The organism is Calidifontibacter terrae (assembly GCF_054778835.1).
The window spans coordinates 1-114,124 of the sequence record NZ_BAAGZF010000001.1 but is presented as its reverse complement, the minus strand read 5'-3'; the positions used below and the strand labels follow the sequence as shown (position 1 = coordinate 114,124).

The following is a 114,124-nucleotide window of genomic DNA, read 5'->3' as shown; positions in this document are numbered from 1 at the left end:
TTCGTCATCACACTCGCCGCGGTCATGATCGCCGCGTTCATTCTCAAAGCAGTCATCGGGGCGCTGGCTAACTGGTGGGGCCTCGGCTTCATCGCCCGGCTGCAGACGCGCACCTCGCGCCGCCTGTTGTCGGTCTACATGTCCGAGGACTACCTCACGCACCGTGGACGCAACAGTGCCGACCTGATGCGAACTGTCGGGTCCGCTGTCCAAGCCGCCCACGCCTCGGTGCTCGGGGGCATCCTCGGCCTCCTGAGCTCGTCCCTGTCCATGGGCTTGATCGCAATACTGCTGCTAGTCGTCGCTCCCCTGCCCACCGTGATCGCAACGATTTACTTCGGCGTAGTCGTCTTCGTGATCCAAAGAGTGCTGGCCCCGTTGAACCGTAGGGCCGGCGCGGATGCACAACAGGCGTCCTGGGTCAGCAGCCACGCGCTGGTTGACGCGATGTTCGGATTCCGCGAAGCGGTGTTGCATGACGCACAAGGCTATTTCGTGGATCGCTACGACGACGGCAACGTCATGGCCGTGCAAGCGGGGCGCCGGGCCAACTTCTTCTCGCTCATGCCGAAGTACCTTCTTGAACTCGTAACCATGGCGGGTCTCGTCCTGCTGATCGTCGTCGAGGTGCTCGCTGGGAGTGCACGCAACGCGATGCCGACCCTCAGCCTGTTCGTCGCCTCGACGATAAAAATTCTGCCGCTCATGGTTGCGTTAACGGCGACGATGGGAACAATTCGTGTTGGCCGTGATGGCCTCAGCATCACCGTGAAGGCACTGCGCGGAGCGTCGAGCGTCGGCCCTCCCGCCGGACCTGCCGGCAACTCCCAGGTGCTGCCCCAACACGGAACTATCCGAATCGAGTCGGTCAGCTTTCATTACCCCGACGGTAATCAAAACGTGCTCGAGAGCGTGAACCTGGAGATCCCCGCCGGTTCCTCACTCGCACTCTGTGGCGCGAGTGGCTCGGGGAAGACGACGCTTGTCGACATCATCCTCGGACTGATCCCACCAACCAGCGGTCAGGTCACCTACGACGGGAGGCCGACCACCACTGCAGGGTCCGCGTGGCACAACGTCGTTGCCTACGTCCCGCAGGACGTTTACATTGCCGACGACACCCTCGCCGGCAACATCGCCTTCGCGGTCGCCGAGGAGGACAGGGACGAACAACACCTCCGCGACTGCGTGCGTCATGCCCAGCTCGAGGACCTGGTCAACGACCTGCCCGACGGCGTCGACACAAGGGTCGGCGAACGCGGTTCGCGACTATCGGGCGGCCAACGCCAACGACTCGGGATCGCCCGGGCTCTCTATCGTCGCCCGAGCGTACTGGTGCTCGACGAAGCAACGTCAGCGCTAGACAACGTCACCGAGCATGAGATCACCGCAACCATGCGGTCGCTCAGCGGAACCACCACCACGATCTTGGTTGCCCACCGGCTGTCGAGTGTGAAGCACGTTGATCAGCTGGCATTCCTCAGTTCCGGTCGGGTCGAAGCTGTGGGCACCTTCTCTGAGGTTGCACGAAAATCCGCCCACTTCTCGAGACTCGTATCGCTCGGGAGACTCGACAACGAGGAAATCTCTTCTGGCGAAACTAGAAATTGGGACTAAGTTGCCATAGCGATGAGGCCCTCTCGCTCGTCCGTGACGCGCGGCACCTGTTCACCCCCAAACTACGGTTTGCGTTCAGCCAGGCCTATAGCGTCGCCAACACCGCTCGCACGGCACTCTCGAATGGGGTGCCGAGCGACTCAACCATGTGCTGAGTGGACACCGCGTCCTCCGCGCTGTCACGTCCGGCTTCAAGCGCCTGCACCACGGCCATGGCCAAACTCTCAGGATCCGGATCAACCGCATGCAATCGCGGGTGTAACTCACCCCGGGTTCCCCTGAGCTCGTTCGTTACCGAAATTCCGCCAGCAAGAACCATGTCCAGTGGCGGATGAGATGGGTGGGGCGTGGCCTGCAGGGAGAGCAGAACTTGGCCACGCCGAAGGACATCAAAATAATCGCTCCAACTCAGCCTGCCCAAAAGCTCCGCACGCCCAGCGGGGCCGAGGTCCAACGGGTCCGAGGACCCCATTGCGATGACATGAAGTGGTCGCCCAACCCTGCCTTCGTACAATATCGCTGCCCGACGGAGCGCCGCACAACCGAGCTGACCCATGTTTCCAGCTCGGTAAGGTCGATGGTAATAAAGGACCGATTCGGTTCGGTCCACTCTTGAACTGGCGACTTCTTGAAGCCGATTCCAGTCAAGCTCTGGCCGGAATACCTGAGACTTGTCAATATCGACACCAGCCTCATCGCGCAGGTATTGAGCAAGAGGCTGGCTATTGACGATCATCTTGAAACCACATTTGTACGTCCTTTCGGCGAGCACGGAATCCGAAGAAGCGACGTAGAATAATGGTTCATAATCTTGAACTAAGTAGAGGATTTTTTCCGCGTCCACCCTCCCCCTTTGTGCAAGCAACTGTAGACAGTGCGCCGTCGTCCAGTAGGTTGCTATCCAAAAATCCGAAGCATGCGAATGGGTCCGATGAAGCTGAGACAAGTCGACGATTTCGGCATCGAAGACACCGAATTCCGAAAGGGTCGCACGGATGGTTCGCCTGTCTCCGCGGTCGAGCAACCTAAAGCTCATAATCCGCAGTTTCATGCCAGTCTCAAGCGACACTAATGCGCCAGCCTTGAGAGCCGTGCGAACCCCAGCGAAAATCGTGTCTCTCTGAACAGTGGCCATGACGAGGTTCGCCCGCGGTTCGCGCGCTGAATTATATTTCACCCCGTCAAGAAGCAAAGAGTGGGCGTGGAGGCCCCTGTAAGCCGCACCTGTCGGGTCGGCCGCATGCGCCCGTGTAACGGCACGGCCAATACGGCGGTGCTCCACTTTCGTTCCGATCTTTTCAAGCTTCACGACAAACCTTCCACTCGGCTACTTCAGGCAGCGGAACTAGCTTACTCAACTCGCGCGCCAAAAGTGGGCTCAATCACACGAACGTGACCGTCGTTCGAACCTTTGAGTGCGCCTCTCTCCCAGCGCCTGCGCTCTTTCAGATCATCGCCCAAACCGCCGCATGCAGACCTACACTGGGGGCCATGAACCCCCTCTCACCGATGCGCGCCATGCGGCGAGCCAAGCATCGGGCGTTCGTCGCCTACAAGCCGTATCGATTTCAGGTGGCGGGCTCGCTCGAGCCGGCCTTTAGGGCCGTCCACCGACTGAAGCCACCGACGTTCAACTCAACCGATTGGACGGGGACTCATCTTCCGTACAATGAACCTCTCACCCGCCAGACCAACGAGCCGATCCCTCGGCGTATCTATTGCTTCTGGACCGGCGACAACGACCTCTCGGCAAATCGCCGGCGGGCACTGGACGAGATGCGGCGTCTGCATACCGGCATTGAGATAAAGCTCGTCACGCCATCCAGTTTGAGTGAGATCGTCCTCCCTGAGCACCCGCTTCACCCGGCGTACGACAATTTGGCCTGGATTCATCGCGCTGACTATCTGCGGTGTTACGTCCTGCACTTCCACGGTGGAGGGTACGCGGACATCAAAACTCCGCTCCACCCCTGGGGGCCGGTTTTCGATCGCATGGATGGGACCGATTGTTGGATGGGTGGTTACCGCGTCCCAGTTCGCCTCATGGGCCCCAACATCCCAGACCCTCAGCTGGAGCGGAAGATGATCCAGTTTTCGGAACACCGGCTGGGACAGTGCTCCTACCTCGCTCGTCCGCAGACTCCGATCAGCGCAGAATGGTGGCGGCAACTGAACACGGTCCTGGATGAAAAGTATGAGGCATTACTCGCGAATCCCGGGAACGCTCGCGGCGACAACCCCGGGTATCCGATCGAGTTCACCAGCATCTTGGCGCAGATCCTCGACCCGATACTGGTGAAATACAGATCACGCCTGTTTTACGATTTCCAACTTATGCCTACCCTCGAAAATTATCTTTGAGCTACTCGCCGAGCACGTGCCCCTGCCATCACCGGTGGTTTGTGAGATCCGGGCGCACCGACCGGTCCAACACCAGGTGGCGTCGATACTTGAATTGGAGAGGCTGCAGTACCTGTGCTTGCAGCATGGTCCACGGCACTGGGTAATCTTTATTTGTGCCGTAGGCGTCCTGGGCCGGATGCTGACGGAGAAGCGGCTCGTAATAGCTCATTCGCCGCTCCTGCTCCGCGGTCCATTCTGCTGTGAGCAGGGTTCCTGGGCGACAGATAAACGCGCCGTTGCCAGCCAAGACCCCCGAGCGTCGACGCAGCTCCTTCCCAAGAGGACTTTCTATCCGAGCACAGTCCTTGGACGAGGGCTCCTGGTAGCCCACCATCCAGACGTCCCCCTCGTCCTCGATCCGCGCGAATGCCGGGCTCCAGTCAGCTAGTGGCCTCTTGATATCGCTGTAGCCGCCGCCATAGTGATGCATGAAGTATCCGCGCAAGTAGTCTGACTGGTGGTGCAAAGCAAGGTATTCGAACGCCGGATGTAGTGGATGACCGGTGACTACGAAGGCCGGCAATGTTTCGGTCGTGACCAACTGAAGGTCGATGTTCGAATGTTGGCTGACGAGCGCATTGAAGCAACTCGCTCTTTTTGCCGACATGGGGTTATCGCCGAGCCAGAACGCGAAGATTCGCCGTTGCACGGGCCGCGGCGGGTGAACGTCTTCGCTGTCGAATCGCCAGAAACTATCTAGTGACCACTGGCCATCCCGACCTGCATAGTCCGCTGCAACGAACGGGTGGTCGCGGAGTCGGTCGTCCAATCTGTTTATTTGGTCGTAGGCATTTCGGGATGCCGATACGCTCCGCTGTTTCGCTAGCCAAAGCCGGTGCTTGAATTGCTGAAGATCATGTCGGAGACTCACCATTCTGCCTCTTTCTACGTCAGGGGTCGATCCCGAACCACAGACCAGCGTGGATCAAGTTGCCACGCCCTGCCATTGTTCACATCGCGCCGATGAAACTCCGGCGCCCAGATCATGGAGTAGTTGTCTTCAAAGTGAACGTTACTCAGATAGGCGCCCCAGTAAGAAAAGGTGGAGTTTGCCAACACCAACCGCCGGGCGGAGGCAAGTTGGCCCAAGTTCTCGATTGGTCCATCAGTCAACAGCTGGTAGCGCACCGGACCGTATTCGTTCAGAAATCCCAACTCGGACCGACACCAATCCGGGTCGTCCGAGACCACATCGACTCGTTTGATTGGCGCCTGGGCCGCGGATCCATCCATCGCTATCCGCACGTACGACGCGATGTCGAATCCGTACAACTGCCGTAGCTGCGGGTCGGTGTAATAGTCGCCGCGCCGTACGTTCACCGTCACCACATCATGTTCGCCCGGCGCGATTGGCAGAGTCGGCGAACTGAGCAACCGGTTACGAATGAATGACTCCAGATGCGACCGTGGGAATCGGTCGAAGTCCTGATACCAGTCGCGGTCGCGCTGATCCCGCAGCCGCATATTGGACTCCTCGATGACCAGTGGCCGCAGGTCGGGAAACACCGCCAACCAGGGGTTCATCGCGTCGGTCCGGCGGACCCACCGGTCCTGTCCGATCAGCCGCCCGTGATGGGCCCACAGCCAGAAACTGAACATATTGCCGACACCGATGCCGGTCGGGGCGGGCAGGCTCACCGCGCGCGTGCTTCCAGCGCGCCACCGGGTGACGGCGCGACTGCTGCTGCGCCGGGCGTGGTAGTCGACGAATCTAGCGGCCCGGCGCGGCCATGTACGGCTATTCCCTTCCACCTCAACCTCCCGCATTGAGGCGATTCGCCCTACGGATACGTATCGTTTGTGGCAGGCGACGGACCTTATCTACCTGGATGTGAGACTCGAATTCGACGTACCCGCGGATCTTTTCTGAGATCGACGATGTCCTATTTTCCACAATGTCTTGCAACGATCCTTCGATGATCCGCGCGTACTCGCGATGAGACGATATTGGACCAGCCAGCAGTGACGCCAACTTGGGATTATCGTCCGAGATCTCTACTTCGCAACCACAAGCCCGCCCCTCAACGATCGCTCGTTCACCTCCGCCTTGCAGGACACACGGGACAAAAACAACGTGCGCCCGGTTGTACAAGTCGGCGAGTTCCTCTTGGCTGACGTGGTCGATAAGTTCCACTCCGTCAGCAACGAGTTTGTCGACAACATCGACCGGCGCCGACGCAAAATCGCCCACCGCGACCCGTCGCCCTTGCTTGGTCAGCAACCGCAGCGGACGCTTGAACGATGCGAGCCGACCCACGAAGAGGTAGTCGATGTCTCGGCTTTGACCCCGATCAAACATGATCGAGGTGTCAACGCCGAACGCTTGCCGCGCATAGGGGTGGTGTGGGATGAATCTCTGATACCACGGGGTCTCGAAGAACAACGCGTCATAGCGAAGTTGTTGACGGCGAGGGGGCGGCGGTGATGAGCCAGCGATCAACAAGGCGCTCGGCCTGTTCGTTCGAACGAGCGCACGGGCCGCAAGGCGGTCGGGATACCATCCCCAGTCACTGCGTACGAGGACCACATCACCTTCGCCGATGTGACGAGCCTGATCACGATAATCAGCGTTGGCCGGATGTACGTTGAGCCAGCGCACGTCGTGCTCGGTAGCAATCATATTCATCGCTGCGCTGAATCCATCGCCGTCCTGCCCGAATGCAGACGATGACCGCGGCAACGCATGCACTAAGTCAATCTTCATCGGGGCTCTCCTGACCGTTTCTGGTCGTCCAGCCATGCGCAATCAACTTCCGCTGCCGTGCAAAATTTCCCACCGGCCGGTTTCCCCGACCGAACACCTTCCGTGCACAGCCCCAGACCAGATTCGCTGTCGTAGTCGCTGTGAGAGCCCGCCGTAACCCCGGCCCACCAACCCACTTCTCGTGGTACCTGAAGCGTGCATCGGTGAGCCAGCCAGCTCGACGCTCCGGATCCGAACTCGCACCACTCGCGTGGTTCAGGGTCGGGGTGGGTAGAAGGACCACCGGAAGATTCCGCTCGTGGTGCAGGCGCCGCTGTAGGTCGATCTCTTCGCAGTTCATGAAGTAACGCTCGTCGAAGCCACCAATGGCGCGCAGGTCCTCGACCGGCAGGAGCATGCACACCCCAAGCACCCAATCGGTAAGAGCAGGCCCCTCGCACCGATGAGCCGTCACATCGTTGCCGAGCATCCGCTCGAGCCAGTCCCGCCCGTGGAACCGCGCGAACGGCTCGAACCACTCCACCATCTGCTGAGAGACCGTCGGCCAGTGCCTTGACACAATCGCCGCACCGTGCGGATGAACGACCCTCGGGGCCACAACGGCTGGCCACCACGGGTGTGCACCTGCGATGAGTTCGACGAGAAAGTTCGCCGGTAAGCGAAGGTCACTGTTCAAGATCAGTAGCGACTCGTGCACGGCCAGCTTCGCCCCGGTGTTCACCGCAGCGCCGAAGCCACCGTTGCGCTCTCGACGGACCAACTCCACTCCGGCCGCCGAGGGAAACGGCTCAGGTGACGCGTCATCGCTCACGATCAGCTGCACGGTGACCGGCCCCTGCTGCGCCTGCAATTGGGCGATCAGCTCCAGAGTCGGCTGGGGGTCACCGTAGTGCGGGATGACGATCGACACCGCGTCGAGATCGGGCGTTACGACCACAACTGCTCCAACTGCCTGGCTCGATGAACGAACGTGTGCTCGGCCAGGGTGCGGTTGCGGGCTCTCTCCCGCAACTGGGCGAAGTCCTGCGGTCGGTCGAGCGCTCGGCGCGCCTGCTCGACCAATTCCTCAAGGCTGTCGAACACCAACACTTCACGTTCTGGCTCGTAGAACGAGCCGATATCGGGGCGGTCGATCAGCTGGACTCCACCGACACCACACGACTCGAAGGTCCGCATGGTCAACCCGTCCTGATCGCCGTGGACGTTGAGCGTCGCCGCCGAGTCCCGCATGATCGCGAGCGCGACGTCACCCGGAACGTCTCGGGCGTTGGGAATTCCACGACCCCGCGCCCGCCAGGTGCGTGCCCTGTCGACTGGGTGGTCAGACCAACCCCGGCCCCAGGCACGAACCGGAACGTCGGCGTCGAGCAAGGCTCCAAGGGCATCGAGCCGGCGTGGCAAGGGAGCCCCGATGAAGTTCACCAAATGCATCGACTGCGACGACATCCCGACCGGTCGTCGATCATCGAAGCCGGTGGGGACGTAAGTCGTCGGGTATCCGGCAGCGGTCAACGCGAGGGCGTCCAACGGGCTGTACGTCGCTAGCGCCGCATGCCGAGCGACCACCTCCCGGTCGAAGCGAGGCGTACGGCGCACCTCGTCGTAGAGCCACAGCGCCGCGCGGCGACCCTCGCCGCCAGCGACACCCCAGAACTCCTCGTCGAAGACATCGCCACGGATGACCAGGACGATGTCTGGCCGATGAGTTCGGACCGCCTCAATGGCCCGCAGCGACATTGCGTCGAGCGACTGATGCAGATCGTCTCCACGGACCCGCGACGGCAGTTCGTGGCGGACCTTGTTCCAGGCCTTCGTCGCCCGAGACCCGACACGGTCGTATTCATGGATCGCGACTTCATAGCCGATTCGTTCGAAGGACTCAGCGATCGAGTGGCCGTAGCCGTGGAAAACCGGCGTGACCAGCAGCAGCCGGGTCATTGTGAACCTCGCAAGACGCGCGCCGGCACTCCGCCGACAACAGCGCCGGTGGGGACGTCCTTCACCACGACGGCCCCTGCAGCGACCGTTGCACCGTCGCCAATCCGTACGCCACCCAGCACCACCACGTTCTGGCCAAGGAAGACGTCGTCGCCGATCGTGACCGCACCTGTTCCCTGGACCGCTTGTCGATCGCCCCGCTGGTGGTCTGTGCTGGTCACCATCACGTTGTCGGCAACCACGACTCGGTTGCCGATCGTCACTGGGTCGATGGAGTGCAAATGGGTTCGATGTCCGAAGTAGCAGTGGTCACCGACGACGAGCCGGCCCGCTGGGCCCTCGGTGGCCAACCAGGCGCCGTCGCGCATGATCACTCCGTCGCCGATGGAGATGCGGTCGACCCCTTGCAGCATCAGGGGCGCGACGATCACCGAATGGCGACCGATGTGATCGAAGGCCGCTCGCTTGATCGGCATTCCGGCCCGGGCAACCCGATAACGCAAGCCGGCCTGCTTCTCCACGAATAACTGGGCGAGCTTCATCGTTTACTCCCTGGGGTAGCGGGATTCAACCGCCACCACTGTCTCGCAACGGGAATCGGCTCGCCCAACCGCATGGAGATCGCCACCGCAAGCGCAAAGAAGGCACCTGCGGTCATGAAGGTCTCGCCCAGCTTCCAGGCACACACCACGACCACCAGTACGGCCGCTTCGGCGGCCAACAACTCGGGCTGGACCGTCGCTCGTTGGCTCAACAGCCCGACCCCGAGCAGCGCGAAGGCACCGATCGTCGCGAACAAGAACGGATATCCGCCCTCGACAAACGCCTGGGCATAGGAGTCATGGAACCAGGCGCGGCGAACTCCACCGAGCAGGACGTAGCCCTCGTTCAGGCCCATACCATGCCACGGAGTCAGATTCATCTTCACCTGGGTCGCAAGGTCGATCTGGTGGCGGAACCAGTCGGTGCTAGTCCGATCGGTATAGACCCCCGACTCAGCAAACTTCGCCTCCACATAGGTCAACAGCCACCACCCACCACCGGCGAACAGCAAACGCAGCAGAGGTCCGACCCGGTTGCGCAGCAGCCACCACGCGACAGCCACCGCGAGCGCTGAGATCGAGGTACGCGAGCCGGTGAGGAAGACGGCCAGGAAAGACCAGCTCAGCCACAGATAGCGCCACCGACCGCGCAGGACGGCCAGCACCAGCAAGCCGAGCAACGCGTAGTACATCCCGGAGACGTTCTTGTCGCCGTACAGCCCGGTCAGATGTGGCGGGTAGTTGTCAGAGGTGAGACCGGCGTAATACGCGGGCACGTTCACCACCGAAGCGAACGCATTGCCAACGATCATGGCCCGGAAGTCGACCCGCCCTTGGACGATCGCGATGAGCATCGCGGACAACAGACAGAACTTCGAGATGCGTTGAGCCCACGGCAGACCGGCCTGCATCGAGACGACAATCAGGAACCCAAAGAGGACCAAGGTGGCCAACAACAACAGGCCGCCCCATCGGATGGTCCGGGTTGGTCGGCGGAAGACGGCGATCCCGATCACTGCCAACGCGATGGGAATACTGCCCGGCACCGTGGCGGTGATCGGATAGTTCACCAACACCATCGACATGCCCAGGATCAGGTCAACGACAGCGAACTGGTCGAGATAGTCACGCAGCCGGGCGGAGGCGCGCTGAATCGCCGCGCCCGCGGTGCTCGCGGTCACGGGTCGGGGCAGCACCGGCGCGGTCATCGGCTACTTCTTTGCCCGCTTCTTGGTGGCTGCGCGGCGGTCGACACGCGACGCGCCAGCCCCGAGCTCGGATTCCTGCACGGCGTCGCTGGCGGCGGCGTAGTAGCTGCGGTACTTCGCGTAGTCCCCCGAGTTGTAGCCGTAGCCGTAGACGACATCGCCCATCCGCTTGGCGGACGCGTTGTTCATCACCGTGCCGAGCAGGGTTGCGCTCGCTTGCTCCAGCAGCCGCGCACTCTGGGCGAGCTGCATCTTGTGGGTGTTGCCCATCCGGGTCACCAAGATGACGCCATCGCTCGATGCCCCGAGCAATGCTGCGTCGGTCACCGCCAGCATCGGCGGTGCATCGAGCAGGACCAGGTGGTCGGTGGCCAGCTGGCGGATCAGTTCACGCATCGCCCGCGAGCCCAACAGCTCCGAGGGATTCGGCGGGGTGCGCCCGGCGGGCAGCAGGAGCAAGTCCGTCACACCGGACTCGATCATTGCCTCATCGACCGGAATGTCTCCCGCGAGAACCTGGGTCAGGCCGACCACTCCATCGACACCGAACTGTTCGTTCTGCGTCGGCAGTCGCAGGTCGCAGTCGATCAGCACCGTGCTCTGACCGGACGACGCCATCAGCCGCGCGAGGTGCGCTGCAACTGTCGATTTGCCGTCACCGGGGGCAGGTGAGGTGACCACGATCGCGCGCGGTGGCGCGTCGATGTTCACGAACCGCAGGTTGGTGCGCAACTGCCGCATCGCTTCGCCGGCTCCCCCGGTGACCAGGGCCCGCTCACCAGTGCCCTTACGCTGCAACTGCTTGGACTGCGGCACCACACCGAGCACCGATCGACCGGTGATTTCCTCTACCTCCTGCTGGGTGCGCACGCGAACGTCGAAGGCCCGTCGCACCAGCGCGACCAAGGCGCCAAGAAGCGCGCCGAAGAGCAGCCCCACGGCGAGGTTTCGTTTGAGGTCGGGCCGCTGCGGAGCGCCCGGCAGAGCGGCCGGCGAATACACCAGCGTGTGGATCCCGGTCAGCTTCTCCAGGGCGGCGTCACTCTGGTCGCCCTGCCCCTGAGTCTTGGCGAAGGTTTCCAGCCGCAGGCCCTCGGACTTGATCGCCAGCAAGGTCGCGTTCGCCAGCGCCTGGGCATCCTTTGCGTTCGCTGCCGAGGCCGTCACCCGGATGAACGGCGCCGAGGCGTCCGATGTTGCGCTGACACTGCCAGTAGCGTTCGGTCGCCCCTGCTGCTTGAGGATCGTCTGGGCGCGGTCGGCCACCTTCGAACTGCCGACCAATCCCGAATACATCGACGCGCGCTGCACCGTCACCGACTGGGCGCTGATCGTGTCGGACTGAGTCAGGCTGTCGCCGCTGACCACGACTGCGGTAGATCCCGCGATGTAGACCGTCGGGCGGGTCATCGTGTACGCGGTTGCAAGGCCAAGGCCCAACAGCGCAAACACCACCACCACGGCTGCGTTGCGGCGCAGAATTCGCACCAGATCGACAATGGTCACTCGGACACTCCTGATCGCTCCAACAGGCCTGCCTCGACGAGTTGCGCCAAGAAGGCGGTCACCTCGTCGAGGATCTCGGCCTGGTCCCACCCGTATTGGCCGGCCAGGCCGGCCGCGACGCTGGTTGCGTCGCTCATCCCCTCAGCGGCCCGCCAGATGAGGAGCGCCGTTTCTGTCATTGCGAAGACTATGCCTCCGCGCACACTCAACGCGTAACTCATTCCGTTTCCGTCGGGGTCGCACCAACTGACGTCGGCTGCTCGTCGCCAACTCATCGGCGTCGCACCCCCTGCCGCAGATTACCGACGGCTGTGACCAGCCGATCGGCGTACGCGCGCAGGTAGTCGGCCCGCGTCGGCTCACCGCCCACCTTCTCGCGCAGCAGGTCCGGGTTGACGGCCAAGAATCCGCGGGCGACCGCACCCTTCTCCCGGATGCCCCGCGCGGCCGACCAGCGACCGTGCCACTCATCCCACCGGTTGACCGACCCTTCCGAGAAGTGTCGCCACAGGACGTAGTCCGGCCGATCCCGGAACTCGTCGAGCTCGTCGACGGCAGCCGCGAACGACACTTCGGCGTCGAGTTGGCCGACTCTGCGGCGCACAGCGCTCCGGTCGGCCGGGCCGGCGTTCACCCAACTCGTGACGAAGTCGGCCTGCCGCTCGCTACCGGTGCGCGCGAAGTGGAGCAACAACACAATCCGCTGGTCGGTGAGGCTGGGCACCGGGCAGGAGACATGGGCGATCTCTTGGGTCTCGCGGTGTTCCCACAGCCGGTCAAACGCGGTCGCCGGAGGCAACCCGAAGCCCGGCCAACGACGGTGCAGATCGAGCAACCCCAGATGATGGTGGCGAAGGTTCATCGCATGGCCGAAGGCAGAACCCTCGGCGAAGCCAGTGACGCGCTGCCACTGCAGTTCCTCAAGCCGAGCCACGAGGCGCCCGACATGAGCCGGTCGGACCAACACGTCGACGTCGACGCTGAGTCGATTGCGTGGATCACCGGCTTCGCTGAGCAAGGGGTGGACCGACTTTCCCTTCACATGCAGGACGTCGGCGCCGACCTCGTCGGCGACGTGTTGCAGGTAACCGTGGGTGAGTTCGACCCTGACCTGCAGCGGAACGTCGGTGCTCTGCCAGGTCATCGCGGATCCTGCCCGGGACATGGCCTAGTCATGACGGCCCGGGCGCGGCCAACACCCCGCTGATCAGCTCAAGGGCCGGAATCAGCTCCGCCCGCATGGCGATATAGGCCTCGATCGGACCGCCGTACGGGTCGGCGAGATCCAGCTCGGTGGCGCCAGTCTGCCCGCGGTGGTCCGACAACGCCCGTACGCGTTCGGGCACCGTCATCGCGTTCCATTCCGTCCCCTGCTCCGCCTGGATCAACTGCGCCATCTCGATGAAGGTGAAGGTGCGGCGCAGCCCACGCGGCCACATCGACAACACCGCGCTGCGGTGGTCAACGGTTGCGGAGAGGACTACGTCGGCGTTAGCGAACAATCGCTCAGTGATCGGTTGCGCCTGATGGTCGTGCAGGTCGAGCCCGTCCTCGGCAGCGACAGCGTGTAGCTCCGGTGGGACCGCAAGCGAGTGATAGGCGGAGGTGCCACCGCTGTCGACGGTCCATTCGGGACCCAGCGACCGCTGCAGGTAAGCACGGGCATAGGCCGAGCGACAGATGTTGCCGGTGCACACCGTGATCAAGCGATATCTCACCCAGGTCCCCCCTGCCGTGTCTTTTGCAGCCGCATGGTGTCGCGGTAACCGTAGTATCCGACACCGCGCATGATCCCACGATTGGGCACAACTCCCCGTAACCATTCAGCCCCCACTACTGGCGAAACTCCCTGCAAACAACGAAAACTCCCGGCCGGCGCCGGGAGTCTTCGTGGAAAGGGAGTGCGTCCGTCAGCGGGTGGACATCGCCTTCTGCAGGTTCTCGTCGATCGCGGCGAGGAACTCCTCGGTGGTCAGGAAGCCTTGGTCGCCACCGACCAACATCGCGAGGTCCTTGGTCATCTTGCCCTCTTCGACGGTCTGGATGCAGACCTGCTCGAGCGTCTCGGCGAACTTCGTCACCTCAGGGGTGCCATCGAGCTCACCGCGCTTGGCGATGCCGCGGGTCCAAGCGAAAATCGACGCGATCGGGTTCGTGGAAGTCGCTTTGCCCTGCTGGTGCTGACGGTAGTGACGGGTCACCGTGCCGTGAGCCGCCTCGGCCTCGACCGTCTTACCGTCGGGGCTCATCAGGACGGAGGTCATCAGGCCCAGCGAGCCAAAGCCCTGCGCCACGATGTCGGACTGGACGTCGCCGTCGTAGTTCTTGCAGGCCCAGACGTAGCCACCCTCCCACTTCAGCGCCGAGGCGACCATGTCGTCGATCAGGCGGTGCTCGTAGGTGAGGCCAAGCTCGTCGAACTGCGCCTTGAACTCGGCATCGAAGATGGCTTGGAAGGTGTCTTTGAACTGACCGTCATAGGCCTTCAGGATGGTGTTCTTCGTCGACAGGTAAACCGGAACCTTGCGCTGCAGGCCGTAGTTCAGCGACGCGCGAGCGAAGTCCTCGATGGACTTGTTGAAGTTGTACATGCCCATTGCGACGCCGCCGTCGTCGCCGAACTCGGCGACCTCCAGCTCGGTGGGCTCGCTGCCGTTGGCCGGGGTGTAGGTGATGGTGACCTTGCCAGCGCCCGGAACCTTGAAGTTCTGCGCTTTGTACTGGTCGCCGTGGGCGTGGCGGCCGATGATGATCGGCTTGGTCCAGCCCGGCACCAGACGCGGGACGTTGCTGATGATGATCGGCTCACGGAAGATCACACCGCCGAGGATGTTGCGGATGGTGCCGTTCGGGCTGCGCCACATCTCCTTCAGGCCGAATTCCTCAACCCGGGCTTCGTCGGGGGTGATGGTGGCGCATTTCACGCCAACGCCGTGTTCCTTGATCGCGTTCGCCGCGTCGACGGTGATCTGGTCGTCGGTGGCGTCGCGCGATTCGATGCCCAGGTCGTAGTACTTCAGATCGACATCGAGATAGGGATGGATCAACCGGTCTTTGATGAACGCCCAGATGATGCGCGTCATCTCGTCACCGTCAAGTTCGACGATGGGGTTTTTGACCTTGATCTTCTCCATGTGTGGTGACTCTCCCTAGGCTCCCGTGATGTGGCGCGTTGGCGCCGCTTCGAGGGTATAGCCCATCCCCAATACCCCGCGAATCGGCCGGGCTGCGATCAGTTGCTGACCGGACTCTCGGTGCTCGTGGGCATCGCGGTATCGGTCGGCTGCGCGGGTGCCGTGTAAGTCGGACTGTATGACGGCACGCGGGTTCGCGTCGAGTGTCGGGTCGAGCTGTAGGAACTGGCCGCGCTACGCGACGAGGAGCTATAGGCCAGCCGGCTCTGGCTCGAAGACTGAGTGGAGGACTGACTGAACGACTGGCTCGAGGACTGCGTCGAGAACGGCTGGCTGCTCGAGGTCGACGACTGCGCCGAACTGGAAGTGGCGGTGGCCGAACCGGCCACCGTCGACACGGTCGCGCTCTCACCGCGAGCCACCCACAGGGAGTGCGCCCAGACCGCGATATCAGCCGGGCCCTGCTTGGCCGATCCGCTGATGCACCCTGGGCCGCTGCCGTCGGCGACGGCGGTGACCTGCACGCCACACGAAGCGGAGGTCGCGGCGTAGAGCGGGTAGTTCTGCGCGCGGCTGCCAGTGGCGATCGCCAAGGCTCCGGGGACGGTCTGCACCGTGGTCCAGTTGGCTCCGGCATCGCGGGTGCGCCGAATGACGCCCTTGTCACACAGGACAGTCGCCCGCTGGTCCGAGTCGACCGCGAGGTCATGAACGCTGCCGCTGGTGCAGGCGGGTTGGGTCGGCTGGCCAGCCCGAAGCAGACGCGCAGCCTGCGACGGATCGACGGACCAAGCCGGCGTCGTGGTGGTGACCTGAGCGCTGTCGTTGCGCAGGGAAACTACGGCCGGCTTGCAGTCAGAACCGAGGCCGCTGAGAAGAACTGCGCCCGAGCTGTCGGTCGTGGCCGAAGTCACCGATCGCAGCGGCGCCTTCGGGCCAGCCGACCAGGTGGCGCCGCCGTCGGTCGTACGAGACACAGTCACCGTGCTCGTACAAGTGTCACCTGCACTGATCCGCCAGGCCTGCTGGGCGTTGATTGGAACGACGATGAGGCGACCTTGCGGCGTGGCCGCTGCGGTCGAGGTCGGTGCTGTCGTGGCAGACGAACTGGTGGTCGTCGCGGTATTGACCGGCAAGGGTGCTGCATCCGTGGACGAACTCGACCGAAGGGCGAGCCCGACGAGCAGCAGATCGACCAAGACAAGCAGACCCAGGGCGAATGGCCACAGGCTTCGGCGCACGACAGGGGTCCCTTCATCGATTCGGCACGGTCCGGGGTAAGTATGCACGCGAAGAGAGCGCCAGGGTCCGGACCTGTCCGATGATCGCCCCTCGCGCGCTGCTACTTTCGTGAGGTACGCAACTTTGTCGTCCTGAGGGGATGAACGTGAGCACCACTCCAGTCAAGGTCGCCGTCACCGGCGCGGCCGGCCAGATCGGCTACAGCCTTCTTTTCCGCATTGCCAGCGGCGCCCTGCTGGGCCCCGACACTCCCGTGCAGCTGCAGCTGCTCGAGGTCACCCCGGCGCTCAAGGCACTCGAGGGTGTCGTCATGGAACTCGACGACGGCGCATTCCCGCTGCTGAGCGGCGTTCAGATCGGCGACGACGCCGAGAAGATGTTCGACGGTGCGAACGTCGCGCTGCTCGTCGGCGCTATGCCCCGCAAGGAAGGCATGGACCGCTCCGACCTGCTGTCGGCCAACGGCAAGATCTTCACCGGCCAGGGCGCTGCGCTGAACAAGTCCGCGGCTGACGACATCAAGGTGCTGGTGACCGGAAACCCGGCCAACACCAACGCGCTGATCGCGATGACGAACGCTCCCGACATCCCGAACGAGCGGTTCAACGCGTTGACCCGTCTCGACCACAACCGGGCCAAGGCGATGCTTGCCAAGAAGCTCGAGGTGTCGGTCTCCGAGGTCAAGAACCTCGCCATCTGGGGTAACCACGACGACTCGATGTACCCCGATCTCTACAACACCACCGTGAACGGCAAGTCCGCGGCGGAGCAGGTCGACGAGGCCTGGATCAAGGACGAGTACATCCCGACCGTGGCCACCCGTGGTGGCGCGATCATCAAGGCCCGTGGTGCATCCTCGGCCGCCTCGGCCGCGTCGGCGACGATCGACCACATGCACGACTGGTTCGTCGGCACCGACGAGATCGTCTCGATGTCGATCCCGTCCGACGGCTCGTACGACGTTCCGGAGGGCATCATCTCCTCCTTCCCTTGCCGGGTGAAGAACGGCAACTACGAAATCGTGCAGGGCTTGGAGCTGAACGCCTTCTCCAAGGAGCGCATCCTTGCTTCGGCCGCCCGCCTTGAGGCGGAGCGCGACCAGGTCAAGGCCCTCGGCCTGATCTGAGTTCACTGACACAGATGAAACGGCGCCACCCCATCGGGGTGGCGCCGTTTCATCTGTAGTGACCTCAGGAAGGCAGTTTGACGATGTAGAACATCGTCGCCACGGCGATGGCCATCAGGAGATACATGACGACGTCCCAGAACCGACGGCGTACGACCAGTCCCCCGGCGTAGTTCTCGGGAAGCGAACCTCGCAGGGCCGCCGCCAGGGCCATCGATCCAGCCAGTAGGTAGCCACCAGCCCGAAAACCGAGGCCGACAGCGACCGCCAACGACACCAGCACGGCCACGAAGACGGCCCACCATGCCGGGCCGAGAGGCGTCTTCCTCACGCGGCGTCGCGCTCCGCGATTGCCACCAGGTTCGACAACAGCATCGCGCGGGTCATCGGGCCGACCCCTCCCGGATTCGGCGTCAACCAGCCGGCAACCCCGGCCACGTCCTGGGCGACGTCACCGGCGATCTTGCCGTCCCGGCGGCTCACCCCGACGTCGAGAACGGCGGCGCCCGGCTTGATCATCTCTGCGGTGATGATGTCGGGCACTCCGGCGGCCGCCACGACGATGTCGGCTTGTCGTACGTGATCGGCAAGGTTACGAGTTCCGGTGTGACACAAGGTGACTGTTGCGTTCTCCGACCTTCGGGTCAGCATCAGGCCGAGCGGTCGACCAACGGTCATCCCGCGACCTACGATCACCGCGTGGGCGCCTTCGATCGGCACCCCGTGGCGCCGCAGCAACTCGATGATCCCCAGCGGGGTGCAGGGCAACGGCCCTGTCTCGTTCATGACCAACTTGCCGAGGTTCATCGGGTGCAGGCCATCGATGTCCTTCACCGGATCGACCCTGGAAAGCAGCGCGAACTCGTCGAGACCGGTCGGCTGCTGCACGATGAAGCCGGTGCAGGCCGGGTCGGCGTTGAGGGCGTCAATGACCTCCTCCACCTGCGCCTGGGAGGCGTCTGCCGGCAGATCGTGGCGCAGACCGCGGATGCCGATCGAGTCGACATCTCGGTGCTTGGCGCCGACGTACCACTGGGAACCGGGGTCGTCGCCGACCAACACCGTTCCCAGCCCTGGAACCACACCCTTGGTCGCCAGGACCGCCACGCGTTCGCGTAACTCCGCCTTGATGGTCGCCAGGGTGGCCTTGCCGTCGAGAACCTTTGCCGTCACGCCTACCCATCCTGCCAGCACCCCGACTGCTCAGTACGGTGAACCCGTGTCCGTCGCTCTTCGCATCGTCCCGTTCACCGATCCAGCCGCGCAGTCGTTGGTCGCCGAACTCGACCAAGATATGCGCCGCCGCTATGGCGAAGGCGACGCAACCGCCGTAGATCCGTCCCAATTCGACTCCCCCACAGGCACCTTCATGGTCCTAGACGACGAAGGCCCGGCGGGCTGCGTCGGCGTACGACCCCTGCCGGGCACCGCGGGCACCTGCGAGATCAAGCGGATGTGGGTGCGGGAGGACCGTCGCCGACGCGGCCACGCACGCCGGCTGTTGGCCGCGGCCGAGCAGTTCGCCCGCTCGGCCGGCCACACCCGGATCGTGCTGGAGACCGGTGAGCTTCAGCCAGAGTCCATGGCTCTCTACGAGGCCTACGGCTTCAGCCGCATTCCGGCGTACGGCTACTACCGCGACGATCCGGAGTGTGTCTGTTACGGACTCGATCTGCCGCCGGAAGACGCGGTCTGAAGCGATGTCAGCCGGCCGTGCGCGGCCGGTTCGCCGCGGCGGCTGCCAAAGCAGCAACCAGCGTGATCAGCAGACCCGCCACCAGTTGGACGCCGACGTCGGGTCTGGCCGATGGGTCCAGCAGATCCAGGCCGAGCGCAGCGAGCAATTGACCGGCTACCGAGGTCAGCCCGAAGACCAACACCCCGACGATCCGCACCGCCCACGCCGTCAGCGCGATGAAGGCGATGCCGAGCAGGCCGCCCGTCCATGCCCACCACGGCGTTCCCGATGGCCAAGTCCACCCATTCGGTGCCGCCGTTCGCACACCGACACTGACGACCACGAGGGTGACGGTCCCGACCAAGAAGTTCTGCCAAGTCGTGGCCATCGGGCTGCGATTAGCCACGCTGACGCGACCGTTGAACGCCTGTTGTACGGCCAACCCGGCGCCTACCAGGAGGCGCAGAGCGCCGGTAGGACGGCAAATCCGCCCTCTCCACGGTGTGCCGTCGCCGACACCACCACCCCGATGACGGCCACTGCGGCGGCGATGGTCCGCGCGGCGGTGACGCGCTGGACACCTGCCGGGCCGAGTCCGAACCGGTCGACAGCGAGCGCATTCAGGGTCTGTCCACCGACGACACCGACCGAGAAGATCGCGACGCCAACCAGCGGCACCGACCAGGCCTGGACCGCGACGAGCAGCCCACCGCAGACACCGCCGAGGCACTGCCACCAGCGCAGTCGGTGGTCGCGCAGAGCGAGGCGGATGTTGCGCGCTCCCTGCCGGAGCCGAGCCGAGAAGGCCAGCGCGACGGTGAGCACCATCAAGCCGGACCCGAAACTCCAGAGGGCTGCAACGAGCGGCTGCCCGGTATGGCCAGCAACGATCCCGTTGAGCCGCGACTGCAGCGCCAACAACGCCCCGCAGACGAACGCTGCGATCAGCGCGATCGAATGCGCCCGCGACCCACCCCTCATCCAGTCACGCGGTCGGCCCGGGTGTAAACGACCATCGAGTCACCGCGCAGGAACCCGACGAGGGTGAGCCCGGAATCCTCGGCGAGCTCGGCGGCAAGGCTCGACGGCGCGGACACCGCGGCCAGCAGCGGAAGGCCGGCCAGCGACGCCTTCTGCACCAGTTCGAAACTCGCCCGCCCCGACACCATCAGCAGCCGGCCGGTCAGCGGAAGATGGCCGTTCTCGAGGGCCCACCCGATGACCTTGTCGACGGCGTTGTGGCGACCGACGTCTTCCCGAGCGACCAACAGCTCACCGGTGCCGCCGTCGAACAGCCCGGCCGCATGCAATCCACCGGTTTGGGCGAATACCCGCTGCGCCCCACGCAACGCCTCGGGCAGCGCGGACAGGCGCTCCGCCGGAACGCGCAGCGCGTCGGCTGTCAGGTCGTACGGGCTGGAGGTGCGGACCGCGTCGATGCTCGCCTTGCCGCAGACCCCGCACGAGGAAGAGGTGTAGACGTTGCGCTGCAGCCCAGGGCCCGGAATCGGCACGCCTTGGGCAAGTTGCAGGTCCAGGACGTTGTAGGTGTTGACTCCGTCTTCGGTGGAACCGGCGCAGTAGCGACCGGTCGCGATGTCATCGCGGGTACGGATCAGCCCCTCGCCGACCAAGAAACCGGCGGCGAGTTCTATGTCATGTCCGGGGGTGCGCATGGTGACGACAAAGGGCCGCCCATTGAGCCGAATCTCCAGCGGCTCCTCGGCGGCGAGTTTGTCCTCACGGACCTGCGGATCCTGACCGACGGTGATCCGGGTGACTTTTCGGCGTACGACGCGTTGACGCATGGGTCCAACCGTAGGCCGCGAAAAAGGTGAAGCGCTCCCTGGTCCGGAGGTTAACTCTCCAGTAGGTTTCGACCCGTGTGGTTTCGATCACACGTTGGTGCTCTTTCCCTCCCCCGCCCCTGAAAGGGATCCCCATGCGTCGCCTCCCCCTCATCCCCGCTGCATTCCTGGCCGCCACTGCGGTCATCGGCACCGCCCCCACCGCCTCAGCAAGCCAGCTGAACTACGTGGCGATGGGCGACAGCTACAGCGCTGGTTCCGGCATCCTCCCCTTGTCGAGCTACACCCCGATCTGCACCCAGACCAGCAAGAACGCGGCCCACGACATCGCCGCAGCCAAGGGCTACGCGCTGACCGACGTCACCTGTGGCGGCGCTCAGACCAAGGACTTCGCCGGCAACCAGTTCGGCATCGTGGCGCCGCAGTACAACGCGCTCTCGGCCAACACCAACCTGGTCACCCTCACCATCGGGGGCAATGACGGGAATGTGTTCGTCAACAACGTGCTGACCTGCGGCTCGCTCGGGATCCTCACCCTGGGCATCGGCAAGCCCTGCACGAACCACTTCGGCACTTCGCAGTTCGACCTCATCAACAACCAGACCTACCCGGCGATCGTGAAGACACTGCAGGGCATCAAGGCCCGCGCCCCGCACGCCCGGATCGCCATCGCCGGCTACCCGCAGCTCCTGCCGCAAGACGGCAGTTCCTGCTACTTGAGCATGCCGATCGCCAAGGGTGATGTTCCCTACCTGAACACCTTGGAGAAGACGCTCAACTCCGCCGTGTCCCGGGCCGCCGCGGCGACCGGTGCGACCTATGTCGACATGTGGGCCCCGAGCCAGGGCCACGACTCCTGCAAGTCCTCCAGCGTTCGCTGGGTCGAGCCGGCGCTGTGGGGCAGCAACTTCGTTCCGGTCCACCCCAACGCGGCTGGCGAAGCGGCCTACGCGAACCGCTACATCGCGACGTTGGGTCTCTGACCAGCGGAGGTTTCGACACGGTCTCGGCTAGCCGAGACCGTGTCGAAACCCGGTGCCCTACAACCGAATTCGTCAGTGCGCGAAGTGACGGGTTCCGGTGAAGTACATCGTCACGCCGGCTTCCTGCGCGGCTGCGATCGCGAGGTCGTCGCGCATCGAACCACCGGGAGCGACAACCGCCTTCACGCCGGCGTCCAGGAGCACCTGCAGACCGTCGGGGAACGGGAAGAACGCGTCGGACGCGGCAACCGAACCGGTCGCGCGGTCGGCACCCGCCCGATTGACCGCGAGGTGACAGGAGTCGACCCGGTTGACCTGGCCCATACCGACGCCGACGGAGGCGCCGTCCTTGGCCAGCAGGATCGCGTTCGACTTCACCGCGCGCACCGCACGCCACGCGAACTGCAGGTCGGCGAGGATCGCTTCATCGGCCGGGGCACCGCTGACCAGCCGCCAGTTCGCCGCGTTGTCGCCACCGGTGATCGCACCGGACTCGTCCTTAACCTCGGCGTCGACCGCGTCGCTCTCCTGCAGCAGCATGCCGCCGGAGATGATGCGCATGTCGCCCACCCGCTGCCGGGCCGCGGCCTTCAGCAGTCGGATGTTCTTCTTGGCGCTCAAAATCTGCAGCGCCTCGGGTTCGAAATCGGGGGCGACAACCACCTCGGTGAAGATGTCCTTCACCCGGTTCGCCATGTCGACCGTGACCGGCCGGTTGGTTGCGATGACCCCACCGAACGCCGACAGCGGGTCGCAGTCGTGGGCCTTGCGGTGAGCGTCGGAGACGTCGGTTCCAACCGCGATGCCACAGGGGTTCGCGTGCTTGATGATCGCGACCGTCGGCAGGTCACCGTGGTCGTACGCAGCACGGTGCGCCGCATCCGCGTCGACATAGTTGTTGAAACTCATCGCCTTGCCGTGCAGCAGTTCGCCCTGCGCGAGTCCCGGGCCGCCGGGCTGGAAACCCTTGTCGTACAAAGCTGCTGACTGGTGCGGGTTCTCCCCGTAGCGCAACGTCTGCTTCTTGTTCCAGGTCGCCCCGATCCAGGCCGGGTAGCCCTCGCCGCCCGAGGTGTCGGTGAGCACACTGCCCATCCAGGAGGCGACGTGCACGTCGTACGTCGCGGTGTGCACGAACGCTTCGGCGGCCAGTCGCTGCCGCTGCGCCAACGTGAAACCGCCGGCCGCTACCGCCTCCAGGACCGCTGCGTACGACGCCGGGTCGGTCACGATCGCGACGCTCGGGTGGTTCTTCGCGGCCGCTCGCACCATCGACGGGCCACCGATGTCGATCTGCTCGACACACTCCTCGACGCTCGCCCCAGACATCACGGTCTCGGTGAACGGGTAGAGGTTGCTGACCACCAGGTCGAACGGCGCGACGTCGAGGTCGGCCAGCTGCTGCAGGTGCTCGGGCTTGCGAGTGTCAGCCAGGATCCCAGCGTGGACCCGCGGGTGCAGGGTCTTGACCCGACCGTCCAGGCACTCGGGGAAACCGGTGAGTTCCTCGACCTTGGTCACTGGCAGGCCGAGCGACTCGATGCGGGCGGCCGAGCCACCGGTGGAGACCAACTCCACCCCGGCGTCGTGCAGGCCACGCACCAGGTCATCGAGGCCGGACTTGTCGTAGACGGAAACGAGGGCACGCTTGATGGGTCGGCGGTCGCCGGACATGGCACTCCTACGGTCGATCGTGGAACGTGGACCCAGGCGATCGATCCACGAGAAGTCACTCCCTGGTGGTTGTCCCACCTGCGCCAGTCGTGTGCGCTCCAATTCTAGCCCGCCGCCGCGACGGCTAGATTCTCCCCCATGGCTGCTCGCGTCGTTGTGCTTCTGTCCGGTTCCGGTTCCCTGCTGCAGGCGTTGCTCGACGCCGCCGTCGACCCGTCGTACGGGGTGCAGATCGTTGCTGTCGGCAGCGACCGCCCTGACGTGTTGGGTCTCGAACGCGCCACTGCTGCAGCGGTTCCCACCTTCACGCTGCGTACGAAGGACTTCGACTCGCGAGCCGACTGGGACCGCGCGCTCACCGAGGCGGTCGCCGCGTACGAACCGGATCTGGTGGTCTCCGCCGGGTTCCTGAAATTGGTCGGGCCGGACTTCCTGGCCACGTTCGGTGGTCGCTACCTCAACAGCCACAACGCACTCCTGCCCAGCTTCCCCGGCATCCACGGCCCGGCCGATGCCCTCGCATACGGCGTACGGCTGGCCGGCGCCACCCTCTTTGTCGTCGACGAAGGGGTCGACACCGGCGCGATCGTCGCCCAGGTCGCCGTTCCGGTCGAAGACGACGACACGGTCGACACCCTCACCGAGCGGATCAAAAGCGCTGAGCGGCCACAACTGGTCGACCACGTCGGTCGGATGGCCCGCGACGGATTCCGGGTCGAGGGACGGCGCGTCCTCATTGGTCGCTGACCGCGTTTTCACTACCGCGGCGATTTTTTTTCTAGTCTCGGAGTGCAGGGGTTGAGCCGGGAGCACGGAGGACAGACATGACCGAAGCGCCCCGCCGTCCCGCTGGCCCTCATGAGTTGGCCGCCCATCAGATGGTGCTTGAGCGCGCCGCACACGCAGTCAGTGGCGTTGCCGAATCGACCGCGACGATGGCGGTGAGCGCCCCCTGTGACGCCGATATCGCGCAGGCGATCGACCAGTTGTCGGCGGTGCTTGCGGGGGTGGGCGACGCTGTCGCCAAGGGTCTGGCCGATCTCGCCACGATCATTGACGACAACCGTTCGGGGCGAGAGGGATGACCGGTGAAGCGATCGCGATCCGGGCGCTGGCGAACGAGATCGTCGACCAAGCCGAAGTACTCGCCAAACAGCGGATGAACGTCCTCACCGCATCGGCCAACGCGATCATCCATCTGCCGACCGGGCCCCTGTCGGAGTTCGCCCGAGCCAGCGCTCTTACTGGCGCCCAACTCGAGGCCTACACCGCGTCGCTGACCACCATCGCTGGTGCGCTGAATGGGTACGCCGCCGCCCTGGAGACCGGCAACGCCGATGCCGTGCAGCGGGCGCGCAATCGGTTCGTCGCGGTCAGCCGAGCCGAGATCACGCTCTGGACCCCGAGCATCGCAGCCGACCGGGCCAAGGCTCGCGCCGCCGAACAAAACGGCTCAGTCACCGCGGCCCCGCCGAGGGTCAACGACGTTCAGATTGCGGACGTGGAGCTGGCCGTCCACGACTGAGGGGGCGTTGGATCCAGCAGTCGACGCAGCAGCGGTCAGGTCAGCGGCGGGTGAGCCGGAAGTGCATCCCCAGGGCCACGATCAGCGCGCCGACCAGCGCCTCAACGCCGACGAACACGATCGACAGAACCGACGGTCCGACGACGCCGAGCTTGCCCGGGCTCATCCCGGCCCGGCTGAGCCACACCAACACCGCGAAGGCCACGGTGAACAGGCCAACGGCCGTGGCCGCCGTACGAACCTTGCTGCCGAGGTGGCTGAGCGTCGCCATCGACGACACCACTCGCCAGCCGATCAGTCCGCCGATCAGAACCGGCAGCAGGACCATCAATCGCAGCCATCCGGGAAGCGGGCCGGCCTCGGGCAGGATCCCGAACAGCGGAATGCTCGGCAGGGTCGCCGGAGTGACGGTGCCGAGCGTCACCTGGCCCGAGCCGAGGGAGACCGCGCCGCCTCCGGTCCAGGCCGAGCCGGAGACGATGACATTCGGCAATGCGGTCAGCTGTCCGAGCCACAGCAGGGCCGTTCCGGAACCACTCACATCAAGCAGCGCGGCGACCTTGCCCATCCGCTCCAGGTGGAACATCAGCGTGCCGAAAATGACGACCGCGCCCACCGAGAGCAAGACGATCAGACCTTCCGCGGCTGGTCGTAGTGCACGGTGAACGCTGCGGTGGACCCGCTCGTCGGCCGCCGTCAGCCACGGCCAGGACTCGCCTTCGCCGTCGCGATAACGCGCCCAGAGCAGCCCAGCCACCGACACCAGCAAAGAACCCGGAACGACTGTCCACAGCCGTACGGGGGCACTGCCGCCCAGCGACGCAGCGCAGACCAGAAGGGTCGCCACGAGGTGGCCACCCACGAACACCAGCGCCGCCTTCTGCTGCAACTCCCCCGGCAGTTCATCGTCGTCGAGCCGTTGCTGCACGGGGCGGTAGGCCCATCGGGTCACCACCACCGCCAGCCCGGTCAGCAGGATCGGAGAGAAGTGAACGGCATCGATGCCGCTGCTGGAAACGCTTACCGAACCGCGCAGGGCCAAGCCGGTCAGGGAGCTGGTGAAGGCGAGGGCATCGGACCACGCCACGGTGGTGCGCGGGTCGAGCGTCCAGGCGAGCAACACCGGCACGAACAGAACAAGAGCGAGCGCCACAAGTCCGACGACGCCGTAGCCGAGGGCCACCAGGTAGGGCGGCACCCCGGTGGAACGGGTCGACCGGTCGGGGGCAGTGCGTTCGAGCAGACTCATCGCTGGCAATGGTGACCGAGCGTTCGGGCGAGGGGGGTCAGGCGCGCCGGTATGTGGTCGGATTCACGGGGCAGAAGCGGTGGGGGAAACGACGAACGCCCCGAGCGGACTCGGGGCGTTCGTCTGTGGCGTGAAGTGACTTCAAGCCACTGTTGTCAGGCCTTGGCCTTCATGACCTCACGCATCAGGTCGGCGGTCTCCGAAGGGGTCTTGCCGACCTTCACGCCGGCTGCCTCGAGGGCTTCCTTCTTGGCGGCCGCTGTTCCGGACGAACCCGAAACGATCGCGCCCGCGTGGCCCATCGTCTTACCTTCGGGGGCGGTGAAGCCCGCGACGTAGCCGACGACCGGCTTGGTGACGTGGTCCTTGATGTAGGCCGCGGCGCGCTCTTCCGCGTCGCCACCGATCTCACCAATCATCACAATCGCGACGGTGTCAGGGTCTGCCTCGAACGCCTCGAGCGCATCGATGTGGGTGGTGCCGATGACCGGGTCACCACCAATACCGATCGCGGTGGAGAAACCGAAGTCCTTGAGTTCGTACATCATCTGGTAGGTCAGGGTGCCGGACTTCGACACCAGACCGATCTTGCCGGGGCCGGCGATGTCCGCCGGGATGATGCCGGCGTTCGACTGGCCGGGGCTGATGATGCCGGGGCAGTTCGGACCGATGATCCGGGTGGTGCCCTTGCCCTTGGCGTAGTTGTAGAACTCCGCGGCGTCCTTCACCGCGATGCCCTCGGTGATGACGACCGCGACCGGGATCTCGGCGTCGATCGCTTCGACGACGGCCGCCTTGGCGAAGGCCGGCGGAACGAAGACGACCGAGACGTTGGCGCCGGTCTCGTCCATGGCTTCCTTGACGGTGCCGTAGACCTTGACCTGCTTGGCGGATCCGTCGGCCAGGGTGAAGTCGACCGTGGTGCCCGCCTTGCGGGGGTTCACGCCACCGACGACGTCGGTGCCCGAGGAGAGCATGCGCGTGGTGTGCTTCATGCCCTCCGAACCGGTCATGCCCTGGACGATGACCTTGGAGTCAGCGTTGAGAAAAATAGACACGAGTGTTGGTTCCTTTTCAGTTCTGGGCAGCGAGCTCGGCGGCCTTGCGGGCGGCGCCGTCCATGGTCTCCTCAACGGTGACCAGGGGGTGGTTGAAGTCGGCCAGGATCTTGCGGCCCTCCTCCACGGCGTTGCCGTCGAGGCGTACGACCAGCGGCTTGGTCGCGCTGTCGCCGAGGGTCTTGAGAGCGCCGACGATGCCGTTGGCAACCGCGTCACAGGCAGTGATGCCGCCGAAGACATTCACGAAAACCGACTTGACCTGCTCGTCGCCCAGGATGACGTCGAGACCGTTGGCCATGACCTCAGCGGAGGCGCCGCCACCAATGTCGAGGAAGTTTGCCGGCTTGGCGACCCCACCGGTGAAGTCCTCACCTGCGTACGCCACGACGTCGAGGGTCGACATGACCAGCCCGGCGCCGTTGCCGATGATGCCGACGTTGCCGTCGAGCTTGACGTAGTTGAGACCCATGGCCTTCGCCTTGGCCTCCAGCGGGTCAGCCGCGGCCTTGTCTTCCAGCGCCTCGTGGTCGGGGTGACGGAAGTCGGCGTTCGCGTCGAGCGACACCTTGCCGTCGAGGGCGACCACGTCGCCGTCCTTGGTCCTCACCAGCGGGTTGACCTCGACCAGGGTCGCGTCTTCGTCGCGGTAGACCTCCCACAGCTTCTGCAGGACGGGAACGATCTTGGCGCCGGTCTCGGCGTCGAAGCGAGCTGCCCCGACGATCTCCTTGGCCTTGGCCTCGTCGATGCCGGTGTTCGGGTCGACCTCGATGCGGGCCAGGGCCTCGGGGCGTTCCACGGCGAGCTGCTCGATCTCCATCCCGCCCTCCTTGGAACACATGGCGAGGTAGCTGCGGTTCGCACGGTCGAGCAGGATCGAGAAGTAGTACTCCTCATCGATCTGGGCGCCCTGGGCGATCATCACGGTGCCCACGGTGTGGCCCTTGATGTCCATACCGAGAATCGCCTCGGCGTGCTGCTGCGCTTCATCGGCGGTCTTGGCGACCTTGACGCCGCCAGCCTTGCCGCGACCTCCGGCCTTGACTTGAGCCTTGACGACGGTCACGCCGCCGGACTTGGCACCGATCTCCTCGGCGGCTGCCTTGGCGTCGGCCGGGGTGGTCGCGATCTTGCCGGCCAGCACGGGTACACCGTGTGCCTCGAACATGTCGCGCGCTTGGTACTCGAAAAGATCCACGCGGAATCCGTCCTTGCTGTGAGGTTGGAATTTTCCGTTTGCGACTTTAGTCCTGCGCTGCGGACAGTCCCACGTGGGTGCGGGTCCACTGCACGATGTCCATCGTCGTGGCCCCCGGAGTGAACACCGTTGCAACGCCCATCGCGCGCAACGTGGGGATGTCTTCGGCCGGGATGATGCCGCCACCGAAGACGACGATGTCGTCAGCGTCCTTGTCGCGCAACGTTTTCAGCACCTGCTCGAAAAGCGTCAGGTGAGCGCCGGACAGAACCGACATGCCGATCGCGTCGACGTCCTCCTGGATGGCTGCCTCCACGATCTGCGCGGGCGTCTGATGCAGACCGGTGTAGACGACCTCCATGCCGGCATCGCGCAGAGCTCGCGCGACGACCTTTGCACCACGATCGTGGCCGTCCAATCCGGGCTTGGCGACGAGGATTCGCAGCGGGACCTCGGGGGCAGGTGTGGTCATGGCAACAGGGTACGACCCCGCCCACCGCCGCTGTTATGCACAGGTTCGCGACCGCACCGACAAAGGTCACGGGAAGATCACGGTAAGGTTCTCAGTCACCATCACCGACCCCAGGCAGGACCCGCAGTGGCTCGTTACCAACCTCGCCATAGCCCCGCACCGTCAGCGACGCGCCGGGGCAGGTTCGCCATTCCGGTGACTGCGCTCGTGGCCAGCGCGGTCGCCTGGGGCAGCATCGCCGGGGCCGACGGCTCATCGGCCGACGACGCCGCGGCCGAGGCTCGTCCGGCAAGCGTGATCGACCGAGTGCCCGAGCGCTCAGCATCGAACGGGGTCTCGCGCTCAAGCCTGCGGGAGTCCGCCGCGATGACCGCCAAGGTGCAGGCGGCGACGAAGTCCCGCGCCGCCGCGCTCGCCGCCGCAACCTCGCAGGCCGCTGCCACGCGTACCCTCACCGAACAACGAGCAAACGCCCTCCGGTCGCTGACCACGTCGACCCCGGCTGCGCCGTACGCCGCGGCCTCCCCGTCGGCCGGGGCGGCCTCTGCCCCAGCGCCGTCCGCGGCTGCGACCCGCGCCACAGGCCCTCTGCCGAGCAGCGGCTTCACCTGCCCGATCGCCGGCTGCGGCGGCCACTTCACCTCTGGCTTCGGCCACCGCGCCTCGCCCGGCGGCATTGGCTCCACGAATCACCAGGGCATCGACCTCTCGACCCCGATCGGGACCCCGCTGCGCGCATTGCATGGCGGAACGGTCACCGCGGTCGGTTGGTACGGCGGTCAGGGCAAGCGAATCAATGTCGACATCGGTGGTGGCGTGACCATCGTCTACGCCCACCTGTCGGGTTGGGCAGTCACCGTCGGCCAGCATCTCGAGGTGGGGCAGCTAGTCGCATTCTCGGGCAACACCGGCAACTCGACCGGTCCCCACCTGCACCTTGAGGTTCACCTCTGGAGTGTGCCGGTCAACCCCATCGGGTGGCTGCACACCCGCGGGATCATGTTCTGAGCGCGGTCCACCGAGTTGAGCCGCTGAACTGAGCCGCTGAACTGAGCCGCTCGGGCTCAGATCTTCTCGACTCGGCCGTAGCGCAGCGCGATCCGCTTGATCCCGAGTTCGCCACCGAAGTCGATGTGGGCGATTGCCTTCTCGCCCGCGCCCTCCAGCCGCACCACGGTTCCGAGCCCGAACGAGTCGCTGGTGACCCGGTCGCCCGCGTCGAGCGAGGGCACCACGTGGTTTCCGGGTGACCTCACCCCCGGTCGGGCCGCAAGCCGCGCGATCGCCGGGGTCGACGAGGGCCGCATCGAGGTCGTGGTGACCCGCTCCCAGTTGAGCAGGTGGCTCGGAATCTCGTCGAGGAAGCGCGAGGGCGGGTTGTATTGCGGTGCGCCCCAAGCTGATCGGACCTCTGCGCGGGAGAGGTGCAGGCGCTCGCGCGCTCGGGTGATGCCGACATAGGCCAGTCGGCGCTCCTCCTCGAGTTCCTTCGGATCGCCCAGCGCTCGCACGTGGGGGAAGGTGCCATCCTCCATGCCGGTCAGGAACACCACCGGGAACTCCAACCCCTTGGCGGTGTGGAGGGTCATCAGGGTGACAACACCCTTGTCGTTCTCGTCGCCCTCCGGAATCTCGTCGGCATCGGCGACGAGTGACACCTGTTCGAGGAAGTCTTCCAGCGGCCCGTCGGGGAACTGCTGGTCGAACTCGCGGGCCACGGCGACCAGCTCGGCGAGGTTCTCCACTCGGGTCTCGTCTTGCGGATCGAGGCTGGCCCGCAGTTCGGTGAGGTAGCCGGACTGGTCGAGGATCGCCTCCATGAGATCGCCGACCCCGCCGTCGGTGTCGCGCACCACGCGCAGCGACTCGAGCAGGCTGGTGAATCCCTTGATCGCCGTCAGCGATCGGGTGGCGATACCCGGCGCGTCTTCGGCCCGGCCCAAAGCAGCCACGAACGGGATCCGTTCCCGGTCGGCGAGCGCCGAGACGCAGGCTTCTGCGCGGTCGCCGATCCCGCGCTTGGGCACGTTGAGGATGCGCCGCAGGTTGACGGTGTCTGCCGGGTTGGACACGACCCGCAGGTAGGCGAGCGCGTCCTTGATCTCCCGTCGTTCGTAGAAGCGGGTTCCGCCGACGACCTTGTAAGGCAGCCCCACTCGTACGAAGACTTCCTCCAGCGCGCGGGACTGGGCATTGGTGCGGTAGAAGACCGCAACATCACCCGGCTTGACCCCGTGGTGGTCGGTCAGCTGGTCGATGGTGCGCGCGACGAACGCGGCCTCGTCGTGTTCGGAATCGGCGACATAGCCGACGATCTGCTCTCCGTCGCCGGAGTCGGTCCAGAGCTTCTTCTCGCGCCGCTCGGAGTTCTTGGCGATCACGGCGTTGGCCGCCTGCAGGATCGTCTGCGTGGAGCGGTAGTTCTGCTCCAACAAGATGGTTCGAGCGTTCGGATAATCCTGCTCGAACTCCACGATGTTGCGGATCGTGGCCCCGCGGAAGGCGTAGATCGACTGGTCGGCGTCACCGACGACGCAGAGTTCAGCCGGCGGCACCTGGCCCACTGCTGGATCGGCAGTGCCGGTTCCCACCAGTTCCTTCACCAATTGATATTGGGCGTGGTTGGTGTCCTGGTATTCGTCGACCATCACGTGGCGGAAGCGCCGGTGGTAGTGCTCGGCGACATCAGGGAACGCCTGGAGCAGGTGGGTGGTGGTCATGATCAGGTCGTCGAAGTCGAGCGCATTCGCCTGCCGCAGCCGGCGTTGGTATTCGGTGTAGGCCTGAGCCAGAACCGAATCCTGCGGGTTGTCGCCCGCTCGGCCCGCGAAGGTTTCCTCGTCGATCAGGTCGTTCTTCAGGTTGCTCACCTGGTGACTGAACGATCGCGGCGGGTAGCGCTTGGCGTCCAGATCAAGATCGCGCATGACCATCGCCATCAATCGCTGCGAGTCGGCCGCGTCGTAGATCGAGAAGCTCGACTTCATGCCGACCTTGGTCGCCTCGCGGCGCAGGATCCGCACACACGCGGAGTGGAAGGTCGAGACCCACATCGACCGGGCGGCCGGGCCGACGAGCGCCTCGACCCGCTCGCGCATTTCGGCCGCGGCCTTGTTGGTGAAGGTGATCGCCAGAATCTGCCCTGGTTGGACTCCGCGGGCGCCCATCAGATGGGCGATTCGGTGGGTCAATACCCGGGTCTTGCCCGACCCGGCGCCGGCGACGATCAAGAGTGGTGAGCCAGAGTGCAGCACCGCCTCCCGCTGCTGGGGGTTCAGCCCTTCCAGCAGCGATTCCGGGTCGCGCATGCTCGGCCGACGCCGCCCCTGCGACTGCGGTGGGGCGTCGCCGAGGCTCGCCCAGGTCGGCACTCCGTGGGCATCGACAAACCGCGGATCCGCGCCCTTGGGCGCGCGATGCGGGTCGGCGGAATCAGCGGGGAGGCCGGGCAAGGGAAGGTCGTCGAAAAGGCTGCTCATCTCACCGGCAAGGGTACGTCGGACCACCGACAGCGCTCAGCGCGCGTCGTAACGCTCCTGCGCTGCGACCACCGCATCGACGTTGTGCTCGGCCCAACGACGCATTGCTTGGACCGGCGCGGTCAGCGAGCGCCCGAGGTCGGTGAGTTCGTAGTCGACCCGCGGCGGCACCTGCGCATGGACGGTACGGGTCAGCAAACCATCGCGCTCCAGCGACCGAAGCGTCTGGGTAAGGACCTTCGGCGTCAGAGTTCCGACCGCCTTGCGCAGCTCGACGAACCGCAGTGGGCCACCGGCCAGCGCCTCGATCACCAGCGGCGTCCACCGCTCGCCCATCCGGCGCAATACGACCCGAGAGGGGCAGGCCGGGTCCATCACGTCCGCTGCGCGGTCAATAGTATCCATTGGGTACTCATGTTCCGTTGAAGATATCGCTATCTAAAATATACCTTTACCGTGTCCGCCACACACGCGCGATGACCACACCACGCTGACGGACAAACTTCCCCGGAAGGACACCCCTATGAAGCTTCTCGTTCTCGGCGGCACCGGCATGGTCGGTCAGGACATCGCCCGCGAGGCCACCCGCCGCGGCCACGACGTGACTGTCGGATCACGCTCAGGCAAGACCGTCGACGGACTCCCGTCAGTCACCCTCGACCTGCAGGACACAGACGCCTTGGTCAAGGCGGCGGCAGGGGCCGACGCCCTCGTTATCGCGGTTCCGTCGGACCGTACGGGCGGCTCAACCCAGCCGACGATCGACGCGCACCAGGCGCTCATCGCCGCTGCACCGCAGACCCGTCTGTTCGTCGTCGGTGGAGCCGGCGCCCTGAGCGTCGGTGACCAACTGCTGAAGGACACTGAGGGCTTCCCGGACGCCTACCTGGCCGAGGGCACCGCCTTCACCAAGGTGCTCGCCCTCTATCGCGCCAGCGAGGGGCTCGACTGGACGATGCTCGCGCCCTCCCCGATGATCGCGCCCGGCCCGGCCGGCGACGTTGTGCTCGGCACCGACAGCCCGGTCGGCGACTCGGTCACCACCGGAACCTTCGCGGTCGCCACCGTCGACGAGTTGGAGAAGCCGGCCTACCGCGGCCGCCGTTTCACCGTCGCCGACAAGGCCTGACCGGAACCCCTTCGCAAACGCTGCACTCGTGCAGCGTTTGCGGGGTGGGTGCGGTCGGGCGGCCAGCGGTCGGCCGGCCGCCAGAAATCGGGATGCCGACCGTCGATACTTGGCGCTACCTTCGCGGGCATGATCACGCTCGCCGACCCCTCCCCCGAACTGCGTGCCTCGTGGTTCGAGTCCATGCTCGAGTTCGACCCGGGTCACATCCCTGGCTACAGCCTGTTCGGGTTCAGCTCAGCCGACCTCGGCAGCGATGTCGCGTTCTCCGATTGGCTGCGAACCCAGCGCCGCAACGTCACCACGCCGGCAGAGGGTTTCGTGCGCTGCAACACCTACTGGATCGTGGACAGCGGCGCGCCGGGTCGAGTGCTCGGCAGCTTGAGCCTGCGTCACGAACTGAACGCGAGCCTGCTCGAGGAGGGCGGCCACATCGGCTACTCCGTGCGGCCCTCGGCGCGCCGCCGTGGAGTGGCGACCGGCGCCCTGGAGGCCGCCCTCGAGAAGTGTCGAGCCCTCTCGATTGATCGAGCGTTGGTCACCTGTGACGACGACAACGTGGCCTCCGCTGCGACTATCGAGCGGTGCGGTGGGGTGCTGGAGGATCTGCGCAGCGGCAAGCGGCGCTACTGGATCGCGCTCTAGCAGCGGTTGACCGAACTCCGCTGCACTCGGGAATGATGACGTGATGGCTTCTGATGACCTTCACGCCGCCCTGCTTCGGCAGCAACGGAACTCCCGCGCACCATCGATCGCCTGCGCGCTGCTGCGCGGTGGCGAGGTGGTCGAGTCTGGGGCCGTCGGTCACCTCGACGGCCGCTCCGGCGGCCCGGTCGCCGACGTCGACACCGTCTACCGAATCGGCTCCATCACCAAGACGTTCGTGGCCGCGGCGGTGCTGCAACTGGCCGGTGAGGGGCAGGTGGACCTGGACCAGCCGGTCGCTGAGCTGCTGCCGGAACTGCAGGAACCACTGCGGAACACCTCGGTCCGCGCGCTGCTGAACCACTCCTCCGGCCTACTTGCCGAGACCGACGGCTCCTGGTGGGAGCGCTCCCCCGGCCGCACCTGGGACGAGCTGCGGCCGAGCATCCGGCGCAACCCCGATCTGATCGGTCGCTTCCACTACTCCAACGTCGGCTACGCGGTGCTCGGCGAAGTCGTTGCGCGCCAGCGAAACTCGACCTGGTTCGAAGCCATTGACCAGAAGATCCTGCGTCCGCTCGGCATGGACAGCACCAGCGCAACGCGACCATCGCACGCCGCCCCCGGTCTCGCCGTGCACCCGTACGCCGATCTGCTGCATGCGGAGGAGGTGCAGCAGACGCAGGCGATGGCGCCGGCCGGTGAACTGTGGTCGACCATCGGCGACTTGGCCCGCTGGGCCCGGTTCCTCGCCCGCGGCGACGAACGGGTGCTCCCGGACCGACTGCTGCGGCTGATGCGCAGTCCGACCGTCGTGGACCACAACGGTCCCGGCAGCGCGTGGACCCGCTCGTACGGGCTCGGGCTCGACGTTCACGTCGTCGAGGGCGCCACGTACGTCGGTCACGGCGGCTCGATGCCGGGCTACCTCGCGGCGGTGCGGGTCGACCCCGAGACCGGTGATGGCTTCGCGCTGCTGTCCAACACGACCGGAGGGCTCGACCTCGACCTCGGCTACGACCTCCCCACTACCCCCGTAGTAAAGGATTCTGGTCGCTATAACGACCAGAATCCGTGGGTGGCCGGCCCTCCAGTCCCTGTCGAACTCACCGGCAGTTGGATGTGGGGACCGCGCCCGAACATCCTTCGCTTCGAGGGCGACCTACTACTGCTCGCCCCGGTCGGCGGCGGCCGTGCTTCCCGCTTCGAATCGCGCGGTCCGAACCTTTGGGTCGGTCTCGACGGCTACTACGCCGGCGAAAATCTCACCGCGGGCGACAACTTCCTCGACGTGGGCAGCTTCCGCTTCACCCGCACGCCGTACGACCCCGCGGGCGACGTGCCGGGCGGGGTGGATTCCGCCGGGTGGCACTGACCGTACGATCAAACCTGGACCAAGCAAGGAGACCAAGGAGACCCGAGCATGTTGCATTCCGTCGAGACCTGGCTGCTCGGCGTGCCACCGTTGCTGGTCTACCTGTTGGTCGGTGGTGTCGTCGGGTTGGAAAGTCTCGGCATCCCCTTGCCCGGCGAAGTCGTGCTGGTGGCGGCCGCGATCATGTCGGCCCATTCCGGCTCGGACGTCAGCCCACTGGGCATCGCGATCGCCGCTGTGCTGGGCGCCTCGATCGGTGACTCCATCGGCTACGGCGTGGGCCATCGCTACGGCGATCGGCTCTTCACCCGGCTTGGCAGACGGTTCCCACACCACTTCAACGAAGACACCATCGACTACGCCGCCCATCTGTTCAAGCGTTACGGGATGGTCACCGTGTTCGTCGGCCGGTTCATCGCGTTGCTCCGTGTTTTCGCCGGTCCGCTGTCGGGAACGCTCAAGATGCACTACCCGCGCTTCCTTGTCGCGAACGTGTCAGGCGCCATCGTGTGGGGCGCCGGCACCACCTACGCCGTCTTCTACCTGGGCAAGGCCGCCGAGATCTACCTGCAACGGTTCTCGTACGTCGCGCTCGCCATCGCGGTCGCGGTCGGCATCGGGTTCTCGACGGTGTTGCGCAAGCGGCTGGAGCGAAACATTGCCGCGTTCGCCCGCGAACGCCACGAAAACCAAGCCCTGGTCAGCGAGTCGGAACTGCCCGACCCGAGCTGACCTCGTCGGCGGTGAGCGCTCGCGCGAACCCCGCCGGCACCAGTACGTCGTCGCGACCGATGTCGTGGACGTCGCTGCGACCGATGGCCGTCATCGTCGAGTCGATGCCCCCGCGAATCACGTCGAGCACGTTCTCGACGCCGGCTTGGCCACCCGCGCCCAGGCCCCACAGGTAGGCGCGCCCGATCAGCGTCGCCTTCGCGCCCAGCGCGAGCGCCTTGACCACGTCGCTGCCGCGGCGCACCCCGCCGTCCAGCGCGACGTCGATCTGCTCCCCCACCCGCGCGGCGATCGCCTCGAGGGACCGAATCGACGCCGGGGTGCCGTCGAGGTTGTTGCCGCCGTGGTTGGACACCGAGATGCCGCTGACCCCCGCGTCGACCGCGCGGAGGGCGTCGTCGACCCTGCTGACGCCCTTGAGCACGAACGTGCCACCCCACTGCTGCACCATCCATGCGATGTCGTCCCAGCTGGGCGGCGGGGTCTGCATCCACTCGTAGTAGGCCTCGAAGAAGCCGGGCGCCGGCTTGCCGGGGTCGGTCAGGTTGGGCGCCGACAACTCCGGCGGCCTCCCCGTACGGGCGAACTGGGCGAACCACCGCGGCCGGACCAGCGCCTCAGGGGCGCGGGTGACCATCGTGCGCAGGTCCATCGCCTGCGGGATGATCGGACTGCCCCAGTCGCGGCCGTTGGAGAACGACCAGTCGGTGGTGGCGATCAGCCCGACGGCGCCGGCCGCCCGGGCCCGCTCCATCCGGCGCGCCATCGTGTCACGGTCGCCCATCCAGTACATCTGGAAGAAGGTCTGCGGGTTGGCCGCGACGACCTCCTCGATCGGCTTGCTGGCGAACGAGGAGAGCCCCATCGCCACGCCGCGGGCGGCGGCGGCCCGAGCGACCGCGACCTCCCCGTCCGGGTGCACAGCCTGGACGCCGGTGGGCGAGATCATCACCGGCATCGACACCGATTGGCCGAAGACCTCCGTCGCCAGGCTCCGTTCGGCCGGTGCGCCCACGACGTGCGGAGCGAAGCCGAGCTCGGCGAAGGCAGCCATGTTGTCGGCGTACGTGAGGCCCTTCTCGCTTCCCGCCAGCAACGCCTTGTAGACCGACTTCGGCAGCCTTCTGCGCGCCCGTTCCTGGGCGACGGCGACCGTCTCGAACCATGTGTGTTGACCCATCACAGGTCTCCCTTCGTTGTGTGCTGTCGTCGTATCCCGGCCGGCAGCAGCGGGCCGAGGGTGCGCGATCGCGCGGCGCCCCACCAGACGCCCGCGCCGTACGCGAAGTCGTCGAGGCGGCGGGCTATCAGGTGGCGCGGCAGGTCGAGGGTGCTGCCCGTACGACGCCGGTCGACGACTGCGTCGGTGACCGCGGCGAGCGCCCACCATCCGCGCAGTCGCCGGGAGGAACAGGCTCCGACCACGGCGATCGGCCAGTGGTGGCGGTTCAGCGAGGCGCCCAGCTGCGCGGTGGTGGCCACCAGGCTCATCGCGGTCAGGGAGGCGGCGGCCGCCGGGTCGCCGGTGCGGCGCAGCCGGCGCGCGGTGATCGCCAGCTGCGCCGTGGCCGTCGCCACGCCGAGTGCGATCCCGGCGCGGGTCAGCGTCGCCGCCGACAGGACCGCGACCGTGGGCAGCGGGGCGAGCCGCAGCGGGGCCACGAGGTCACCGTGCCGCTGCGCGAGCGGGGCGGCGCCGGTGCCGTAGAACGCCTTGCGGGTCACCCACTCCCCCAGCCGCACACGGTGCTCGTGCCGCACCCGCGCGGCCGGTTGGTAGCGCACGCTCCAGCCCTCGGCGTGCAGCCGCCAGACCAGGTCGACGTCCTCGGCCACCCGCATCGTGGCGTCGAAGCCATCGCCGAGCGCGGACCGGCGGGCCACCAGGGTTGCGCTGGGGACGTAAGACAGCCGGGTGCCGGGCGCGACGCGTCCGGCGGTAAGGCCGAGGTCGAGCGAGGAGTGCGCGTCCTCGTACCGCGCGATCCAGCCGGGCTCCTCGACCGGCAGCGCCATCACCCGCGGGGCAGCGATCGCCACCGCCGGATCCTGTAGCTCTCTGACCAGCACAGCCAGCGCGTCTGGGTCGGGCACCACGTCCGAGTCGATGAAAGCGACGTACGGGGTACGCGCAGCGCGCAGCCCAGCGTTGCGCGCGGCGGCCGGACCCTGCGAGACCTCGTGGCGGACCAGCCGGGTGTGCCACTCCTGCGCGATGGTGCGCATCGCCGAGGCATCGCGCGAACCGTCGTCGACCACGACCACCTCGCCGACATCGGGCAGCACGGCTAGCAGCCGGACCAGCGCCGTACGCCGGTCGCGGACCGGGATCACGACGGTCACCTCGCTGAGGTGGACGTCGCCGCCGGTGTCCCACACCGCGTCGGCCAGCCCGCGGTCGACCAGTGCGCGGGCCAGAGCCGCGGTCACCCGGTCGGTGACCAGCAGGTCGTTGCCCTCGGCGAGCAACTCGCGGGCCTTCGATCGCAACCGCACCATCGCGCCGCTGCGGGTGCAGAAGAGCACGTCGCCGCCGTGACAGCGGGTGACGCTGGGAGTCAGCCGCACCCGCAAACCGGTGGGCAGCGCCGTGGTCGACGGACCGCTCATCGCATCCCCGCCGATGCGTCCAACACGCTGCCGTGCACCGCGGGGCCGAGGGTGCACGCCGCCTCCGCGACCGCGGCGATGTCGTCGGCCCGCAGCGGACGACCGGTAGTCATGCCCCGGGCCAGCTCGGACACGTCGGGCAGGTCGTAGATCCGCGCGGTGGCGGCGAGCATGTCGGTGTCGGTCGAGCCGGGCGAGACGCCGGTCACGGTGATCCCGCGACCGTGCAGGTCGGCCGCTAGTCCGCGGACCAGACCGACCACGGCGTGCTTGACGACGCAGTACGCGCTGAGGTGCCACAGGCCGCGGTGGCCCGCCGCTGAGGCGACGGCGCAGAAGGCTGGCTGCTCGCCGGCGTCGGCCGCGGCCAGCAGGTGCGGCACCGTCACGCTCGCGGTGTTCCACACCCCCCCGACATCGGTGCGCCACAGCCGGTCGAGCAGTTCGGGATCGGTCTGCCACTGGTCGTCACCACCGTCGATGACCGCCGCGGCCGCCACCACGGCGACCAGCGGACCATGCCGGCCGACCACGCAGTCGACGGCGGTCCGCAAGCCGGACAGGTCGCGGACGTCGACGACCGCGCCGATCACCGCGTTCGGGTGAGCGTCGACGACGGCGTCGAGGTCGTCGGTGGTCGACTGCGCGGAGCCCGGTTCCGCATCGCCGAGACAGCCGTCGATCGCGAGCACGGTCCACCCGCGCTCGGCGAACCGAGCGACCGTGGCGGCGCCGACCCCGCGGGCCGCGCCGGTGACCACTGCGAGTGTCATGCCACCGGCCCCGCACTAGCGAGCATTCCGTCACCGTCGACGTTCACCGTGCGCAGCCGCCGGACGATCTCGTCCACGACGCCGTCCAGCAGCTGGGCGCCGTCGGTGGCACAGGCGTGACGCGGGTCGCCCAGCACCCCGGTCGGCGACACCGCCCGTACGCCCTCGCGCCGCAGCCGTTCCAACAGCTCGGGCAGCGGTTCGGTGCGACCGGCCTGCGCCCGGTCCATCGCCACTTGGTCGGGGCGCAGGGCCAGCATCATCGCGGTCTCCGTACGGCCGGCGTGGGCGTCGCCGCCGGACGGTCCGGCCGGCACCCAAGCCACCGATCGCCCCTCGCTGCGCAGCAGCCGTACGGCGGAGCGCACGGCCTCGACGTTGCCTCCGTGACCGTTGACCAGCACGGTCGCGCCGGCCCACCGCGAGGCCGAGCGGACGAGTTCGACCAGCAATCCCCGCAGCGCGTCGGTGCCGATCGAGATGGTGCCCGCGAAGTCCTCGTGCTCGCCCGAGGACCCGTAGTCGATCCCGGGCGCCACCACGACGCACTCCCCCGCCGCGGTGAGCCGGGCACCGACCCTCGAGGCGACGGTGCGGGCCACCAGGCTGTCGGTGCCGCAGGGCAGGTGCGGCCCGTGTTGTTCGGTGGACCCGACCGGCACCAGCAACCAGGGGCGATCGAGATCGTCGACCCGGGTGGAGCTGATCGCCTCCAGTCGCAGGGCCGGTCGGGTCGCGGTCACGGCGTCATCAGCTCCGGCATCAACTCCGAGACGGGGTTCTCGTCGCACGCCGAACGCGGTGGCCGGCGGGCGATCGTCACCGGCACCGGCGCGTTGCGCACCGGGTTCTTGTGGGAGTGGTCGCCTGAGGGGGCCGGGCGCTCCTCGCCAGGGTTGCCGGCGTTGCCCTTGACACACTCCGGGTCCGGACCGTCCAGCGGCAGGCCGGTGAAGAACTTGGCCGCCATGCAGCCGCCGCGGCAGGTGTCGTATGCAGAGCACGACGCGCACGCGCCGCCGCCCGACGGCTCGCGCAGCTGCCGGAAGAGCGGAGCGTCGGTCCACACATTGTCGAACCCGCCCTCGCGCACGTTTCCGGCCTTGAACCGGTCGTGGATCGCGAACGGGCAGGCGTAGACGTCGCCGATCGGATCCACCAGGCAGACCACCCGGCCGGCGCCGCACAGGTTCAGGCCGGGCAGCGCCTCGCCGTATGCGGAAAGGTGGAAGAAGGAGTCACCGGTGAGCACGTCCTCGCCGTTGGCAACCAGCCAGTCGTACAGCTGCCGCTGTTGGTGCGGCAACGGGTGCAGTTCGTCCCAGATGTCCGCGCCGCGGCCGGAGGGACGCAGCCGGGTCAGGCGCAGCTGGGCGCCGTAACGGTCCGCGATCGCCTTGAACTCGTCGAGCTGGTCGATATTGGTGCGGGTGCAGACGACCGAGATCTTCATGTCCTTCATCCCGGCGTCGGCCAGGTTCTGCAGCGCCCGCAAACAGGCGTCGTACGTTCCCGCGCCACGGATCGAATCGTTCACCTCCGCGGTCGCGCCGTCCAGCGACAACTGCACATCGATGTAGTCCGAGGAGGCGAGGTAGCGAGCTCGCTTGGGCGTGATCCGGAACCCGTTGGTCGAGAACTTCACCCCGACCTGGTGGTCGACGGCGTACTGCACCAGCTCCCAGAAGTCGCTGCGCACCGTCGGCTCGCCGCCGCCGATGTTCACGTAGAAGATCTGCATCCGCTGGAAGGTGTCGATCAGCGCCTTGCACTCGGCGGTGCTCAGCTCGCGCGGGTCGCGCCGGCCGCTCGAGGAGAGGCAGTGCACGCAGGACAGGTTGCAGGCGTACGTCAGCTCCCAGGTCAGGCAGATCGGGGCATCCAGGCCGTGCTCGAACTGGTCGACGAGCCGGCCCACGGGCTGGGCCGGTCGTTGTGCTACTGCAGTCATCACAGACTCCCTTGGCTAATCAGCATTCCGCGGTCCGCCAGCGTGCGCAGCGCGGACTCGTACTGCGGCCACTGCTCGGCCGGCACCCCGGCCGTCTCGAGCGCCGCCGCCACGTCATCGCTCTCGCGCAGCGACTCCACCACGGTGACCAACTGCGGCGACTTCAGGAAGCTCAGCCGGCGGGTGGTGAAGTCGTACGCGAGGGCGCCGAACGGCTCGGGCCGCAACGCGACCGAACCGCTCAGCGCCCATCGCTCGTGCAGCATCAGTAGACGCCGCACATTCCGTCGATGGAGACGTCCTCGACGAGGCTGTCCTCGAGGAGCGTCGCGGCCGTCTGGGCCGCCGTCGCTTCGTCGGACTGCTCGATCTCTTCGGTCATGACGATCGCCTTCCGCAGACTGTGCACACCGGGCGGTGCGCCGTGACACGACGCTAGAACCGCCTGTGGCACAAGCGAACCCGCGAACAGGGCAGGCCGACCTGGCCGTTCGGGCAGGTGCCGGTACAGGTGCTCTGACCCCACCTGCCCGAACGGACAGGTGGGTGACCGGTCGAGCGGTCAGGTCCCCACCCGGCGACTGCGGCCAGTCTTCGCGTCCTCGTCTATCGCGCCGGCGGCCGGCGGCCTAGCGTCCGTGCCGTCCACTGCCGACAAGGAGGTCGCCCATGCAGGTCGACGAGTTGCTGAAACCGTTCCCAATCAAGGAGTTCCACCCGTTCCCACGGGCACTCATGGGCCCCGGTGCCCACGAGATGATTGGGCCCGAGGCCCTGAAGATGGGTTTCAAGAAGACGTTGGTCATGACCTCAGGTCTGCGAGGCACGGACATCGTGCACAAGATCGTGGAGTCGATGAAGTACCACGGCCTGGAAGTCGTGGTCTACGACAAGGTCGAGTCCAACCCCAAGGATTACAACGTCATGGACGCCGTGGCGCTGTACCAGGAGAACAAGTGCGACTCGTTCGTTTCCATCGGCGGCGGGTCGAGCCATGACGCCTGCAAGGGCGCCCGCATCTCGGTCGCCCACGACGGACGCAGCGTCAACGAGTTCGAGGGCTTCAACATGTCCGAGAACCCGAACAACCCGCCGCACATCGCGGTCTCCACCACCGCCGGCACCGGCTCGGAGACCTCGTGGGCGTACGTCATCACCGACACCACCACCGATCCGGACAACCCGCACAAGTACGTCGCGTTCGACGACGCCAGCCTCACTTCGCTGGCGATCGACGACCCGGTGCTCTACTTCGACTGTCCGACCGACTTCACCGCACAGTGTGGGTTCGACGTGCTCGCGCACGCCAGTGAGCCGTACGTCTCGCGGTTGAACTTCGAACCGTCGCTGGGTAACGCACTGCACGCCATCAAGCTCACCAGCGAGAACCTGCGCGCAGCCACCTGGAACGGCCAGGACCTCGCCGGTCGCGAAGGCATGATGTACGCGCAGTACATCGCGGCGCAGGCATTCAACTCTGGCGGTCTGGGCATCATCCACTCGATCAGCCACGCGGTGAGTGCGTTCTACGACACCCACCACGGTCTGAACAATGCGGTGGCTCTGCCCCGTGTGTGGGCCTTCAACATGGCGGCCAACTACAAGAAGTTCGCCGACATCGCCCGCGCGATGGGGATCGACACCCATGGAATGACCGACGCTCAGGCCGCCGACGCCGCGCTCGCCGCGGCGATCCGGCTGCTGCGCGACGTGGGTATCCCGGAGCGCTTCGTCGACGTCACCCAGGACAGCTACTCCAAGAACCGGCTGGGCACGGGACCGACGAAGTACTACGAGAACTCGAAGGTCATCAAGGGCGACAAGGCCGACGTGGAACGCATCACGAACCACGTCCTCGGCGACGCCTGCACCCCTGGAAACCTGCGGGAGTGCACCTTCGAGACGGTCTCTCCGGTGGTCGAGCACTGCCTGAACGGCGACCTGGACGACCTGCTCAGCTGATCCCACACCCCCAACTCTGTCGGGCTCGCGGCGGCCGACCCGCGGGCCCGACAGACCCCACCTCCGTCGACCGACGTTCAAGGAGCCCGCGTGCCGACACAAACGACGCAGACCGACCCACCACAGTTCGACGACGTGCAGGACACCAAACATCGGCTGAGCGACCACGGCTACCTGGCCGACGATGCTCTCGCCACCACCGTCTTCCTGCAGACGCGGCTGGACAAACCGCTGCTGGTCGAGGGACCAGCCGGCGTGGGCAAGACCCAGCTCGCCACCTCCCTGGCAGAGGTCACCGGACGCCGGTTGCTGCGGCTGCAGTGCTACGAGGGTCAGGACGAGTCCAAGGCGCTGTACGAGTGGGACTACGGCAAGCAGCTCCTCTACACCCAGATCCTGCGCGAGAAGATCACCGAGCTGGTCGGCGACACCGACAGCCTCGACGAGGCCGTCGACCGCATCGCCGCCCACGACAGCGTCTTCTTCTCCGACCGCTTCCTGGCCCAGCGTCCGCTGCTGGAGGCGGTGCTCTCCCCCGAACCCGTCGTGCTGCTGATCGACGAGGTCGACCGCGCCGACGAGGCGCTCGAGGCCGTGCTGCTGGAGCTGCTCGCGGAGTTCCAGATCTCGATCGCGGAGATCGGGACCGTACGGGCGAAACACCAGCCGTACGTCGTGCTCACCTCCAACAACACCCGTGACCTGTCGGCGGCGCTCAAGCGGCGCTGCCTGCACCTCTTCCTGGATTACCCCGACGCCGAGCGTGAACTGGACATCATCCGGTCCAAGCAGACCGGTCTCGACGACGCGCTCGCGGTTCAGTTGGTGGAGATCGTCCGCGGGCTGCGCGAGCTGGACCTGCGCAAGGCTCCGAGCATCTCCGAGACCATCGACTGGGCCCGTACGCTCGCCGTCCTGGGTGCGTCGGAGCTGTCGGCGAAGGTGCTGTCGGACACGCTGAACGTCGTCGTGAAGTACGAGCGCGACCTGTTGGAGGCGCGCGGTGCGCTGCCGCGTCTGGTCGACCCGAACGCGACGGTTCCGGACCACCTGCCGACGCATGACCACGGGCATGGGCACGGGCACGGGCACGGGCACGGGCACGAGGATGGGCATGGGCACGAGGATGGGCATGACCACGACAACCACCCGCAAGACCACGACACCCTGAACGGCAACGACCCAGACGGCCGCGCGGTCCGCGAGGCGAAGGACAAGCCGGGACGCCACGGCACAGCGATCTACGGCGCGCCGGGACGCGACAACCAGAGCGACAACCGGCGCTCCGCCCGACGCCGGGTGCTCTGAGGCCGCCGTGCAGGGAGCCATCCACCGTTTCGTCCGGCTGCTGCGGCTGTTCGGGGTGCGGGTCAGCGTCGCCGAGGCACTCGACGCGCTGACCGCCGCCGCGCAGCCGGGCGTGCTGGCCGACCGCGACCTGTTGCGCTCGGCGCTACGGGTCACCCTCATCAAGGACCGCCGCGACCTGGAGGTCTTCCAGGACGTCTTCGACGCCTTCTTCGGGCTGCGCACCGTGGTCGGCGCACCGCAGGAGCACGCTCACGCGCACGACGACCTGAGCGACTCCGGTGAATTAAGACAGTTCACCCTCGGCGAGGACCCGGGCGACAGCCCCGAGCAGGGCCACTCCCACGGCGCGCCCGACGACATCCGCGACTACTTCCGTCGCGAGGACTTGTCGCAGTCGTACAACCTGCACCAGGAGGCCAACAAGCTCGACATGGCCTCGGCGACCGACGAGATCGTGCTGTCCAACGATCAAAGCGATCCGCGCGGTGAGGCGGCTCGCGTGCAGCTGAACACCCGCCGGTTGCAGAACCCCGGACTTCCCGGAAAGCTCACCGACCGGCCTGGCTTGGAGGTCGATGCTCAGCTCAGCGTGGCGCAGGAAATGGCGCTGCTTGGCTGGCTGGCGGAGTCCGAACTGCCCGACGAGGAGGGAGCGGCCGACCCGGCCGACCTCGCGGCGCTGCGTGCCCAGCTCGCGCCGCTGCTGGCCGGCCTTCCCGAGCGGCTGCGCGAACATCTGGAACGACTGCTGGCCGCCACTGCGGAGATCGAGGAGCGTGCCCACGCCGCGGCCCGCGCCGAGCTGCTGCAGGAGCAGCAGCGCTCGGAGATCGAGGCGAACCTGCGCCGGGTCATCTCCGGGCTACACGGCGCTCCCCGCGCCCGGCGGCGTACGGCCTCGGCAGGCACCGTCGACGCGGCGCGCACCATGCGTCACAACATGAAGTACGACGGGGTGCCCTTCCGTCCGATCACCGTCGCCAAGACCCATGACCGGCCCCGGTTGCTGGTGCTGGCCGACGTGTCCCTGTCGGTTCGCGCGACCGCCGCGTTCACCCTGCAGGTGGTGCACAGCCTGCAGTCGCTGGTCACCTCGGTACGGACCTTCGGGTTCGTCGCCGAGGTCGCGGAGGTGACCGACCTATTCGCCGAGCACCGCCTGGACCGGGCCCTCGAACTGATCATGGCCGGCCCCGAGGGCGGCGGTCCGATCGACGTCGACGCCGACTCCGACTACGGGTCGGTCTTCGAGACCTTCCTGGAGGACTACGGCTCGGCGCTGAACCACCGTACGACCGTGCTGGTCCTCGGCGACGGGCGCGGCAACGGCCACGACCCCGGACTGCGGGCGTTCGAGGAGATCACCCGCCGCGCGCGCAGCACCCTCTGGCTCACCCCTGAGCCGCGGTTCTCCTGGCGGCTCGGCCGCTGCGACCTGCCGCTGTACGCCGAGCACTGCGACCGGATCCACGTCGTCCGCGGCATGAACGGCCTGGAGGATCTCTCCCACCGAATCCACGAGCCGGCGTGATGGAGACGCTGAACCAGATGAATGCGTTCGAATCCACCGTCGCCCCGGTCGCGCCCCTGCAGCCCGCTCCAGGCGGGGTCTACCGCGACGACTACGTGACGGTGCTGCGCGGCCCCGCGCCGCCGAGCCGGCAGATCGCCCGTACGCCGCACTTCACCGTGCACGCCGGCGAATCGCTTGCGGTCACCCATCACCTCGACCTCGACGACCTCGACGAGGACCTCACCGGTCTGCTGCGCACCGAGTTGTTCGACCCGGGCTGGGTGCGTGGCGCCGACCTGTTCGAGCGGCTGTTCACCGGAGTCGTTCTGACCTCGGCCGACGATCCGCTGGACGCGTGGGAGGCCTACTACCGCAACACGATCAGCCGCCAGGCGAAGCAGTACGTGCGCACCGCAGGGTCGATCGAGCAGTTCCGGCCGGTGCACGACCACGCCGCCGCACTGGTCGTCGGCGACTCGGTGCACGAGCTCGGCAGCTGCTTCGGTTTCCTCGCGCTGCGGCTTGCCGCCGAGGGTCACCGGGTGACCGCCTCCGACCTGAGTTTCGGGACGATGCAACTGCTCGGCGTGGTCGCACCCCGGCTCGACCTGGCCATCACCACGCTGGTCGCCGACGCCGGACACGTTCCGGCTGCCGACCGCAGCGCGGACACCGTGCTGGCCGTGCACCTGTTGGAACACGTCGATCCCGGACACGGCGCGCGGGTCCTGGACGAGGCCGTACGGCTGGCCGCCCGGCGCGTCGTGGTGGCCGTTCCGTACGAGGACGTCGCCGACGAGACCTTCGGTCACGTGCGCACGATCGGACCGGACGACCTGCGCGCGTGGGGTGAGCGGACCGGCCTGGCGTACGAGGTGCACGAACACCACGGCGGCTGGCTGGTCATCGACCGCTGAGCTCAGATCACTCCGAGCTTGCTGGCGGCGTAGACCGCCTCGGCGCGTCGGGAGACGCCCAGCTTGTGCAGGATGTTGCCGACGTGGAACTTGGCCGTGGCCTCAGCGATGAACAGCATCTGACCGACGGCCTTGTTGGAGTGGCCGTGCGCGAGCAGCGCCAGCACCTCCAGCTCCCGCGCGGTCAGCTGGCCGGTTTCCTGCGGCACCGGCGCCTGCACGCCGCGCACCATCGCCGCCGCGCTGCGCGGGTCGAACGCGCTGCCGCCCTGGTGGACGTCGTGGATCGCCTTGACGAGCCCCGTGGTGTCGACGTCCTTGACCACGTAGCCGCGGGCGCCGGCGCGCACCGCCGCCAGCACGAGCTGGTCGTCGACGAAGGTGGTGAACACCAGCACCGCCAGCCCGGGATGCGCGGCGGTCAGCTCGGCGCACAGGTCGATCCCGTCGGTGTCGTGCTGCGTCGACAGCTTCAGGTCGAGCACCACGACGGCGGGCTCGGTGTGGCGTACCACCGCCAGCGCCTCACCGGGGTTGGACGCCTCCCCCACGACCGACAGATCGTCCTCCCGTTCCAGGATGGCGCGCAGCCCCTGCCGGACGACCGCGTGGTCGTCGACCAGCACCACCGTGATCGTCGCTTCCCGGGCGGCGAGTGCGAGTCCGTTCATGACAACTCCTTCTGTTCTATGTCTGACAACACACCTGGTGGCGGCGCGGACTCGCGCACTGGGAGCGGGATCCGGAATTCCAGCCGTACGCCGCCGGAGCGGGCGCGTCGGACGGTCATCGCGCCGCCGAGCCGGTCGACCCGCTCGGCCATATTGGCCAGCCCCCGATGTCGGCCGTCGCCGGGCGTACGGGCCACCAGCCGCAGGTGGCGGCGTAGCTGCGCCGGGTCACCGTCGCCGTCGTCGGCAACGAAGAGCAGCAGCTCGCCTGGCAGGTAACGCAGCCGTACGTGGGCGCGGGTGGCGCCGGCGTGGACGGTGACGTTGAACAGGGCCTCTCCGACGGTCCGTACGAGGTCGTGCCGCGCCTGCTCCGGAACCTCCACCTCGACGCCCTCGACCCGGAAGCGCACGGCCAGCGGGCCGCCGTGCTGGGCAACCAACGACTGCAGCAGTTCGGACAACGATTGCACCCGGTCGCTGTGCGGCTGCCGCAGCGCGAAGATCGCCTGCCGCAGCTGCTCGACGGCATGGCCTGCGACGTCGCGGGTGGCGGCCAGCTGCCGCTCCAATGGGCGCCCGCCAACAAGGGTCGCGGCGTCGCCGCGCGCGAGCTCGAGAGCCATGCCCACCGAGAGCACCTGCTGGGTGACGGTGTCGTGCAACTCGCGGGCGATGCGCTGCCGCTCCTCCTCGACCAGTTCGCGCTGCGCGGCCACTTGCAGCCGGTTCTCGGCCCGGCGCAACGCGTCGTCGCGCTCGTTCAGGTCGCGCCGCTGCGCCTCGGTCTCGGCATTGAGGCGTTGGGCCCGTCGGTGCAGCAGCAGCCCGGTCTGGAACTGCTCGGACGTGTGCAGCGAGACCACCGCCTGGCTGGCCAGGATGCGCAGCACCGCGATGTCGGCGTCGACGGGCTCCTCGGGCAGGCGATGCCGGGCCGAGAGGAGGCCCACGACCCTGCCCTCGAGCATCATCGGCGCACGGACGCACTGCGCGCGGTCGCCGGGCACGGCTCCGGCGCGGACGGCGTCAACCTCACGGGCTACCTGGGGCGGCAGGTCGTCCTCGTCGACGACGATCGACCCGTCGCGTGCCGCCACCAGACAGCGCGGCCGGGCTCCGGGGAACTCCCCCGCCGCGATGAGCAGCAGCGCCCAGTCGGCGTCGAGGTGACTTCGGGCGGCCTGCACGACCTCCTGCAACAACTCCCGCGGCCCCTCGACCGTACGGACGACGGCCTGGGAGATCGCGTCCATCGCGCGCAGCGTGCCGTGCAGTCGCTCGTCCGAGCGGACGTACTCGCGGTAGTAGGACCCCTTGCTCGAACGGATCCCGGTGAGCGACTGCAGTTCCGGGTTCACAGCGCCGCCTCGAAGAGATCCTGCAGCTGCTGCTGCGTGGCCGGCCGCGGGTTGGTGGTGACGCAGGCGTCCTGCATCGCCGTACGGGCCATCGTGGCGCAGTTCGCTCTGGTCACGCCCAACGCCGCCAGCCCGGGGGGAACGCCGAGATCGTGGCCCAGTTCCTCGACGCGGACGGCGAGCAGTTCGGCGGACTCCTGGCCCGAGGTACGCGCGTTGTCGAGGCCCGCGGCCTGGGCCAGCCGGACGAAGCGCTCCGGGGCGGCGCCGGCATTGAACCGGATGACGTGGGGTAGCAGGATCCCGTTGATCACGCCGTGCGGCAGGTCCAGCAGACCACCGACCTGGTGGCTCATCGCGTGGGTCGCGCCGAGGATTGCGTTGCTGAACGCGAGCCCGGCGTTGAGGCTTGCCTGGGCCATGCCCGAGCCGGACTCCGGGTCGCGGGGTCGGGCGTACATCGCCGTCAGGTGGGTGCACACACCGTCGACGGCGGCGAGCGCGTGCAGGTCGGCGATCGGGTTGTGGGCCAGGGAGACGTAGGACTCCACCCCGTGGGTGAGCGCGTCGAGCCCGGTGGCGGCGCTCAGCCAGGGCGGCATGGTGACCAGCAGGTCCGGGTCGGTGATCGAGATGTCCGGCACCAGGGTGCGACCCATGATGGTGACCTTCACCGAGCGAGCCGTGTCAGTGACGATGCAGAACTGCGACACGTCGGCGCCGGTGCCGGCAGTGGTCGGGATCATCAGCGACGGCGGCAGCGGGTGGCTCATCCGGTCGACCCCGCGGAAGTCGAGGATGTCACCGCCGTTGCCGGCCAGCACGGCCACCCCCTTGGCCGCGTCCATGGCCGAACCGCCGCCGATCCCGATGATCACGTCGGCTTCCTGCTCGCGGTAGTGGGCGTAGGCCGCCCGCACCTCGGTGTCCTTCGGGTTCTGGGTGACGTCGGTCCACAACTGCGGGTCGAGTCCCGACTCACGCAGCAGCCCGATCAACCGGTCGGCCCAGCCGGCCTCGACGATGCCCGGGTCGGTGACGACGTACGGCCGGCGCGCGCCGAGCCGGGCCGCCGCGAACCCCGCCTCGGCGATCGAGCCCGAGCCGAAGACCACCTCGGGCGCCTGGAACTTGGCCAGGCCTGGACGGTCGGCCGCGCCGGTCACAACAGTCCGATGCCGCGCAGTTCGTCCTCGGTGAACATCCGCGACCGGATCAGGAACCGCACCCCCTCGGGGGCTTCGAGCGAGAAGCCGCTGCCCCGCCCCGGAACGATGTCGACCGTCAGGTGGGTGTGCTTCCAGTATTCATACTGCGACTCGCTCATGTAGAACGGCACCGGCTTATCGACGCCTTCCAACTGCACTTCTTGGAGCAACACATCCACGTCGCCGATGATGAACTCGCCGTCCGGGAAACACATGGGCGCGCTGCCATCACAGCAGCCACCGGACTGGTGGAACATCACCGGACCGTTGCGTTTCACCAACTGCGCAACCATCTGGGCCGCAGCGGGCGTGAACGCCACCTTCTCAACGGTTGTCTCCGGCATCGAACTCACCCTTCACCCGCGGTCGGATTCTGATCGGAATGCGCCCGGTGGGCGACTTGGTCGCCCACCGGGACACACCGATCAGAAGAAACCTTGCGCGTCTTGGCTGTAGGACACCAAGAGGTTCTTGGTCTGCTGGTAGTGGTCGAGCATCATCTTGTGGTTCTCGCGGCCGATACCGGACTGCTTGTAGCCACCGAACGCGGCGTGCGCCGGGTAGGCGTGGTAGCAGTTCGTCCAGACGCGGCCGGCCTTGATCCCACGACCCATCCGGTAGGCCACGCCTCCGTCACGCGACCACACGCCGGCGCCGAGGCCGTACAAGGTGTCGTTGGCAGTCTTCAACGCGTCGGCTTCATCGTCGAAGGTGGTGACCGACACAACGGGTCCGAAGATCTCCTCCTGGAAGACGCGCATCGAGTTGTCCCCCTCGAACACGGTCGGCCGGACGTAGTAACCACCCGACAGGTCGCCACCGAGGTCAGCGACCTCACCGCCGGTGAGCACCTTCGCGCCCTCCTGCTTGCCGATGTCGAGGTAGCTCTTGATCTTCTCGAGCTGGTCGTTCGAGGCCTGCGCACCCATCGTGGTCTCGGTGTCGAGCGGGTTGCCCATCTTGATCTTCTCGACCCGAGCCACCGCGTCCTTGATGAAGTCGCTGTAGATCGAGCTCTGGATCAGCGAGCGCGAGGGGCAGGTGCAGACCTCACCCTGGTTGAGGGCAAACATCGCGAAGCCCTCCTGCGCCTTGTCGTAGAACGAGTCGCGTTGTGCTGCAACGTCTTCGAAGAAGATGTTCGGCGACTTCCCACCCAGCTCAAGGGTGACCGGGATCAGGTTCTGGCTGGCGTACTGCATGATCAGTCGGCCGGTCGTTGTCTCACCGGTGAAGGCGATCTTGCCGATCCGCTTGCTGGAGGCCAGCGGCTTGCCGGCTTCTGTGCCGAACCCGTTGACGATGTTCAAGACACCTGCCGGGAGCAGGTCGCCAATGATTTCCACCAGTTTCAAGATCGACCAGGGGGTCTGCTCCGCCGGTTTGAGCACCACCGCGTTGCCCGCAGCGAGCGCCGGGGCGAGCTTCCAGACCGCCATCAGGATCGGGAAGTTCCAGGGGATGATCTGGCCGACCACGCCCAACGGTTCGTGGAAGTGGTAGGCGACGGTGTTCTCGTCGATCTCGCTGATTCCGCCCTCTTGGGCGCGGATGGCGCCGGCGAAATAGCGGAAGTGGTCGACGGCCAGCGGGATGTCGGCGGCGAGCGTCTCGCGGACGGCCTTGCCGTTGTCCCAGCTCTCGATGACCGCGATGTCCTGCAGGTTCGCTTCGATGCGGTCGGCGATCCTCAGCAGCACGTTGGAGCGCTCGGTCGCGGAGGTGCGGCCCCACGACTCGGCGGCGTTGTGGGCCGCGTCGAGGGCGGCCTCGATGTCCGCGGCGTTACCGCGGGCGATGCGGGTGAAGACCTGACCGGTCTGCGGGGCGTAGTTGTCGAAGTATTCGCCGGACTTCGGCGGCACGAACTCGCCACCGATGTAGTGGCCGTACTGGTCGTCGACCTTGATGTTGGATCCGGAGGAACCCGGACGATCGAACACGGGCATTGCTGCTCCTATCGTCGGTGTGCTGATGCGTGGCTGTGACGCTAATCACATCAACGTTGCAACGACGTTGCAGGTTTCACCAGAGGCGATGCAAGTGCGCTTGGGCGACGGCGCGTAGCGGCGAGGTCATCGGCAACAGGTCGGCGAGCGCCTTCCAGGCGCGCGCGTCCTGGGCGCCCCATGGCTGCCGCGTCCAGGTGGAGAGCAGGTCGGCCCGACCGGCAGCTCGTACGCCGGCGGAGACCGCTTCGTGGACGGACTCGCGCAACTCGGCGATCGCCGGCGCGGTGGAGTGCGGCAGCAGCGGGCCGGAGTAAGCGCGCAGCGCGCCCTCCACATCGCCGGTCTCGAGTCGGTCGAGCACCTGCACCCAGTCGGCGCGGATCGTGGGGATCAGACGGTAGGGCCGAGAGCCGAGCACGTCGTCGCCGAGAACTGCGCGCAACCGCAACAACTCCGCTCGTACGGTGGATCCGCCGGACTCCGATTCGTAGAGGCCGCAAGCGATTTCGTCACCCGTCAAGCCCTCCGGGTGCTCGATCAGCATGGCGAGGACTTCGCTATGCCGAGGGCTCAGAGCCAGCGTTCGAGCGCCGATCGTGAACGCCGCCGAGTCGACGCCGAGAGCACTGACCCGCGGTGCGCCCGACTCCGCGGGGGCGCCGACGCGCAACAACTCCAACTCGGCCAACCGCGCAGCCGCCCGCAACATCGCCATCGTCTGCGGAACCATGATCTGGTCGCCGCCGGTGACGTCGACGGCACCCAGAACACCGCCCGTACGAAGGTCGCGAATCGGCACCGCGGCGCACGACCAGTGGTGGACCGATTCCAGGAAGTGTTCGTCGCGGCGGACCATCACCGGTTCGCCGATCATCAGCGCAGTGCCTGGCGCGTTGGTGCCGACCAAGCGCTCGTCCCAACACGCACCTTCGGCAAACCCGATCGCCTCTGCGCGGCTGAGCGCGGCGTTGTTTCCCCGGGCGAAGAGCAATTGACCGTGCTCGTCAGCGACGGCCAGAACGGCGTCGCAGTCGAGGATCGCCTGCTCGAGAACGTCGTAAATAACCGGCATCGCCTGCCACAGCGGATGCGCCGTGCGGTAGTCCTGGAGCACGTCCGCGGCCAAGGCCAACGGGACAACCCCGGCGGGCCGGACGCCGGCGGCTTCGGACCGACGCCACGACTCAACAACCAGGGGACGCACAGAAGGCATACTCCAGTGAACAACGGAACTGCCGCCAATGTGGTCGCTATTGCAACCAAAAGCCTTTACTACGGCTGTAGTTAGCGGGCTTGGTCGGCGGCGCGGGCGTATTCCGCCTCCACCATGCGTACGACGCCGGGCCAGGACTCCTTCGGCGCGACGGTCGTGTTCGTCTGCGTCATCCTGGTCCGCAGGTCCACGTCGGTGGCTATCCGAACTATCGCGTCGACCATCCCGGCGTCGTCGCCGGCGAGCAGCCCGTTGACCCGGTCGACGATGAACTCTGACACGCCCGACTTGCGCGGGGCGATCACCGGAAGCCCGGTCGTACGAGCCTCCAACGCCGCGATGCCGAAGGCCTCAAGCTCCGCGGGGGCGATGAAGACGTCACTGACGCGATAGCTCTCGCGCACCTCCGCCCGGGTCTTGCGCCCGGGCGCACTGAACCATTCCTGCGCGCCCAGGTGGGCGACCCGCTGTTCAAGTCGCGGGCGCAGCGGTCCCTCGCCGAGAACTTCCAAGCGGATGTCGACTCCGGGAGCATGGCGGCGCGCCTCGTGAACGATCTCGAGCAACTCCAAGGGGCGCTTGCGGCCCATCAAGCGCATCGCCGACACGACGCGTACGGGGCCGTTCGGATCGATCGGCGGCCGCGGCTGCGGCGCCCATTGGCGGGTGTCGATGCCGTTGGGCAGGATCGCCACCTGGTGCTGCAGACCGGCCAGGGATTGGACCGAGACAGCCGCCACGCCGGAGACGGCCGACAACGCAGCACCGGACTTCGCCCACCGGCCGACGTAGCCGAGCATCCGGATCGGCCCCTCCATCCGCGCGTGTAGCGAGTGCCAGGTAACCGCCACGGGCAGGCCGAGGTCGAGCGCGACGCGGGCGCAGTCCATCGAGAAGGGGGCCACGACACCCATGTGAACGTGGGCGACGTCGAACTCGCCTGCCCGCAACAGGCGGCGCAAGACCGGTGTGGCCAACGGATTGATCGGCAGGCCGTGGGGCATGGGAACAGCCAGGCGGTGAACCGGGATGCCGTCGATGATCTCCAGCTCGTTGCGTCGTTGGCCCGGTTCGCGCGTGGCAGTGAACGCGACGACCTCATGACCGGCAGCCTTGAGATTGCGCGCGAGGTCGTGCACCTGGACCTCGATGCCACCCAGTCGGGGCAGATAGCAGTCCGACAACATGGCCACCTTCACGATCACAAGGATCGCATAGGTCAGAATGTGGGCAATGTCCTACACACTGGTCGCCTTCCACGCGCACCCCGATGACGAGGCCCTGCTGACCAGCGGCACCATGGCCAAGGCCGCCGCGGCCGGACACCGCGTCGTGCTGGTGGTGGCGACCGATGGCGCTCTCGGGTTAGCCGCCGGGGAGTTTCGCGACGATGGCGGATTGGGCGCGCGGCGCCTGACCGAGCTGCAGCGCTCTGCCGATGCCCTCGGAGTCGCCCGCGTCGAACACCTCGGCTATGCCGACTCGGGCATGGCGGGCGACGCTCCCCCGAACGCATTCGTTGACGCCCCAGTCGATGAGGCCGCCGAGCGACTGGCCGCCATCTTGCGCGAGGAGGAGGCCGACGTGTTGCTGACCTACGAATGCAATGGCGGCTACGGCCACCGCGACCACGTACGCGCCCACCTGGTCGGCCTGCGTGCTGGCGCTGCCGCCCGTACGCCACGGGTGTTGCAGGCAACTGTCCCGCGCGATCTTTTGGTCGGCGCGCTCAAGGCCGTCTCGAAGGTTTACTCGTTCCCGGACGCCTTCGACATGGAGGTCTACGAGCGGTCGTTCAGCGCTCGCAGCCAGATCACCCACCGGATCAACGTCCTGCGCCAAGCCGGCGCGAAGCGGGCTTCGATGCGCGCTCATGCCTCGCAGGCCACGGCCGACGACGGGGACCGTACGCTCGCGGCCTTCTTGCGCATCCCGCGGCCGCTGTTCGATCTCACCTTTGGCCGGGAGTGGTATCTCGAAGCCGGCCACACCGGGCCTGTGGCACGCGATGTCTTCCAGGGGCTGCCATGACCGAGAATCCACAGATCGACGTGGACGGCACCCAAGACGCCCAGCCGAGCATGCCGGAGTTCACCTGGCGCACCGGGCTCAGCATCGTCATCGGCCTCGGCCTGGCCGCGGCGCTGATCATCTTCGGGCTGCCGTTCTTCGCCAAGACCGGCTGGAGCGAGATCGGCAATCGGCTCAGCACCGTCGGGTGGCGAAAGTCGCTGGAGTTCACCGGGCTGATGATTGTCGGCCTGTGGATCTACACCTTCACCCTCACCGCGTCCTGGCCCGGCCTGAGCCACAGCCGCGCTGCCATCGTCAACGTCACCGGTTCGTCGGTGGCCAACACAATGCCCGGCGGCGGCGCCACTGCGTTGGCTGCCAGTTGGATGATCCTTCGGTCGTGGGGATTTAAGCGACGGGCGATCTCCACCGGGCTGATCGTCAGTGGCATCTGGAACATCCTGGCTCGAATCGCCTTGCCGCTGGTCGGGATTGCGATGGTCAGCCAAGGCGCCCACGCGCTACCGCCCGCCGTACGCACCGGCGCCTTGTGGGGGGCGGTGCTCGGTCTGCTGCTGCTGATCGGATTCATCCTCGCGCTGACCACTCCGGTCCGCACCCGCAAGCTCGGCTCCTGGCTTGATCGCCACGTCAGTCCCGCGCTCGGTCGGCTGCGCCGAGGCGACAAACATGGCGTCACGCCCCGTTTCGAAACTCTGTTGGCTGACCAACAGGCCCGGATGTCCGCGTTGACCCGACGCGGCTGGTTCCCCATGACCCTCGGTGTCGTGGGGCAGCTGCTGGTCTGGTTCGTCCTCTTCTGGCAGGTGATGCGGGCCGTCGGCGTCGACCTTCCGGTGGTGGATCTCTTCGCCGCCTACGCCATCGGCTCGCTCCTGCGCGCCGTCGGCATCACTCCCGGCGGTCTCGGTGTGACCGAAGCTGGGATCGTCTTGGTGCTCGTCAGCTGGGGAGCCGACAAGCCCGCGGCCGCAGCCGGCGCGTTGGTCTTCGCCCTGTTCACTCATGTTGCCGAGATCCCGCTCGGGGCGCTCGGATGGTTCGCGTGGTGGGTTGGGCCGAAGGTTCCGGCCGAGGAATCGGCCTAGACCAGCCAGCGGTCGGCCAGGATCGCCACCCAGCCCACCCCGGCGGCGGTCGCCGCGGTGGTTGCGAACAGAACGATCACCGCGCCGATCTGACCGGCATCGGTGCCGGTGAGTTGGAATCCGATGACGAAGAATGTCGCGATGGCCGCCAGCGCGCCGAGAATCACCGGCACCACGAACCGCGACGGCGGGTAGGGCGCGCGTTGACCGCCACGCTCGAGCAGGGCTACGACCAGCACGGTGAGCGCGGCCCACCCGGTGCAGACAAAGGCAGCAGCGACCACGTCGGAGGGGCGGTGCCAGCGACCGGCGACCGTTCCGGTGCCGATGAGGCCGGCCAGGAAGGTGGCGAACCCGACCAACGCCGGACGCCACTTCGCCGGCGCCACGAGCACCAGACAAAGCGCCCACACCAGCGCGGCCGTTGTGTGTCCACTCGGGAACGACCGTTGCCCGTCCAGTCGGGCCAACGTGTGCCACTTCAACTGCTGGGTGGTGAAGGTGGCGGCCACAGACATCACCACCACCCCGAGCCCAAGCCAGGGGCGCCGGCGTACGAACGCGACCACCGCAGCCAGCGCAGTGATTCCGACGACCGTCGGCACCGACACGAGGGTCAGGACGGACTCCATCCGCAGGTACGCGGTGTGCGGGCCACCGAGGATTCGCTCCATCCGATCGTCAAGGCGCATGCCGCGATCGGTGTGCAGGAAGGAGCGCGCGGTGACATAGCCGAGCAGCACCGCGGCGACGAAGGTGAGCAGCGTCTCCGCGATGAGGGCCGTGCGAGGGCGCGAGTAGGTCAATGGTCGGTTCATCGGTGGTTCAACGGTCGCCGGGCGGCGAGCTATCCGCTCACCAAGAACTCACAGCGGACCCACTGGAAGCGGCTCACTCCCACTCGATGGTGCCCGGCGGCTTGGAGGTGACGTCGAGCACGACCCGATTGACGTCATCGACCTCGTTGGTGATCCGCGAGGAAATCTTCGCCAACACCTCGTAGGGCAGTCGCGTCCAGTCGGCCGTCATCGCATCTTCGGACGACACCGGGCGCAACACGATCGGGTGGCCGTAGGTGCGGCCGTCGCCCTGCACGCCAACGCTGCGTACGTCGGCCAGCAGCACCACGGGGCACTGCCAGATGGTGCGGTCGAGCCCGGCGGCCGAAAGCTCCTCGCGGGCGATCTGGTCGGCCTTGCGCAAGAGTTCGAGGCGGTCAGCCGTGACCTCGCCGACGATCCGAATGCCCAGACCCGGGCCCGGGAACGGCTGGCGCCAGACGATTTCCTCGGGAACCCCGAGTTCGAGGCCGACCTTGCGGACCTCGTCCTTGAACAGCGCGCGCAACGGTTCGATCAGCTTGAACTGGATGTCGTCGGGCAGACCGCCGACGTTGTGGTGACTCTTGATATTGGCCGCGCCGCTGCCACCGCCGGACTCCACGACGTCGGGATAGAGCGTGCCCTGCACGAGCCACTTGACCGGGTGTTCGTCATCGCCTCGGTCGGCCACGATGTCGCGCGCCGCCTGCTCGAAGACGCGGATGAACTCGCGGCCGATGATCTTGCGCTTCTCCTCCGGGTCGGTGACTCCGGCGAGCGCGGTGAGGTAGCGGTCCTTCGCATCGACGACGACCAGATCGATGCCGGTCGCGGCCACGAAGTCCTTCTCGACCTGCTCGGCCTCGCCCTCGCGCAGCAGGCCGTGGTCGACGAAGACGCAGGTCAGCTGGTCGCCGATTGCGTTCTGCACCAACGCTGCTGCTACCGACGAGTCGACGCCGCCCGATAGCGCACAGATGGCGCGGTCGTTGCCGACCCGTTCCTTCACCTGGGCGGTCAATTCCTCGACCATCGCCCCGGGCGTCCAGTCGGCCTCAAGGCCGGCGCCGCGCCACAGGAAGTTCTCCAGCACCCGCTGCCCGAAGGTGGAGTGCATGACCTCGGGGTGCCACTGCACGCCGTACAACTTGCGCTCGTCGTCTTCGAACGCCGCGACGGCTGCGCCCGGGGTCGTGGCCGTCACCCGTACGCCCGCAGGGGCTTGCGAGGCCGAGTCGCCGTGGCTCATCCACACCGACTGCTGGTCGGGCTGTCCGTTGAACAGGGTGGAGTTGGTGTCGTTGATGTCGGCGTTGGTCGCGCCGTATTCGCGCAATCCGGTGTGTTCGACGGTGCCGCCCAGCGCATTCACCATCGCCTGGAAGCCGTAGCAAATGCCGAAAACCGGCACCCCTGCTTCGAGGATCGCGGGGTCGAGCGAGGGCGCACCCTCGGCGTAGACCGAGGACGGGCCGCCGGACAACACGATCGCGGCGGGCTCGCGCGCCAGCAGCTCCTGTGCGGTGAGAGTGTGGGGCACGACCTCGGAGTAGAGCGAGGCCTCACGTACGCGCCGAGCAATCAGCTGGGCGTATTGGGCGCCGAAGTCGACGACGAGGACGGGATGTTCCTGCAGGGGGGCGGTCACCCGGCAGATCCTACCGAGGTCACATCGGCCAGGCGGGCGCGGACGTCGCGGGTGACCTTGTGTTCCAGCCAGAACGACAGGACCGGCACGAAAGCGGTCAGCACGTAGCCGATCATCCGGCCGAACGACCAGCCCATTTTGGTGCCGAGGTTGTAGGTCGCGCCCACGAACACCATGAACAGCAGTCCGTGAACCGGCGACCACCACGACAGGGCGTCGTTGTCACGGCCGTACTTCAGATACATCTCCAGGCAGAGGATCACCAGCGCGACACCGGCGACCACCGCCATCACCCGGAAGAAGGTCAAGGCCTTCTGGACCGTGCGCACCGCGTCGGCACGGGTCGATTCATTCATCTGCTTCATGGTGTTCCTTGTCCTCATTCGGCTGGGGTTCGGTGGCCAGTTCGAGCACGCCCCGGCGTGGGGGGCGGGCGACATGACCGCCCTCGACCTCGTCGCGCAACATGCGCAGGTAGATGTAGATGGCGAACACGGCGAACAACCACCACTGCACGGCATAGGCCAGGTTGACGAAGTGCAGGCCGCTCGCTGGCACCGGCGAGGGCGGCGGGATACGGGTGATCGCAGAGGTCGTCGCGGCCGGCTGCTCGGCGGTGGCGAACACGTAGGCGTTGTAGATGCGGTCACCCCACAGGTTGACCAGCGAGGCGATGTCGACCGAACCGATCTGTCCCGCAGGCAAACTGGTCGCTGTGGGCGATTCCGCCGGGGCGAGCGCGCCGGTGACCGTCACGGCGGTGGCAGTCGGTTTGGTGGCCTGCGCCGGGTCGGTCACGAAGCCGCGCAACACGACGAGCCGAGCGTTCGAATCCGTCACCAGCAACGGGGTGAGCACCCAATAGCCCGTACGCCCGTTCAACCGCCGGTCGGGCACCAGCAGTTGCCGCTGCGGTTCGTAGGTGCCGGTCGCCGTCACTCGGCGCACCGACATGTCGGCGCGGAACGGCTCGTTGGGCTGCACCACTTCGGTGATCGGCGCGACCGGGAGGTGTTGAGCGTCCTCGACGGTCTTGCTGGCCCCGTTGTCGTGGGCGACGCCGAACTGCCACAGGCCGAGCAGGACCATCGCGACGACGGCCGCCAGCAGGACCACGAACCAACCGATCCAGCGGAAGGTCAGGGCGGTTCGCAGCACGGTCACCAAGGGTACGTCGTGTTCCTGACCCGCCCGCGCACCCCTCCTCTACACCCGTAGTAAAGGATTTTCGTCGCAATAACGACCACTTCAGGCGACCGCTCCGCCATCGCGCAGTGCCAGCCCGGCTCGCACCTGCCGCATGAACCTGCCGGGCTGCAGCCGCAAGCCGAGCAGCGGGATGCGCAACACGGTGTCTGAAGTCAGGGTGACGCTGTTTTGGCGCAAGGCGTCGTCGACTGGATTGAGTCCCGCGAGGTGATGGATCCCATCGATTTCGACCACCAGACCACACGGCCATCGCACGTCGAGATAGATGCGTCCGTCTGGGCCTCGGCGAACCACCTGTCGGTCCGGTTCGGCGATCTCGTATGCCCGACACAGCGCGGCAAAGTCCAACTCCCCCAACGATTCTGCGCCGTCTGCGATGTCGAGGGCCATGCGCTCGATGAAGTCCCTGCGGGCGCGTACGCCGATGGTCGCCGCGGCATGCAGCAGGGCCTCGCCGGTGACAATCCGCTGCTGCACAGGCATCACCAGCACCAGCGCTGCCTGTCGATCGCTCATTGCCCAGGCCGCGCCGCGGATCGCGGCGATCTCCGGGCGTACGACCGCGGGTTCGCCCCCGCAGAGCTCATCCTCGAGTCGGTGGTTGATGTTGTGAATCCGGACCCCGCCGACCGAATGCCGGTTGTCGAACCTCGGGACGGAGACGTGCAGGTCAGATTCCTCAAACCCCGTCATCCCCGCGTACGCGAGAGCCGTCACGCCGTCGAGCGCCGCCGTCCGTCCGGACTCCAGGACCGCGTACCACCATCTGGTCATCATCGGGTCGGCGTCCACATCGACGGCGAAGGTCTTGCTCCCCCGCCGCCGCCAGCGGCCGGCCTGCACCTCGGCCCGGACTGCCGAGCGAGAAATGCCGAGCTCAAGCAGCTGCCGCAACGCGACGAGACCACCTTGCCGCTCGGCCGCCACCGCCACTTCCGCGCGTCGGATTTCGCGCAGTCTCCTGGTTGTCATCGGGCCAGCCTGACCGCTCGCCGGGAATCTGGCAGAGGGCCTGTGGACAACCCAGACAACAGAAAAGTGGTCGCTATAGCGACCACTTTCCTTTACTACGGGTGTAGTCAGGCGGGGGTGGAGGGCATTCCGAGGTCGATCCCGGGAACCCGCGCCGGGCGAGCGTCCAACCGCTGATATGCCTCGCCCTGCGCCGGCCGGGGGTCGGTCTGGCCCTTCACCGGCCAACACGCCATCGCGCGCTCGGCCTGCGCGGTGATGGTCAGGGACGGGTTCACGCCGAGGTTCGCCGAAATCGCCGAACCGTCAACGACGTGGAGATCGGGGTGGCCCCAGACCCGGTGGTAGGGATCGACCACGCCCCGCTCGGGCGCGTCGCCGATCACGACACCACCGAGGAAGTGGGCGGTCAGCGGGATGCCGAACACCTCACCCCAGTTGCCGCCGGCGAGGGTGCCCATCCCCGTGACCGCGGACAACCGATCGGCCATGGCGTGAATCGCCTTGTGGCCCTGGGGAATCCACCTCGGGTTGGGTTCGCCGTGGCCCTGCTTGGAGGTGAGCCGGACCCGGCCGAACCGGCGCTTGCCCGACACGGTGATCGAGTTGTCGAGTGTCTGCATCACCAGAGCGATCACGGTGCGCTCGGACCAGCGCGGACCCCACGCGGTGCGAGCCGCGGAGATCGGCTGCCGCAGGAAGGTGCCCAGGAATTCCTTGGCCTTCCCCAACGGGCCGGCGTCGCCGTTGACGAGCAACGTGGTGAGCAATCCCATTGCATTCGAGCCGGCGCCGTACCGCACGTTCTCCACGTGGGTGGTCTCGTCGACGTGGAATGAGGTCGTGATCGCGACCCCTTTGGACACATCGACGTTGGCCGGGACCTTCACGGAGGCGGCACCGCCGAGGGCCTCGGAGTTGGTGCGGGTCAACACCCCGAGCTGGTCGGAGAGGTGCGGCAGACGGCCTTCGGCCTTGAGCCGGTGCAGCAACGTCTGGGTTCCCCAGGTGCCCGCGGCGAGCACGACCTGGTCGGCGGTGACCGTACGCCGGTCCTTGGCGACCCAGGCGCCGCTGCGTTCGGTGGTGACGCGGTAGCCGCCACCAGGCAACTGTTCGAGGTCTACGACCGTGCGCATCGGCTCGAAGACGACGCCCCGCTTCTCGGCGAGCGCGATGTAGTTCTTCATCAACGTGTTCTTCGCGCCGACCCGACAGCCGACCATGCAGTTGCCGCACTCGGTGCAGCCGGTGCGGGAAGGGCCCTCGCCGCCGAAATACGGATCAGGGTCTGTACGACCGGACTCGCCGAAGTAGACCCCCACTGGGGTCTTGCGGAAGGACGATCCGACTCCGAGGTCGTTGGCGACGTCGCGCATCAATTGCTCGACCGGCCCCTCGCAGGGGTTCTCGTCAACGACGCCGAGCATCCGGCGGGCGGTCTCGAAGTGCGGGGTCAGCTCAGCATCCCAATCGGTGATGCTCGCCCACTGGCGATCCTTGAAGAACGCATCGCCCGGCTTGTAAAGCGTGTTGGCGTAGTTCAACGACCCACCGCCGATCCCGGCACCCGCCAGGATCATCACGTCCGGAAGTTTGTGGATGCGTTGCACACCGAAGCACTTCAGCGTCGGCGCCCACAGGTAGCGGCGCGCGTCCCAGGAGGTCTTGGCGAAGTCATCGTCCTCGAACCGGCGGCCGGCCTCGAAAACATGCACCCGGTAGCCCTTCTCGGCCAGGCGCAGAGCCGTGACCGACCCGCCGAACCCGGACCCCACGACCACAACGTCGTGGTTTGCGCTCATGACAGACCCGCTGTCTTCATCACCTTCATGGCCACTGTCATGCCCTTCGCCCACGCCTTCTCCGAGATTCCAGCCGGCACCGCGAACCCGGGGCCGTGTTGCACGGTCACGTTCTGCGACTCGGTGTACTTCTGGATGCCTTCGGCGCCGTGGCGGCGGCCGATCCCGGACTGCTTCATGCCACCCATCGGCGCACCGTTGCTGCCCCACGCGGCGGCGAACGCCTCGTTGACGTTGACCGTTCCGCAGCGAATGCGGTTTCCGATCTGCCGGCCACGGGCGGTGTCTTTGGTCCAGACCGAGGCGTTGAGGCCGTAGTCACTGTCGTTGGCGAAGGCGATCGCCTCGGCGTCATTACTCACGCGGTAGATCGCCACGACCGGGCCGAAGGTTTCGCCGCGACGACACTTCATCTCCTCGGTCACGCCCTCGAGCACGGTCGGCTCGTAGAAGTAGGGACCCAGGTCGGGTCGCGCCCTGCCGCCCACGAGCACCTTCGCGCCGTGCGCGACCGCATCGTCGACGTGTTCGCTCACCCGGCGCAGTTGCTCGGCGGAGATCACCGAACCCATGTCGTTGCCCCAGGCCAGCTCGGGACCGATTTTCATCGCGCGGACCCGCGCCAGGAAGAGTTCGAGGAAGCGGTCGGCGATCGCGTCGTGCAGGATGAGCCGCTCGATCGAGATGCACAGCTGCCCACCGGAAGAAAACACGGCTCGTACGGCGCCCTCGGCCGCCGCTTTCAGGTCGGCGTCGTCGGCGACGTACATCGGGTTCTTGCCGCCCAGTTCCAGCGAAGCACCCACCAGGCGCTCGCCGGCCTGGGCCGCGACCGTCCGACCGGTGGCGGTCGAGCCGGTGAACATCACGTAGTCGGCGCGCTCCAGCACAGCCGCCCCGATCGTCGGTCCGTCGCCCAGAACCACCTGCAGCAGTCCCTCGGGCAGCCCGGCCTGATCGACCAGTTCGGCGGTGCGCAGGGCGGTCAGCACCGCCTGGTTGTCAGGTCGCAGCACCACCGCGTTGCCGGCAACAAGCGCGGGCAGGGCGTCGGTGATCGACATCGACAACGGGTAGTTCCAAGGGGCCACGATCCCGACCACACCCTTGGGGTGGCGCAGTTCGCGGGCCTGGCTAAGCAGCGGCATGGCGCCCAACCGGCGCTGCGTGGCGAGGTAGGACGGCGCCTTGCGCGCGTAGTGGCGACAGACTCCAGCCACGTCGAGAACTTCATCGAAGGCGTGCCGACGGGTCTTGCCAGATTCAAGCTGGATCAGGTCGAGCAGTTCGTCTTGATGGCGCAAGACCAGGTCGTGCAGGCGGCGCAGGAAGTGCACCCGCCGCTCGACCGGCAAGGCCGCCCAACTCACCTGCGCGGCGCGCGCCGACCGGAACGCAACGTCGACATTCTCGACGCTGCTTTGCGGCACAGTGGCCAGCACTCCCCCGGTCAACGGGGTGATGCAGTCATGGGTCGGGGCGCTCGGAGAGGTGATCGCCCGCCGGCTGATCCGGGCAGCGAGGCCCGGTTTCACGACGTACGGCGCCGGGCTCTGCGCGGCCGGAGCATCGGTGGTGGGGAGCAAATCGGTCATTACTCCAGAGTAGGGGTCAGCAGTGACACAGACCACACTCCACCCCGTCGGTCTCACAGACCGACAGAAATCAGCTCTTCTGGTGGGGCGCGACCACGACCTCGACCCGCTGGAACTCCTTCAGTTCCAGGTAGCCGGTGGTCGCCATGGCCCGGCTCAGCGCGCCGATCACATTCGTGGTGCCGTCAGCGCCCAGGCCCGGACCGATGAGGATCTCCTCGAGCGAACCGACAGTGCCGACCTCAACCCGCTCACCGCGCGGGAGTTCGTGGTGGTGGGCCTCGGAGCCCCAGTGGAATCCGCGCCCGGGCGCGGTGGTGGAACGGGCCAGGGCGGCGCCGAGCATGACGGCGTCGGCACCGCAGGCGATCGCCTTGACGATGTCGCCGCTGGTGCCCATGCCCCCGTCGGCAATGACGTGCACGTAGCGACCACCGGTCTCGTCCATGTAGTCGCGGCGGGCAGCCGCAACATCGGCGATGGCCGACGGCAGCGGCACGTGGATGCCAAGCGTCGTACGGGTGGTGTGGGCTGCTCCCCCACCGAACCCGACCAGGACGCCGGCAGCGCCGGTGCGCATGAGGTGAAGCGCGGCGGTGTACGTGGCGACGCCGCCGACGATGACCGGCACGTCGAGCTCGTAGATGAAGCGCTTGAGGTTCAGTGGCTCGGCGCGGCCGGAGACATGTTCAGCCGACACGGTGGTGCCACGGATCACGAACAGGTCGACGCCGGCATCGACGACAACCTTCCAGAACTCCTGGGTGCGCTGGGGCGACAGCGCGCCGGCGACGGTGCAGCCCGAGGCGCGGATCTCCGCCAGGCGCAACCGAATCAGGTCCTCCCGAATCGGCTCGGCGTAGATCTCACGCATCCGCCGGGTGGCTTCAGCCGCGTCGAGACCAGCGATCTCGGCCAGCAGCGGCTCGGGAGACTCGTAGCGAGTCCACAGACCTTCGAGGTCGAGCACCGGCAAACCGCCCAGCTTGCCGAACTCGATCGCCGACTGCGGCGACATCACCGAGTCCATCGGCGCTGCCATGACCGGGAGGTCGAAGTGATAGGCGTCGATCTGCCAACCGACGGATACCTCCTGCGGGTCGCGGGTGCGGCGCGAAGGCACCACCGCGATGTCGTCGAAGGAGTAGGCGCGCCGTCCGCGCTTGCCTCGGCCGATCTCGATCTCAGTCACCCGGGGAGTTTATCGGGCTCCTTCGTACGACTGGGACCTGCATCGCTCAGCGCCCGGTGTAGTTCGGCGCCTCCACAATCCCCTGCACGTCGTGCGGGTGGGACTCCTTCAGTCCGGCGGTGGTGATGCGAACGAACTTGCCACGCTGCTGCAGTTCAGGCACCGTGTTCGCGCCGACGTAGAACATCGACTGGTGCAGACCGCCGACCAGCTGGTGAACGACGGATCCGAGCGGGCCGCGGTAGGGAACCCGACCCTCGATGCCCTCGGGCACCAACTCGTCATCGGAGGCGACATCGGCCTGGAAGTAGCGGTCCTTCGAGAACGACTTCTTGCCGCGCGAAGCCATCGCCCCGAGCGAGCCCATCCCCCGGTAGGTCTTGAACTGCTTGCCGTTGAGCAGCACCAAGTCGCCGGGCGACTCCTCGCAGCCAGCGAACAGCGAACCGAGCATCACCGACGAGGCCCCTGCGACCAGCGCCTTGGCGATGTCACCGGAGTACTGCAGACCGCCATCGGCAATGACCGGAACACCGGCGGGGGTGCAGGCCAGGGCGGCGTCGTAGATCGCGGTGACCTGCGGAACACCGACACCCGCAACGACCCGAGTCGTGCAGATGGATCCCGGTCCAACGCCGACCTTGACCGCGTCAACACCCGCGTCGACGAGTGCTTGAGCACCCTCGCGGGTGGCGACGTTGCCGCCGATGATCTGCACGTGACGGGTCGCCGGGTCGGACTTCAGCTTGCGGATCATGTCGAGCATGAGTCGCGCGTGACCATTGGCCACGTCGGGAACCAGGACGTCGACGCCTGCCTCCACCAGCCGGGTGGCGCGCTCCCACGCATCGCCGAAATACCCGATCGCAGCGGCGACGAGCAGACGACCCTGGTCGTCCTTGGAGGCGTACGGGTGCTGCTCGGACTTCACGAAGTCCTTGACGGTGATCAGACCGGCGAGCTTGCCCTGCTCGTCGACCAGCGGGAGGCGCTCGCGCTTGTGCTGGCGCAGCAGCAGCGTGGCCTCCTCGCGGGCGATGCCGACGGGCCCGGTCACCAGCGGCATCGGCGTCATCATCTCGTGGACCTTGGTGGTGGCCCACTGCGCGACCGGGGTGAAGCGCAGGTCGCGGTTGGTGATGATGCCGACCAGCGTGTTGTCGGGGTCTACGACCGGCAGTCCGGAGACGCGATACCGCCCGCAGACGGCGTCGAGGTCCTCGAGCGTGGCGTCGGGACCGATGGTGACCGGGTTGTCGATGATGCCGGTCTGGGTGCGCTTGACCAGGTCGACCTGCTCCGCCTGGTCGTCAATCGACAGGTTGCGGTGGAGCACCCCGATCCCACCCTCGCGAGCCATCGCGATGGCCATCCGCGACTCGGTCACGGTGTCCATGGCCGCGGAGATCAGCGGCACGCGCAGCGACAGTTCCCGGGTCAGCTTCGAGGTGGTGTCAACCTCGCTGGGGATGACGTCGGTCTCCCCTGGCAACAGCAGGACATCGTCGTAGGTGAGGCCCAACTGGCCGAAGATCGGGGGGACATCAAAGGAGGACGAGGGCGCCATTGCACCATTCTACGGGCGTCCGACGGACCCTTCGGACAGGCGGTCCTCAGCGGGGGGAGGAGCTGCCGATCGGACGCGGAAGCTCGCGCGGGGTGGGAACCGGTGCTGGCTCGCCCTGAGCGCTGCTGGTCAACCCGGTCATCGTCGCCTGGCTGGCGCTGGTGGCAACGGTCGAACCGGCGGTGGTCGAGCTGGAGGCGATCCCGCGCGTGGCAGAACTCGACGCGCTGGTGGTCGGGCTGGAACCGCCGACCGTACTGGTGGGGCTGGGCGTCACCTGCGGTCCCCAGGTGGTGGTTGACGAGGTGGTCGGACCCGTCGTCGACGGTGTGGTGGGGCTGGTAGTCGACGGGGTCGGGCTGGTAGTCGACGGGGTCGGCGAACTGGTCGTCGGCTTGGGTGCCTCGGAGGGCGCCGTCGAGGTGGGACTCGAAGGCGACTTCGAACCCGGCAGACGCACCGGAGTTTTCGGCAACGGGCTGCGGGTCAGCGGGCTGTGCGACCGCGACGCCGGCGTGGTCGCAGTAGTGGTGGTGGACGGCGCGATCATCACGGGCGAGGAATGGTCTGCGTTCACCGGCGGGACCGAAGTCGGGTCCGTCGGGTCGGTGTTCGAGGTCTGCACCCCTGCACGCTCACTCGGGAACGCGCCCCGGGTGGTCCGGAACACCGGCCCATCTGCCGGCAACGGTGTCTCACCAGACAGCGCGCGGGTGACGTTGCCCAACTGCCGCAACCCCGGAACGGTGGTGCCCGAGACGGCAGCTGCGACCGAACTCACCGACAGCGCAGCAGTTGCCACACCGGCTCCAACCAAGAACCGACGCAGGCTCGGCGCGGTCGCTCCGGCCCGGGCATAGCGCCCGACACCGCGGCTCCAGCGCGAGGAATCTGCCGCGCTCGGCTCATCGTCGATGTAGGCCAACCAGGGCTCGAAGAGTTCGCCCAGCTCGTCGTCGGCAGCGCGTCGCGCGCCGAGCGCATCGAGGTACCGGTCGTCGTTGCGGATGTCGTCGATGCGCGGGGTCATCGCGGTTCCTGCCTAGCGGCCAAGGCGCGCAGCTTCGCCAGCGCGCGGTGCTGCGCCACTCGTACGGCGCCGGCCTTCATCCCCAGGGCGGCTGCGGTCTCGTCGGCGGAGAGGCCGACGGCCACGCGGAGGGTGATGATCTCCCGCTGCTGCGGATTGAGGTGGTCGAGCAGAGCGTCCAGACGCTCGGCCTCGGCCGACATCATCGCCCGTTCCTCAGGGTTGGGAGCGAGGTCTGTCTGCTCGGGGACATCCGAGGTGGGTGTCGCGCCGCGCAGAACTCCGCGCTGGGCGTCGGCGACCTTGTTCGAGGCGATGCGGTAGACGAACGCCTCGAAGGGGAATCCCTTGTCGACATAGCGAGGTAGGGCAGTCAGCACTGCGACACACACCTCCTGGGCCACGTCGGCAGAGGAATCAGCTGTTGCGGAGTGGCGCCCGAGCCGGGCGCGCGCATACCGCAGCGCGAGCTGATGCACACCTGCCATCAAGGATTCGGTGGCTCCCGCGTCTCCCCTGCGGGCTGGCGCCACCAGATCACGCAGTGGAATCTGCGTGTCCGCCAAGGACATCGGACTACCGGACCAATTCGTTACGGGTGGGGTTTCAGAACGCGTCGAATACTGCGACACAGACTGTCTCCCTCGTTCGTAGGACCCTTATTCGGTGTGGATGCACCCACCCCAACGCCCCCACCACAGTAGGCGGCGCATTCTCCAAAGGTAAAGAACTAGTCAAGAAACCGCGAATGCCCCGGAATCTCTCAGGAGATTTCCGGGGCATTCGGTGGACGTTCGTCAGCTAGTCACAGTGTCAGTGCGAGTGACCGTGCCCAGCCGCAGCCTCGTCGTCTTCGGCCGGCTTCTCGACGACGAGCGTGTCGGTGGTCAAGACCATCGACGCGATCGACGCAGCGTTGCGCAGCGCGGAACGGGTGACCTTGACCGGGTCGATGACGCCGGCCTTGATCAGGTCGACGTAGTCACCGGTGGCCGCGTTCAGGCCCTGACCGACGGGCAGTTCGCCAACCTTGGCAACGGCGACGTAGCCCTCGAGACCAGCGTTCTCAGCGATCCAACGCAGCGGCTCAGCCGCGGCCTTGCGAACCACGTTCGCACCGGTGGCCTCGTCGCCCTCGAGCTGCAGAGCGTCGAGCGCCGACACTGCGTGAACCAACGCGGAGCCACCGCCAGCGACGATGCCCTCCTCAATGGCCGCACGCGTCGCGGAGATGGCGTCCTCGATGCGGTGCTTCTTCTCCTTCAGCTCCACCTCGGTGTGGGCGCCGACCTTGATGACGCAGACGCCACCGGCAAGCTTCGCCAGTCGCTCCTGCAGCTTCTCGCGGTCCCAGTCGGAGTCGGTGCGCTCGATCTCGGACTTGAGCTCACGAACCCGGCCGTCGACGTCAGCGCTGTCACCCTGTCCGTCGATGATCGTGGTGGTGTCCTTGGTGACGACGACGCGACGCGCCTGGCCGAGAACCTCAACGCCGGCCTGGTCGAGCTTGAGGCCGACCTCTTCGGCGACGACCTGACCACCGGTCAGGATCGCAATGTCCTGCAGCATCGCCTTGCGACGGTCTCCGAAGCCCGGAGCCTTCACCGCGACGACGTTGAAGGTGCCGCGGATCTTGTTGACGACCAGGGTGGACAGCGCTTCGCCGTCGATGTCCTCGCCGATGATCAGCAACGGCTTGCCAGCCTGAACGACCTTCTCCAGCAGCGGCAGAACCTCGGCGATGGCCGAGATCTTGCCCTGGTTGATCAGGATGTAGGCGTCCTCCAGGACAGCCTCCATCCGCTCCGGGTCGCTGACGAAGTAGGGCGAGATGTAGCCCTTGTCGAACTGCATGCCCTCGGTGAAGTCGAGGTCGGTGACCGCGGTCGAAGACTCCTCGACCGTGATGACGCCGTCCTTACCGACCTTGTCGAACGCGTCCGCGATGAGGCCACCGATGGTGGTGTCCTGCGCCGAGAGCGAGGCGACCTGAGCGATCTCTTCCTTGCCGTCGACCTCGCGGGCCGTCTTCAGGAGTTGCTCGTTGACGGCCTCGACGGCCTTGTCCATGCCGCGCTTCAGACCGGACGGCGAAGCACCGGCGGCCACGTTGCGCAGGCCCTCCTTGACCATGGCCTGAGCCAGAACGGTCGCGGTGGTCGTGCCGTCACCGGCGACGTCGTTGGTCTTGGTGGCGACCTCCTTGGCGAGCTGCGCGCCGAGGTTTTCGTACGGGTCGTCCAGCTCGACCTCGCGGGCGATGGTGACACCGTCGTTGGTGATCGTGGGGGCGCCCCACTTCTTGTCGATGACGACGTTGCGGCCCTTCGGGCCGAGCGTCACCTTGACCGCGTTGGCCAAGGCGTCGACGCCACGCTCGAGGGACTTGCGGGCATCGTCGTTGAACTCAAGAGTTTTTGCCATGTGTGTTCCTTCTCCCAGATGTCGGTGACATACGTGCGCCCCGGTCGCGGCCCCAGCAAGGGCTGCGGGCCGGGGCGCCGTACGAAGTCAGTGAGTCAGCGCTCGACGACCGCGAGGATGTCCCGCGCGCTCAGGATGAGGAGCTCCTGACCGGAGTACTTCACCTCGGTGCCGCCGTACTTGGAGTAGATGACCTTGTCGCCGACGGCGATGTCCAGCGGAACTCGCTGGCCGTTGTCGTCGATGCGACCCGGACCAACGGCCAGGACCTCACCCTCCTGGGGCTTCTCCTTGGCGGTGTCCGGGATGACGAGACCGGAAGCGGTCGTCTGCTCGGCCTCGACGGCCTTCACCACGATGCGGTCCTCGAGCGGCTTGATGTTTACCGACACGGCGGATCCTTTCTGTTCGCGACCCGGGCTGATCACCCGGGGAAAATAGGTCCCGCGGCTTGCCGATCCGCACTACCGCTGGGCCGCCGTCGCGGGGGTCGACCCTGGTGGTGTGGACTGGCACTGTCACGGGCTGAGTGCCAGCACTGAATCTATGCCGCGATTAGCACTCCCGCAAGTCGAGTGCCAATGGGTGGGCGAGGAGAATGGAACCATGCGATTCGCGCCCGATCCGACTCACACGATCGCCCATCTGAGCGACCCGCACCTGCTGGCTGGCGGCGCACGCTTGGGCGACGTGATCGACGTCGTCGACAACCTGCGGGCGACGATGGAGCAACTCGAGCGCATCGGCCGCCGGATCGACGCGATGGTGTTCACCGGCGACCTCGCCGATCGCGGTGAAGACGAGGCGTACGACCGACTGCGGGCCATCGTGGAGCCAACCGCCCGGCGCCTGGGCAGCGAACTGATCTGGGTGATGGGCAATCACGATGAACGGGGCCCGTACGCTCGCCGGCTGTTCGGAGGGGACGACACCGACGAACCGCAGGATCGGTCGTACGACCTGCACGGCCTGCGCGTGATCGCCTTGGACACGACGGTCACCGGGTATCACCACGGATCGCTGAGCGATCACCAACTCTCCTGGCTGGCCAGCGAACTGGCAACGCCCGCCGAACACGGCACGCTGCTGGCGCTGCACCACCCGCCGTTGCCCAGCGTCGTCGATCTGATGAATCTGCTCAGCCTGCAGCGGCAGGAGGAGTTCGCGGCGGCGATCGCCGGAAGCGACGTGCGTGGGATCCTCGCCGGCCACCTCCACCACAGCAGCCATGGCCTGTTCGCCGGCGTCCCGGTCTCGGTTGCGGCGGCATCCTGCTACTCCCTCGACGCCGGCGCGCCGAATGGGGCCCTGATCGGCCTCGACGGCCGGCAGGGCTTCGACCTGGTCGATGTTCACCCCAGCGGGATCCTGCATACCCTCGTTCCACTCGGCAGCCCGCCGGTGGTCAGCGGTTTCGACGACGCGGTCGCCGATGCGCTTGCGGCACTGCCCGCTGACGAGGCTCTGGAGGCGTTCTCCAGCAAGTCCTCGACCTGGACTCCCCCGGTCATCTGATGGACGCCGCACTCATTGACCGACTCCGCGCGAGCGGACTTCTGGAAGCGCTGCCGCCTTATTCGGCGCGGGATGTCTTTGCTCTCACCTCGACCTTGCGCGGCGCCGGTCACGATCCCGACCTGGTCGCGGCCGCCCTCACCCAGTCGGAGTTGCGCGCTCGCGGCCGTGCGAAGTTCGGCGAAGCTGCGGCCTCGATGCTGTTCACCACCGACGGGCTGGAACAGGCCACTAGGCCCGCAATCGCCGTGTTGCATGCTCAGCGTTTCCTAGCAGCCGACGTGCCGATCGTCTACGACCTGGGCTGCGGAATCGGTTCGGACGCAGGGGCTTTCGCTAGTTCTGGGCTCTCGGTCGTAGCGGTGGATGCTGACCCGGCGACCTCCCGGATCGCGGCCGCCAACCTTGCCGGAACGTCCGCCCGAGCTGTTTGTGCGCGAGCCGAAGAAGTCGAGTTGCCGCCCGAAGCGGGCGTCTGGCTCGACCCAGCCCGGCGTACCACCGGGGTCGCCGACGCGACTGGGCGCACCAAGCGCACCTTCCGACTCGACCAGCTCATGCCGAGTTGGGAGTTCGTGACCGGCTTGGGAGCGTCCGGTCGAGCCGTCGGCGTGAAGCTGAGCCCGTCGCTGGATTTGCGTCAGGTTCCCGATGGTGCTGAGGCGCAGTGGATTTCGCTGGACGGAGAGGTGTTGGAGGCCGCGCTCTGGTTCGGCCCGCTGGTCGAACGCGCGGAACGCAGCGCGGTCGTCCTGCGCAGTGGCAGTCACAGCGTTGTCCGCCCGGTCGACGAGCGGTTCGAGCCGGTCGCCTCCCTGGATGACCTCGGCGCCTTCCTCTACGAAGCCGACCGCGGGGTCGTACGCGCCGGGCTCACCGACGCGCTGTCCGCGGCGGTCGAAGGCCGAGAACTGACGGCCGGGCTAGGTCATGTCACCGCCGACCGACCGGTCGACCTTCCTTGGGCGCGCTCGTTCCGGATCGTCGACGCCGTCGCCTATAACGTCAAGACGCTCCGCGCTCGGCTGCGCGATGAACACGTCGGGGTGTTGACGGTCAAGGCGCGCGGGGTGGCGATCGACGAACCGGCGCTGCGGCGACAGCTCAAGCTGAACGGTTCCGCGGCCGCGACAATCTTGGTGACTCGGGTCGCCGGTGACCAGGTCGTGCTCTTCTTGGAGCACACCCGTTCTGATTTTGCGAGCCCGGAAGGGTCGGGGACGCGACAAGAGGCGCAAAACCCTTCCGGCGACGGTGCACCTGCTTAGGCTGGGCCGCGATGAAGAAGCTTGCCGCGCTCTGCCTGCCCCTGATGTTGGTGGGGTGTTCTGACACGTCCACGTCGGCGACGTCCACCAGTGGGTCCTTGACCACCCCCGGCAACTCGAGCACTACCGCCACGTCATCCTCGGCCGACGCAACGACGAACTCGTCCATGTCATCCTCAACGACGGCCACCTCAACCCCCACCTCGAGACCGGCCGGCGCTGATCGCTGCGTTCAGCAACTTGCCGACGCGATGACCCCGGCGCAACGGTCCGGTCAGCTGATCATGGTGGGCCTGCAGCACGGCACCGCTCCGTCCTCACTGGATGACGAGATCAGCGAAGCCCACATCGGAAACTTCTTCTTCATCGGCGGCTGGAGCAACGGCAGCGACTCCGTTCGGTCGATCACCACCCACGTGCAGGCCCAAGTGAATCAGTCGTCCACCCGGAACGTGAAGTTCCTGATCAGCGCCGATCAGGAGGGCGGGAAGGTTCAGCAACTCAAGGGCAACGGGTTCACTGTGTTGCCTAGCGCGCTACAACAAGGCGAGGGCACCGCCGACGCCCGCACCCGCATCGGCGCCATCATCGGCCGTGACCTGAAAGCAGCCGGGGTCAACATCAACCTCGCCCCGGTCGCCGACGTGGTGCCGCCGGGGACCGCCGCCAACAACGCCGCGATCGGGAAGTACAGCCGCGAGTACGGCTCCTCCCCCGGCACTGTCGCGAGTTCAATCGTCGACGTGATGAAGGGGATGCAGGACCAAGGTGTATTGGCCACGCTGAAACACTTCCCTGGCCTCGGACGCGTCCCGAACAACACTGACTTCTCCAGCAGCGGCATCACCGATGACCAGACGACCTCGACCGATGCCTTCCTTCAACCCTTTGCCACCGGCATCTCCCAGCAACCCGGAATGGTCATGGTCGCCTCGGCCTACTACTCCAAGATCGACGGCGCGAACCCGGCGATCTTCTCCTCCGCGGTCATCAACGGCATGCTGCGCCAGCGGCTCGGTTGGAACGGTGTCGTGATCAGCGACGACCTCAACGCGGTCGCCGTACGCGGCGTGCCTGCCAATCAGCGAGGCATCCGGATGATCCGCGCCGGCGGCGACATCGCCCTCACCGGTTCGGTGTCCGGAGCCCGCAACATGGCTGCTGCAATGACCTCGCTCGCCGGCAAGGATCCGAGCTTCGATCAACAGGTGCGGGCTTCCGTCACGCGGGTGCTGCAGTTGAAGACGCGGATGGGGCTGACTCCCTGCTCCGTGGCCTGACCCCTCCCCGACCCGGGTCAGGTCAGGTCAGGTCAGGGAACAAGAACCTCGGAGACCGGCAGCGAGGAGTCGGTGCCCAGGCTCAGATCCGAGGCAGACAAACCACGCTGTACGACCTGCGCGCCGAGCGCCGCCACCATCGCGCCGTTGTCGGTGCACAGTCGTACGCGGGGAACTCGGAGGCTGATTCCGGCTGCGGCACAGCGTTGTTCGGCCATTGCGCGCAACTGGGTGTTGGCAGTCACGCCGCCACCGATCTGCAGATCCTTGATGCCGTATTCCTGACAGGCGTCGACCGCCTTGCGGGTCAACACGTCGGCGACGGCCGCCGCGAAACTCGCCGCGACGTCCTCCACCGGAACCGGACGGCCGTCCCGCTCGCATTGCTGCACCCACCGCACCACTGCGGTCTTGAGCCCCGAGAACGAGAAGTCGAAGCGGTGTCGTTCGAGATCGCGCTTCGAGGTCAACCCGCGCGGAAAGGCGATGGCCTTCGAATCGCCTTGGGTGGCAAGGCGATCCAGATGCGGCCCGCCAGGATAGGGCACGCCCAGAACGCGCGCGACCTTGTCGAACGCCTCCCCCGCCGCGTCGTCGATGGTGCGGCCCAGTGCCTCAACATCGGTCACGATGTCGCCCACCCGCAGCAGGTCCGTATGGCCACCGGAGACCAGCAAGGCCATCGTCGGAGTGGGCAGCGGGCCGTGGTCGAGCACGTCAGCGCAAACGTGGGCGGCGAGGTGATTGACGCCGTACAACGGCTTGTCCAGCGCCCACGCGACCGCTTTCGCCGCCGACACCCCGACCATCAGCGCTCCGGCCAAACCCGGTCCAGCGGTGACGGCCACCGCGTCGACTTCGCGCAGCGTCAGGCCGGCGTCGTCGCAGGCGCGGCGGATCATCGGCAGGATCGCCTCGAGATGCGCCCGGCTAGCGACCTCGGGAACCACTCCGCCGAATCGAACATGTTCATCGACGCTGCTGGCCAGCGCATCGCCGAGCAGGGTGGTGCCGCGCACCAGCGCCACGCCGGTCTCGTCACACGAACTCTCGATGCCGAGCACGATCGGTTCGCTCATGAGTCTTCCTTCAACAATGCGCGCATGATGATCGCGTCGACGCCCTCGGGTTGGTAATACCTGCGACGCAGGCTGATCTGCTCGAATCCGTTGCGGTCGTAGAGCTTTCGGGCGGCCACATTGTCGGCGCGCACCTCCAGCAGCAGTGCTTCCGCCCCGGCGGAGGCAGCCTCGTCACGCATCCAGGTGACCAGTTCGCGCGCCAGACCACTGCCTCGGCCGCGCGGCACGACCGCGATCGTCATGACGTCAGCGACGTCGTGGCCCGGGCAATCGACGCCGGCATAGGCAACGATTCCCGCTTCGTCCTCAACCACCCGATACCGCCGCGACGGCCGGGCCGCATGCTCGGCCCACCAGGTGTTCTCACTCCACGCCTCGTGGCCGAAAAGCTCGGCGTCGAGTGCGGTCAGGGGCGCGATGTCCTGCCAGATCATCGGCCGGGAAGTCATCGGGGCGGACGTCATCGGCCCAGCGCCGACTTCTGCCCGGCCGAGGGCACAGCGTCGGGCTGGCGCAGATAGAGCGGCTGCAGCGCAAGCAGCTCACTGCCCTCGGCGAGCCGGCGAACCACCAACGCGCCGAGCGCGGCCGCGTCGACATCGAGTTGCGGCAACGGGTTCACGAACAACTCGGGATAGAGATCCGGGCCACGACCGGCGGTCGGTAGCGCGCGCAGCGCCTCATCCAGCTCGGCCGGCCGATGCACCTGCGGGTCATTCACCCGCGCACCATCGGTGTAGCGCGCCCAATAGACCTCCTTGCGCCGCCCGTCGGTTGCGACCAGAAAGTCACTCGGCGAATTCGACTCTGCCGCAACGGCGTAGGCGATCGCATCAAGGCTGCAGACGCCGTACGCGGGCCGGTCCAGGACCAGTCCGAGCGTCGCCGCGGTGGTGATCCCAACCCGCAAACCGGTGAACGGGCCCGGCCCGACACCGACCGCGAAGGCATCGATCGAGGATCTGGAGACGCCGGCCTCGGCGACCACGTCGCGCACCAACGGCATCAGGATCTCGGTGTGTCGGCGTGCATCTACCGAGGAGCGCGCAGCCAGAACGGTATTGCCGTCGAGCAGGGCGACCGTCACCGCGGAAGTCGAAGTGTCCATCGCGAGCAATCTGTTCATCCGAGGTCCTCCAGCAACTGCTCGAAACGCGGTCCGCGCGGCCGACAGGTGATCGTTCGGGCCTCCGTGTCGGGGTCGACGTCGATCACCAATTCGAGGCACGCGTCGGCCAGGTGGTCGACGATGCCCGAACCCCACTCCACGATGGTGACCGCCGCATCCAGGTCGGAGTCGAGATCGAGGTCGTCGAGCTCCAGTTCACCGCTGAGCCGATAGGCATCAACGTGCACCAACGCCGGTCCCCCGACGAGCGAAGGGTGAACCCGGGCGATGACAAACGTCGGGGAGGTGATGGGACCGCGCACCTGCAGACCCTCGGCGATGCCTTGAGTCAAGGTCGTCTTGCCGGCTCCGAGGCCACCGGTCAACACCACGAGGTCACCGGCCCGCAGCAGCGAACCCAACTGGCGCCCCCATTTCTGCGTGGTTTCCCGATCGGCCAGTGTGACAATGGGATTCACGAGCGATCCTTACCCGATCGGGCGGACTCCGCACGCACCCGAGCACCGACGTCGACCACCCGGCGAACCACCCGAGGCCGTCGCGGGCGATCCGGCTCCTCGATCGCGCGCGAAGCGCGCTCGGCCAGTTCGACCACCTGAGTGTTGACGATTTCCGGGTATTCCATCGGCAGCATATGGCCGGCCCCGCGCACCACGACATATTCAGCATGGGGCATGTGGTCGATCATCTCGGCGGCGTGAGCAACCGGCACGATCATGTCGCGGTCACCGTGGAGGACCAACGTCTCGATGCCGTCGAATTGCTGCAGTACCTCGACTCGCTCGTGGTCCAACAGGGTCGGCAGGAACGCCGAAATCACGCTCATCGGCGTGGCAAAGATCATGTCGCCGGTGTAGCGGACCAACGACAACGGAACATCGGAGCCGAACGAATAACGGTGGACGAAGAATGACTCCACGTCGCGCCCGGCGCGCAGCGCAAGGTCGACCAATTTCTGGCGGGTGCCCAGACCGTTCATCGCCGTCGGGCCGACACGGTGGACCACCGCGCCGATCTGCTTGCCGAAACCGAAGTCGTGAGTGCTCAGTCCACCGGCGGTGGTGCAGAGCAGTCCGATGCCGACAACGCGCTCGGCGATCAGCTCAGGGAATTGCTCCGCGAGCGCCATGATCGCCATCCCACCCATCGAGTGGCCGATCAACAGCAGGGGGCCCTCGGGCACCTCTTGGGCGATGACTTCGTGCAGGTCGCTGCCCAACTGCGCGATCGTGTACGACGTCGGTTCGCCGCGCTCGGACAGCCCGTGGCCGCGCTGGTCCCACAGGACCACCCGGTAACCGGCGTCGCGCAACACCTGCCGCTGGAAGTGCCAGACCCCGTGGTTCTGGGTGTAACCGTGGGTGAGAATGACTGTCGGACGCCCGCCCACCTTCGGGCCGCGCGGCTCGTCGATCTCGACGTGCAGGGGCACAGCGTCGCTGATCACGACGGTTTCAAAGTCGGGAACATCGTCGTATTCGTCGGCGACTCCCAGGGCGACCGCGGTCGATCGGGCGCGCACCAGGCGCTCGGTTGCGATGCCCAAAGCTGTCGCGGCGCCCGCCGCGACCACCCCTACTCCGACGCCCAGAACGCCGTCAGCCACGATCGCCTCCGCGGTAAACGCGCGGCAGTCGAGCGCTCATCCGGGCGATGATCTCGTAGCTGATGGTGCCGGCCGCGTCGGCCCAGTCCTGCGCGGTTGGGCTGCCATCGGCACCGTTCCCGAACAGCACGACCTCGTCGCCTGCCGCAACCTGCGCGTCGCCAACATCGACGACGAACTGGTCCATGCAGACCCGCCCGGAGACGGTGTAGCGGCTGCCGTTGATCGACACCGGCCCACGCGACGACGCATGGCGGGGCACCCCGTCGACGTAACCGATCGGCACGTCAACCACGGTGGTCTCCCGCTCGGCGACGTAGGTGTGGCCGTAGCTGACCCCCTGGCCAGCCGGGATGCGCTTGGTGACCGTGAGGTTCGCCGAGACGGTCATCGCCGGAATGAGCCCGAAGTCAGCCGGCCCGCCCAGCTCGGGCACAGGCGACAGCCCATAGACCGCCAAGCCCGGCCGCACCATGTCCCACGCCGCGGTAGGCGTCGTCAGGGTGGCCGCGGAGTTGGCCATATGGCGCACCTCGAGGTCGAATCCGGCCCGCTCGCAGTCTCGTACTGCATCGGCGAAACGTTCCTGCTGAGCAAGGACGGTCGGGTGGGTCGGGGCATCCGCGAAGGCGAAGTGAGTGAAAACGCCGGTGACCTGCACGGCCCCCTCGGCAACCAACGGGCGAACCGCCTCCACGAGGGCCGGCCAGTCCGGACCATAGGCGCCGTTGCGGGCGAGGCCGGTGTCGACCTTCAACTGAATCCGGGCGGCTCGACCCAGCCGTCGAGCCGCCGCAGCGATCTCGTCCAGTTCCCAGATAGCCGGAACCGCAAGATCGATCGACCGCTCCACCGCGGCGCCGAAGTCGAGGCCCGGACAATGCAGCCAGGACAACACTGGGGCGTCGATTCCGCTGTCACGCAACGCAATCGCTTCGGCCAGCTGGGCGACGCCGAGCCAACTGGCTCCGCCATCGAGCGCGGCGCGAGCCGAGGGGATCAGACCGTGACCGTAGGCATCCCCCTTGACTACCGCCATGACCTCCGCAGAGCCGGCGTGGCCCTTGAGGGATCGGACGTTCGAACTAATGGCGTCGAGGTCGACCGTGACGCGGGCCGGAGCACCGGCTGCAGGAGTCGTAGACATAGCGTCGCCGATTCTCCCACCTTCGCGGTCGAATCGCGCCACGTGGGCCGGTCAGCCGCGCAGGAGGCCGGCAACAGTGGGACCAATCGCGCGCGCTACGTCCAATGCGCGGACGGGTCCGTCCGGATTAGCGACATCCGCCGCGCGGCCGTGAACGAAGGCGCCGAGCGCTCCCGCCGTTCGCAGATCCAGCCCGCAGGCAGCCAACGACCCGATGACTCCAGCCAGCACGTCGCCGGAGCCCGCCGTCGCCAACCACGCCGACCCGTCGGCCTGCGACATCACCGGCTCGCCCGAATCTGTCGGCGGCACCACCACGGTGACCGCGCCCTTGAGCAGCACCACCACGTCCAGCGCATCGGCCACCGCGCGAGCGCCGACCACGTCGGGTTCGCCGGGCAGATCGAGCCGCTCCATCAAGGTGCGCAGTTCACCGGCATGAGGAGTGAGCACCGTTGGGGCGGAACGCGGTTCGTCGATCAACGCCAGGGCGCCGGCATCGAGCACAACAGGCAAGTCGCCCTGCAAGATTTCATCGACCAGGTCGGCAGCTCCGCCGTGGCCGTCCCACCCGGATCCGAGCAACCACGCCTGCACTTTTCCGGGGCCCGTCACAACCTCGGGCACGTGGTTCAACACCATGTCGGCCGCCCGACGCGGCCCGACGTACCGCACCATCCCGACACCGGCGGTCACTGCGGCGGTGACCCCGAGAACAGCGGCGCCAGGGTAGGTCTCGCTCCCCGTCATCACGCCGAGCACACCGCGGGAGTATTTGTCGTCGTACGCCATCGGGATCGGCCAGAGGTCCGGCACGTCGGTGACCACGATTCGCGCGAACGCGGGCTGCTGCGGCTCGGCGACGCCGATGTCGACCACCGTCAGCAAGCCGGTGGCCGGCTCGCCGGCCGGCGAAAGATGTCCCGGCTTGGCGAGCGCGAAGGTGACTGTCTCGTCGGCGTAGATCGCGTCGCCGGCCCGCAGCCCGTTCGGGTCGATGCCCGAGGGCAGGTCGACAGCCACCACGTAGGCCTCGGGGTCGATGAGTTCGGCCAACTTTGTCAGGTGGGGCGGCAACCCGGGTCGACCACCGATGCCCAGAACGCCGTCGACGACAAGGTCGGCCTCCCCCAGCGCCGTTGCCACCTCCTCGCTGGGTTCACCCTCGCGCCACTCCAAGGCGATCGCGCCGGCCGCGACAGCAGCGGCCAGTCCTTCCTCGTGAACGGTCGAACCGGTCTGCACCACAACCACGTTCGCGACTTCACAGGTCGTTGCTGCTGCGTAAAGGGCGTCGCCGCCGTTGTCGCCAGAGCCGGCCAACACCACCACGCGCTCGCCCTCATCGAGGCGGGCCAGCAGCACCTGCGCCAGACCATCAGCGGCGCGGCGCATCAGTTCTCCCTCCGGCAGATCGGCCATGGCCGACCGCTCGGCGGTTCGTACGTCGTCGATGCCATAAGCACGGATCATGGTGGCTCCTTCAGCTGGGGTCGTCGTACGGCGAGGGCACCTGAGGCGGGCCGTCACCCTCCGCGACCACCATCGCGGTCACGAAGTCACCGTCATGGGAGATCGAGAGATGGAATCGGTCGACTCCGAGTTCGCGGGCTCTCCCGGCGACCGTCCCGGCCACCTGGAAGAACGGCTGACCGGCGGTCGTACGGCGAACCACCGCGTCGGTCCATGCCAGGCCGGCCGGGGCGCCGAGCGCCTTGGCGATCGCTTCCTTGGCGGCGAACCGCCCGGCGATCGTCGACGGTGCGCCCTGCAGTTCCTCGACCTGGAACAGGCGAGCGGCCAGGCCGGGGGTGCGCTGAATTGTCGCGGTGAATCTGCTCACCACCACGAGGTCCACGCCGACACCGACGACACTCATCGGGCGCTGCTCCTGCCGGGCAGTTTCACTCGACGGTGACCGACTTGGCCAGGTTGCGCGGCTGGTCAACGTCGAGGCCCTTGGCCGTGGACAGTTCCAGCGCGAAAACCTGCAGCGGCACCACGGTCAGCAACGGCTGGAGCAGCGGCGAGGTGTGAGGCACCCGGATCACTTCGTCGGCGAACGGCACCACGGCTTCGTCGCCTTCCTGAGCGATGACCAGGGTGCGCGCACCGCGGGCGCGGATCTCCTGGATGTTGGAGACAACCTTGCCGTGCAGACCGTGCGGGGTGTCGGGGCCGGGAACCACGATAAACACAGGCTGCCCGGCGTCGATCAGCGCGATCGGACCATGCTTGAGCTCACCCGCGGCGAAACCCTCGGCGTGGATGTAGGCCAGCTCCTTGAGCTTGAGCGCACCCTCCATCGCGATGGGGTAGCCGACCTGGCGACCCAGGAAGAGCACCGAGCGAGTGTCGGCCATGAAACGGGCGATCTCGCGCACCCGGCTCATCGTGCCGAGCAGCTCCTCGATCTTGTCCGGAACGGTCTGCAGTTCGGCGAGAACAGCCTTGGCGTCCTGGGCGTAGGAATCGCCGCGCAACTGGGCGAGGTAGAGACCGAGGACGTAACAAGCGGTGATCTGCGCCAGGAAGGCCTTGGTCGAGGCGACGGCGATTTCGGGACCGGCGTGGGTATAGAGCACGGCGTCGGACTCGCGCGGGATCGTCGATCCGTGGGTGTTGCAGATGCTGATCGTTCGCGCGCCCAGATCGTGGGCATGCTTGACGGCCATCAGGGTGTCCATCGTCTCGCCGGACTGGCTGATCGAGACGACCAGCGTTCGGTCGTTGACGATCGGGTCGCAGTAGCGGAACTCGTGAGCCAGCGCGACCTCGACCGGGATCCGGGTCCAGTGTTCGATGGCGTATTTCGCGACCATTCCGGCGTACGCGGCGGTGCCGCAGGCGACGATCGTGATGCGGTCGACCGCGCGCAGTTCTTCCTCGCTGATCCGCAGTTCGTCCAGGACCAGCGAGCCGTCCTCGGCGGTACGACCCAGCAGGGTATCGGCGACGGCATGCGGCTGGTCGTTGATCTCCTTCTCCATGAAGGTGTCGTAGCCACTCTTTTCCGCAGCGGCTGCATCCCAGGTGACCTCGAAGCGCTTGCCCTCTGCCGGGCTGCCATCGAAGTTGACCACGGTGACCCCGTCGGGGGTGATCGTGGCGATCTGGTCCTGCTCCATCTCCATCGCGTGCTTGGTGTAGCCGATGAACGCAGCCACGTCGGAGCCCAGGAAGTTCTCGCCATCGCCGAGACCGACGACCAACGGGCTGTTGCGGCGAGCGCCGACGACGACACCCGGCTGATCGGCGTGGACCGCGAGCAGGGTGAACGCACCCTCCAGGCGTTGTACGACACGACGCATCGACTCGGTCAGGTCACCGTCGTAGTCCTTGGCCAGCAGTTGAGCGACGACCTCGGTGTCGGTCTCGCTGGCGAACTCGACACCGTCGTCGAGCAGTTCCTTCTTGAGCGTGTGGAAGTTCTCGATGATTCCGTTGTGGATCAGGGCGAACTTGCCGTCGACGCCGCCACGGTGAGGGTGGGCGTTCTCGTCGGTCGGGCCGCCGTGGGTAGCCCAGCGAGTGTGGCCGATCGCGGTCCGCGAGTCGGCGACGGGGTGGGCATCAAGGTCGGAGCGCAGGTTGACCAGCTTGCCCGACCGCTTGCGCACCGTCACCGTGTCACCGGTCACCAGGGCAACACCGGCGGAGTCGTAGCCGCGGTATTCCAACCTGGCCAGTCCCTCCATCACAACGTCAAGGGCGTTTTGGCCGTCCCGTTGGCCGACATATCCGACGATTCCACACATGCGGCACAGCCTAGAGCCTGCGCGTCGCTCCCCCTGCACGGCGGCCGGGCGCGTCACAATGACCGACGTGTCACGACCGTCCGCGGCTGAGTCGCCCTACCTCGAGTTCAGCCGTGCCCAATGGGCGGGCCTGCGCGACAGCCATCCGATGAGCCTGTCCGCCGACGACGTACGCCGCCTGGAGGGAACTGGTGATCGGATCGACCTGCAGGAGGTCGAAGACGTCTACCTGCCACTGTCGCGACTGCTCAACATCTACGTGCGCGCCACCTCGCGCCTACACCGCGTCACCTCCGACTTCCTCGGTGAGACGCCGGAGAAAACCCCGTTCGTCATCGGTGTCGCCGGCTCGGTGGCCGTCGGCAAGTCGACGACCGCGAGAGTGCTGCGCGAACTGCTGGCCCGCTGGCCCGGCACCCCGCACATCGAGCTGGTCACCACCGACGGTTTTCTTTTTCCCAATGCCGAGTTGGAGCGCCGAGGGATCCTCGGCCGCAAGGGTTTTCCGGAGTCGTACGACCGCCGCGCTCTGGTGCGTTTCGTCGCCGAAGTGAAGTCGGGCAAGCAGGAGGTGACCGCGCCGGTCTACTCCCACCTGACCTACGACATCGTTCCCGAGGGACGCATCATCGTGCGCCAGCCCGACGTGTTGATCATGGAGGGCCTCAACGTGTTGCAGCCCTCGCAGCCGAGCCGCGACCGGCGCAACACGCTCACCCTGTCGGACTACTTCGATTTTTCGGTTTACGTCGATGCGCGTGAGGTCGACATCCGCCGCTGGTACGTCGACCGTTTTCTCGGGCTGCGGCGCACCGCGTTCGCCGATCCGGACTCCTACTTCCACCGCTACGCGTCGCTGAGCGATGACGAGGCGGTCGAGCGCGCCAACAACATCTGGGACGACATCAACCGCCCGAACCTGGTCGCGAACATTCAGCCCACGCGCAGTCGCGCGACGGCGGTGTTGACCAAGGGGTCCGACCACGCGATCAATCGGGTCAGCCTGCGCAAGCTCTGAGCACTGCGTCAGCGACGGGCGTCGCTGGGTTCGTCGTCCTCGTAGGCGTCGTCGGTCGAGTCCTCGGCGTCGCCGTCCGTCGGGTCGCCGTAGCTGTCGTCGTAGGAATCCTCGTCGCCTTCGAAGGAGTCGTAGGAATCCTCGTCGTCACCAAACTCAAGGTCGTCGATGAGCGACTCGTCGGTCTCTTCGTCGTCAACCTCGACCTCGGCTCGTCGGGCTCGAACCCAGAGCACCATGAAGATGGCCGCGAAGACGGCGAGAACGCCGAACCCGCAGAGTAATCCGCCGAAGATGCTGTAGAGCAGACGGGACGCTGAGGTGGCGGGGGTGCCACCGGTGTTGTCGTTGTCGAACGAGGGCGCCAACGAGTTGCCCCACGCCGCGCCGCCGACGCCGGCCAAAACCGACAGGACGATGCCCACCAGCCAATAGGCGGCGGTGGCCAGACGGTTGCCGATCATCAGGGCCTTTCCCGGTCAGTCGATGGGTTGTGCAGGAACCTCACATACTGGCCTGCGACGCCGATCAGTACCAGTTGGTTGCGACCGAGTGCGCCCATGCGCCGCAAGGCGAACCGTAGGACGCCTTGATATAGCCCAAGCCCCACCGGATCTGGGTGGCCGGGTTGGTGCGCCAGTCGCTGCCCGCGCTGGCCATCTTGCTGCCCGGCAGGGACTGCGGGATGCCGTAGGCACCCGACGAACCGTTGGTCGCGCCGACGGTCCAGCCCGACTCCTTGTTCCAGAGGTTGTTGAGGCAGCCGAACTGCCCGGAGCTCCAACCGTACGACGCCAGCATCGACATCGCGATCGAGCGCGGATCACCGCTGTAGGTGGCGACGCGAGACGGGGCGACCTTCTTCGGCGCGACGGCCTTCGGCGCAGCGGTCGCGGCGTGCTTTCCGGCCGGTGCAGCGGCGACGGCAGGAGCGGGCTGGGTGAACGGCTTTGCGGCCGTCGAGAGCGACAGGCGGTGCAGGGCGTTGGCGTTGCTTGCCTTGGCCCGCAGGGCGGCAGCCGCCTGAGTGGCGGAGACGCGCTGCTGCGAGCGGCTCGCGGACTGCTGGGAACGCTGGGCGATCGCCTGGCGCATCGCATCGGGGGTCGCCTGGACGCTCGGGGCGTAGGAGACCTCGGCGTCGCTGATCCGCAGGGACGCCGAGGAGACGGTTCCAGCGCTGGCACCATCGGTCACGGTGGACAGAACGGCCGCACCAGAGGCGACCGCGACCGTGGCAATGGCGGCGGGACGGTTGGACCGGCGGGGGGCGTAGTGACGACCGCGACGACGAGACATGTGTTCCTTCCAAGGGGTGTGGCCCCAGTCACAACGCGTTCCTGCGCCGTTACCAGTTCGAGACCTCGCAGCAGCATGCCGTATGCCGGCGATTGCCACAAATCCGCGACACCAACCCTGTGGACAACTACGGTGGGGCCGGATCTCACCAGAACCGACCCCACCGACGAGCGCGAACGATGTTCGACCTGATCAGCTCAGGTCGCTGCCCTCCAGCAAATCGGTGACCAGCGCCGCGATCGGACTGCGCTCGCTGCGAGTCAGCGTGACGTGGCCAAACAGCGGGTGCCCCTTCAGTTTCTCGATGACAGCCGCGATTCCGTCGTGGCGACCGACCCGCAGGTTGTCGCGCTGCGCGACGTCGTGGGTGAGCACCACCCGGGAGTTCTGCCCGATCCGGGACAACACCGTCAGGAGCACGTTCCGCTCCAACGACTGAGCTTCATCGACGATCACGAAGGCGTCATGCAGCGAGCGCCCGCGGATGTGGGTCAACGGCAACACCTCGAGCAGTTCGCGATCCATGACCTCCTCGACCACCTCGCGCGACACGACCGCGCTCAGGGTGTCGAAGACCGCTTGGGCCCAGGGGCCCATCTTTTCGTTCTCCGACCCCGGCAGGTAGCCGAGCTCCTGGCCGCCGACGGCGTACAACGGGCGGAAGACGATGACCTTGCGGTGCTGGCGCCGCTCCATGACCGCTTCCAGCCCGGCGCAGAGCGCGAGCGCCGACTTGCCGGTTCCGGCGCGCCCGCCGAGGCTGACAATGCCAACATCCGGGTCGAGCAGCATGTCGAGCGCGATCCGCTGTTCGGCGGAGCGGCCGTGCAGGCCGAAGGCATCCCGATCACCACGCACCAGGCGAACGCTCTTGTCCGCCATCACCCGCCCGAGCGCGCTTCCCCGCGGCCCGAGCATGACGACTCCGGTATTGCACGGCAGTTCGGCTGCCGTGGCGTGTTCGAGGCGCCCCTGGTCGTACAACGCGTCCATGTCGGCCGCGGTGATGTCGAGTTCGGTGGTGCCCATCCAGCCGCTGTCCACGGCGAGTTCAGCGCGGTATTCCTCCGCGCGCAAACCGACCGAGGACGCTTTGACCCGCATCGGCAGGTCTTTGCTGACGACGGTGACTGCATGGCCCTCATCGGCGAGGTTCTTTGCAACGGCGAGGATGCGAGTGTCGTTGTCGCCCAACCGATATCCGGCCGGTAGCACGTCTGAGTTGATGTGGTTGAGCTCGACCCGCAGGGTGCCGCCCTCACCGATCGGCACCGGGCGGTCGAGGCCGCCGTGTTCGACCCGCAGGTCATCGAGCATCCGCAACGCGGAGCGGGCGAAGTAGCCCAGTTCCGGGTGGTGCCTCTTGGCTTCCAGCTCGGTGACCACGACCACCGGGAGCACGACTTCGTGTTCGGCGAACCTGGTCATTGCGCGTGGATCGGACAACAGGACGGAGGTGTCGATCACGTAGGTACGTGAACTGTCCTGGTCAGCAGTCATGCCCACTCCTCTTGCCACGCCAACGGAACCGTCGCGGTGGCTACTCGCGGATGGTGTGCCGGTGCCGAGCCCACGGACGGGCCGGTGCCGGCCCGCCTTCCGCAGCTACGAGTCGCTGCATCTAGTGGGCCCTCCCGAACGTCGCGCTCGGTTGCGCGGCGTCGTTTCGGACAGTACGACTCGAACCCATCGGTACGCCGCAAAAACGCCGCATTCGCCGAAGGGTTTACAGGAAGTTCACTTGCCGGCTTTTGGTCGTTATAACGACCAGATCCCATGACTACGGGCGTAGTGCTATTTGCCCATCCGCCGGTTCCGCAGCGCGTAGTCGCGCAGCGCGCGCAGGAAGTCGACCCGGCGGAAGTCGGGCCAGTAGGCCTCACAGAAGTAGAACTCCGAGTAGGCGCTCTGCCAGAGCAGGAAACCGCCGAGGCGCTGCTCCCCCGAGGTGCGAATCACCAGGTCGGGATCGGGCTGGCCCTTGGTGTAAAGGTGTTCGGCGATGTGCTCGACGTCGAGGATCTCGGCGAGCTGCTCGATCGAGGTGCCGTCGGCAGCGTGGGCGCGCAGCAACGAACGTACGGCCTCGGCAATCTCCTGTCGGCCGCCGTAGCCGACCGCGATGTTCACGATCAGACCGTCGACCTCGCGGGTGCTCTCGGCCGCCTCTTTCAATACGGCCGCGGTGTGGTCGGGCAGCATCGTCAACGCGCCGACCGGGTTGATCCGCCAGCGTTCACGGGAGGCGAGTTCGGCGACGACCCCCTCGATGATTGACAGCAGCGGAGTCAGTTCCTGCGCCGGTCGCGCAAGGTTGTCGGTCGACAGCAACCACAAGGTCACGACCTCGACGCCGACCTCCTCACACCATCCGAGGAACGGCTCGATGTTGTCTGCGCCGGCCTGGTGACCGGCCGCCGTGTCGGCGCCGTGGGCCTTGGCCCAGCGCCGGTTGCCATCGAGCATCACACCGACGTGTCGCGGCAAGTTGTCCTTGCGCAGCGATCGGGCGAGATGGCGCTCGTACGCGCCGTAGAGCAGATCGCTCGGTGTGCCCATCGCGTTGGGTGTCCTTGTCGTCGTACGGCCGCGTCCACCCCCACGATAGGCCCCGCCAGGTGCTGAACCGGGAATGGCTGCCCCAGGCCCGCGCCCTAGGCTGACCCCATGAAACAGACCGGCGGGCCGATAGAGCGCGCGCAGGAGGATGCCTCCGCGCTGATCGCTCGGATGAAACCCAAGCTGCGCGGCTGGCTGCACACCGGAATGTTCCCGACCGCGATGGTCGCCGGGTTGGTGCTGGTGATGGTTGCGCCGACTTTCCGCGGGCGGGTCGGCGGGTTCATCTTCACCCTCAGCGCCGGCCTGCTGTTCGGCATCTCGGCGGTCTATCACCGCGGATCGTGGTCACCTCGGACCGAGGGCTTCCTGAAGCGCTTCGACCACTCCAACATTTTCCTGATCATTGCCGGCACCTACACGCCGTTCGCGTTGACCCTGCTGCCGGAGCGACGCAGCATCGAGCTGCTGCTCACCGTGTGGATCGGCGCGTTCCTGGGTGTGGTCTTCCGGATCTTCTGGGTTGGTGCACCGCGCTGGTTGTACGTTCCGATTTACCTCGCGCTGGGATGGGTCGCGGTGTTCTTCTGGGGCGACCTGATGACCCATGGCGGAACGGCGATCTGCGCGCTGCTGGCCGCCGGCGGCTTGTGTTACACGGTCGGCGCGGTGGTTTACGGCACCAAGCGCCCCAATCCGTCACCGACCTGGTTCGGGTTCCACGAGATCTTCCACGCGTTGACCCTGGCCGGGTTCACCTGCCACTACATCGCGGCAATGCTCGCGGTGTTCAAGCCAACGCCCTGATCAGTCGTCCTCAGGCCGCTGCGACGGTGCCTTGGGCACCCCGGGATCCTTAGCGCGCTCCCGGTCGGACTCCTCGAACCGGACCTTGCGCAGGTGTCGGTTCATGCTGCGGAACAACACCCAGCAGGCCAGGCCGAGCCCGAAGAGGATGACGAATCCCCAGATGCCGGCCGTGACGTTCGTCGCTTCGGTCCCACCCATCAGGCGACCTCACGCTTCTTGACATCGTCGACGACCAGGGCCGGAGGGTCGGTCGCGAGCGCATCTGCCGCGGCGACGTCGGTGGGGATTCCGGCGAACAGATCGTCTTCGCCGTCGGGAACCGCCACGAAGCTGGCTGCGAGGTCGAACTCCTCGGTCGGCCAGAGTTCGCCCTGCTGCGCCGGTGTCAGCGCGAAGAACGAGCTGTCCGGGTCGATCTGGGTGGCGTGGGCCAGCAGCGCCTGCTCCCGCTGCGCGAAGTAGTCGGCGCACTCGATCCGGGTGGTCACCCGACCCGCGGGACGGTCTTCCCAGCGGGCCATCCACTCGGCGAACGGCGACTCTTTGCCCATCGCCAGCAAACCTTCGTGCATCGCCACGATCTTCTCCTTGGAGAAGCCGCGGTCGTAATAAACCTTCAGCGGCTGCCAGGGTTCGCCGGCTCCCGGGAAACGCTGCGGGTCGGCGGCCGCGCGGAACGCAGCGAGCGACACGTCGTGGCACATGATGTGGTCGGGGTGCGGGTAGCCGCCGTTTTCGTCGTACGTCGTCAGGACGTGCGGACGGAACTCCCGAATAACTCGTACGAGCGCCTCGGTTGTCACCTCCAGCGGTTCCAACCCGAAGCAGCCAGTCGGCAACGGCGGCAGCGGGTCGCCCTCGGGCAGGCCGGAGTCGACGAAGCCGAGCCAGACATGCTCGACGCCGAGGGCCGCCTGAGCGGCTGCCATCTCGCGGCGCCGGACCTCCGGCAGGTTTCGCTTGATCTCTGCGTCGTTCTCCAGCTTCTTGTTCAGAACGTCGCCGCGCTCGCCCCCGGTGCAGGTGGCGACCATCACTCGGTGACCGGTCGCGGCATACTTCGCCAGCGTCGCGGCCCCCTTGCTCGACTCATCATCGGGGTGCGCATGCACCGCGAGCAGTCGCAACTGTTCCGTCACTGAATCCACCTCGTCGTAAAGCCCGGTTTGGCCCGGCCTATCCTCTCACTCATGCAGAGCCCCGCCGCGCCCACGTCCCAGCGCCGGTGGTGGGTGATCGGTGGAATCCTCGTCACGATCGGCGTCGCCCTGTCGATCTGGTGGGGCGTCTCCGCCAGCCGGGGAATCTCCTGGGAACAGGCGCAGAACACGGTCGTCAGCAACACCCGGGTCAGCGTCACCTTCGACGTCATCAACCAGAACAACCGCCCGGTGACCTGCACCCTGATCGCCTACGACCTCAGCCACACCCAGGTCGGCAAGGTCGACGTGCACCTGCCGGGCAGCCACTTCCAGAGCACCCGCTACACCCGTACGGTGCAGACCGCGGCGCCCGCGGTGACCGGCATGGTCGATCACTGCGCACTCGGCTGAACCTGCTGCGCGAGGTCTCGGCCAAACGCCAACTCGTGTGACATCGAGTGTGACGCGGCGTACAGTGGATCTTTCATACCTACAGGCCAGGTCTGGACTCCCGCAGGGCGGGTGGTCCGGGCCTCGACTTTTGAACGCAAGGCGAGCTATCGCCGCAAGGAGACAATTGTGACTAGCACTTCCGAGGCCTCCTCGACCTACCTCACGCAGGAGGCGTATGACCGTCTGAAGGCCGAGCTCACCCATTTGTCCGGCGCGGGCCGTCACGAGATCGCCAAGCGCATCGAGGAAGCCCGCCTGGAGGGTGACCTCAAGGAAAACGGTGGCTACCACGCGGCTAAGGACGAGCAGGGCAAGATGGAAGCCCGCATTCGTCAGCTCGAGGCGCTGTTGCGCGACGCGACGGTTGGCGAGAAGCCGGCCGATGACGGCATCGTTGAACCCGGCATGGTCGTGACCGTCGAGATGCTCGGCGACACCGAGAAGTTCCTGCTCGGCAGCCGCGAGATCGCCGGCGACACCGACATGGACGTCTACTCGGAGAAGTCGCCGCTGGGCGCGGCCATCCTGGGCCGCAAGAAGGGCGACACGACGTCGTACGACGCACCGAACGGCAAGACCATCGAGGTCAAGATCGTCGACGCGGTGCCCTACAACGGCTGAGTTCCACCGCACACGCAAAGGGGCTGCCTCCCGACTGGGAGGCAGCCCCTTTGCGTGTGTCAGGCGGCTACTGCCTTGCGATAAGCCCGCGTCGACAGCGGCACGAAAATCACCAGCAGCAAGACCGCCCAAGCGGCGGTGTAGATCCACGGGTGTTGCAGCGCCCAGGTGTAGCGCGTCGCGGTGTCGACGGCGGCGTGGTCGGCGCCGCCGCTGAGCGCGTAAAGGTTGCCGAACCCTTCGCGGGCCGCCTGGGTGATCGTCGACACCGGGTTCCATCCGGCGAAAGCTTTGAGCACAGCGGGCATGTTCTGCGACGGAACGAAGGTGTTGGCGATGAAGGTCACCGGGAAGATCACCATGAACGAGGCGTTGTTGACGACCTCCGGCGAACGCACCTTGAGTCCGATGAACGCGAACATCCAGGACAGCGAGAACGCGAACAGCAGCATTAACAGGTAAGCCCCGACGGCGTCGGTGAAACTGCCGCGCAGCCGCCACCCGATCAACAGACCGGTCAGCGACATCACGATCAGCACGATCACGTTGTTGAGGACGTCGGTGAAGGTGCGGCCGAAGAGCACCGCGCTGGGGTGCATCGGCAGGGTGCGGAAGCGGTCGATCACACCCTTCTTCATGTCCTCGGCCATCATGTAGCCGGTGATCGTGGCACCGAAGATGATCGTCTGCGTGAAGATCCCGGCCATCATGAACTCGCGGTATCCGGACTGCGCGCCCGCGCCTGCTCCGGCCAATGAACCGAAGACATAGCCGAACAGCAGCACGAACATGATCGGCTGAAGTGTGGTGAACACCAGCAGGTCGGGCACCCGCCGGATCTTCAGCAGATTGCGTTTCGAGACCGCGGCGACATCGCCCAGGAACTCGTTCATACCGTCTTCTCCCCCTCGCCTGTCCCCTCGGCCGCGTGGCCGGTCAGCGACAGGAATGCATCATCCAAAGTCGGGCGGCGGATCCCGATGTCTTGCACCGTGATTGAAACGTCGTCGAGTCGTCGTACGGCGGCCAGCAGCGATTGAGTTCCGCCGTCGACCGGCATGATCACCTGACGGGTCTGCCGGTCGATGCTGGGTTCGGAGCTGCCCACGGGCAGCAGCGCCCGCGCAGCCTCGTCGAGCCGTTCCTCATCGGCGACGGTGACCTCGAGCCGTTCACCGCCGACCTGGGCCTTCAGTTGGTCGGCTGTTCCCTCGGCGATGATCCGGCCACGGTCGATCACGATGATGTTATCGGCGAGGCGGTCGGCCTCTTCGAGATATTGGGTGGTCAGCAACACCGATGCGCCGTCGCCCACCAGCGAGGTGATGACGTCCCACATGTCGCCACGGCTGCGTGGGTCGAGTCCGGTGGTCGGTTCGTCGAGGAAGATCACCGGCGGCCGGGCGACCAGGGCGCCGGCGAGGTCGAGCCGGCGGCGCATGCCACCTGAGTAGGTCTTGGCCGGGCGGTCGGCGGCATCCTCCAACCGGAACTGAGCAAGCAGTTCCCGCGCCCGAGTCTTTGCCTGCGCGCGACCCAGGTGGTAGAGCCGGCCGACCATCTCGAGGTTTTCGTAGCCGGTGAGATATTCATCGACCGCGGCGAACTGTCCGGAGACGCCGATCCGGCGGCGGACATCTTGAGCCTGGGTCGCCACATCACCACCGGCGACGGTGGCGCGGCCACCGTCCATCGGGATCAGCGTTGTGAGCATCCGGACCGTCGTGGTTTTGCCGGCGCCGTTAGGCCCGAGGACGCCCAGAACGCTGCCCTGGGGCACCTGCAGCGAGACCCCATCGACCGCCTTCACGTCCTTGAAATGCTTGACGAGATTCTCGGCTTCAACGGCGACAGACATGCTTCTCAGTCTGCCATCCAGGGGTGACAGCACTGCTCAGAGGAACAATCTCCTGACCGACCCTTTACCTTCAGCTGCTTGCTATCGCCGCGGCGAGGGCGAGCAGTGCGCAGGCAACCACCAACCAGCCCCACAAGACCCGGGTCTGCCCCGGCTGTGGCGGCAGCGTCGGCGGATCTTCGCTGCTCGGACGGGCGTAAGGGGACGTCACCGTGGGCATCGGTTTCGCGTTCTGATCGAACGGGCCACCGGCGCGGGACTGCTCCCAGCGCCGCATCAGAGCGACCTGGCGACGATGGTCCTCCCAACGCGCCTTCTCGACGGCGGCCGTGCGGAACAGCGCGACCGCCGCTCCCCCGAGCAGCACGACCACCACCCAGAGCATCAGCCGAGAGCCTGGTCGAGGTCGGCGATGAGGTCCTCGACGTTTTCGATGCCGACCGAGAGCCGGATCAGGTCGCCGGGAACCTCAAGTTCGGTGCCCTTGACGCTGGCGTGGGTCATCCGCGCTGGGTGCTCGATCAGCGACTCGACGCCGCCGAGCGATTCACCCAGGGTCCAAACCTTGGTACGCCCGATGGCATCGACCGCGTTCTGCTCGCCGCCGTCGAGCTGGAAGCTGACCATCCCGCCGAACCGCTTCATCTGGCGGGCGGCGATGTCGTGGCCGGGGTGGGAGTCCAGCCCCGGATAGTGGATCGCGTTCACATCGGGTCGACCCTGCAGGTAGGCCACGACCTGCTCGGCGTTCGTGCAGTGCTGTTCCATCCGCACCGCGAGGGTTTTCAGCCCGCGCAACACCAACCACGAGTCCATTGGGCCAGCCACCGCGCCGAGCGAATTCTGGTGGAACGCAACGGCATCGGCAAGTTCGTCGCGGCCCTTGCCGACGATCAGTGCGCCACCGACGACGTCGCTGTGACCACCGGCGTACTTGGTCGTCGAGTGCATCACGATGTCGGCGCCGAGCGAGAGCGGCTGCTGCAGGTAGGAGGAGGCGAAGGTGTTGTCGACGGCAAGCAAGACGCCGGCGTCCTTGGCCACCGCAGCGATGGCCGCGATGTCGGCGATGCCCAGCATCGGGTTCGTCGGGGTTTCGATCCAGATCAGCTTGGTGACGCCCGGGCGGATCTCGCCACGGATGGCGTCGGCCTGCGCGACCTTGGCCAGGCTGTAGTCGACGCCCCACCGCTTGAGCGTCTTGTCGACCAGGCGGAAGGTGCCGCCGTAGGCGTCGGTCGGAATGACGATGTGATCACCCGGCTGCAACACCGCGCGTAACAGGGTGTCCTCCGCGGCCAGCCCAGAGGCGAACGCGAATCCCCTTGCCCCGCCTTCGATCTCGGCCAGACAGGTCTCCAACGCCGTACGGGTCGGGTTGGCCGAACGCGAATACTCGTAGCCCTCCCGGAAGCCGCCGACGCCGTCCTGTTTGTAGGTCGAGGTCTGGTAGATCGCCGGGGTCACGGCGCCGGTGCGCGGATCAGGTTCGGACCCGGCGTGGATGGCGCGGGTGGAGAAACCATGCTGCTCGTTGCTCATGCGAACAGCCTACGGTCGGCTGCACTTCTCAGCGGCGCCTGACCCCGAACCCCCGCGACCAACCCGTTTGGAAGTTAGGCGCCGGCGTGGACGGCCTTCCAGTCCAGCCCCTGTGGCGCGCGGGCGACCACGGTCTGCAGCAGGCCCAGGCGGGCCGCTTTGACGTCGGGGTCCTCGGCCATGACCAGCACCTCGTCGAAGAAGGTGTTCAGCGGGTCGACCAGCGGCAACGCGTCGGGCACCCAATCCGGCAGTCCATTGGCGGCGTGGTCGGCCAGCCCGTCGACCTTGTCGGCCAGCGCGGTCTCGGCCGGTTCGCTGAGCTTGCTGCGGTCGTACGACGCCGGGGTGCCCGCAGGGACAATCCGGGTGATCCGTTGGACGGCCTCGACCAAGGCAGCGAACTGCGGCTCCTTACGCGCTGCGGCGAGATCGGCGAGCGCCTGCTCGGCGCGGCCGGGGGCGTCGGCGAGCGCGGTGATGGCCGCGGTCTGCTCTGCCGAGTAGCCCTCGTCGCGCAGCTGCTGCAGGAACCGGCCCTCGATGAATTCCTTTGCGGCAGCGAGCGATTCGTCGCTCACCGCAACCCCCTGCGTACGAAGTCGGTCGGCCGCAGCGGCCAATCCGGCCGTGATCGTGATGCCGGAGAGCTCGCTGCGCGAGCGCAGGATGCTGGCCAGGCCGAGCGCCGCGCGGCGCAGCGCGAACGGGTCGGAGGAACCGGTCGGCTTGGCGCCGATCGCGAACATCGCGGTCAGCAGGTCGAGCCGGTCGGCGACACCCAGCAGCGCGCCGGGAGTGGCGGTGGGCAACGCGCCGCCAGCCGACCGCGGCAACTCCATCTCCCACAGCGCGGCGGCAACCGCCGGGGTCTCCCCCGCCTGAGCGGCGTATTCCTGGGCCATGAAACCAGCCAGGGACGACAGCTCGACCACCATCTGCGAGGACAGGTCGAACTTGGCCAGTTCGCCGGCGCGGGTCATCGTCGCGCGGTCGGCGGCAGACACCTCGATCGAATCGGCGAGCGCCGCAGCGACGTCCTTGATGCGGTCGGCGCGGTCGGACATCGACCCGAGGCGGTCCTCGAAGGTCAACTTTCCAATGCCGGCGCGCAGGTCGGCCAGCGGCACCAGAAGGTCGGCGTCGTAGAAGAAGGCGGCGTCGTCATAACGAGCTCGCAGCACCGACTCGTTGCCGCCGCGAACCACGTCGTCGTCGCAATCGCCGTTGGCCATCGTCACGAAGTGGGGCATCAGCGATCCGTCGGCGGCGCGCACCGGCAGGTAGCGCTGGTGCTTGCGCATGACGGTGGTGAGGATCTGCTCGGGGACGCGCAGGTATTTCTCGTCGAACGAACCGAGGATCCCGTGGGGCTGCTCGACCAGGTTGGTGATCTCATCAACCAGGGCCGACTCCGCGTCGAAGTCGATGCTGCCGCCGACCGAGGTGGCCAGCGCGGTCGCCTGTTCGACGACCTGGGCGCGGCGCTGCGCCGGGTCGAGCACGATCCCCTTTCCGCTCAACAGGGCGGTCAGTTCGTCGGCCGTGCTGACCGGCACCAACGCCTGGGGGTCGGTGCGGTGGACATACGTCGTACGGCCGGTGCGCAGCTGCGAAATCTGCGCCGGCACCAGGTCGGCGCCCCACATCGCGACCAACCAGCGGACCGGACGGCTGTAGGACAGGTCGGGGTCGCCCCAGCGCATGTTCTTGTCGGCGCGCAACGAGCCGACGACGGTCTCGACGATTTCGCCGAGCACCTCCAGCACGCCCCGGCCCGGCTGCGCCACCTTCACCGCAACGTGTTCGGCGCCGTCGAACTGCGCGCGTACGAGGTCGGTCACGGCGACCTTCTGGCCGCGGGCGAAGCCCTCGCAGGCCCTGCTCGGGTTGCCTTCGGCATCGAAGGCTGCGGACACCTTCGGACCCTTACGCAGGGTCTCGGCGTCGGGTTCGTGAGCCGAGACCGACGCGACGGTGGCGACGATTCGGCGGGGGGTGCCGACAACGGTGACGTCGCCGTGGTCGAGCCGCGAGCCGGCCAGACCGTCGGTGATCCCACTGCGCACCTGCTCGATCGCCTGCTCGACGACATGGGGCGGCAGTTCCTCGACGCCGACCTCGAAGGCGAACGTCTGAGGCTGGTCGGAGGTGGCCTTGGCCGGCAGCGACTCACCCTCACTGGGCGGCATGACCGCCTGGCCGGTGATCATCTTCTGCGCTTCGCCGTGTGGCTTCAGCAGGGGGTGGCCAAGTTCTTCCCGGCGAGCGGTCCACAACGCGCCGGTTTCGCGCGCCAACCGGCGCATCAGCGAGAACGAACGGGCTCGCTCGGTGGTCGACACCGCGCCGCGGCTGTCGAGCACGTTGAACGCGTGGGACGACTTCAACACGTAGGTCCACGCGGGCACCGGCAGGCCAGCCTCAACCAGCCGCTGCGCTTCGGCGGTGTAGCGCTCGAAGAGCTCGCGGTTGGTCTGCACGTCGGCGGTTTCGAGGTAGTAGGTGGACATCTCGAACTCGTTCTGACCGAACACCTCGCCGTAGCTGATGCCCGGCGCGTATTCCATGTCCTTGAAGTGCGAAACGCCCTGCAGCGCCATCATGATTCGCTCGATGCCGTAGGTCAGCTCGACGCTGATCGGCTCGAGGTTCTGCCCGACGACCTGCTGGAAATAGGTGAACTGGGTGACCTCCATGCCGTCCAGCCAGACCTCCCAGCCCAGACCCCACGCGCCGATCGCCGGCTGCTGCCAGTTGTCCTCAACGAAGCGCACGTCGTGGGCGTTCAGGTCGATGCCCAGCGCGGCCAGCGATTCGAGGTAGAGCTCCTGCGGGTTGCCCGGGTCGGGTTTGAGGATCACCTGGAACTGGGTGTGGGTCTGCAGCCGGTTCGGGTTCTCGCCGTAACGGCTGTCATCGGGCCGTACGGACGGCTCGACGTAGGCGACACGCCACGGTTCCGGACCCAACACCCGCATGACAGTGGCCGGGTTCATCGTTCCCGCGCCCGCCTCGGTGTTGGTCGGCTGGACCACCATGCAGCCACGGTCGGTCCAGAACTTCTGCAGGGTGAGGAGGGCTTCTTGAACGGTCAGCACCCGCACAGGTTATCGACCACGGTGCCCTACCTCCCAAATGCTGCGGTTGCCGCCGGACGCTGCAGGTAGAACGTCAGCGTTTGACCGCAACTGCAGGGTTTGCGCGGGGGTGGGTCAGTCGGTCGTCAGATCCCGCCGGGAGTGCAGGACAACACCCACTGTTCCGGCCGCGATGGCGACGACTAACAGGGTGATCTGGGCGGTCCAGGGGTAGCTGCCACCGACCGGGTCACCGGCGTGATCGAAGAGGGAGAGACGCTGCAACCCGCTGGGCACCTTCACCAATCCGCCGAAGAAGGACAGGGCGGCCGCGAGCGCCACGACCGCCCACGCTGCGGGCGCGATGCGGCGGCCAATACCGAGCAGCAACCCGGTCAGACCGACGAAGGCGAACGCCGCGGGCGCCTGACCGAGGACGTACGCGGTCGCGCGCCAGGCGGCGTGGTCCGAGCCGTACGACACCTGGGCGAAGAGTGCTGCTGGGATCGCCGCGGCGAGCAACACGACAACCACCGCACCGGCTGCGAGCAGCAACCGGGTGGCCAGCGCAGACCGGCGGCGTACGCCCGTGGCCAGCAGCGCTTCGGTCCACCCCTTCGCCTCCGCCGCGCGTTCGCCCAGCACCCAGCCGACTGCAGCGATGGCGGTGAGGACGCCAACCATCAGGCCCGCGTACGAGAACCAACTGGCGACGATGTTGTCGATGCCGGTCATCCGGCGCATCAGGTCCCGGGTGTGCGGGTCGTCGTCGAGAACTCCGGTGATCGAACCGACCAGGCCACCGAACAGCGCCCCAGTCAGCGCCAGCGCGATCACCCACGTCCGAACCCGCGGCAGCATCGCCCGGGCGTCGAATACCGCCAACGAGCGGACCGGCGGTCGCCGAGTGGAGGTTTGCCGGGAACGCACCAGCCCGGCGAGATGATCGCGCCGGCCAGCCAAGGCTGGTGCCACCGCAATCAGGACCGCGCTCACCACCAAGCCGAGCAGGATCGGCCGGGAGTCGTCCGCGCTGTAGGGCGCTACGACGTCCTTCCAGCCCAGCGGACTGAACCAGCGCGTCTGGCCGGGGCCGCCCGCGTCGGCCCAGGCACGTAGAGCGTAGGCCGCCCCGACGAACGCCAGTCCGGCCGCTCTCGCGGTCGACGCCTCCGGCCACACCTGCGCAGCCAACACAGCGACGGCGCCACAGACGATGGAGGCCACAGACACCACGGCGCCGAAAGCGAACGCTCCGCTGACCGTCAACTCGGGGGAGGTCACCCGTTCGACGAGCAGTATCGCGCTGCAGCCTGCACCCAGCGCGACGCAACAGCCGACAACCACGACCAGCGAGGCCCGCAACACGGCCGGTCCGCCGACACCGGTTGCCCGGACCAGTTCGGTCGTGCCGTTCTCCTCTTCACCACGGGTGATCGCGACCGCCACCAGGACCGCCATCACCGCGCCGAGCAACACCGCGAAGGTGCCGATCTCCCACGAAACCAACTCACCGAGCCGGCCGCCACGCAGCACTCCGTAGAGCACCCGGGTCGCGGCAGACCCACTCATCTGGTCGATCAGCACCTGCCGATCGGCGAGCTTGGGATAGGTCCGTTGATAGCTCGGCGCGCCGATGGCGACCAGCGCCCAAATGCCGATCAACCAGCTCAGCATCCGGACTCGGTGGCGGCGCAGCAGAAGTCGCAGCAGCGGGCTCATCACGGCGTCCGGTAATGGCGCAGGAACAAGTCCTCGAGGCTGGCCGGAACGCAGCTGACGTCCTGCACCCCCGCCGTGGCCACGACCGCGAGCACGGCCGGCAACCGATTGCGGGCCACCTGCACGACCACCGAGCCGTCGGTTTGTTGCGGGGCGATGCCACCGGCCCGCTCCAGCGACGCGACCAGCGCGTCGTCGGCGCCTCGTACGGTCACGGTTGAGGAGGCGAGGTGGCGCATCTGGGCGAGCGAGCCGGTCTCGACCAGACGGCCGTCCTTGATGATCGTCACCTCCGAGCAGAGTTGCTCGACCTCCGAGAGGATGTGGCTCGACAGCAACACTGTTCGTCCTGCGGCCACCGCCTCGCGCACGCAGACCCCGAACTCCCACTCCATCAGCGGGTCGAGACCGCTGGTCGGCTCGTCGAGCACCAACAGATCGACCGGGGCGGCGCAGGCGGCAACGAGAGCAACCTTCTGCCGGTTGCCCTTGGAATAGGCGTGCACCTTCTTGGTCGGGTCGAGTTCGAACCGCTCGATCAGTTCCTTCTCCCGCTGCTCGTCGCGTGCCCCACGCAACCCGGCGAATGCGTCGAGCACCTGCCCGCCGGTCAGGTTCGGCCACAGGGAAACGTCACCAGGGACGTAGCCGATCCGGCGGTTCACCTCGGCCGATCGAGTGGCCACGTTCATTCCGAGCGCCTGCACACTGCCTTCATCAAAGCGATACAGACCAAGGAGCACCCGGAGAGTGGTGCTTTTCCCGGCTCCGTTCGGCCCGAGGAAACCGTGAACAGTTCCAGCCCCCACCCGCAGGTCCAAGCCATCGACCGCAGCATGCGAACCGAACCGCTTCACCAGGCCGCTGATGTCCACGGCGCACTGCTCGTTCGTCATGGCTCCATCGTCGCGCGATCAGGTCACGCCAGGGCCTTCTTCCACAAGGTCAGTGTCCCGGTGCGCTCGTAGCCCAGGTCAGCATTCGCGGCGAGCATGTGCACGTTGTCTTCGGCATTCCAGGTCAGCACCGTTCGTACGCCGGGGAACTCGCGCTGCAGTTCGCGAGCGTTCGCGGCTTTGAGGCGTACGCCGAGCCGGTGGCCGCGCGCTTCGCGCAGGACGAGCGTGTCTTGCTGGAAAGCGAGCCAGGGGGACTCCGAGGGGATCTCCAGGTTGGTGAAGCCGACCATGCGTTCCCCTTCCCAGGCGACCGAGAGCAGAATCCGCCGGCCGGCATCGAGCGCCCACTGCAGGTCCTCACGCACTCGCTGCGGCGTCCACTCCTCCTCTTCAGCGTCCCGATCTCCTTGTGGCGCATCCAGGCTCATCCGCCGCTCGAGTTCGGCGAGACCCGGCAACCACTCATCCGGAATGTCGTCGACTCGAGATTCGATGCTGAACGCTGCGGCATCCTCGACACCGTCACCGTCGGCCAACTCCTGCAACCGGACCTCATCGGCGGGCAGCCGCATCTCGCTGCGGACCATCACCTGCGCCGGGGCGTATCCGCGGTGGTGGGCGAACTCTTCGCTGGTGGCGGGCTCCCCCTGCCGGGTCTCGGTGTCGGCCTCGAGCGTCGTGCGGCCCGCCGCCCGCGCATACTCCTCGACGGCAGCGACCAGCGCCGAGCCAACGCCGCTGCGCTCATGACCCGGATCTGTTCGTACGGTGAAGAAGCCCAAGTGGGTGTTGTCGGTCAACGGCATCGCGAGCGCCGTCATCCCGACCACTTTTTCGGCGTCCAAGGCGATCAAATCGACGAAGCGATGAGTGGTTCCCCGGCGCCGTCCCTGTAGCTCGGCCAGCGACCAGCCGCCGTGGTCGTCGCCCCAGAGTGCGCGCGAGTTCCGCTCCTGGACCTGGATGAACTCGTGAGCGAGCCGCTCGCTCTCTGGGTCGGTGGCCAGCAAATCGATGCGCCGCACGTCGATGGTCATGCCCTCATCGTCGCTGTCGACCGGATTGCCCTCAACTGGATTACCCGGACCGCTGCGCGCAGCCGGGAAGGATCATTGACCGCTCGACGTTACGCAGAACATGGCCTTCGGATTCGGACGTACCCCCACGATGATCTCCGCCGACGAGGCGCTGCCCGGCCGCGCGACGCCGCTGCCCGGCATCCCCGCCACCCACGAGGTGCTCGGCACCCCGCTCGCCGGGCCATGGCCCGACGGCACCCAAGTCCTGTACGTCGGCATGGGTTGCTTCTGGGGCTCGGAGCGGATCTTCTGGAAGCTGCCCGCAGTGGTGACGACTGCGGCCGGCTACATGGGCGGGTTCACCCCGAACCCGACGTACGAGGAAACCTGCACCGGGCGCACCGGCCACACCGAGGCCGTGTTGGTTGCCTACGACCCGAGCAAGACCACCCCCGACCTGCTGCTCAAGTCGTTCTGGGAGAACCACGACCCGACGACTGCCAACCGGCAGGGCAACGACGTCGGCACCCAATACCGCTCAGCGATCTACTGGAGCAACGACGAGCAGCGCGCCGCCGCCGAACGCACCCGCGAGGCGTTCACCCAGGAACTGCGCGCGAGCGGCTACGGCGACCCGGCCACCGAGATTCGCTCGGCCGACGAAGCTGGCCCGTTCTATTACGCCGAGGATTACCACCAGCAATACCTGCACAAAAACCCCGCCGGTTACTGCAACCACGGACCGAACGGAATGACCTGCCCGGTCGGGGTCGCCAACCTGCCTGCGCAGACGGACATCCTGCCGCCGAGCTGAACGGCGCGAGGGCCTGCTCCCCCTCAATCCCATAGCCACCTGGATGGATAGCCCTCCCCATGGTCTTCCCAGGATCCTCGGAGGATTCTGGGAACCGGGACGGTCGGTCCGCCCCATTGGGACAGGGGGAACACTCATGAAAAAGAAGCTCGCGCTCGCTGTGGCGGCCGCGACAATGTCCGCCACGGCGCTCGTCGCGCCGGTCGGCGGTGGCGTGGCGCAGGCTACGGCTTGCACCGCACCGTGGGGATCACTGCCGAAGACCTCGGCGCCCATGACTACCCGCACCGTCCAGGGCGTGCGTGTCGGTCAACACGGTTGCTTCGAGCGGATGGTCATCGACCTCGGCCGGGGCCTTCACAACACCGGCTACGACGTCCGGTACGTCTCCAGCGCGGTCGTCGATCCCAGCGGGCAGACGCTCCATCTGCGCGGCGGAGCCATCCTGCAGGTGATCGCCAAAGCACCCGCTTACAACTCCTCCGGAGTGTCGACCTACCGGCCGGCCAACCGGATGGAAGTCGCCAACGTGTCGGGTTGGTACGACTTCAAGCAGATCGCCTATGGCGCCTCGTTCGAAGGACAGACCCAGTTCTTCATCGGCGTACGAGGTCGACTGCCGATGCGGGCCTTCATCCTCAACAACACCGACGGTGGACAGCGCCTCGTCATTGACGTCGTCAACAGCTGGTGAACCACCGAGCGGGCCGTCCGAACCATCGGGCGGCCCGCTCGTCGCGGGCTGAGGAAAGCCATTCCTCGGCTGACGTTTCGGCCGATTCCGTTTAAAGTCGAAGCATGAAGATGAGTGCCGTCCTGGAGAAGAAGTTCAACGCGCAGATCACCCTTGAGTTCGAGGCGTCGATCGTCTACCGCCAGCTGGCGATCTCGATGGATGCCATGGACCTGCCGGGCCTGGCCAACTGGCTGCGCCGCCAGGCCGACGAGGAGATCGTCCACGCCAACAAGTTCATCGACCACGTCTCCGACCGCGACAACAACGCGCAGATCGGCGCCATCCCGGCGCCCACGGTCAAGGTGGAGACCGTTCTCGACGCCTTCGAAGCGGCCTACGCCCACGAGCAGCGCGTCTCGGAGTCGATCCGCGCCCTCTACCGCGACGCCGAGAACGAAGGCGACCTCGACTCCCGCCCGCTGTTGAACTGGTTCCTCAACGAGCAGATCGAGGAAGAGTCCACGGTGAGCGAGATCGTCGGCCGGATCACCCTGATCAAGGACGACGGTCCGGGCCTGCTGCGCCTGGACGACGAGCTCGGCGCCCGCCCGACCCGTTCGACCGACGCCTGATCAACTACAGATCACGCACCACCAACAACTGCCCGTCCGATTGGACGGGCAGTTGTTTCACGCCTGGGTCTGGCGGCGAGTGATCGGTGGCAGGCTCGACCAGGGGAAGTCGATCCACTGGTCGGTGCGCTTCCACACGTAGTCGCAGTTCACGATGGTGCGTGACTTTTCGTAGATGCAGGCGATCCGCGATTCGGCCACGTGGTCGACCAGGAACTCCTGCACCAGCTTCAGCGTCTTTCCGGTGTCGGCGACGTCATCGACGACCAGCACCTTCATCCCGCTCAAATCGACCGCGGCCGGTGTCGGTGGCAGCATGATCGGCACCTCGAGCCGCTGGTCGACTCCGGTGTAGAACTCGACATTCACCACCGAGACGTTCTTCAGATCCAGCGCGTAGCCCAGCGCCCCACCGAACGGCAGCCCGCCGCGCGCAATCGACAACACGATGTCCGGCTCGAACCCCGAGTCGACGACCTCCTGCGCCACCTCGCGGACCGCTCGGCCGAAATCTTCGTACGTCAGCACTTCGCGTTCGTCGCTCATGCATCCATCTTCACGTACAGCGCCAACGAGTTGCCATGTTCGAACTTGTGTTCGATGCTTGAGCCATGACCGTCGACGTCGAGATGCTCGCCGGACTGCGCCGAAAGCTGCAGACCGCCGAAGGTGGAACACGCTCCTTGCCGGTCCACCCCGCGCTACAGGAGGCGGTCGGCAGCCACCTGCGCGCCGGCTCGGTCTATGCCTTCCTGGGCGCCACCACGGTCGGCGTTGGACTGCTCTCCAGCGCAGCCCTCGCCCAGAACTGGTGCGCGGCAGTTGGATTCCCCAATCTCGGCCTGGAGTCCGCCAACGAGTGGGGTGTCGACCTGCAGCGATTGATCCTGGTCCCTCACCCCACCGCCGACCAGTGGGTCGACTGCATCTCCACCCTCGCCGAGGCGGTCGACTTGATCCTGGCCTGCGCTCCCCCACCACTGGCGCCCGCCACCCGCTCCCGCCTCGAAGCGCGACTGCGTCATCGCGGCGCCATCTTGATCGTTGCCGACACCTGGCCGCGGGCGACCGCCACGATCACCGCACAAACCTCCCGCTGGCGCGGACTCGACTGCGGCCACGGCCACCTGATGGGCCGCGAACTGACCTTGGAGGCGACCCGCGGCCACCGCGTTCGGCGCAGCACCGTGCAGTGGCCGCCCGGTTAGCCCAGCGCGACACGCGCCGCCTTGACCAGATTCGTACACGTGTTCGATACTCGATGGATGACCGCCCAGCCCACCCTGACCGCCGCGCCCGCGGTGCGCACTCTGGTGGTGTGGTGTCCGCAGTGGTCGGTCGAGGCGGCCCGCCGCAGCCTCGGCGCCGATCCGCCTGAATTGCTGGCGCTGGTCGCGAAGGGCAAGGTCGTCGCCGCTTCCCCGGCGGCCCACCAGGAGTCGGTCACGGCCGGCCTGCGATTGCGCGAGGCGCAGACTCGCTGCCCCGACCTGACCGTATTGCCACACGACCCGGCGATCGACGAGCGTTGGTTCACCCCGGTGGTGCGGGCGGTCGAACGCGTCGTCCCCCACGTCCACCTCCTGCGCCAGGGTTGTCTGGCGATCCGCATCGCCGGTGCGGCTCGCTTCTACGGCGATGAGGATGCCGTGGTCGAACTACTACTCGACCAGTTGGCCGAACTCGGCCTCGAGGACGTACGACTGGCAGTCGCCGATGGCTTGTTCGCAGCCGAACAAGCCGCTTACGCCACTACCTCGCAGCGGCCGGTGCTGCTGCTGCCCAGCCGTGACACGACGGCCTTCCTGCGCACCCTTTCGGTGACCACCGTCGCCGCGGCCGTCGACCAGCCCGGGTTGGCAACTTTGTTGCAGCGCATGGGCATTCGCAGCCTGGGTGCCTTCGCGAAGTTGCCGAGGGCGCAGGTCCACACCCGATTCGGCGCCGCCGGGCGACGCGCCCATCAGCTCGCCTGGGGCGAGGATGCCCCCGTATTGCCGGTTCACGAGGTGCCCGACGATCTCACCACCCGAACCACCTGCGACCCCTGCGACGACAGCGAGCGCCTGACCGAACTGTGTCGCCCACAAGCACACACGCTCGCCGAGCGCCTCCGCACCCGATCACTGGTCACCCACGAGATCCGGGTGACGCTGACTACCGACCGCGGGCGATCGTACGAACGCAGCTGGCGTCACGCGTGGCCGTTCACCACCCACGACATGGTGGAGCGAGTGCGTTGGCAGTTGGAAGACCTCGCCGCGCAGCAGCAAGACGTTCACGACGGCGTCGTGGCAGTCGAGATCGGCGCCACCACCCCCACTCCCGCGGCGGCCCACGCCCAAGGTTTGTGGGGCGAACGGCCCGACCAACACATCACCCATGCCGTCACCTCGTTGCAACACGACCTCGGCCACGCCGGGGTGCGCATCGGCAGCATCATCGGCGGCCGGTTGCTGCATGAACGCACCACCACCCGGCCGTGGGGCGATGCGCCACCGGTCGACCGCCTGGCCGGCCGTCCCTGGCCTGGCGCCCTGCCCGGCCCGCAGCCAGCCACCGTCTTTGAGACCGCGCAGCCGGCGATCGTGCGCTCCGGCGATGACACCGAAGTGACGATCGATGCGCGCGGAAATCTCTCCGCCCCTCCCGGATTCTGGCGTCCTGCTCACGACCGCTCGCGGCTGCGGCGGATCGTCGCGTGGAACGGTCCGTGGCCGATCCGACAACACTGGTGGCAGGAACCGTCGTCACTGTCTCGCTTCCAGGTCGTCGACGACGCCGACGAGGCATGGCTGCTGCTGCGCTCGGGCGACGGTTGGTGGATCGAAGCGCGGTACGACTGATGGGCTGGAGCAACCCACCGATCCCCTGGTCCGACCTAGAGCGCGCCCTCTCCGACGGCGTACGCCCGACGCGCAAGACTGTGCGCCCGGCCGACGGCGGCGATGGACCGGCGTTCTCCCGCAAGCGAGCTACCTTCCAGCCGGCCGATATCGACCGGCCCCAGGCGCCGGTCGTGCCGTATGCCGAACTGCATGCCCACTCCCACTACAGCTTCCTGGACGGCGCGTCCTCCCCCGAAGCGTTGGTCACCGAGGCCGTACGCCTGGGTCTGCACGGCCTCGCCCTCACCGACCACGACGGGCTCTACGGCATCGTCCGGCAGGCCGAAGCGGCGGAGGCCTACGGCGACCTGATCACGATCTACGGCACCGAACTCTCCTTCGGTCTCACCGCGCCGCAGAACGGGGTGGCCGACCCCGAAGGTCAACATCTGGTGGTCCTCGCTCGCGGAGTCGATGGTTATCACCGCCTCGCCGAAGCGCTGACCGAAGGACACCTGCATCCCACCGCGGAGAAGGGGCGCCCGGTGCACGACCTGGAGCAGGTCGCAAGCCTGGCGGAAAACTCCTGGTTTGTGTTGACCGGTTGCCGCAAAGGCGCTGTGCGTCAAGCACTTTCGCGCGAAGGTGCCGATGCTGCTTATCGGGAGTTGGAACGGCTCAAGGAGCTTTTCGGGGCCGAAAACGTGCTGGTCGAGCTGACCGACCACGACGACCCCACCGACGGTCCGCGCAACGACCGACTGGCCGCGCTCGCCCGCCGCAGTGGCCTCGAGGTGGTCGCCACCAACGCCGTCCACTACGCCACCCCAGACCAGTTCCCGCTCTCGACCGCACTGGCCGCCGTACGTGCCCGCCGCAGTTTGGACGATCTCGACGGGTGGCTGCCGGCCGGCGACCGGGCTCACCTGCGCAGCGGCGCGGAGATGGCGCGCCGGTTCGCCCGGTTCCCCGGGGCGGTCGAACGTACGGTCGAGATCGCCGATGCGGCCGGCTTCCGGTTGCGCGCCGCGAGCCCTCGCCTGCCCGACCAGAAGGTGCCGGCCGGCCACACCGCGATGAGTTGGCTGCGGTCAATGGCCGAAGAGAACGCCGCGCGGATCTTTCCGCGCATGAGCCAGGAGGTGCGCCAGCGCCTCGACAAGGAACTCGATGTCATCGAGGCGAAGGACTTCCCGGGCTACTTCCTGATCGTCCATGACATCGTGCAGTTCGCCCGCGGCGAGGGGATCCTCTGCCAGGGTCGCGGCTCGGCCGCCGCCTCGCTGGTCTGTTATGTCCTCGGCATTACAGTCATCGACCCGATCTTCTACCGGCTGCCGTTCGAACGGTTCCTCTCGGAACTGCGCGAAGAGGCTCCCGACATCGATGTCGATTTCGATTCCCGACGTCGCGAGGAGGTCATCCAATACGTCTACCGCCGCTACGGCCGACGCAACGCCGCGCAGGTGGCGAACGTGGTCACCTATCGCCCGAAGAATGCCGTACGCGACATGGCCAAGGCGCTCGGCCACAGCCAGGGACAGCAAGACGCGTGGTCGCGCCAAGTGGAACGTTGGGGCGCCGAGATCGCCACGGCAGATCATGAGATCCCAGCCCCGGTGATCGATCTGGCCCAGCAGGTGTTGTCCTTCCCGCGACACCTCGGCATCCACTCCGGCGGGATGGTGTTGACCCGCGAACCGGTCGGCCGCGTCTGCCCGATCGAGCCGGCGCGGATGGAGAACCGCACCGTGTTGCAGTGGGACAAAGACGACTGCGCCTGGATGGGGTTGGTGAAGTTCGACCTGCTCGGTCTGGGCATGCTCGCCGCGCTGCAACACACCTTCGATCTGGTCGCCGAACATCTGAACGAACACTGGCGGATCGAAACGCTGCCCAAGGGTGAACGCGGCGTCTACGACATGCTCGGCCGGGCCGACTCAATCGGTGTTTTCCAGGTGGAGAGCCGGGCTCAGATGGGCACCCTCCCTCGGCTCAAACCCCGCAACTTCTATGACCTGGCTGTCGAGATCGCTCTCATCCGACCGGGTCCGATCCAAGGTGGCGCGGTGCATCCCTACATCCGTCGGCGCACTGGAGAGGAACCCGTCACCTACGCCCACCCGCTGCTTGAGGACGTGCTCGAACGCACCCTGGGGGTGCCACTGTTCCAGGAACAGCTGATGCAGATGGCGGTCAGTGTCGGCGGCTGCTCACCGGCCGACGCCGATCTGCTGCGTCGCGCAATGGGGTCCAAACGGGGTGTCGAACGAATCGATGCGTTGCGCGCGCGGCTCTACGACGGGATGTATGCCAACGGCATCAGCCCGCAGGTGGCTGACGAGATCTACAACAAGATCGAGGCCTTCGCGAACTTCGGTTTCGCCGAATCCCACGCGCTCAGCTTCGCCGTTCTGGTCTACGCCAGTTCCTGGTTGAAGCTGCACTACCCCGGGGCTCTCCTAGCTGCCCTGTTGCGCGCTCAGCCGATGGGTTTCTACTCTCCGCAAACGCTGGTCGGCGATGCCCGGCGCCACGGTGTCGAGGTGCGTCCCCCAGATCTGCATCTGTCGGACCACTACACCGGATTGGAGCCGCTGGGCGGTCCCGCCAGCGCGACAGGAACGGGGATGGGGACGTGTCTGCTCGACCACCCCGAGGATCAAATCGGCGACTTCGACGCCGACTCCCCCGACGACACCGCTGCCCATCGACGCGACGGGGCATTCGCCGTACGCCTCGGGCTTGACCAAATCAGTTCGCTGGGCTCGCCGGCGGCCGAGCGGATCGTCGCCGCGCGCACCGATGGCGGCCCGTTCACCGACCTGTCCGACTTGTCCCGCCGCGCCGAACTCGATGCGCAGCAGTTGGAGGCGCTGGCTATGTCTGGTGCCCTTGACTGCATCGCCGGAAGTCGCCGCGACGCGCTCTGGCGATCGGCAGAGGCGGCCACCGTCAAGCAGGGACAACTCGACCTGAACGTGCCCTACCAACCGCCGCTCCTGCCGCTGATGACCGCCGGCGAGATCCTGCAACATGACCTGCGCTCCACCGGTATCAGCCCATCCGACCATCCGATCCGGCATGTGCGAGCCTCGTTGCACACCCAGGGAATCCGATCGATCTCCAGCTGTCTACAGGTGGAGTCCGGGCGCCGGATCGAGGTGGCTGGCGTGGTCACTCACCGGCAACGCCCCTCGACCGCCGGCGGCATCACCTTCTTGAACCTGGAGGACGAGACCGGGTTACTCAACGTGATCGTCAGCCAGGGAGTCTGGCAGCGCTACCGGCGGATCGCCCGCGCCTCACCGGCGATGGTGATCCGCGGGATCCTGGAGCGGTCCCCGGAGAACATCGTCAACCTGCTGGCCGACCGGCTGGAACACCTCACCGTCTCGGTGCGCACCACCTCGCGCGACTTCCGCTGACCTCAGCCGCCGCCCCTCTCGTAAACGAGTGGCGGTCAGTCGTCGGTGCCGGCGGGACGTACGAACGGGAAGGCCAGCGTCGTCTTGATGCTCGTCGCGCCGAGCAGCATCATGATCAGCCGGTCGACGCCGAAGCCGAGACCACCGGTCGGGGGCATCCCCAACTCGAGTGCGGCCAGGAACGACTCGTCCAACTCCATCGCCTCGGGGTCACCCGCGGCGGCCGCCAACGACTGCTGGGTGAGCCGTTCGCGCTGATCGATCGGATCGATCAGCTCGCTGTAGGCAGTGCCCAGCTCCGCCCCGAATGCCACCAGGTCCCATTGCTCGGCCACCCGCGGGTCATCACGCCCAGGGCGCGCCAACGGCTGCACCTCGATCGGGAAGTCCTGGTAGAAGGTCGGGAAAGTGGTCTGCTTCTCCACCAACGCTTCGTACAGACCCATCACCAGTTTGCCGGCGCTCGCACCGTTCGGGATTCCGACGCCATGAGCGCCGCAGATCCGGGTCAGGTCGGCCAGGCTGCTGCCGGTCGTGACCGGCTCCCCGACCGCCGCCGACACCGCGTCATGCACCTTCACCACCGGCCACGGCCGGTCCAGGTCGATCTCCTCGACCTGATCGCCGTTGCGCCGCAACGCGATAGGCCGCCCATTCACCGCGATCGCGGTGCGCAACACGGTCTCGCGCATCAGCTCACGCATCGTGTCGTAGTCGCCGTAAGCCTCGTACGCCTCACACGAAGTGAACTCCGGGTTGTGAGTGGCGTCGGCACCCTCGTTGCGGAAGTTGCGGTTCAGCTCGAAGATCCGTTGCATCCCACCGACGGCAAGCCGCTTGAGGTAAAGCTCCGGCGCGATCCGCAAATACAAGCCCATGTTGTAGGCATTGATATGAGTCTTGAACGGTCGCGCGGTCGCGCCGCCGTGCACCGCCTGCAGGATCGGGGTCTCCACCTCGACGAACCCACGGTCGGTGAAGATGTCGCGGATTGCGCGAACCCCCGCAGACCGCCGCAGCAACGCCTCGAGTGACTCGGGGTTCACCAGCAGGTCCAACGAGCGGTTGCGCACCCGCACGTCCTCGCTCAGCCTGGTGCGACCGACCGGCAGCGGCGTTAGACACTTCGCTGCCATCTGCCAGTCCGCGAGCAACACTGACAACTCGCCGGTCCGAGACGTCGCGACGGTGCCGGTGACGCTGACCAGGTCGCCCAGATCGACGTACGACCGCCACGCCTCGCGCGCTTCCTGCGGCGAACCGTCAGCGGTGACCAGCACCTGAATCCGGTGGCCCTCGTCGTCCAGCACCGCGAAGCTCACCCCACCGAGATCGCGCAGCGCGCGGATCCGGCCGGTCACCGACACGGTCTGCTCGCTGACGTGGTTCGGCTCCATACCGGGATGAGCGGCCACCACGTCGACCACCCGGTGTGTCCGCGGCACAGCGGCCGGGAAGCCGTCCCGTCCGCTGTCTTGCAAGCTCTGCAGCGTACGCCGCCGCCCGCGCGCCTGCTCGCTGAGCCGCACACATTCCGGCTGCGGCAGGAGCAACTCGCTCTCCTGCTGTCGTACGCGGTCGACAAAGTCAGCTTCCGGTCGCGGGTGCTGGTCTTCCGAGGGCCGAGGGCCAGTCAGGAACCTCGGACCGATCGGCTTCACGAAACCCTCGGCGACACCCATCGCAAGGCCGGCGCGCGCAACGGTCAGCGCGGGGTCATAACAAAGCAACCGCGGAACCCAATCCGGACGGTATTTGTCGTTGGACCGATAGAGAGTTTCCAGTTGGTAGAACCGCGAGGCAAAGGAGAGCGCCGCATCCGTGACCTTGGTAATCGGTCCCGCGCCCACCTGGTCGGCACTGCTGAACACATTCCGGAATACCGCGAAGTTCAACGAAACACGACGAATACCCAGCTCGCCACCGAGCTCGAGCAATTTAGCCACCAGATATTCGTTCAACCCGTTCTCCGCCGCGCGATCGCGACGCATCAGGTCGAGGGACACACCGCGCACACCCCAGGGCACAAACGACAGGAAACCGCGGATGGCTCCGTCCCGATCCCGGGCGGTGATCAACACACAGCGTCCATCGGAGGGATCACCCAACCGGTTCAACGCCATCGAGAAGCCACGCTCGGTCTCCTCGCCGCGCCACTCCTGCGCCAGCCGCTCGATCTGCGCGAGCTCTGGCGCCGGGATGTCGGCGTGCCGCCGGACCTCCGCGGTGTAGCCGGCGCGGCTGATTCGAGTCACCGCCTGGCGCACCGGTCGCATCGAACGACCCCGCAGACTGAAACGGTCGGCCTCGAGGATAGCCTCGTCCCCCAAGGAGAAGGCGCGCAGCCCGGCCGCGAGGTAATGCTGGGTGCCCTCCTCGCTGCTGGAGAGCACCGCACAGTAGAGCCCAAGGTCGCGGCATTGGCTGCGCCACGCTTCGATGGCGGCGTCCCAGGACTCCGGGTCGCCGATCGGGTCGGCCGAGGCAACGCTGACACTGCCCTCGTTGCGATAGGTCAAGACTGCTCGGCCGTCCGGAGAGAACACAGCTGCCTTGTCGCGTCGGGTGGCGAAGTATCCGAGGGAGTCCCCCTCGCCATGCTGCAACAGCAGTCGCCGAACGGCGAGCTCGTCCTCACTGGTCTGCAGACCTTCACCGCGACCGGACCGCCAGACGGCGAGCAGGGCCACGACGAACGCAACGGCACTGATCAAACCGGCGATCGCATAAATCCAATGCGGGCCGGCGTGATCATCCAGATAGGGCGTTCCCGGGGTGGTCTCCAACCCGACCGCCGAGCGCAGACTCCACCGCCAGCGCTCCCGCATCGAATCCAGTCGGTCGGGGAACACGCTGCTCAGGCTGAAGGCGACCAGCGTCGACAGGACAATGCCGCCGACCAGGACCCCGAGCCCCAAACGCAGGCTGCCGTGTTGCATGCGCGCCGGGAACCGCGGCCGAGCCGCGACAACCAATGCCAAGGCGATGATCTGCAGAGCGAGGGCCACGAGGTTGAACGCGACGCCAATACGAAGATCGAGATATTCGCCGGCGAAGCCACGCAACCGGTGTTCGACGGAAAGAACCGACGGGTTGATCCAGGCCTCGAGCACGATTCCGGCGGTGGCCAAGATGCTCAACACCATCAAGCCAATGACGACGGTATTCGCGGCACGCAGTCGACGGCGTACGGCGCCGGCCAGCGCCAAGGTGATGACAGCGACGAAGAGGCTGGGTTCTGACGGAATGCCGACAAGGGACAGCGCGTCGGCTACGGCCAGGCCAAATACCTTGAGCCGGACGAAGGTCGTAACGATCGACCACAGCGCCGCCACCACCAGGAGCCGGCCGAGCCAAACGGCAACGGTCTCCCGCCAGGGTCGCGACGGACCGGTGTTGTCCGCCGGCCCGCCAAACTGGTTGAAGCTGCCTTTGAGCAACCGCCCCATCGAACACATCCTCAAATTTCCGTTTGCAGCCCCCTGAAGGACTCCCCTCGGACGAAGCTATCCGGTTCACCTGCAAGGTTACCGAACGCGGACATAAAAAACGTAGGGGCCACCTTGCGGTGGCCCCTACGGGAATGTGTGTTCGGCGGTGTCCTACTCTCCCACACCGTAACCAGTGCAGTACCATCGGCGCTGAAGGGCTTAGCTTCCGGGTTCGGAATGTAACCGGGCGTTT

Annotated in this window: 110 protein-coding genes, 1 rRNA gene and 1 riboswitch (1 of these 112 cut by a window edge); of the genes, 32 read left to right on the top strand and 79 right to left on the bottom strand. The window is 66.9% G+C overall.

Translation table 11 applies throughout. The features are described 5' to 3' along the window. Window positions 1-1,617: the 3' portion of an ABC transporter ATP-binding protein gene (locus ACYU98_RS00555; RefSeq protein WP_460466224.1), read on the top strand. The gene continues 216 nt to the left of window position 1, outside the view; the window shows 1,617 of its 1,833 coding nt (coding positions 217-1,833); the start codon falls outside the window, past its left edge; the stop codon is at window positions 1,615-1,617. 85 nt (window positions 1,618-1,702) lie between these two features. Here ACYU98_RS00555 and ACYU98_RS00550 read toward each other — a convergent pair whose 3' ends face one another. After that, window positions 1,703-2,926, bottom strand: a complete 1,224-nt coding sequence (locus tag ACYU98_RS00550; RefSeq protein WP_460466223.1) for a rhamnosyltransferase WsaF family glycosyltransferase — start codon at window positions 2,924-2,926, stop codon at window positions 1,703-1,705. A 182-nt stretch (window positions 2,927-3,108) separates the two neighbouring features. Here ACYU98_RS00550 and ACYU98_RS00545 point away from each other — a divergent pair, with 182 nt between their 5' ends. Further along, window positions 3,109-3,978 (top strand): glycosyltransferase family 32 protein, encoded by an 870-nt coding sequence (locus ACYU98_RS00545; protein WP_460466222.1) that lies wholly within the window; start codon window positions 3,109-3,111, stop codon window positions 3,976-3,978. Window positions 3,979-4,006: 28 nt separating this feature from the next. On the opposite strand, the gene ACYU98_RS00540 is transcribed toward ACYU98_RS00545, so the two are convergent. The 13 genes from ACYU98_RS00540 to ACYU98_RS00480 all read right to left on the bottom strand — a co-directional run bounded on the left by ACYU98_RS00540 (window position 4,007) and on the right by ACYU98_RS00480 (window position 16,293). Beyond that, complete coding sequence (locus ACYU98_RS00540; protein ID WP_460466221.1) at window positions 4,007-4,789, bottom strand: glycosyltransferase family 32 protein; 783 nt, start codon at window positions 4,787-4,789, stop codon at window positions 4,007-4,009. A 116-nt stretch (window positions 4,790-4,905) separates the two neighbouring features. Continuing rightward, on the bottom strand, window positions 4,906-5,658 hold the full coding sequence (locus tag ACYU98_RS00535; protein ID WP_460466220.1) for an alpha-1,2-fucosyltransferase: 753 nt from the start codon (window positions 5,656-5,658) through the stop codon (window positions 4,906-4,908). Between the two features lie 115 nt (window positions 5,659-5,773). Beyond that, entirely contained in the window at window positions 5,774-6,724 is a 951-nt protein-coding gene (locus tag ACYU98_RS00530) for a glycosyltransferase family protein (RefSeq protein ID WP_460466219.1), read from the bottom strand. Continuing rightward, complete coding sequence (locus ACYU98_RS00525) at window positions 6,714-7,661, bottom strand: glycosyltransferase family 2 protein (RefSeq protein WP_460466218.1); 948 nt, start codon at window positions 7,659-7,661, stop codon at window positions 6,714-6,716. The genes ACYU98_RS00530 and ACYU98_RS00525 overlap by 11 nt, the downstream gene beginning before the upstream one ends. Next, complete coding sequence (locus ACYU98_RS00520; protein WP_460466217.1) at window positions 7,652-8,662, bottom strand: CgeB family protein; 1,011 nt, start codon at window positions 8,660-8,662, stop codon at window positions 7,652-7,654. Before ACYU98_RS00520 ends, ACYU98_RS00525 begins: the two co-directional genes overlap by 10 nt. After that, on the bottom strand, window positions 8,659-9,204 hold the full coding sequence (locus tag ACYU98_RS00515) for an acyltransferase (RefSeq protein WP_460466216.1): 546 nt from the start codon (window positions 9,202-9,204) through the stop codon (window positions 8,659-8,661). The genes ACYU98_RS00520 and ACYU98_RS00515 overlap by 4 nt, the downstream gene beginning before the upstream one ends. After that, a complete protein-coding gene (locus ACYU98_RS00510) occupies window positions 9,201-10,412 on the bottom strand; it encodes a hypothetical protein (protein ID WP_460466215.1) in 1,212 nt (403 codons plus the stop codon). Before ACYU98_RS00510 ends, ACYU98_RS00515 begins: the two co-directional genes overlap by 4 nt. 3 nt (window positions 10,413-10,415) lie before the next feature. Beyond that, the gene (locus tag ACYU98_RS00505; protein ID WP_460466214.1) at window positions 10,416-11,918 is read right to left on the bottom strand and encodes a tyrosine-protein kinase domain-containing protein; all 1,503 of its coding nucleotides are present in this window, start codon (window positions 11,916-11,918) and stop codon (window positions 10,416-10,418) included. Next, on the bottom strand, window positions 11,915-12,139 hold the full coding sequence (locus ACYU98_RS00500; RefSeq protein ID WP_460466628.1) for a PqqD family protein: 225 nt from the start codon (window positions 12,137-12,139) through the stop codon (window positions 11,915-11,917). Before ACYU98_RS00500 ends, ACYU98_RS00505 begins: the two co-directional genes overlap by 4 nt. 50 nt (window positions 12,140-12,189) lie before the next feature. Next, complete coding sequence (locus ACYU98_RS00495) at window positions 12,190-13,062, bottom strand: nucleotidyltransferase family protein (RefSeq protein WP_460466213.1); 873 nt, start codon at window positions 13,060-13,062, stop codon at window positions 12,190-12,192. A 28-nt stretch (window positions 13,063-13,090) separates the two neighbouring features. Further along, window positions 13,091-13,636 carry an arsenate reductase/protein-tyrosine-phosphatase family protein gene (locus ACYU98_RS00490; RefSeq protein ID WP_460466212.1) on the bottom strand — a complete coding sequence of 182 codons (546 nt, stop codon included), beginning with the start codon at window positions 13,634-13,636 and terminating at the stop codon, window positions 13,091-13,093. Between the two features lie 192 nt (window positions 13,637-13,828). After that, window positions 13,829-15,052, bottom strand: a complete 1,224-nt coding sequence (locus ACYU98_RS00485; RefSeq protein WP_460466211.1) for an NADP-dependent isocitrate dehydrogenase — start codon at window positions 15,050-15,052, stop codon at window positions 13,829-13,831. Between the two features lie 98 nt (window positions 15,053-15,150). After that, window positions 15,151-16,293: a hypothetical protein gene (locus ACYU98_RS00480; protein WP_460466210.1), complete on the bottom strand. Its 1,143-nt coding sequence runs from the start codon at window positions 16,291-16,293 to the stop codon at window positions 15,151-15,153. Between the two features lie 146 nt (window positions 16,294-16,439). On the opposite strand from ACYU98_RS00480, the gene ACYU98_RS00475 reads away from it, so the two are divergent. After that, window positions 16,440-17,420 (top strand): malate dehydrogenase, encoded by a 981-nt coding sequence (locus ACYU98_RS00475; protein ID WP_460466209.1) that lies wholly within the window; start codon window positions 16,440-16,442, stop codon window positions 17,418-17,420. 64 nt (window positions 17,421-17,484) lie between these two features. Here the strand turns inward: ACYU98_RS00475 and ACYU98_RS00470 are convergent, their stop codons facing one another. Then, window positions 17,485-17,751, bottom strand: coding sequence for a DUF3017 domain-containing protein (locus tag ACYU98_RS00470; protein ID WP_460466208.1), 267 nt, complete (start codon window positions 17,749-17,751; stop codon window positions 17,485-17,487). Beyond that, complete coding sequence (locus ACYU98_RS00465) at window positions 17,748-18,593, bottom strand: bifunctional methylenetetrahydrofolate dehydrogenase/methenyltetrahydrofolate cyclohydrolase (RefSeq protein WP_460466207.1); 846 nt, start codon at window positions 18,591-18,593, stop codon at window positions 17,748-17,750. The genes ACYU98_RS00470 and ACYU98_RS00465 overlap by 4 nt, the downstream gene beginning before the upstream one ends. Window positions 18,594-18,639: 46 nt before the next feature. Here ACYU98_RS00465 and ACYU98_RS00460 point away from each other — a divergent pair, with 46 nt between their 5' ends. Beyond that, the gene (locus tag ACYU98_RS00460) at window positions 18,640-19,116 is read left to right on the top strand and encodes a GNAT family N-acetyltransferase (protein ID WP_460466206.1); all 477 of its coding nucleotides are present in this window, start codon (window positions 18,640-18,642) and stop codon (window positions 19,114-19,116) included. Window positions 19,117-19,123: 7 nt separating this feature from the next. Here the strand turns inward: ACYU98_RS00460 and ACYU98_RS00455 are convergent, their stop codons facing one another. Genes ACYU98_RS00455 through fdhD form a run of 3 tightly spaced genes read right to left on the bottom strand, consistent with a single transcriptional unit; the run spans window position 19,124 to window position 20,906 of the window. Next, a complete protein-coding gene (locus tag ACYU98_RS00455) occupies window positions 19,124-19,504 on the bottom strand; it encodes a DMT family transporter (RefSeq protein WP_460466205.1) in 381 nt (126 codons plus the stop codon). Between the two features lie 44 nt (window positions 19,505-19,548). After that, complete coding sequence (locus tag ACYU98_RS00450) at window positions 19,549-20,079, bottom strand: DMT family transporter (RefSeq protein ID WP_460466204.1); 531 nt, start codon at window positions 20,077-20,079, stop codon at window positions 19,549-19,551. After that, the gene (gene fdhD / locus ACYU98_RS00445) at window positions 20,076-20,906 is read right to left on the bottom strand and encodes a formate dehydrogenase accessory sulfurtransferase FdhD (RefSeq protein WP_460466203.1); all 831 of its coding nucleotides are present in this window, start codon (window positions 20,904-20,906) and stop codon (window positions 20,076-20,078) included. Before fdhD ends, ACYU98_RS00450 begins: the two co-directional genes overlap by 4 nt. A gap of 134 nt (window positions 20,907-21,040) precedes the next feature. Between fdhD and ACYU98_RS00440 the strand changes: the two genes are divergently transcribed. Continuing rightward, entirely contained in the window at window positions 21,041-21,889 is an 849-nt protein-coding gene (locus ACYU98_RS00440) for an SGNH/GDSL hydrolase family protein (protein WP_460466202.1), read from the top strand. A gap of 72 nt (window positions 21,890-21,961) precedes the next feature. Here ACYU98_RS00440 and purH read toward each other — a convergent pair whose 3' ends face one another. Beyond that, a complete protein-coding gene (gene purH, locus ACYU98_RS00435; protein ID WP_460466201.1) occupies window positions 21,962-23,563 on the bottom strand; it encodes a bifunctional phosphoribosylaminoimidazolecarboxamide formyltransferase/IMP cyclohydrolase in 1,602 nt (533 codons plus the stop codon). A gap of 23 nt (window positions 23,564-23,586) precedes the next feature. Then, window positions 23,587-23,664: riboswitch (ZMP/ZTP riboswitch) on the bottom strand. Between the two features lie 37 nt (window positions 23,665-23,701). On the opposite strand from purH, the gene purN reads away from it, so the two are divergent. The 3 genes from purN (at window position 23,702) to ACYU98_RS00420 (ending at window position 25,088) form a co-directional block, all read left to right on the top strand. Next, entirely contained in the window at window positions 23,702-24,310 is a 609-nt protein-coding gene (gene purN / locus ACYU98_RS00430; protein ID WP_460466200.1) for a phosphoribosylglycinamide formyltransferase, read from the top strand. A 77-nt stretch (window positions 24,311-24,387) separates the two neighbouring features. Then, the gene (locus ACYU98_RS00425; RefSeq protein WP_460466199.1) at window positions 24,388-24,648 is read left to right on the top strand and encodes a hypothetical protein; all 261 of its coding nucleotides are present in this window, start codon (window positions 24,388-24,390) and stop codon (window positions 24,646-24,648) included. After that, window positions 24,645-25,088, top strand: coding sequence for a hypothetical protein (locus tag ACYU98_RS00420; RefSeq protein WP_460466198.1), 444 nt, complete (start codon window positions 24,645-24,647; stop codon window positions 25,086-25,088). The genes ACYU98_RS00425 and ACYU98_RS00420 overlap by 4 nt, the downstream gene beginning before the upstream one ends. Window positions 25,089-25,128: 40 nt before the next feature. Here the strand turns inward: ACYU98_RS00420 and ACYU98_RS00415 are convergent, their stop codons facing one another. The 4 genes from ACYU98_RS00415 to ACYU98_RS00400 form a co-directional block, all read right to left on the bottom strand. Beyond that, window positions 25,129-26,337, bottom strand: coding sequence for a cell division protein PerM (locus ACYU98_RS00415; RefSeq protein ID WP_460466197.1), 1,209 nt, complete (start codon window positions 26,335-26,337; stop codon window positions 25,129-25,131). Between the two features lie 155 nt (window positions 26,338-26,492). Then, complete coding sequence (sucD, locus tag ACYU98_RS00410) at window positions 26,493-27,395, bottom strand: succinate--CoA ligase subunit alpha (RefSeq protein WP_460466196.1); 903 nt, start codon at window positions 27,393-27,395, stop codon at window positions 26,493-26,495. A gap of 16 nt (window positions 27,396-27,411) precedes the next feature. Continuing rightward, complete coding sequence (gene sucC / locus ACYU98_RS00405; protein ID WP_460466195.1) at window positions 27,412-28,596, bottom strand: ADP-forming succinate--CoA ligase subunit beta; 1,185 nt, start codon at window positions 28,594-28,596, stop codon at window positions 27,412-27,414. Window positions 28,597-28,642: 46 nt separating this feature from the next. Next, complete coding sequence (locus ACYU98_RS00400; RefSeq protein ID WP_460466194.1) at window positions 28,643-29,068, bottom strand: cobalamin B12-binding domain-containing protein; 426 nt, start codon at window positions 29,066-29,068, stop codon at window positions 28,643-28,645. 195 nt (window positions 29,069-29,263) lie between these two features. Here ACYU98_RS00400 and ACYU98_RS00395 point away from each other — a divergent pair, with 195 nt between their 5' ends. Continuing rightward, the gene (locus ACYU98_RS00395; RefSeq protein WP_460466193.1) at window positions 29,264-30,076 is read left to right on the top strand and encodes a M23 family metallopeptidase; all 813 of its coding nucleotides are present in this window, start codon (window positions 29,264-29,266) and stop codon (window positions 30,074-30,076) included. A gap of 56 nt (window positions 30,077-30,132) precedes the next feature. On the opposite strand, the gene pcrA is transcribed toward ACYU98_RS00395, so the two are convergent. Beyond that, on the bottom strand, window positions 30,133-32,547 hold the full coding sequence (gene pcrA / locus ACYU98_RS00390) for a DNA helicase PcrA (protein WP_460466192.1): 2,415 nt from the start codon (window positions 32,545-32,547) through the stop codon (window positions 30,133-30,135). Between the two features lie 36 nt (window positions 32,548-32,583). Then, a complete protein-coding gene (locus ACYU98_RS00385) occupies window positions 32,584-32,952 on the bottom strand; it encodes a winged helix-turn-helix transcriptional regulator (RefSeq protein ID WP_460466191.1) in 369 nt (122 codons plus the stop codon). 118 nt (window positions 32,953-33,070) lie between these two features. Between ACYU98_RS00385 and ACYU98_RS00380 the strand changes: the two genes are divergently transcribed. The 4 genes from ACYU98_RS00380 to ACYU98_RS00365 all read left to right on the top strand — a co-directional run bounded on the left by ACYU98_RS00380 (window position 33,071) and on the right by ACYU98_RS00365 (window position 36,428). Next, on the top strand, window positions 33,071-33,676 hold the full coding sequence (locus ACYU98_RS00380; protein WP_460466190.1) for an NAD(P)-dependent oxidoreductase: 606 nt from the start codon (window positions 33,071-33,073) through the stop codon (window positions 33,674-33,676). Between the two features lie 129 nt (window positions 33,677-33,805). Beyond that, complete coding sequence (locus ACYU98_RS00375) at window positions 33,806-34,321, top strand: GNAT family N-acetyltransferase (protein ID WP_460466189.1); 516 nt, start codon at window positions 33,806-33,808, stop codon at window positions 34,319-34,321. 43 nt (window positions 34,322-34,364) lie between these two features. Continuing rightward, window positions 34,365-35,696: a serine hydrolase domain-containing protein gene (locus tag ACYU98_RS00370; protein WP_460466188.1), complete on the top strand. Its 1,332-nt coding sequence runs from the start codon at window positions 34,365-34,367 to the stop codon at window positions 35,694-35,696. A gap of 48 nt (window positions 35,697-35,744) precedes the next feature. Continuing rightward, entirely contained in the window at window positions 35,745-36,428 is a 684-nt protein-coding gene (locus tag ACYU98_RS00365) for a DedA family protein (RefSeq protein ID WP_460466187.1), read from the top strand. On the opposite strand, the gene mftD is transcribed toward ACYU98_RS00365, so the two are convergent. The 7 genes from mftD to mftA are packed head-to-tail and all read right to left on the bottom strand — an operon-like array spanning window position 36,397 to window position 42,144. After that, complete coding sequence (mftD, locus tag ACYU98_RS00360) at window positions 36,397-37,608, bottom strand: pre-mycofactocin synthase MftD (RefSeq protein ID WP_460466186.1); 1,212 nt, start codon at window positions 37,606-37,608, stop codon at window positions 36,397-36,399. The two genes, ACYU98_RS00365 and mftD, sit on opposite strands and share 32 nt — an antisense overlap. Next, complete coding sequence (gene mftF, locus ACYU98_RS00355; protein ID WP_460466185.1) at window positions 37,608-39,038, bottom strand: mycofactocin biosynthesis glycosyltransferase MftF; 1,431 nt, start codon at window positions 39,036-39,038, stop codon at window positions 37,608-37,610. The genes mftD and mftF overlap by 1 nt, the downstream gene beginning before the upstream one ends. After that, window positions 39,035-39,811, bottom strand: coding sequence for a mycofactocin-coupled SDR family oxidoreductase (locus ACYU98_RS00350; protein ID WP_460466184.1), 777 nt, complete (start codon window positions 39,809-39,811; stop codon window positions 39,035-39,037). Before ACYU98_RS00350 ends, mftF begins: the two co-directional genes overlap by 4 nt. Beyond that, window positions 39,808-40,554, bottom strand: coding sequence for a mycofactocin biosynthesis peptidyl-dipeptidase MftE (gene mftE, locus ACYU98_RS00345; protein ID WP_460466183.1), 747 nt, complete (start codon window positions 40,552-40,554; stop codon window positions 39,808-39,810). Before mftE ends, ACYU98_RS00350 begins: the two co-directional genes overlap by 4 nt. Beyond that, the gene (gene mftC / locus ACYU98_RS00340) at window positions 40,551-41,762 is read right to left on the bottom strand and encodes a mycofactocin radical SAM maturase (protein ID WP_460466182.1); all 1,212 of its coding nucleotides are present in this window, start codon (window positions 41,760-41,762) and stop codon (window positions 40,551-40,553) included. Before mftC ends, mftE begins: the two co-directional genes overlap by 4 nt. Further along, the gene (gene mftB, locus ACYU98_RS00335) at window positions 41,762-42,028 is read right to left on the bottom strand and encodes a mycofactocin biosynthesis chaperone MftB (RefSeq protein WP_460466181.1); all 267 of its coding nucleotides are present in this window, start codon (window positions 42,026-42,028) and stop codon (window positions 41,762-41,764) included. Before mftB ends, mftC begins: the two co-directional genes overlap by 1 nt. Then, entirely contained in the window at window positions 42,028-42,144 is a 117-nt protein-coding gene (gene mftA / locus ACYU98_RS00330) for a mycofactocin precursor MftA (protein WP_460466180.1), read from the bottom strand. Before mftA ends, mftB begins: the two co-directional genes overlap by 1 nt. A 287-nt stretch (window positions 42,145-42,431) precedes the next feature. Between mftA and mdo the strand changes: the two genes are divergently transcribed. The 4 genes from mdo (at window position 42,432) to mftM (ending at window position 47,465) form a co-directional block, all read left to right on the top strand. Further along, window positions 42,432-43,724, top strand: coding sequence for an NDMA-dependent methanol dehydrogenase (mdo, locus tag ACYU98_RS00325; protein WP_460466179.1), 1,293 nt, complete (start codon window positions 42,432-42,434; stop codon window positions 43,722-43,724). Between the two features lie 90 nt (window positions 43,725-43,814). Continuing rightward, complete coding sequence (locus ACYU98_RS00320) at window positions 43,815-45,032, top strand: AAA family ATPase (RefSeq protein ID WP_460466178.1); 1,218 nt, start codon at window positions 43,815-43,817, stop codon at window positions 45,030-45,032. Window positions 45,033-45,039: 7 nt separating this feature from the next. Next, entirely contained in the window at window positions 45,040-46,566 is a 1,527-nt protein-coding gene (locus ACYU98_RS00315; protein ID WP_460466177.1) for a VWA domain-containing protein, read from the top strand. A gap of 17 nt (window positions 46,567-46,583) precedes the next feature. Further along, the gene (mftM, locus tag ACYU98_RS00310) at window positions 46,584-47,465 is read left to right on the top strand and encodes a mycofactocin oligosaccharide methyltransferase MftM (protein ID WP_460466176.1); all 882 of its coding nucleotides are present in this window, start codon (window positions 46,584-46,586) and stop codon (window positions 47,463-47,465) included. A gap of 2 nt (window positions 47,466-47,467) precedes the next feature. Here mftM and ACYU98_RS00305 read toward each other — a convergent pair whose 3' ends face one another. The 7 genes from ACYU98_RS00305 to ACYU98_RS00275 all read right to left on the bottom strand — a co-directional run bounded on the left by ACYU98_RS00305 (window position 47,468) and on the right by ACYU98_RS00275 (window position 55,069). After that, window positions 47,468-48,136 carry a MadR family response regulator transcription factor gene (locus ACYU98_RS00305; RefSeq protein ID WP_460466175.1) on the bottom strand — a complete coding sequence of 223 codons (669 nt, stop codon included), beginning with the start codon at window positions 48,134-48,136 and terminating at the stop codon, window positions 47,468-47,470. Then, a complete protein-coding gene (locus ACYU98_RS00300) occupies window positions 48,133-49,497 on the bottom strand; it encodes a GAF domain-containing sensor histidine kinase (RefSeq protein ID WP_460466174.1) in 1,365 nt (454 codons plus the stop codon). The genes ACYU98_RS00305 and ACYU98_RS00300 overlap by 4 nt, the downstream gene beginning before the upstream one ends. Continuing rightward, on the bottom strand, window positions 49,494-50,663 hold the full coding sequence (locus ACYU98_RS00295; RefSeq protein ID WP_460466173.1) for an iron-containing alcohol dehydrogenase: 1,170 nt from the start codon (window positions 50,661-50,663) through the stop codon (window positions 49,494-49,496). Before ACYU98_RS00295 ends, ACYU98_RS00300 begins: the two co-directional genes overlap by 4 nt. Then, entirely contained in the window at window positions 50,660-51,049 is a 390-nt protein-coding gene (locus ACYU98_RS00290; protein WP_460466172.1) for a DUF779 domain-containing protein, read from the bottom strand. Before ACYU98_RS00290 ends, ACYU98_RS00295 begins: the two co-directional genes overlap by 4 nt. A gap of 81 nt (window positions 51,050-51,130) precedes the next feature. After that, entirely contained in the window at window positions 51,131-52,654 is a 1,524-nt protein-coding gene (exaC, locus tag ACYU98_RS00285; RefSeq protein ID WP_460466171.1) for an acetaldehyde dehydrogenase ExaC, read from the bottom strand. A gap of 76 nt (window positions 52,655-52,730) precedes the next feature. Then, entirely contained in the window at window positions 52,731-53,861 is a 1,131-nt protein-coding gene (locus ACYU98_RS00280; RefSeq protein ID WP_460466170.1) for a helix-turn-helix domain-containing protein, read from the bottom strand. An 80-nt stretch (window positions 53,862-53,941) separates the two neighbouring features. Next, window positions 53,942-55,069: a glycosyltransferase family 4 protein gene (locus tag ACYU98_RS00275; RefSeq protein WP_460466169.1), complete on the bottom strand. Its 1,128-nt coding sequence runs from the start codon at window positions 55,067-55,069 to the stop codon at window positions 53,942-53,944. 34 nt (window positions 55,070-55,103) lie between these two features. Between ACYU98_RS00275 and ACYU98_RS00270 the strand changes: the two genes are divergently transcribed. Beyond that, window positions 55,104-55,901, top strand: a complete 798-nt coding sequence (locus ACYU98_RS00270) for a PIG-L deacetylase family protein (protein ID WP_460466168.1) — start codon at window positions 55,104-55,106, stop codon at window positions 55,899-55,901. After that, window positions 55,898-56,992 carry a lysylphosphatidylglycerol synthase transmembrane domain-containing protein gene (locus ACYU98_RS00265; protein ID WP_460466167.1) on the top strand — a complete coding sequence of 365 codons (1,095 nt, stop codon included), beginning with the start codon at window positions 55,898-55,900 and terminating at the stop codon, window positions 56,990-56,992. The genes ACYU98_RS00270 and ACYU98_RS00265 overlap by 4 nt, the downstream gene beginning before the upstream one ends. Here the strand turns inward: ACYU98_RS00265 and ACYU98_RS00260 are convergent. The 13 genes from ACYU98_RS00260 to groES form a co-directional block, all read right to left on the bottom strand. Next, entirely contained in the window at window positions 56,989-57,810 is an 822-nt protein-coding gene (locus tag ACYU98_RS00260) for a phosphatase PAP2 family protein (RefSeq protein WP_460466166.1), read from the bottom strand. The two genes, ACYU98_RS00265 and ACYU98_RS00260, sit on opposite strands and share 4 nt — an antisense overlap. 73 nt (window positions 57,811-57,883) lie before the next feature. Continuing rightward, window positions 57,884-59,461, bottom strand: coding sequence for a glutamine-hydrolyzing GMP synthase (guaA, locus tag ACYU98_RS00255; protein WP_460466165.1), 1,578 nt, complete (start codon window positions 59,459-59,461; stop codon window positions 57,884-57,886). After that, window positions 59,458-59,817, bottom strand: a complete 360-nt coding sequence (locus ACYU98_RS00250; RefSeq protein WP_460466164.1) for a DUF3817 domain-containing protein — start codon at window positions 59,815-59,817, stop codon at window positions 59,458-59,460. Before ACYU98_RS00250 ends, guaA begins: the two co-directional genes overlap by 4 nt. Next, a complete protein-coding gene (locus tag ACYU98_RS00245; protein WP_460466163.1) occupies window positions 59,810-60,619 on the bottom strand; it encodes an SURF1 family protein in 810 nt (269 codons plus the stop codon). The genes ACYU98_RS00250 and ACYU98_RS00245 overlap by 8 nt, the downstream gene beginning before the upstream one ends. Before the next feature lie 90 nt (window positions 60,620-60,709). After that, window positions 60,710-61,642, bottom strand: a complete 933-nt coding sequence (locus ACYU98_RS00240) for a hypothetical protein (RefSeq protein WP_460466162.1) — start codon at window positions 61,640-61,642, stop codon at window positions 60,710-60,712. 107 nt (window positions 61,643-61,749) lie between these two features. Beyond that, window positions 61,750-63,447, bottom strand: coding sequence for a GMC oxidoreductase (locus tag ACYU98_RS00235; protein ID WP_460466161.1), 1,698 nt, complete (start codon window positions 63,445-63,447; stop codon window positions 61,750-61,752). Further along, complete coding sequence (locus tag ACYU98_RS00230) at window positions 63,444-65,042, bottom strand: succinic semialdehyde dehydrogenase (protein ID WP_460466160.1); 1,599 nt, start codon at window positions 65,040-65,042, stop codon at window positions 63,444-63,446. Before ACYU98_RS00230 ends, ACYU98_RS00235 begins: the two co-directional genes overlap by 4 nt. Window positions 65,043-65,112: 70 nt before the next feature. Next, complete coding sequence (locus tag ACYU98_RS00225) at window positions 65,113-66,234, bottom strand: GuaB3 family IMP dehydrogenase-related protein (protein ID WP_460466159.1); 1,122 nt, start codon at window positions 66,232-66,234, stop codon at window positions 65,113-65,115. A 46-nt stretch (window positions 66,235-66,280) separates the two neighbouring features. Then, window positions 66,281-67,801: an IMP dehydrogenase gene (gene guaB, locus ACYU98_RS00220; protein WP_460466158.1), complete on the bottom strand. Its 1,521-nt coding sequence runs from the start codon at window positions 67,799-67,801 to the stop codon at window positions 66,281-66,283. A gap of 46 nt (window positions 67,802-67,847) precedes the next feature. After that, a complete protein-coding gene (locus tag ACYU98_RS00215) occupies window positions 67,848-68,831 on the bottom strand; it encodes a hypothetical protein (RefSeq protein ID WP_460466157.1) in 984 nt (327 codons plus the stop codon). Then, complete coding sequence (shbA, locus tag ACYU98_RS00210; protein ID WP_460466156.1) at window positions 68,828-69,403, bottom strand: RNA polymerase sigma factor ShbA; 576 nt, start codon at window positions 69,401-69,403, stop codon at window positions 68,828-68,830. Before shbA ends, ACYU98_RS00215 begins: the two co-directional genes overlap by 4 nt. A gap of 241 nt (window positions 69,404-69,644) precedes the next feature. Then, window positions 69,645-71,255, bottom strand: coding sequence for a chaperonin GroEL (gene groL, locus ACYU98_RS00205; protein ID WP_460466155.1), 1,611 nt, complete (start codon window positions 71,253-71,255; stop codon window positions 69,645-69,647). Between the two features lie 95 nt (window positions 71,256-71,350). Next, window positions 71,351-71,647 (bottom strand): co-chaperone GroES, encoded by a 297-nt coding sequence (gene groES, locus ACYU98_RS00200; protein WP_460466154.1) that lies wholly within the window; start codon window positions 71,645-71,647, stop codon window positions 71,351-71,353. 214 nt (window positions 71,648-71,861) lie between these two features. Between groES and ACYU98_RS00195 the strand changes: the two genes are divergently transcribed. From ACYU98_RS00195 to ACYU98_RS00185, 3 genes are read left to right on the top strand one after another with little or no spacing between them, the layout of a single operon-like run. After that, entirely contained in the window at window positions 71,862-72,770 is a 909-nt protein-coding gene (locus ACYU98_RS00195) for a metallophosphoesterase (protein WP_460466153.1), read from the top strand. Continuing rightward, window positions 72,770-74,038, top strand: a complete 1,269-nt coding sequence (locus ACYU98_RS00190) for a class I SAM-dependent methyltransferase (protein WP_460466152.1) — start codon at window positions 72,770-72,772, stop codon at window positions 74,036-74,038. Before ACYU98_RS00195 ends, ACYU98_RS00190 begins: the two co-directional genes overlap by 1 nt. An 11-nt stretch (window positions 74,039-74,049) precedes the next feature. Next, the gene (locus ACYU98_RS00185; protein ID WP_460466151.1) at window positions 74,050-75,318 is read left to right on the top strand and encodes a glycoside hydrolase family 3 N-terminal domain-containing protein; all 1,269 of its coding nucleotides are present in this window, start codon (window positions 74,050-74,052) and stop codon (window positions 75,316-75,318) included. 32 nt (window positions 75,319-75,350) lie between these two features. Here ACYU98_RS00185 and tsaD read toward each other — a convergent pair whose 3' ends face one another. From tsaD to glmS, 9 genes are read right to left on the bottom strand one after another with little or no spacing between them, the layout of a single operon-like run. Next, the gene (gene tsaD / locus ACYU98_RS00180; protein ID WP_460466150.1) at window positions 75,351-76,397 is read right to left on the bottom strand and encodes a tRNA (adenosine(37)-N6)-threonylcarbamoyltransferase complex transferase subunit TsaD; all 1,047 of its coding nucleotides are present in this window, start codon (window positions 76,395-76,397) and stop codon (window positions 75,351-75,353) included. Beyond that, the gene (rimI, locus tag ACYU98_RS00175; protein WP_460466149.1) at window positions 76,394-76,864 is read right to left on the bottom strand and encodes a ribosomal protein S18-alanine N-acetyltransferase; all 471 of its coding nucleotides are present in this window, start codon (window positions 76,862-76,864) and stop codon (window positions 76,394-76,396) included. The genes tsaD and rimI overlap by 4 nt, the downstream gene beginning before the upstream one ends. After that, window positions 76,861-77,526: a tRNA (adenosine(37)-N6)-threonylcarbamoyltransferase complex dimerization subunit type 1 TsaB gene (tsaB, locus tag ACYU98_RS00170; protein ID WP_460466148.1), complete on the bottom strand. Its 666-nt coding sequence runs from the start codon at window positions 77,524-77,526 to the stop codon at window positions 76,861-76,863. The genes rimI and tsaB overlap by 4 nt, the downstream gene beginning before the upstream one ends. Continuing rightward, entirely contained in the window at window positions 77,523-77,987 is a 465-nt protein-coding gene (gene tsaE / locus ACYU98_RS00165; RefSeq protein ID WP_460466147.1) for a tRNA (adenosine(37)-N6)-threonylcarbamoyltransferase complex ATPase subunit type 1 TsaE, read from the bottom strand. The genes tsaB and tsaE overlap by 4 nt, the downstream gene beginning before the upstream one ends. Next, the gene (locus tag ACYU98_RS00160; RefSeq protein WP_460466146.1) at window positions 77,984-79,135 is read right to left on the bottom strand and encodes an alpha/beta fold hydrolase; all 1,152 of its coding nucleotides are present in this window, start codon (window positions 79,133-79,135) and stop codon (window positions 77,984-77,986) included. The genes tsaE and ACYU98_RS00160 overlap by 4 nt, the downstream gene beginning before the upstream one ends. Further along, entirely contained in the window at window positions 79,128-80,282 is a 1,155-nt protein-coding gene (alr, locus tag ACYU98_RS00155; RefSeq protein ID WP_460466145.1) for an alanine racemase, read from the bottom strand. The genes ACYU98_RS00160 and alr overlap by 8 nt, the downstream gene beginning before the upstream one ends. A 51-nt stretch (window positions 80,283-80,333) precedes the next feature. Further along, window positions 80,334-81,755, bottom strand: coding sequence for an NAD(P)H-hydrate epimerase (locus ACYU98_RS00150; protein ID WP_460466144.1), 1,422 nt, complete (start codon window positions 81,753-81,755; stop codon window positions 80,334-80,336). Window positions 81,756-81,765: 10 nt separating this feature from the next. After that, on the bottom strand, window positions 81,766-82,161 hold the full coding sequence (locus ACYU98_RS00145; protein ID WP_460466143.1) for a holo-ACP synthase: 396 nt from the start codon (window positions 82,159-82,161) through the stop codon (window positions 81,766-81,768). 25 nt (window positions 82,162-82,186) lie between these two features. Continuing rightward, window positions 82,187-84,040, bottom strand: coding sequence for a glutamine--fructose-6-phosphate transaminase (isomerizing) (gene glmS / locus ACYU98_RS00140; protein ID WP_460466142.1), 1,854 nt, complete (start codon window positions 84,038-84,040; stop codon window positions 82,187-82,189). A 58-nt stretch (window positions 84,041-84,098) separates the two neighbouring features. Here glmS and coaA point away from each other — a divergent pair, with 58 nt between their 5' ends. Then, window positions 84,099-85,058 (top strand): type I pantothenate kinase, encoded by a 960-nt coding sequence (gene coaA, locus ACYU98_RS00135; RefSeq protein WP_460466141.1) that lies wholly within the window; start codon window positions 84,099-84,101, stop codon window positions 85,056-85,058. An 8-nt stretch (window positions 85,059-85,066) separates the two neighbouring features. Here the strand turns inward: coaA and ACYU98_RS00130 are convergent, their stop codons facing one another. The 4 genes from ACYU98_RS00130 to ACYU98_RS00115 form a co-directional block, all read right to left on the bottom strand. Continuing rightward, window positions 85,067-85,522 (bottom strand): hypothetical protein, encoded by a 456-nt coding sequence (locus ACYU98_RS00130; RefSeq protein WP_460466140.1) that lies wholly within the window; start codon window positions 85,520-85,522, stop codon window positions 85,067-85,069. A gap of 64 nt (window positions 85,523-85,586) precedes the next feature. Then, entirely contained in the window at window positions 85,587-86,357 is a 771-nt protein-coding gene (locus tag ACYU98_RS00125; protein WP_460466139.1) for an aggregation-promoting factor C-terminal-like domain-containing protein, read from the bottom strand. Window positions 86,358-86,549: 192 nt separating this feature from the next. After that, window positions 86,550-87,857, bottom strand: coding sequence for a PhoH family protein (locus ACYU98_RS00120; protein ID WP_460466138.1), 1,308 nt, complete (start codon window positions 87,855-87,857; stop codon window positions 86,550-86,552). Between the two features lie 294 nt (window positions 87,858-88,151). After that, complete coding sequence (locus tag ACYU98_RS00115) at window positions 88,152-88,916, bottom strand: isoprenyl transferase (protein ID WP_460466137.1); 765 nt, start codon at window positions 88,914-88,916, stop codon at window positions 88,152-88,154. Between the two features lie 108 nt (window positions 88,917-89,024). On the opposite strand from ACYU98_RS00115, the gene trhA reads away from it, so the two are divergent. Continuing rightward, entirely contained in the window at window positions 89,025-89,723 is a 699-nt protein-coding gene (gene trhA, locus ACYU98_RS00110) for a PAQR family membrane homeostasis protein TrhA (protein WP_460466136.1), read from the top strand. On the opposite strand, the gene ACYU98_RS00105 is transcribed toward trhA, so the two are convergent. Both ACYU98_RS00105 and mca read right to left on the bottom strand, forming a co-directional pair. After that, window positions 89,724-89,924: a hypothetical protein gene (locus tag ACYU98_RS00105; protein WP_460466135.1), complete on the bottom strand. Its 201-nt coding sequence runs from the start codon at window positions 89,922-89,924 to the stop codon at window positions 89,724-89,726. Further along, a complete protein-coding gene (gene mca / locus ACYU98_RS00100; protein ID WP_460466134.1) occupies window positions 89,924-90,865 on the bottom strand; it encodes a mycothiol conjugate amidase Mca in 942 nt (313 codons plus the stop codon). Before mca ends, ACYU98_RS00105 begins: the two co-directional genes overlap by 1 nt. A gap of 51 nt (window positions 90,866-90,916) precedes the next feature. Between mca and ACYU98_RS00095 the strand changes: the two genes are divergently transcribed. Together ACYU98_RS00095 and greA are read left to right on the top strand one after the other, a co-directional pair. Then, entirely contained in the window at window positions 90,917-91,279 is a 363-nt protein-coding gene (locus tag ACYU98_RS00095) for a DUF4307 domain-containing protein (protein WP_460466133.1), read from the top strand. 168 nt (window positions 91,280-91,447) lie between these two features. Beyond that, window positions 91,448-91,942 carry a transcription elongation factor GreA gene (gene greA / locus ACYU98_RS00090; protein ID WP_460466132.1) on the top strand — a complete coding sequence of 165 codons (495 nt, stop codon included), beginning with the start codon at window positions 91,448-91,450 and terminating at the stop codon, window positions 91,940-91,942. Window positions 91,943-92,001: 59 nt separating this feature from the next. Here the strand turns inward: greA and ACYU98_RS00085 are convergent, their stop codons facing one another. The 8 genes from ACYU98_RS00085 to ACYU98_RS00050 all read right to left on the bottom strand — a co-directional run bounded on the left by ACYU98_RS00085 (window position 92,002) and on the right by ACYU98_RS00050 (window position 102,080). Then, the gene (locus tag ACYU98_RS00085; RefSeq protein WP_460466131.1) at window positions 92,002-92,835 is read right to left on the bottom strand and encodes an ABC transporter permease; all 834 of its coding nucleotides are present in this window, start codon (window positions 92,833-92,835) and stop codon (window positions 92,002-92,004) included. Beyond that, window positions 92,832-93,800: an ATP-binding cassette domain-containing protein gene (locus ACYU98_RS00080; protein WP_460466130.1), complete on the bottom strand. Its 969-nt coding sequence runs from the start codon at window positions 93,798-93,800 to the stop codon at window positions 92,832-92,834. Before ACYU98_RS00080 ends, ACYU98_RS00085 begins: the two co-directional genes overlap by 4 nt. A 70-nt stretch (window positions 93,801-93,870) precedes the next feature. After that, window positions 93,871-94,185 carry a hypothetical protein gene (locus ACYU98_RS00075; protein WP_460466129.1) on the bottom strand — a complete coding sequence of 105 codons (315 nt, stop codon included), beginning with the start codon at window positions 94,183-94,185 and terminating at the stop codon, window positions 93,871-93,873. Continuing rightward, window positions 94,185-95,342 carry a cystathionine gamma-synthase gene (locus ACYU98_RS00070; protein ID WP_460466128.1) on the bottom strand — a complete coding sequence of 386 codons (1,158 nt, stop codon included), beginning with the start codon at window positions 95,340-95,342 and terminating at the stop codon, window positions 94,185-94,187. Before ACYU98_RS00070 ends, ACYU98_RS00075 begins: the two co-directional genes overlap by 1 nt. Before the next feature lie 74 nt (window positions 95,343-95,416). Continuing rightward, entirely contained in the window at window positions 95,417-98,443 is a 3,027-nt protein-coding gene (locus tag ACYU98_RS00065; protein WP_460466127.1) for a glycine--tRNA ligase, read from the bottom strand. Window positions 98,444-98,557: 114 nt separating this feature from the next. Further along, entirely contained in the window at window positions 98,558-100,144 is a 1,587-nt protein-coding gene (locus ACYU98_RS00060) for a hypothetical protein (RefSeq protein WP_460466126.1), read from the bottom strand. Further along, the gene (locus ACYU98_RS00055; protein WP_460466125.1) at window positions 100,144-101,040 is read right to left on the bottom strand and encodes an ABC transporter ATP-binding protein; all 897 of its coding nucleotides are present in this window, start codon (window positions 101,038-101,040) and stop codon (window positions 100,144-100,146) included. The genes ACYU98_RS00060 and ACYU98_RS00055 overlap by 1 nt, the downstream gene beginning before the upstream one ends. A gap of 23 nt (window positions 101,041-101,063) precedes the next feature. Further along, a complete protein-coding gene (locus ACYU98_RS00050) occupies window positions 101,064-102,080 on the bottom strand; it encodes a GNAT family N-acetyltransferase (RefSeq protein ID WP_460466124.1) in 1,017 nt (338 codons plus the stop codon). A gap of 100 nt (window positions 102,081-102,180) precedes the next feature. Between ACYU98_RS00050 and msrA the strand changes: the two genes are divergently transcribed. The 3 genes from msrA to ACYU98_RS00035 all read left to right on the top strand — a co-directional run bounded on the left by msrA (window position 102,181) and on the right by ACYU98_RS00035 (window position 104,184). Beyond that, entirely contained in the window at window positions 102,181-102,876 is a 696-nt protein-coding gene (gene msrA, locus ACYU98_RS00045; RefSeq protein ID WP_460466123.1) for a peptide-methionine (S)-S-oxide reductase MsrA, read from the top strand. Window positions 102,877-103,012: 136 nt separating this feature from the next. Beyond that, the gene (locus ACYU98_RS00040; RefSeq protein WP_460466122.1) at window positions 103,013-103,570 is read left to right on the top strand and encodes an AMIN-like domain-containing (lipo)protein; all 558 of its coding nucleotides are present in this window, start codon (window positions 103,013-103,015) and stop codon (window positions 103,568-103,570) included. Window positions 103,571-103,674: 104 nt separating this feature from the next. Beyond that, window positions 103,675-104,184 (top strand): ferritin, encoded by a 510-nt coding sequence (locus ACYU98_RS00035; protein WP_460466121.1) that lies wholly within the window; start codon window positions 103,675-103,677, stop codon window positions 104,182-104,184. Between the two features lie 57 nt (window positions 104,185-104,241). On the opposite strand, the gene ACYU98_RS00030 is transcribed toward ACYU98_RS00035, so the two are convergent. Then, window positions 104,242-104,730 carry a phosphoribosyltransferase gene (locus ACYU98_RS00030; RefSeq protein WP_460466120.1) on the bottom strand — a complete coding sequence of 163 codons (489 nt, stop codon included), beginning with the start codon at window positions 104,728-104,730 and terminating at the stop codon, window positions 104,242-104,244. A gap of 65 nt (window positions 104,731-104,795) precedes the next feature. Here ACYU98_RS00030 and ACYU98_RS00025 point away from each other — a divergent pair, with 65 nt between their 5' ends. Genes ACYU98_RS00025 through ACYU98_RS00015 form a run of 3 tightly spaced genes read left to right on the top strand, consistent with a single transcriptional unit; the run spans window position 104,796 to window position 110,440 of the window. After that, complete coding sequence (locus ACYU98_RS00025; RefSeq protein ID WP_460466119.1) at window positions 104,796-105,392, top strand: hypothetical protein; 597 nt, start codon at window positions 104,796-104,798, stop codon at window positions 105,390-105,392. Between the two features lie 57 nt (window positions 105,393-105,449). Continuing rightward, window positions 105,450-107,030, top strand: coding sequence for a DNA polymerase Y family protein (locus ACYU98_RS00020; RefSeq protein WP_460466118.1), 1,581 nt, complete (start codon window positions 105,450-105,452; stop codon window positions 107,028-107,030). Further along, complete coding sequence (locus tag ACYU98_RS00015; protein ID WP_460466627.1) at window positions 107,030-110,440, top strand: error-prone DNA polymerase; 3,411 nt, start codon at window positions 107,030-107,032, stop codon at window positions 110,438-110,440. The genes ACYU98_RS00020 and ACYU98_RS00015 overlap by 1 nt, the downstream gene beginning before the upstream one ends. A 35-nt stretch (window positions 110,441-110,475) precedes the next feature. On the opposite strand, the gene lysX is transcribed toward ACYU98_RS00015, so the two are convergent. Together lysX and rrf are read right to left on the bottom strand one after the other, a co-directional pair. Continuing rightward, a complete protein-coding gene (lysX, locus tag ACYU98_RS00010; protein WP_460466117.1) occupies window positions 110,476-113,889 on the bottom strand; it encodes a bifunctional lysylphosphatidylglycerol synthetase/lysine--tRNA ligase LysX in 3,414 nt (1,137 codons plus the stop codon). 140 nt (window positions 113,890-114,029) lie between these two features. Beyond that, window positions 114,030-114,124, bottom strand: a 5S ribosomal RNA gene (gene rrf / locus ACYU98_RS00005); the annotation flags it as partial.

Bases quoted from the DNA above. Each gene is read 5' to 3' on its own strand.
- ACYU98_RS00545 (WP_460466222.1), top strand. From the start codon at position 3,109: ATGAACCCCCTCTCACCGATGCGCGCCATGCGGCGAGCCAAGCATCGG.
- ACYU98_RS00530 (WP_460466219.1), bottom strand. From the start codon at position 6,724: ATGAAGATTGACTTAGTGCATGCGTTGCCGCGGTCATCGTCTGCATTC.
- ACYU98_RS00520 (WP_460466217.1), bottom strand. From the start codon at position 8,662: ATGACCCGGCTGCTGCTGGTCACGCCGGTTTTCCACGGCTACGGCCAC.
- ACYU98_RS00515 (WP_460466216.1), bottom strand. From the start codon at position 9,204: ATGAAGCTCGCCCAGTTATTCGTGGAGAAGCAGGCCGGCTTGCGTTAT.
- ACYU98_RS00510 (WP_460466215.1), bottom strand. From the start codon at position 10,412: ATGACCGCGCCGGTGCTGCCCCGACCCGTGACCGCGAGCACCGCGGGC.
- ACYU98_RS00500 (WP_460466628.1), bottom strand. From the start codon at position 12,139: ATGAGTTACGCGTTGAGTGTGCGCGGAGGCATAGTCTTCGCAATGACA.
- ACYU98_RS00495 (WP_460466213.1), bottom strand. From the start codon at position 13,062: ATGACCTGGCAGAGCACCGACGTTCCGCTGCAGGTCAGGGTCGAACTC.
- ACYU98_RS00485 (WP_460466211.1), bottom strand. From the start codon at position 15,052: ATGGAGAAGATCAAGGTCAAAAACCCCATCGTCGAACTTGACGGTGAC.
- ACYU98_RS00450 (WP_460466204.1), bottom strand. From the start codon at position 20,079: ATGAGGGGTGGGTCGCGGGCGCATTCGATCGCGCTGATCGCAGCGTTC.
- fdhD (WP_460466203.1), bottom strand. From the start codon at position 20,906: ATGCGTCAACGCGTCGTACGCCGAAAAGTCACCCGGATCACCGTCGGT.
- ACYU98_RS00440 (WP_460466202.1), top strand. From the start codon at position 21,041: ATGCGTCGCCTCCCCCTCATCCCCGCTGCATTCCTGGCCGCCACTGCG.
- purH (WP_460466201.1), bottom strand. From the start codon at position 23,563: ATGTCCGGCGACCGCCGACCCATCAAGCGTGCCCTCGTTTCCGTCTAC.
- purN (WP_460466200.1), top strand. From the start codon at position 23,702: ATGGCTGCTCGCGTCGTTGTGCTTCTGTCCGGTTCCGGTTCCCTGCTG.
- ACYU98_RS00425 (WP_460466199.1), top strand. From the start codon at position 24,388: ATGACCGAAGCGCCCCGCCGTCCCGCTGGCCCTCATGAGTTGGCCGCC.
- ACYU98_RS00420 (WP_460466198.1), top strand. From the start codon at position 24,645: ATGACCGGTGAAGCGATCGCGATCCGGGCGCTGGCGAACGAGATCGTC.
- ACYU98_RS00415 (WP_460466197.1), bottom strand. From the start codon at position 26,337: ATGAGTCTGCTCGAACGCACTGCCCCCGACCGGTCGACCCGTTCCACC.
- ACYU98_RS00400 (WP_460466194.1), bottom strand. From the start codon at position 29,068: ATGACCACACCTGCCCCCGAGGTCCCGCTGCGAATCCTCGTCGCCAAG.
- pcrA (WP_460466192.1), bottom strand. From the start codon at position 32,547: ATGAGCAGCCTTTTCGACGACCTTCCCTTGCCCGGCCTCCCCGCTGAT.
- ACYU98_RS00385 (WP_460466191.1), bottom strand. From the start codon at position 32,952: ATGGATACTATTGACCGCGCAGCGGACGTGATGGACCCGGCCTGCCCC.
- ACYU98_RS00380 (WP_460466190.1), top strand. From the start codon at position 33,071: ATGAAGCTTCTCGTTCTCGGCGGCACCGGCATGGTCGGTCAGGACATC.
- ACYU98_RS00375 (WP_460466189.1), top strand. From the start codon at position 33,806: ATGATCACGCTCGCCGACCCCTCCCCCGAACTGCGTGCCTCGTGGTTC.
- ACYU98_RS00370 (WP_460466188.1), top strand. From the start codon at position 34,365: ATGGCTTCTGATGACCTTCACGCCGCCCTGCTTCGGCAGCAACGGAAC.
- ACYU98_RS00365 (WP_460466187.1), top strand. From the start codon at position 35,745: ATGTTGCATTCCGTCGAGACCTGGCTGCTCGGCGTGCCACCGTTGCTG.
- mftD (WP_460466186.1), bottom strand. From the start codon at position 37,608: ATGGGTCAACACACATGGTTCGAGACGGTCGCCGTCGCCCAGGAACGG.
- mftF (WP_460466185.1), bottom strand. From the start codon at position 39,038: ATGAGCGGTCCGTCGACCACGGCGCTGCCCACCGGTTTGCGGGTGCGG.
- ACYU98_RS00350 (WP_460466184.1), bottom strand. From the start codon at position 39,811: ATGACACTCGCAGTGGTCACCGGCGCGGCCCGCGGGGTCGGCGCCGCC.
- mftC (WP_460466182.1), bottom strand. From the start codon at position 41,762: ATGACTGCAGTAGCACAACGACCGGCCCAGCCCGTGGGCCGGCTCGTC.
- mftB (WP_460466181.1), bottom strand. From the start codon at position 42,028: ATGCTGCACGAGCGATGGGCGCTGAGCGGTTCGGTCGCGTTGCGGCCC.
- mftA (WP_460466180.1), bottom strand. From the start codon at position 42,144: ATGACCGAAGAGATCGAGCAGTCCGACGAAGCGACGGCGGCCCAGACG.
- mdo (WP_460466179.1), top strand. From the start codon at position 42,432: ATGCAGGTCGACGAGTTGCTGAAACCGTTCCCAATCAAGGAGTTCCAC.
- mftM (WP_460466176.1), top strand. From the start codon at position 46,584: ATGAATGCGTTCGAATCCACCGTCGCCCCGGTCGCGCCCCTGCAGCCC.
- ACYU98_RS00305 (WP_460466175.1), bottom strand. From the start codon at position 48,136: ATGAACGGACTCGCACTCGCCGCCCGGGAAGCGACGATCACGGTGGTG.
- ACYU98_RS00290 (WP_460466172.1), bottom strand. From the start codon at position 51,049: ATGCCGGAGACAACCGTTGAGAAGGTGGCGTTCACGCCCGCTGCGGCC.
- exaC (WP_460466171.1), bottom strand. From the start codon at position 52,654: ATGCCCGTGTTCGATCGTCCGGGTTCCTCCGGATCCAACATCAAGGTC.
- ACYU98_RS00270 (WP_460466168.1), top strand. From the start codon at position 55,104: ATGTCCTACACACTGGTCGCCTTCCACGCGCACCCCGATGACGAGGCC.
- ACYU98_RS00265 (WP_460466167.1), top strand. From the start codon at position 55,898: ATGACCGAGAATCCACAGATCGACGTGGACGGCACCCAAGACGCCCAG.
- ACYU98_RS00260 (WP_460466166.1), bottom strand. From the start codon at position 57,810: ATGAACCGACCATTGACCTACTCGCGCCCTCGCACGGCCCTCATCGCG.
- ACYU98_RS00250 (WP_460466164.1), bottom strand. From the start codon at position 59,817: ATGAATGAATCGACCCGTGCCGACGCGGTGCGCACGGTCCAGAAGGCC.
- ACYU98_RS00240 (WP_460466162.1), bottom strand. From the start codon at position 61,642: ATGACAACCAGGAGACTGCGCGAAATCCGACGCGCGGAAGTGGCGGTG.
- ACYU98_RS00235 (WP_460466161.1), bottom strand. From the start codon at position 63,447: ATGAGCGCAAACCACGACGTTGTGGTCGTGGGGTCCGGGTTCGGCGGG.
- ACYU98_RS00230 (WP_460466160.1), bottom strand. From the start codon at position 65,042: ATGACCGATTTGCTCCCCACCACCGATGCTCCGGCCGCGCAGAGCCCG.
- guaB (WP_460466158.1), bottom strand. From the start codon at position 67,801: ATGGCGCCCTCGTCCTCCTTTGATGTCCCCCCGATCTTCGGCCAGTTG.
- ACYU98_RS00215 (WP_460466157.1), bottom strand. From the start codon at position 68,831: ATGACCCCGCGCATCGACGACATCCGCAACGACGACCGGTACCTCGAT.
- shbA (WP_460466156.1), bottom strand. From the start codon at position 69,403: ATGTCCTTGGCGGACACGCAGATTCCACTGCGTGATCTGGTGGCGCCA.
- groL (WP_460466155.1), bottom strand. From the start codon at position 71,255: ATGGCAAAAACTCTTGAGTTCAACGACGATGCCCGCAAGTCCCTCGAG.
- ACYU98_RS00195 (WP_460466153.1), top strand. From the start codon at position 71,862: ATGCGATTCGCGCCCGATCCGACTCACACGATCGCCCATCTGAGCGAC.
- ACYU98_RS00190 (WP_460466152.1), top strand. From the start codon at position 72,770: ATGGACGCCGCACTCATTGACCGACTCCGCGCGAGCGGACTTCTGGAA.
- ACYU98_RS00185 (WP_460466151.1), top strand. From the start codon at position 74,050: ATGAAGAAGCTTGCCGCGCTCTGCCTGCCCCTGATGTTGGTGGGGTGT.
- tsaD (WP_460466150.1), bottom strand. From the start codon at position 76,397: ATGAGCGAACCGATCGTGCTCGGCATCGAGAGTTCGTGTGACGAGACC.
- rimI (WP_460466149.1), bottom strand. From the start codon at position 76,864: ATGACGTCCGCCCCGATGACTTCCCGGCCGATGATCTGGCAGGACATC.
- tsaB (WP_460466148.1), bottom strand. From the start codon at position 77,526: ATGAACAGATTGCTCGCGATGGACACTTCGACTTCCGCGGTGACGGTC.
- alr (WP_460466145.1), bottom strand. From the start codon at position 80,282: ATGTCTACGACTCCTGCAGCCGGTGCTCCGGCCCGCGTCACGGTCGAC.
- ACYU98_RS00150 (WP_460466144.1), bottom strand. From the start codon at position 81,755: ATGATCCGTGCTTATGGCATCGACGACGTACGAACCGCCGAGCGGTCG.
- ACYU98_RS00145 (WP_460466143.1), bottom strand. From the start codon at position 82,161: ATGAGTGTCGTCGGTGTCGGCGTGGACCTCGTGGTGGTGAGCAGATTC.
- glmS (WP_460466142.1), bottom strand. From the start codon at position 84,040: ATGTGTGGAATCGTCGGATATGTCGGCCAACGGGACGGCCAAAACGCC.
- coaA (WP_460466141.1), top strand. From the start codon at position 84,099: ATGACCGACGTGTCACGACCGTCCGCGGCTGAGTCGCCCTACCTCGAG.
- ACYU98_RS00130 (WP_460466140.1), bottom strand. From the start codon at position 85,522: ATGATCGGCAACCGTCTGGCCACCGCCGCCTATTGGCTGGTGGGCATC.
- ACYU98_RS00125 (WP_460466139.1), bottom strand. From the start codon at position 86,357: ATGTCTCGTCGTCGCGGTCGTCACTACGCCCCCCGCCGGTCCAACCGT.
- ACYU98_RS00120 (WP_460466138.1), bottom strand. From the start codon at position 87,857: ATGACTGCTGACCAGGACAGTTCACGTACCTACGTGATCGACACCTCC.
- ACYU98_RS00115 (WP_460466137.1), bottom strand. From the start codon at position 88,916: ATGGGCACACCGAGCGATCTGCTCTACGGCGCGTACGAGCGCCATCTC.
- trhA (WP_460466136.1), top strand. From the start codon at position 89,025: ATGAAACAGACCGGCGGGCCGATAGAGCGCGCGCAGGAGGATGCCTCC.
- ACYU98_RS00105 (WP_460466135.1), bottom strand. From the start codon at position 89,924: ATGGGTGGGACCGAAGCGACGAACGTCACGGCCGGCATCTGGGGATTC.
- ACYU98_RS00095 (WP_460466133.1), top strand. From the start codon at position 90,917: ATGCAGAGCCCCGCCGCGCCCACGTCCCAGCGCCGGTGGTGGGTGATC.
- ACYU98_RS00085 (WP_460466131.1), bottom strand. From the start codon at position 92,835: ATGAACGAGTTCCTGGGCGATGTCGCCGCGGTCTCGAAACGCAATCTG.
- ACYU98_RS00080 (WP_460466130.1), bottom strand. From the start codon at position 93,800: ATGTCTGTCGCCGTTGAAGCCGAGAATCTCGTCAAGCATTTCAAGGAC.
- ACYU98_RS00075 (WP_460466129.1), bottom strand. From the start codon at position 94,185: ATGCTCTGGGTGGTGGTCGTGCTGCTCGGGGGAGCGGCGGTCGCGCTG.
- ACYU98_RS00070 (WP_460466128.1), bottom strand. From the start codon at position 95,342: ATGAGCAACGAGCAGCATGGTTTCTCCACCCGCGCCATCCACGCCGGG.
- ACYU98_RS00060 (WP_460466126.1), bottom strand. From the start codon at position 100,144: ATGAGCCCGCTGCTGCGACTTCTGCTGCGCCGCCACCGAGTCCGGATG.
- ACYU98_RS00055 (WP_460466125.1), bottom strand. From the start codon at position 101,040: ATGACGAACGAGCAGTGCGCCGTGGACATCAGCGGCCTGGTGAAGCGG.
- ACYU98_RS00050 (WP_460466124.1), bottom strand. From the start codon at position 102,080: ATGACCATCGACGTGCGGCGCATCGATTTGCTGGCCACCGACCCAGAG.
- msrA (WP_460466123.1), top strand. From the start codon at position 102,181: ATGGCCTTCGGATTCGGACGTACCCCCACGATGATCTCCGCCGACGAG.
- ACYU98_RS00040 (WP_460466122.1), top strand. From the start codon at position 103,013: ATGAAAAAGAAGCTCGCGCTCGCTGTGGCGGCCGCGACAATGTCCGCC.
- ACYU98_RS00035 (WP_460466121.1), top strand. From the start codon at position 103,675: ATGAAGATGAGTGCCGTCCTGGAGAAGAAGTTCAACGCGCAGATCACC.
- ACYU98_RS00030 (WP_460466120.1), bottom strand. From the start codon at position 104,730: ATGAGCGACGAACGCGAAGTGCTGACGTACGAAGATTTCGGCCGAGCG.
- ACYU98_RS00025 (WP_460466119.1), top strand. From the start codon at position 104,796: ATGACCGTCGACGTCGAGATGCTCGCCGGACTGCGCCGAAAGCTGCAG.
- ACYU98_RS00020 (WP_460466118.1), top strand. From the start codon at position 105,450: ATGACCGCCCAGCCCACCCTGACCGCCGCGCCCGCGGTGCGCACTCTG.
- ACYU98_RS00015 (WP_460466627.1), top strand. From the start codon at position 107,030: ATGGGCTGGAGCAACCCACCGATCCCCTGGTCCGACCTAGAGCGCGCC.
- lysX (WP_460466117.1), bottom strand. From the start codon at position 113,889: ATGGGGCGGTTGCTCAAAGGCAGCTTCAACCAGTTTGGCGGGCCGGCG.